The organism is Acinetobacter sp. YH12135 (assembly GCF_013418565.1).
GTDB lineage: Bacteria > Pseudomonadota > Gammaproteobacteria > Pseudomonadales > Moraxellaceae > Acinetobacter > Acinetobacter towneri.
In genome coordinates this window covers 1-87,505 of the sequence record NZ_VPBU01000013.1, presented here as the reverse complement: position 1 = coordinate 87,505, position 87,505 = coordinate 1, and the positions used below count along the sequence as shown (strand labels likewise).

The 87,505-nt window shown below is 42.7% G+C and carries 79 protein-coding genes, 4 tRNA genes, 1 rRNA gene and 1 riboswitch; of the genes, 30 read left to right on the top strand and 54 right to left on the bottom strand.

What is annotated here, in order from left to right; genetic code table 11:
- The 19 genes from FTU70_RS09135 to FTU70_RS09045 all read right to left on the bottom strand — a co-directional run.
- Positions 1-343: GTP-binding protein (locus tag FTU70_RS09135; RefSeq protein ID WP_257222558.1), on the bottom strand; the 343-nt coding region annotated here is incomplete at its 3' end.
- Positions 344-491: 148 nt separating this feature from the next.
- Positions 492-566, bottom strand: a tRNA-Thr gene (locus FTU70_RS09130).
- Positions 567-580: 14 nt separating this feature from the next.
- Positions 581-656: transfer RNA gene (locus tag FTU70_RS09125), tRNA-Gly, on the bottom strand.
- A 36-nt stretch (positions 657-692) separates the two neighbouring features.
- Positions 693-776: transfer RNA gene (locus FTU70_RS09120), tRNA-Tyr, on the bottom strand.
- Positions 777-831: 55 nt separating this feature from the next.
- Positions 832-907 (bottom strand) — tRNA-Thr (locus FTU70_RS09115).
- A gap of 98 nt (positions 908-1,005) precedes the next feature.
- Positions 1,006-2,499 carry an anthranilate synthase component I gene (trpE, locus tag FTU70_RS09110; protein WP_104852931.1) on the bottom strand — a complete coding sequence of 498 codons (1,494 nt, stop codon included), beginning with the start codon at positions 2,497-2,499 and terminating at the stop codon, positions 1,006-1,008.
- Between the two features lie 161 nt (positions 2,500-2,660).
- On the bottom strand, positions 2,661-3,332 hold the full coding sequence (locus FTU70_RS09105) for a phosphoglycolate phosphatase (RefSeq protein WP_004975764.1): 672 nt from the start codon (positions 3,330-3,332) through the stop codon (positions 2,661-2,663).
- A gap of 61 nt (positions 3,333-3,393) precedes the next feature.
- Positions 3,394-4,044 carry an FHA domain-containing protein gene (locus FTU70_RS09100; protein ID WP_179996500.1) on the bottom strand — a complete coding sequence of 217 codons (651 nt, stop codon included), beginning with the start codon at positions 4,042-4,044 and terminating at the stop codon, positions 3,394-3,396.
- Between the two features lie 69 nt (positions 4,045-4,113).
- On the bottom strand, positions 4,114-6,369 hold the full coding sequence (gspD, locus tag FTU70_RS09095) for a type II secretion system secretin GspD (RefSeq protein WP_104852930.1): 2,256 nt from the start codon (positions 6,367-6,369) through the stop codon (positions 4,114-4,116).
- A gap of 60 nt (positions 6,370-6,429) precedes the next feature.
- Positions 6,430-7,269: a type II secretion system protein N gene (locus FTU70_RS09090; RefSeq protein ID WP_167845711.1), complete on the bottom strand. Its 840-nt coding sequence runs from the start codon at positions 7,267-7,269 to the stop codon at positions 6,430-6,432.
- Positions 7,269-8,009: a type II secretion system protein N gene (gene gspN, locus FTU70_RS09085; RefSeq protein ID WP_096901906.1), complete on the bottom strand. Its 741-nt coding sequence runs from the start codon at positions 8,007-8,009 to the stop codon at positions 7,269-7,271. The genes FTU70_RS09090 and gspN overlap by 1 nt, the downstream gene beginning before the upstream one ends.
- A gap of 162 nt (positions 8,010-8,171) precedes the next feature.
- A complete protein-coding gene (locus FTU70_RS09080; protein ID WP_004975751.1) occupies positions 8,172-8,498 on the bottom strand; it encodes an H-NS family nucleoid-associated regulatory protein in 327 nt (108 codons plus the stop codon).
- A 145-nt stretch (positions 8,499-8,643) separates the two neighbouring features.
- Positions 8,644-9,075 (bottom strand): thioesterase family protein, encoded by a 432-nt coding sequence (locus FTU70_RS09075; RefSeq protein WP_096901909.1) that lies wholly within the window; start codon positions 9,073-9,075, stop codon positions 8,644-8,646.
- A 9-nt stretch (positions 9,076-9,084) separates the two neighbouring features.
- Positions 9,085-10,278, bottom strand: coding sequence for a heme biosynthesis protein HemY (locus tag FTU70_RS09070; protein ID WP_178865958.1), 1,194 nt, complete (start codon positions 10,276-10,278; stop codon positions 9,085-9,087).
- The gene (locus FTU70_RS09065; protein ID WP_180060486.1) at positions 10,279-11,115 is read right to left on the bottom strand and encodes a hypothetical protein; all 837 of its coding nucleotides are present in this window, start codon (positions 11,113-11,115) and stop codon (positions 10,279-10,281) included.
- Positions 11,112-11,891 (bottom strand): uroporphyrinogen-III synthase, encoded by a 780-nt coding sequence (locus FTU70_RS09060; RefSeq protein WP_180060485.1) that lies wholly within the window; start codon positions 11,889-11,891, stop codon positions 11,112-11,114. Before FTU70_RS09060 ends, FTU70_RS09065 begins: the two co-directional genes overlap by 4 nt.
- Before the next feature lie 21 nt (positions 11,892-11,912).
- A complete protein-coding gene (gene hemC / locus FTU70_RS09055) occupies positions 11,913-12,833 on the bottom strand; it encodes a hydroxymethylbilane synthase (protein ID WP_180060484.1) in 921 nt (306 codons plus the stop codon).
- Between the two features lie 122 nt (positions 12,834-12,955).
- Positions 12,956-13,696 (bottom strand): LytTR family DNA-binding domain-containing protein, encoded by a 741-nt coding sequence (locus tag FTU70_RS09050; RefSeq protein ID WP_104852924.1) that lies wholly within the window; start codon positions 13,694-13,696, stop codon positions 12,956-12,958.
- A gap of 71 nt (positions 13,697-13,767) precedes the next feature.
- Positions 13,768-14,922, bottom strand: coding sequence for a sensor histidine kinase (locus FTU70_RS09045; RefSeq protein ID WP_131260983.1), 1,155 nt, complete (start codon positions 14,920-14,922; stop codon positions 13,768-13,770).
- Here FTU70_RS09045 and argH point away from each other — a divergent pair.
- Positions 14,913-16,343, top strand: coding sequence for an argininosuccinate lyase (argH, locus tag FTU70_RS09040; RefSeq protein WP_180060483.1), 1,431 nt, complete (start codon positions 14,913-14,915; stop codon positions 16,341-16,343). The genes FTU70_RS09045 and argH overlap by 10 nt on opposite strands.
- 14 nt (positions 16,344-16,357) lie before the next feature.
- A complete protein-coding gene (locus FTU70_RS09035; RefSeq protein WP_004975738.1) occupies positions 16,358-16,630 on the top strand; it encodes an oxidative damage protection protein in 273 nt (90 codons plus the stop codon).
- A gap of 531 nt (positions 16,631-17,161) precedes the next feature.
- Here the strand turns inward: FTU70_RS09035 and phoU are convergent.
- Both phoU and FTU70_RS09025 read right to left on the bottom strand, forming a co-directional pair.
- Positions 17,162-17,884 (bottom strand): phosphate signaling complex protein PhoU, encoded by a 723-nt coding sequence (gene phoU / locus FTU70_RS09030; protein ID WP_004975736.1) that lies wholly within the window; start codon positions 17,882-17,884, stop codon positions 17,162-17,164.
- Between the two features lie 450 nt (positions 17,885-18,334).
- Positions 18,335-19,672 (bottom strand): TolC family outer membrane protein, encoded by a 1,338-nt coding sequence (locus FTU70_RS09025; protein WP_104852922.1) that lies wholly within the window; start codon positions 19,670-19,672, stop codon positions 18,335-18,337.
- 432 nt (positions 19,673-20,104) lie between these two features.
- Between FTU70_RS09025 and FTU70_RS09020 the strand changes: the two genes are divergently transcribed.
- The 7 genes from FTU70_RS09020 (at position 20,105) to FTU70_RS08990 (ending at position 26,893) form a co-directional block, all read left to right on the top strand.
- Positions 20,105-21,169, top strand: a complete 1,065-nt coding sequence (locus FTU70_RS09020) for a hypothetical protein (protein WP_104852921.1) — start codon at positions 20,105-20,107, stop codon at positions 21,167-21,169.
- 99 nt (positions 21,170-21,268) lie between these two features.
- A riboswitch (TPP riboswitch) is annotated at positions 21,269-21,416 on the top strand.
- A gap of 102 nt (positions 21,417-21,518) precedes the next feature.
- Entirely contained in the window at positions 21,519-23,414 is a 1,896-nt protein-coding gene (gene thiC / locus FTU70_RS09015; RefSeq protein WP_180060482.1) for a phosphomethylpyrimidine synthase ThiC, read from the top strand.
- Positions 23,415-23,491: 77 nt separating this feature from the next.
- Positions 23,492-24,112: an NUDIX domain-containing protein gene (locus FTU70_RS09010; RefSeq protein WP_004975729.1), complete on the top strand. Its 621-nt coding sequence runs from the start codon at positions 23,492-23,494 to the stop codon at positions 24,110-24,112.
- 10 nt (positions 24,113-24,122) lie between these two features.
- Complete coding sequence (cpdA, locus tag FTU70_RS09005) at positions 24,123-24,929, top strand: 3',5'-cyclic-AMP phosphodiesterase (RefSeq protein WP_004975727.1); 807 nt, start codon at positions 24,123-24,125, stop codon at positions 24,927-24,929.
- Positions 24,930-25,141: 212 nt separating this feature from the next.
- Positions 25,142-25,669 carry an RNA polymerase-binding protein DksA gene (gene dksA, locus FTU70_RS09000; protein WP_004975725.1) on the top strand — a complete coding sequence of 176 codons (528 nt, stop codon included), beginning with the start codon at positions 25,142-25,144 and terminating at the stop codon, positions 25,667-25,669.
- Positions 25,670-25,671: 2 nt separating this feature from the next.
- Entirely contained in the window at positions 25,672-26,601 is a 930-nt protein-coding gene (gene gluQRS / locus FTU70_RS08995) for a tRNA glutamyl-Q(34) synthetase GluQRS (protein ID WP_004975723.1), read from the top strand.
- 52 nt (positions 26,602-26,653) lie between these two features.
- Positions 26,654-26,893: a zinc-ribbon domain-containing protein gene (locus FTU70_RS08990; RefSeq protein WP_104852920.1), complete on the top strand. Its 240-nt coding sequence runs from the start codon at positions 26,654-26,656 to the stop codon at positions 26,891-26,893.
- 11 nt (positions 26,894-26,904) lie between these two features.
- Here FTU70_RS08990 and ftsW read toward each other — a convergent pair whose 3' ends face one another.
- The 5 genes from ftsW to FTU70_RS08965 form a co-directional block, all read right to left on the bottom strand.
- The gene (ftsW, locus tag FTU70_RS08985; protein WP_004975720.1) at positions 26,905-28,101 is read right to left on the bottom strand and encodes a putative lipid II flippase FtsW; all 1,197 of its coding nucleotides are present in this window, start codon (positions 28,099-28,101) and stop codon (positions 26,905-26,907) included.
- 19 nt (positions 28,102-28,120) lie between these two features.
- The gene (gene murD, locus FTU70_RS08980; RefSeq protein ID WP_180060481.1) at positions 28,121-29,467 is read right to left on the bottom strand and encodes a UDP-N-acetylmuramoyl-L-alanine--D-glutamate ligase; all 1,347 of its coding nucleotides are present in this window, start codon (positions 29,465-29,467) and stop codon (positions 28,121-28,123) included.
- A 171-nt stretch (positions 29,468-29,638) separates the two neighbouring features.
- A complete protein-coding gene (locus FTU70_RS08975) occupies positions 29,639-29,890 on the bottom strand; it encodes a DUF6587 family protein (protein WP_004975717.1) in 252 nt (83 codons plus the stop codon).
- Positions 29,891-29,922: 32 nt separating this feature from the next.
- Positions 29,923-31,779 carry a ferrous iron transporter B gene (locus tag FTU70_RS08970; protein WP_180060480.1) on the bottom strand — a complete coding sequence of 619 codons (1,857 nt, stop codon included), beginning with the start codon at positions 31,777-31,779 and terminating at the stop codon, positions 29,923-29,925.
- The gene (locus FTU70_RS08965) at positions 31,776-32,036 is read right to left on the bottom strand and encodes a FeoA family protein (RefSeq protein WP_168418377.1); all 261 of its coding nucleotides are present in this window, start codon (positions 32,034-32,036) and stop codon (positions 31,776-31,778) included. Before FTU70_RS08965 ends, FTU70_RS08970 begins: the two co-directional genes overlap by 4 nt.
- 184 nt (positions 32,037-32,220) lie before the next feature.
- On the opposite strand from FTU70_RS08965, the gene xerD reads away from it, so the two are divergent.
- The 4 genes from xerD to thrC all read left to right on the top strand — a co-directional run bounded on the left by xerD (position 32,221) and on the right by thrC (position 36,744).
- A complete protein-coding gene (gene xerD / locus FTU70_RS08960) occupies positions 32,221-33,138 on the top strand; it encodes a site-specific tyrosine recombinase XerD (protein ID WP_168418375.1) in 918 nt (305 codons plus the stop codon).
- 89 nt (positions 33,139-33,227) lie between these two features.
- Positions 33,228-34,043 (top strand): DsbC family protein, encoded by an 816-nt coding sequence (locus FTU70_RS08955; protein ID WP_180060479.1) that lies wholly within the window; start codon positions 33,228-33,230, stop codon positions 34,041-34,043.
- A gap of 199 nt (positions 34,044-34,242) precedes the next feature.
- Complete coding sequence (locus tag FTU70_RS08950) at positions 34,243-35,547, top strand: homoserine dehydrogenase (protein ID WP_180060478.1); 1,305 nt, start codon at positions 34,243-34,245, stop codon at positions 35,545-35,547.
- A gap of 57 nt (positions 35,548-35,604) precedes the next feature.
- Positions 35,605-36,744, top strand: a complete 1,140-nt coding sequence (gene thrC / locus FTU70_RS08945) for a threonine synthase (RefSeq protein ID WP_004975706.1) — start codon at positions 35,605-35,607, stop codon at positions 36,742-36,744.
- A gap of 120 nt (positions 36,745-36,864) precedes the next feature.
- Here the strand turns inward: thrC and FTU70_RS08940 are convergent, their stop codons facing one another.
- Positions 36,865-37,956, bottom strand: a complete 1,092-nt coding sequence (locus FTU70_RS08940; RefSeq protein ID WP_131260992.1) for a serine hydrolase — start codon at positions 37,954-37,956, stop codon at positions 36,865-36,867.
- A 216-nt stretch (positions 37,957-38,172) separates the two neighbouring features.
- Between FTU70_RS08940 and FTU70_RS08935 the strand changes: the two genes are divergently transcribed.
- The 3 genes from FTU70_RS08935 (at position 38,173) to FTU70_RS08925 (ending at position 41,914) form a co-directional block, all read left to right on the top strand.
- A complete protein-coding gene (locus FTU70_RS08935; protein WP_004975702.1) occupies positions 38,173-38,808 on the top strand; it encodes a response regulator in 636 nt (211 codons plus the stop codon).
- 40 nt (positions 38,809-38,848) lie between these two features.
- Complete coding sequence (locus FTU70_RS08930; protein ID WP_180060477.1) at positions 38,849-40,411, top strand: PAS domain-containing sensor histidine kinase; 1,563 nt, start codon at positions 38,849-38,851, stop codon at positions 40,409-40,411.
- A 69-nt stretch (positions 40,412-40,480) separates the two neighbouring features.
- On the top strand, positions 40,481-41,914 hold the full coding sequence (locus FTU70_RS08925) for a sigma-54 dependent transcriptional regulator (RefSeq protein WP_004975695.1): 1,434 nt from the start codon (positions 40,481-40,483) through the stop codon (positions 41,912-41,914).
- Positions 41,915-41,963: 49 nt separating this feature from the next.
- On the opposite strand, the gene FTU70_RS08920 is transcribed toward FTU70_RS08925, so the two are convergent.
- From FTU70_RS08920 to lptF, 4 genes are all read right to left on the bottom strand, one after another.
- Positions 41,964-43,127 carry a S41 family peptidase gene (locus tag FTU70_RS08920; protein WP_136144310.1) on the bottom strand — a complete coding sequence of 388 codons (1,164 nt, stop codon included), beginning with the start codon at positions 43,125-43,127 and terminating at the stop codon, positions 41,964-41,966.
- 24 nt (positions 43,128-43,151) lie between these two features.
- On the bottom strand, positions 43,152-44,699 hold the full coding sequence (gene gpmI, locus FTU70_RS08915) for a 2,3-bisphosphoglycerate-independent phosphoglycerate mutase (protein WP_180044228.1): 1,548 nt from the start codon (positions 44,697-44,699) through the stop codon (positions 43,152-43,154).
- A 145-nt stretch (positions 44,700-44,844) separates the two neighbouring features.
- A complete protein-coding gene (lptG, locus tag FTU70_RS08910) occupies positions 44,845-45,915 on the bottom strand; it encodes an LPS export ABC transporter permease LptG (protein WP_004975683.1) in 1,071 nt (356 codons plus the stop codon).
- 1 nt (position 45,916) lies between these two features.
- Positions 45,917-47,017, bottom strand: a complete 1,101-nt coding sequence (gene lptF / locus FTU70_RS08905; RefSeq protein WP_004975682.1) for an LPS export ABC transporter permease LptF — start codon at positions 47,015-47,017, stop codon at positions 45,917-45,919.
- A 158-nt stretch (positions 47,018-47,175) separates the two neighbouring features.
- Here lptF and FTU70_RS08900 point away from each other — a divergent pair, with 158 nt between their 5' ends.
- From FTU70_RS08900 to FTU70_RS08885, 4 genes are all read left to right on the top strand, one after another.
- Complete coding sequence (locus tag FTU70_RS08900; protein WP_180060488.1) at positions 47,176-48,624, top strand: leucyl aminopeptidase; 1,449 nt, start codon at positions 47,176-47,178, stop codon at positions 48,622-48,624.
- The gene (locus FTU70_RS08895) at positions 48,617-49,024 is read left to right on the top strand and encodes a DNA polymerase III subunit chi (RefSeq protein ID WP_131260997.1); all 408 of its coding nucleotides are present in this window, start codon (positions 48,617-48,619) and stop codon (positions 49,022-49,024) included. Before FTU70_RS08900 ends, FTU70_RS08895 begins: the two co-directional genes overlap by 8 nt.
- A 48-nt stretch (positions 49,025-49,072) precedes the next feature.
- Positions 49,073-49,693, top strand: coding sequence for a hypothetical protein (locus FTU70_RS08890; RefSeq protein ID WP_004975677.1), 621 nt, complete (start codon positions 49,073-49,075; stop codon positions 49,691-49,693).
- Positions 49,694-49,838: 145 nt separating this feature from the next.
- Positions 49,839-50,057 (top strand): hypothetical protein, encoded by a 219-nt coding sequence (locus FTU70_RS08885; protein ID WP_096901968.1) that lies wholly within the window; start codon positions 49,839-49,841, stop codon positions 50,055-50,057.
- Between the two features lie 109 nt (positions 50,058-50,166).
- On the opposite strand, the gene FTU70_RS08880 is transcribed toward FTU70_RS08885, so the two are convergent.
- The 7 genes from FTU70_RS08880 to glnK form a co-directional block, all read right to left on the bottom strand.
- A complete protein-coding gene (locus FTU70_RS08880) occupies positions 50,167-50,712 on the bottom strand; it encodes a VTT domain-containing protein (RefSeq protein WP_180060476.1) in 546 nt (181 codons plus the stop codon).
- A gap of 123 nt (positions 50,713-50,835) precedes the next feature.
- On the bottom strand, positions 50,836-51,495 hold the full coding sequence (locus FTU70_RS08875; protein ID WP_104852910.1) for a riboflavin synthase: 660 nt from the start codon (positions 51,493-51,495) through the stop codon (positions 50,836-50,838).
- A gap of 34 nt (positions 51,496-51,529) precedes the next feature.
- Positions 51,530-52,822, bottom strand: a complete 1,293-nt coding sequence (locus FTU70_RS08870; protein ID WP_004975669.1) for a DNA adenine methylase — start codon at positions 52,820-52,822, stop codon at positions 51,530-51,532.
- Complete coding sequence (gene ribD, locus FTU70_RS08865) at positions 52,819-53,922, bottom strand: bifunctional diaminohydroxyphosphoribosylaminopyrimidine deaminase/5-amino-6-(5-phosphoribosylamino)uracil reductase RibD (RefSeq protein WP_180060487.1); 1,104 nt, start codon at positions 53,920-53,922, stop codon at positions 52,819-52,821. The genes FTU70_RS08870 and ribD overlap by 4 nt, the downstream gene beginning before the upstream one ends.
- A 36-nt stretch (positions 53,923-53,958) precedes the next feature.
- Positions 53,959-54,417 (bottom strand): transcriptional regulator NrdR, encoded by a 459-nt coding sequence (gene nrdR, locus FTU70_RS08860; RefSeq protein ID WP_096902237.1) that lies wholly within the window; start codon positions 54,415-54,417, stop codon positions 53,959-53,961.
- 139 nt (positions 54,418-54,556) lie between these two features.
- Positions 54,557-55,966, bottom strand: a complete 1,410-nt coding sequence (locus tag FTU70_RS08855; RefSeq protein WP_167845702.1) for an ammonium transporter — start codon at positions 55,964-55,966, stop codon at positions 54,557-54,559.
- Between the two features lie 62 nt (positions 55,967-56,028).
- Positions 56,029-56,367 (bottom strand): P-II family nitrogen regulator, encoded by a 339-nt coding sequence (gene glnK / locus FTU70_RS08850; protein WP_004650081.1) that lies wholly within the window; start codon positions 56,365-56,367, stop codon positions 56,029-56,031.
- A gap of 276 nt (positions 56,368-56,643) precedes the next feature.
- On the opposite strand from glnK, the gene FTU70_RS08845 reads away from it, so the two are divergent.
- Both FTU70_RS08845 and FTU70_RS08840 read left to right on the top strand, forming a co-directional pair.
- Positions 56,644-56,871 carry an accessory factor UbiK family protein gene (locus tag FTU70_RS08845; RefSeq protein ID WP_096902239.1) on the top strand — a complete coding sequence of 76 codons (228 nt, stop codon included), beginning with the start codon at positions 56,644-56,646 and terminating at the stop codon, positions 56,869-56,871.
- Positions 56,872-56,943: 72 nt separating this feature from the next.
- A complete protein-coding gene (locus tag FTU70_RS08840; RefSeq protein ID WP_180060475.1) occupies positions 56,944-58,431 on the top strand; it encodes a YifB family Mg chelatase-like AAA ATPase in 1,488 nt (495 codons plus the stop codon).
- 154 nt (positions 58,432-58,585) lie between these two features.
- On the opposite strand, the gene FTU70_RS08835 is transcribed toward FTU70_RS08840, so the two are convergent.
- Positions 58,586-59,341, bottom strand: a complete 756-nt coding sequence (locus FTU70_RS08835) for a TorF family putative porin (protein ID WP_373685337.1) — start codon at positions 59,339-59,341, stop codon at positions 58,586-58,588.
- Positions 59,342-60,494: 1,153 nt separating this feature from the next.
- Here FTU70_RS08835 and FTU70_RS08830 point away from each other — a divergent pair.
- A complete protein-coding gene (locus tag FTU70_RS08830) occupies positions 60,495-61,808 on the top strand; it encodes an OprD family outer membrane porin (protein WP_180060473.1) in 1,314 nt (437 codons plus the stop codon).
- A gap of 99 nt (positions 61,809-61,907) precedes the next feature.
- Here FTU70_RS08830 and ppa read toward each other — a convergent pair whose 3' ends face one another.
- Both ppa and FTU70_RS08820 read right to left on the bottom strand, forming a co-directional pair.
- The gene (gene ppa / locus FTU70_RS08825; RefSeq protein ID WP_004975651.1) at positions 61,908-62,444 is read right to left on the bottom strand and encodes an inorganic diphosphatase; all 537 of its coding nucleotides are present in this window, start codon (positions 62,442-62,444) and stop codon (positions 61,908-61,910) included.
- A gap of 124 nt (positions 62,445-62,568) precedes the next feature.
- Positions 62,569-62,967, bottom strand: coding sequence for an MAPEG family protein (locus FTU70_RS08820; protein ID WP_096902243.1), 399 nt, complete (start codon positions 62,965-62,967; stop codon positions 62,569-62,571).
- A 104-nt stretch (positions 62,968-63,071) separates the two neighbouring features.
- Here FTU70_RS08820 and FTU70_RS08815 point away from each other — a divergent pair, with 104 nt between their 5' ends.
- On the top strand, positions 63,072-63,452 hold the full coding sequence (locus tag FTU70_RS08815) for a hypothetical protein (RefSeq protein ID WP_180051991.1): 381 nt from the start codon (positions 63,072-63,074) through the stop codon (positions 63,450-63,452).
- Positions 63,453-63,551: 99 nt separating this feature from the next.
- Here FTU70_RS08815 and FTU70_RS08810 read toward each other — a convergent pair whose 3' ends face one another.
- The 7 genes from FTU70_RS08810 to FTU70_RS08780 all read right to left on the bottom strand — a co-directional run bounded on the left by FTU70_RS08810 (position 63,552) and on the right by FTU70_RS08780 (position 72,361).
- Entirely contained in the window at positions 63,552-65,228 is a 1,677-nt protein-coding gene (locus FTU70_RS08810) for an AMP-binding protein (RefSeq protein WP_179996483.1), read from the bottom strand.
- Positions 65,229-65,376: 148 nt separating this feature from the next.
- Positions 65,377-67,596, bottom strand: coding sequence for a DNA topoisomerase IV subunit A (parC, locus tag FTU70_RS08805; protein ID WP_180060472.1), 2,220 nt, complete (start codon positions 67,594-67,596; stop codon positions 65,377-65,379).
- A gap of 174 nt (positions 67,597-67,770) precedes the next feature.
- Entirely contained in the window at positions 67,771-69,090 is a 1,320-nt protein-coding gene (locus tag FTU70_RS08800; RefSeq protein ID WP_180060471.1) for an MFS transporter, read from the bottom strand.
- A 156-nt stretch (positions 69,091-69,246) separates the two neighbouring features.
- Positions 69,247-69,891 (bottom strand): trimeric intracellular cation channel family protein, encoded by a 645-nt coding sequence (locus FTU70_RS08795; protein ID WP_161419638.1) that lies wholly within the window; start codon positions 69,889-69,891, stop codon positions 69,247-69,249.
- A gap of 65 nt (positions 69,892-69,956) precedes the next feature.
- Positions 69,957-70,424 (bottom strand): YchJ family protein, encoded by a 468-nt coding sequence (locus FTU70_RS08790; protein ID WP_154321159.1) that lies wholly within the window; start codon positions 70,422-70,424, stop codon positions 69,957-69,959.
- Positions 70,425-70,565: 141 nt separating this feature from the next.
- Positions 70,566-72,149 (bottom strand): TerC family protein, encoded by a 1,584-nt coding sequence (locus FTU70_RS08785; protein ID WP_004975629.1) that lies wholly within the window; start codon positions 72,147-72,149, stop codon positions 70,566-70,568.
- Positions 72,146-72,361: a hypothetical protein gene (locus FTU70_RS08780; RefSeq protein ID WP_143228680.1), complete on the bottom strand. Its 216-nt coding sequence runs from the start codon at positions 72,359-72,361 to the stop codon at positions 72,146-72,148. Before FTU70_RS08780 ends, FTU70_RS08785 begins: the two co-directional genes overlap by 4 nt.
- Positions 72,362-72,482: 121 nt before the next feature.
- Between FTU70_RS08780 and FTU70_RS08775 the strand changes: the two genes are divergently transcribed.
- Positions 72,483-73,103: a TIGR00730 family Rossman fold protein gene (locus tag FTU70_RS08775; RefSeq protein ID WP_096902251.1), complete on the top strand. Its 621-nt coding sequence runs from the start codon at positions 72,483-72,485 to the stop codon at positions 73,101-73,103.
- A 152-nt stretch (positions 73,104-73,255) separates the two neighbouring features.
- On the opposite strand, the gene FTU70_RS08770 is transcribed toward FTU70_RS08775, so the two are convergent.
- A complete protein-coding gene (locus FTU70_RS08770; protein ID WP_180060470.1) occupies positions 73,256-75,142 on the bottom strand; it encodes a choice-of-anchor I family protein in 1,887 nt (628 codons plus the stop codon).
- A gap of 183 nt (positions 75,143-75,325) precedes the next feature.
- Between FTU70_RS08770 and mdtD the strand changes: the two genes are divergently transcribed.
- The 5 genes from mdtD (at position 75,326) to FTU70_RS08745 (ending at position 80,568) form a co-directional block, all read left to right on the top strand.
- On the top strand, positions 75,326-76,717 hold the full coding sequence (gene mdtD / locus FTU70_RS08765) for a multidrug transporter subunit MdtD (protein ID WP_178318295.1): 1,392 nt from the start codon (positions 75,326-75,328) through the stop codon (positions 76,715-76,717).
- Positions 76,718-76,796: 79 nt separating this feature from the next.
- Positions 76,797-77,588 (top strand): GH25 family lysozyme, encoded by a 792-nt coding sequence (locus tag FTU70_RS08760; protein ID WP_180060469.1) that lies wholly within the window; start codon positions 76,797-76,799, stop codon positions 77,586-77,588.
- Between the two features lie 34 nt (positions 77,589-77,622).
- Complete coding sequence (locus FTU70_RS08755; RefSeq protein ID WP_180060468.1) at positions 77,623-78,633, top strand: MBL fold metallo-hydrolase; 1,011 nt, start codon at positions 77,623-77,625, stop codon at positions 78,631-78,633.
- A 45-nt stretch (positions 78,634-78,678) separates the two neighbouring features.
- A complete protein-coding gene (gene dinB / locus FTU70_RS08750; protein ID WP_154321163.1) occupies positions 78,679-79,734 on the top strand; it encodes a DNA polymerase IV in 1,056 nt (351 codons plus the stop codon).
- A gap of 462 nt (positions 79,735-80,196) precedes the next feature.
- On the top strand, positions 80,197-80,568 hold the full coding sequence (locus tag FTU70_RS08745) for a RidA family protein (RefSeq protein WP_104852890.1): 372 nt from the start codon (positions 80,197-80,199) through the stop codon (positions 80,566-80,568).
- Positions 80,569-80,665: 97 nt separating this feature from the next.
- On the opposite strand, the gene FTU70_RS08740 is transcribed toward FTU70_RS08745, so the two are convergent.
- The 5 genes from FTU70_RS08740 to rrf form a co-directional block, all read right to left on the bottom strand.
- A complete protein-coding gene (locus FTU70_RS08740) occupies positions 80,666-81,208 on the bottom strand; it encodes a DUF2726 domain-containing protein (RefSeq protein WP_131261667.1) in 543 nt (180 codons plus the stop codon).
- Between the two features lie 345 nt (positions 81,209-81,553).
- Positions 81,554-83,926: a YgiQ family radical SAM protein gene (locus tag FTU70_RS08735; RefSeq protein WP_180060467.1), complete on the bottom strand. Its 2,373-nt coding sequence runs from the start codon at positions 83,924-83,926 to the stop codon at positions 81,554-81,556.
- 194 nt (positions 83,927-84,120) lie between these two features.
- The gene (locus FTU70_RS08730; RefSeq protein WP_131261665.1) at positions 84,121-85,329 is read right to left on the bottom strand and encodes an MFS transporter; all 1,209 of its coding nucleotides are present in this window, start codon (positions 85,327-85,329) and stop codon (positions 84,121-84,123) included.
- Between the two features lie 423 nt (positions 85,330-85,752).
- Entirely contained in the window at positions 85,753-87,102 is a 1,350-nt protein-coding gene (locus FTU70_RS08725) for an MFS transporter (RefSeq protein ID WP_096902259.1), read from the bottom strand.
- A gap of 284 nt (positions 87,103-87,386) precedes the next feature.
- Positions 87,387-87,501: ribosomal RNA gene (rrf, locus tag FTU70_RS08720) — 5S ribosomal RNA — on the bottom strand.
- Positions 87,502-87,505: the final 4 nt, after the last annotated feature.

Here is an 87,505-nt window from a genome sequence, read left to right as displayed (position 1 = left end):
GTGGCATTGGACCATCAGTCGCTGAACAAACAAGGATCGCACCATCCATCTGAGCAGCACCAGTGATCATGTTTTTAACATAGTCGGCGTGACCTGGGCAGTCTACGTGCGCGTAGTGACGAGTTGGGGAGTCGTATTCTACGTGAGAAGTATTAATTGTAATACCACGTGCTTTTTCTTCTGGTGCAGAGTCGATAGCAGCGTAATCTTTCGCTTCACCACCAAACTTACGTGCACATACTGTAGCAATCGCAGCTGTTAAAGTTGTTTTACCATGGTCAACGTGACCGATTGTGCCCACGTTAACGTGTGGCTTATTACGTTCAAACTTAGCCTTAGCCATGTTCATCTTCCTCGTTTACGTCGAACACAATGCTGAGTAAAACTCTGCCCCGACATATCGCCTAAAAAACTAGACACCTAATACTTGAAAAGCAGACTAATAAGCCTGCTTTTTGAAAATCTTGTGCGAATAATCGCTAAACTGTATCTGGAGCTCTTATCGAGATTTGAACTCGAGACCTCTCCCTTACCAAGGGAGTGCTCTACCACTGAGCTATAAGAGCGACAAATCCTTCGATGGAGCGGGAGACGAGGATCGAACTCGCGACATGCAGCTTGGAAGGCTGCCGCTCTACCAACTGAGCTACTCCCGCATCTATGTTGGTAATTACCACTTCTATCGAAGTTAATGGTGGTGGGAGAAGGATTCGAACCTTCGAAGCTTACGCGGCAGAGTTACAGTCTGCTCCCTTTGACCGCTCGGGAATCCCACCATTTTCACACTTACTCAGTGTTCGTTCTTTACTTAACAACTCAAACTCCCTAAGATGGTGCCGGCACACGGATTCGAACTGTGGACCTACTGATTACAAGTCAGTTGCTCTACCAACTGAGCTATGCCGGCGTTTCTTAGTGTTTCGTACGTTTCGTATCGGAACGGTGTGCAGTTTAGCAAAACTTGAAATCCGTGCAAGTGTTTTTTTCAAAAAAAACGCTAAAAACTCATAAAATCAATCCATTTGATGATAATTCAACCGCTTTGATCACTGCGCGAGCTTTTATTTGGGTTTCATTCCATTCAGATTCAGGATTTGAGTCCGCAACTAGACCTGCGCCTGCCTGCACATAGACCTTATTTTGACGAATAACACAGGTACGAATCGCAATCGACATGTCCATTTCGCCATGCCAGCCTAAATAACCAACAGCACCACCAAAAACACCACGTTTTACAGGCTCAACTTCATCAATAATTTCCATGGCACGAATTTTTGGTGCACCCGAAAGTGTCCCTGCAGGGAAAGTTGCCTGAAAAACATCCAAAGCATCGACATCGTCACGCACTTCACCTTGCACATTGGACACAATATGCATGACATGCGAATAACGCTCGATCACCATTTGATCAGTCACTTGTACTTTACCAATTTTGGCGATACGCCCGACATCATTACGCCCCAAGTCAATCAGCATTAAGTGTTCGGCAATTTCTTTTTCATCCGACAACAAATCTTGCTCAAGTGCCAAATCTTCTTCTTTGGTTTTACCGCGCGGGCGTGTACCTGCTAAAGGACGCACAGTGGCAATACCATTTTCCAAACGCGATAAAATTTCAGGTGATGAGCCGACAATATGAAACGGCTGATCATCGCCCAAAGTTTTGCCTTGTACCAAGAATAAGTACGGCGATGGGTTGAGATGGCGCAAAGCACGATAAACCTGTAACGGCTCACCATCAAAATCTGACACCATGCGATGTCCAGGCACCACTTGCATAACATCGCCTGCACGAATGTATTCTTTGACGGTATCAATGGTCGCCAAGAATTTTTCTTTGCCTGTAAGCGATTCAAAATGTGGTGGCGTATGTTTTTCTGCTTTTAGACTAATCGGGGTTGCTAAAATTTCTTCTAGTGCATCGAGTTGTTGTTGTGCCTTGTCATAAGCATCTGCCTGCGCTGCATCGGCATGCACAATTAAGAACAAGGTATCTTTTAAGTTATCAAACACGATGACTGTTTTAGACAACATCATCCAAATATCAGGCAAACCGACTGGATCTGCTGCAGGCACGTTTTTTAAACGCGGTTCGATATAACGCACTGCATCGTAACCAAAATAACCCACCAAACCACCTGTAAAGCTTGGCAATTCAGGCAAGTCAGCTTGCGTAGGCACTTTAAATTGCGCTTGAAAATCGCGGATATACTGAAACGGCTGTGCACAAGTTTGTTTTTCGATTGAACCGTCAGCATGTTGGATGGTGAGTTCACCCGCATTACAGGAGAAAACTGTAGATTCACCCAAACCAATAATTGAATAACGTGCCCAGTTTTCACCACCTTCTACAGACTCAAACAAATAGGCTTGTTGATGCTGCTTCAAACGTGCAAATACCGACAATGGAGTTTCGGTATCGGCCAAACGCTGGCGATATACAGGAATGAGGTTGTAGCCTGCTGCTTTAAGTTGTTCAAATTGAGTCAGAGTGGTCATGTGAAGCTCTCTATATTTCGATGTAGCAATGTTTTCGATAAGACGAAGTGAAGGACGGTTGTAGATTGACTAGCGTCGCCATCGAAATATGGGCATTACAGCCTGACTCATATTGATATCCTTATATAGCAATTAGCGTAAAATTATTTGATTTTTGAATCTTAAATATTTAACAATTCAGTTAAATTATCCACAATTTGTTGCGGCTGACAATTGGCAATCGGCTCACCATGATTATAGCCGTAGCTGACCACAATACAATCAATCCCCGCTCGACGCGCGGCTTCAACATCATTAGAAGAATCACCAATCATCAAGACTTGAGACTTCTCCACTTGATAATGTTCAACACAATGCAGCAATTGACGCGGGTGTGGTTTACGCTCCTCAAAGCGATCTCCACCAATCACATCAGCAAAATAGTGTTGCATCTCTAATGCTTCAACAATGGCACGAGCAGGTAGTTCAGGTTTATTGGTCACACAAACTAAGGTTTTTTGTTGTGCTTTTGCCCAGTCCAAAAATTCAATAATGCCCGGGAATGGTTGTGTGTCGATACACGGATCGGCATTATAAATTTCTAAGAAGGTGTTCAGTAGCTGTTGTTGCTGTTCAGGATGAACTTCGCCCATTAAGTGCGATAAGACACTATTGCAAAATACCGCAGTTCCCTTCCCCACCCAAGTTCGCACTTGTTCCAGTGTTACCAAAGGCAGTTGCAGTGCATTTAAACTCATGTTCATGGCGCGGTATAAATCTGTCGCAGAATCGACCAAAGTGCCATCTAAATCAAATAAAATGACTTGACGTGTATCAAGCTGAGCAATAGACATTCTTCCCCCTAAATGAACAAAGGCATGCGATCGCATGCCTTGATTGTAAAGCAAAGGCTGCTTATTTAAACAATAGCCAAGCCAAAACTGCCAAAATCACCAAGACAATCAGTGAAATCAAGCCAACAGAAGCATTTTTTTGCTGTTCTTTCTCTTGTTCCACACGAGAAACAGGCTCCTCGACAGGCACAGGTTTTGGCTCTGCTGGAACTGCATGAATATCCACACCTTCTGGAATAGGTGCTGGTTTCGGCACTGCCACGCCTTGCGGCATACCATCTCGGTTTAATTGAACAGAACTGTCACGTTGATTCAATTCAGGCATTCCCTGCTCATTCATTTGCTGTGCAGGTGTTTTTTCTGTTTGCGCTGTGACTTTTTCTGCAGTTTCAGCAACATCAACCGCATGCTCTAACTCAACCGCAGGCGCAAGTACCGAAAACTTTAAGCTGGCAAATTGGACGATATCACCTTCTTTAAGTAAGGTTTCATCGGCAATGCGTAAATCATTTACAAAAGTGCCGTTGGAAGAATTTAAATCTTGCACATACAGCGCTTGTTCTTTAAGTAAAAAAGCCGCATGTTTACGTGAAATTTCTGCCGATTGCAGCACCAAATCTGCACTTTGATGACGCCCCACCAACATATCACGGTCGATACTAATTTCTTGGCCAGTAAATTCACCGCTAATTGCTTGTATTTTCCAAGTCATAAATAACTTCTCTCGTGTGATTTGGCGACATCATAACATGCCCTCAACCACAATCTGCGCAGGATACGATTAAGGTGTAGCGCGAATTGTGGTCGTAGTGACTGTATTTTTAGTTTTGCTGACTTCCTGCTGCGGCAAAACTACGTTTTGGCGCTGTACCGCAGGCTCAATCGCAACAGGGGTGCTCACCACCGTTGCTGTGCGGTTTGCAGACACTGCTGATGGTAAGGTTTGATAAGTTCCTGTTTGCGGCGCAACTCGAGATACAGGCAAACGCTGCTGATAAACATCGCTAACATTCTCAGGCAGTTTAGCAAAGCTACCATCGGCATCCATTGCCAACTGAAGGCTATACAATTGGCTATAACGCTGCTGCGAAATACGGCGAATATCCTGACTATCTCCCACAATGGTTGGGTGAATAAAAATCAATAAATTACGTTTTTGATTAGATTGACCATCGGAACGGAATAAACGCCCCAACCCTGGAATAGCACCCAAACCTGGCACAGCCTGACGACTATAAACCGAGTTATCAGAAATTAAGCCACCTAAGACAATGGTTTGTCCGTGCTCGGCCAAAATAGAAGTTTTAATTGCGCGTTTGCTGGTGACTAAATCCTGCGCCTGACCTTTATTGGCTTTGACATCTGACACTTCTTGTTCAACTTCCAAGCGTAGTGTTCCGCCTTCACCAATATGTGGCACGACTTTTAAAGTAACCCCGACATCTTTACGTTCAATAGTGGTATACGGATTTGCCACACCACCATTGGTAGATAATGAACCTGTTACAAAAGGAACGTTTTCACCAACCACAATATAGGCTTCTTCATTGTCCATGGTCACAATAGATGGCGTAGACAATAAATTGGATTTGGTTTTTTCCTTCAAGGCCTGAATCATCGCACCATATAGCTTGCGTGAACCATCACGACCTTCACGATAATCACCCAACACCAATGACGTACCTGCACCAATCGCACTGCCTGCGCCTGCTGCACCACCAGTTAAATAGCCTGCAGCAACATTTTTTAAACTTGCACCAATATTGTCAAAATTAATTAGACCGATACCGCTGCTTAAATCGCCCAATGCCCACTGCACACCCAATTGGTCGGCATCGGTACCTTCCACTTCTATAATCGCAGCTTCAATCAACACTTGTTGACGACGGGTATCTAGTTGCTGAATGGCCGATTCAATTTCACGCATCAACTGCGGATCGGCTTTGACCACCAAAGCATTTTGCGAGCCATCGGCAATAATACTGACACCATTACCATTAAAACTGGTGATGTTGTTTTGATTGTTGCTATTCGAGCTGCCACCCAAATTAATACTTGGGGTGGAAATAGTCGATGAATTACCTGTGTTGTTATTGGTGCTGCTTAAATTACTAGCACTGTTGTTGTTACTGTTGCTATTTGCATTAGAGCTGCTGCTCACCGCCTGTCCTGAAACCAGACCTTGCAATATTTCTGCTAAATTCTGTGCACTGGCATATTTCAAGCGAAAAACCTTCAAACCACCCAAACGATCTGCCGCAGGCACATCCATCATTTCAATCATTTGACGAATGCGTTTACGTGTTGCGGTATCGCCTTTGATGATAATACGATTGGTACGGTTGTCCGCCACAATACGCACACGCGAACCTTTAACATCTTTCGCTGCCCCTGTCGAACTCATCGACTCAAGCAAGCCAATGACTTCTTCGGCTTGACTGGATTGCAGGCTAATCGCTTCAATGTCATTTTGCCCCGTACCATCTAGGTTACGAATAATGCTTTCTAACTGATAAATGTTACTGGCACGATCAGACACGATTAGAGCATTGGTGCCCCCGACCGCAGACAAATGCGCAAACTGCGGCATGAGCGGACGTAAAGCAGGAATCAGGTCATTGGCATTGGTATTTTCTAGCCAAATCACTCGCGTTACAATTTGGTCACCACGCGCATTTTGACGACCATCATAGGGAATGCCTGAGCTTTTTACATTGCTGTCAGGTACAAGGCGAATGGTATTGCCTGATGGTATTGCCACCACACCATTCACATTCAATACGCCTAAAAACAGGTCATAGACTTCATTTTTATTCAGGGCTTTGTTGGAAATCACCGTGACATTGCCACGCACACGCGGATCGACTGCAAAGTTCTTGCCCGTAATATCGGCCACTTCATTAATAAATGCAGTTAAGTCCGCATCACGTAAATTAATTTTCCAGGTTTGCGCATGACTTGCAGTACTCACCATTGCAACAAGCGGTGCAGCAGCCAGTAATGCCCAAAATGGACGCTCATGATTCAATAAAGCCATAATCTACTGTGTTTCCTAACCCTAAATATGTCTCTGCATGTGGTTACGATGCCGATCCATTTAAAAATTTTGTTGTATGGTCATCACTTGATCACCACGTTTTATTTCTAATCTCACTTGACCTTCACGACGTGCCTGTTCAAGCAATTGTGCATCGCTTTGCCCTTGCCCAACGTTTTGACCATTTAAAGACAAAATACGGTCACCTGGCTGTAAACCCAGTTTATTTCTTAAAGCGGCAGGCGTACGTGTAGTGACTTCATAACCATTGCCCGTATTTGCTTCAACACCCATCTCTTTTAAGTATTGTTCGCGATCTTCCTGTATGCGCTGCACTGCCTGTCCAATGGCATTATTCGGTTGTGCGGACTGCGTAGGTGCAGTTACAGGAGCTTGATTACCACTTGGAATTAAAGGTGCGATAGGTTGATTTAAACCATTTTCAATACCTTTAAACAATACTTCACGCGTCGCGCCACTGCTATGACGTAAAATCACCCGATCCCAGTAGACTTCTGCCAATTGGTACTGACTCAAATCAATCACATCACCCACACGGTAACGCTCTGCCACCTCATTCACTTTAATGACCGCAGAAGAAAACTGACTCGGCTGCCCAACCACTACACCTTGCAAAGTCATATTTAATTGATCATCGGCAGTGTTGCTGCGCCCAAGTTCTTGAAACAATGCAAAGGAGGTAATATTCGGGATTTGTGGTTGCTGTGAACCCAACTCCACCCGATCAATTTGCATGACTTGGGGCGGCGCAACAACCCACCAAAATAAACTCGCCAGTTTCCAACACAGATACAAAATCAAAAAAGCTAAAAATACTGGCGCAGCACGATCAAACTGCTTCCAGTGCAAATTCCCTAATCGTTCAGAGAGTGTACGCATTAGAAACCTCCTTTTAATAGAGGTTGGCGAGTGCTGATCACATAGGTATCTAAGCCCGCTTTGCCTTCATAAGAGGCGATATTCATCAATAAGCGTTGCGTGAGTTGCACATCTAGCATCAAGCTTTGATCAAGCGCAATATTCAGCATTTTTTGTTCACGTTGATCGCGAATATCAAATAACAGTTTGCCATTTTCATCGGACAAACTGCCTTTTAACGCGGGGATATTCATACGGTCTTGGCGCTGAGCAAAACGATACAGCAATTCACCACCCGCCCACTGCAGTTGTCCTTTGGCTTTGGTGAAGCCTTGCTGTTTTTTAAAATTCAAATGAATGTCTTTGAGTTGAATCGCATTACTTGGCCACTGCCAATCCACAATACTTTTTAAGGTTTCTGGCGCAACTTGCCCATCTAAAGATTGCACCAAGACGCTACCAAAACGATAGCCAACAATGCCTTCGAGTTTAGTATTGCCACTATGCACTTCAACATCGGCAGCGACACGCAATAAAACTAAATCTAAAGGACGTGTATTCCAACTTAAAGAACCACGTAACTGTCCCTTATGCCAATCGGCTTGCCCCTTCCAGATATTGCCACTCACATTATGTAAGGTCTGATTATTTTTATAAAATTTTGAAATTAACCACGCTGCTGGAATTTGTAATAACACAAAAAACAAAAATGCAATGAGGGCGAAAATCCACCACGTGATGTATTTGGGTTTCTTTATCATGCCACCACGACCAACCTTACTAATTTTTCTATGAATGACTTTTTATAACACTCACACATTATGCACACTTTTTCGGCGTCGCCAATTGATACAGATAAAAAAACCAAGCCGTATTGCTTGGTTTTTGAACTCTAAGTCAAATCAATGACAAATTGATGAAGCTTAGATTAGAAAATCTTCAAGTTTTGCGCCTTTTTCTAATTCAGCGACTAACCAGCGTGGTTTTTTACCACGACCAGTCCAAGTATCTGTAGAATTGATTTTGCTACGATAACGTGGCGCTACAGTTTTACGTGGGCTTTTCTTACGCTTGCTTTCGCCAACTTCCAAAATCTGCTCAATGCTTAAACCCAAATTGTCTGCAATCGCTAAAATTTGATTATAGGCATCTTCAATTGCTTGATCTTTTTTCGTGGCAATTAATGCTTCCGCTTCAGCTTGTAAACGCTTTAACTGTTCTACAGACAAATTGCTAATATCAGGCATCATACTTACTCCAAAAACTATGCTTTTTATATTCAGTTATTAAATTAAGCAGATTCATTCTATTTTTATCAAACTGAAGCGTCAATAAAAAATCTACTACTCTACATATAAATAACAGTCGGACATATTATGAACTGATTATTAAGATTTAATCAAGAATATGCTGTACGGTTTTTTCTATTTTATGAATACCCGCGCGTACATTTTCAGGGATTAAGGTTTTTTGCATATTGACGCGATCTACACATACAATCACCGCATCTGCCTCTGCCACCACCATTTGCTGTGCTTCACTGTGGATTAAATAATGCATACGCATGGCACTATTACGCAATTCTTCTACCCGAACGCCAATTTTTAAAATATCAGGATAAACCACAGGACGTATATATTTGCACTGATTTGAGGCAATCACAGTCAAAACATCTTGCTGTAAAATTTTTAAATGGTCTAAATAATATAAACGCGCACTTTCAATATAACGGTAATAGATCACATTATTGACATGCCCAAAAGCATCCATATCTCCCCATGCAACACGCTGCTCAAAAACAATTGGATAATCTGCTAGTGTTAACACAACTCACCCTTAAATTTTAATTTCGACAAAATTAGAATTATTTTCAAAGATTAAATTTAACTGTTTTAATAATTCAGGCTGATCTTTTAAATTAGATTTAACTCTTAAATAACTCATTAATACGTGTTCAGGATATAAATCCAGTAATTGCTCGGCTTCTGAATAACGCGCTGTTGCTGTAAAAATATGCCATTTGGCAAAACTAAATACAGGTAATGCAGGGTATTTCTGTTCCCACAGATTTATTTGCTTTTCAATTTTGGCATAATCAGGTTGTTGTTTTAACAACTGCTGTTGGAACCATAAATAAAACACTTCCTGATTAAACTGTTCACTCAACATCTGTACCGCAAGACGTTCATGTTGTGCGGCCAAATCAGGCAGACGCGACAATAACTTCAACCACAACACCTGAATGGCATAAGACTGACTGAAAATCTGCTCACTTAAATCACTATAACGCTGCTGCAAAGCCTGTAAATTTTCTGCATCAGCCTGCTCAAATTGGGTTAATAACTCAGTCAGCCACTTTTGCTTGGTGTCTGCATCTAAATGCCCGTATTTGGTCGAACGTAAATAATGCCAAGGATATTGCGTGGCAAATTCGCCCCACAAGGCAATTAAACGTTTTTGATAAGCCGTTTTGACTTTAAATAACCACGGCGATAATTCGTGCTGATTCAAAAACTCTAAATGCGTCAAAGCTTGTTCAGGTTGTTGCTGCGCTAAATAAATTTCAATACGCTGTATTTCTGCCAACTCAAACGCCATGGCACTGCTTTGATTTAAGGCAGCCAACGCTTGCGGATATTGCTGTTGGATGGAGTGCATACGTGCTTCCATCACTCCTTTGAGCAAACCTGACTGGGCAAACACCTGTCGAATAAACTGGTGTTGATCTTCTGCAGCATCTAGCAACCAAATGACCGCCAATTGCTCATATGGATGCAGATTTTTAAAGTTAAATACTGTTTCAACCTTACGCTGTTCACGGCTAAAATAGCGCTTTAACAACAACCATAAAATTTGTAGCGAAACACTAATCGACAAGAAAAAGAACAACAACAACCAAATATTGGTTTGCAATTGCCATTCGCGCCAATACACATAAACATAGCCTGAACCATGCCCATAACTCAGTACGCTCAGCAAAGCGACCAGTACAATACTGACCACCACATAGGCGAGTAAAATCTGTTTCATTTATACCGCCCCCAATAAAGCACGTGTTTTTAAACTTGGCGTTGGAACGATATTTAAATTTTTAATTTTTTCTAATTGCTGAACCAATTGCTGTGCTTTCTGATCAGGCAATTGTTGTAATAACTGAATAATGTCATTCACTTCTTGTTGATATTGCACATATTGACCTTGTATAAAGATTTGTCGAGCCAGCAATAGACGCAATTGTGCTTCTTTTAAAATAATCTGGCGCTGCATCAACTGTGTCGCAGGTTGCTTGGCAGATTCAATACTCAGCCATTTTTGCCAAAAATAACGATCATCGACATCGGCAGGGTTCAGCTCAGGTTGTTGAGCTTGCTGTTTTAATTGTTGATCTAATTGCTGCAACAACTGACTTACTTGTTGATATTGCGCATCACGTGTTGTTATGAATTGTTGAATTTGTTTCTGATCTTGCTGAATGACTTGGTGCAAACTTTGTTTCAAAGCAGGGGCTAAAGCATATTCGTTCAACTCACGATCTAAATTTGCCAGTTTTTCAGTCGCATAGTGAAATTGCTGTTGCTGTAAGGAAAATTCCACCAAATCCAATTGCTGCGCCACCATATCTACTGGTTGAATCGCATCTTCTTGCTGCACAGCGCTGGATACTGCGGACTGTTCTGGTGCATCTTGGGTGTAATTACGGCGCTGCAAAGCCACCAACTGATCATTTAAATTGGCATTGGTTTTTTCTGCAAGATGCAAACTTTGACTGAGTTGCTGTTGTTGCGCTGAAATTTGCATCACATCAAAACTTAATTTGACGATCCAGACCAAAGCGATCAACACCACTATCACAACCAGTTTTTTCATAGTTTTCCTTGCATACGCATCATTTGCTGCAATATTAATTCTGTTTTTAAATGGGTCAACTTGAATACGTTATATTTTGTATGATGCTGCGTTTGATAATCGAGCAAAATTTTCTCTAAACGATCACCCAATACCCAATAATGACCTTTGTTCAGTAGATCGAAATCCCGCTGAATTAAGCTTAGCCAGTTTAACCAACTGGCTTCACTGCTGATCATCATGATAAATTCTGAAGATTGTATTAAACGTGCGCGTACTGCCTGCATTTTTTCAATAGAACTGGCAGGACACTCCCGCCGATACAATACAAAATTATGGATCTGCATCCCCTGATCAAACAGTGTTTGCATCATAAATTGCCGTCCGCCCTCGCCACGCCAAAAGGCAATGTGTGTGCCGACTTTCAAATTTTGCAAACACGGCAAACTCAGCATCCCTTCGGAAGTTTCAACCTGCGGGACTTCGCTGTAAAGACCATATCCACGTAAAACTTCTGCTGTTTTCTCACCCACAGCCACCCAACGTATATGCTGCAAATCCTGCAATGATATTTGGCTTCGGGCTAAATATTGCATCCCAATATCGACAGCAGTCGGACTAACCACCACAATAATATGCGTGTGAGGCAACTGGGCATATAAATTAGCCAGTTGCTCCGACCACGGCTGTGCAGAAAGCTGCAACAAGGGCAAATCAATGACCTCAATATGCTGTTGTTGCAAAGCCTGAGTTAAGGCCTCTGCACGATCTTGAGGTCGGGTATTAATGAAGAGCATGAGCTTCTGGTGCAATATGAATTATTGATACAGGGCTTTGAGTAATTCGCCCGCACCCTGTGCCAATAAAGCTTTTGCCAATTCTTCACCTAGCATTTCAGCCTGTTCAGGTGCGCCAAATTGCACAGCTTTAAGAATGGTTTGCCCATCGACACTACCAACACGACCTTCAATCTGCAACTGACCATTCTGCAAAGTTGCGTAGCCTGCAATTGGCACCTGACAACCGCCTTCCAAGTAGGCATTAAAAGCACGTTCGGCACGTACACAGACATTGGTTTCGGCATGCATTAACGGCAAAATTAAATCCAACACCGCCTGATCTTGGCTACGACATTCCAGACCCAAAGCCCCTTGCCCAACGGCAGGTAAGCTCACATCAGGCTGAATGGTATGACGAATACGCTCTGCCAAGCCCAAACGCTTTAATCCTGCACTGGCTAAAATAATCGCGTCATACTGACCATCATCTAGCTTAGACAAGCGCGTACCCACATTGCCACGTAAATCTATAATTTCTATATCTGGACGTGCTTTCAAAATTTGGCATTTACGGCGCAAGCTTGAAGTTCCAACTTTAGCGCCCTGTGGTAAATCTGCAAAACTGGCATAGTGATTCGACACAAAGGCATCGAGTGGGTCTTCACGCTCACAAATGACCGCCAAGCTCAAACCTTCAGGCAATGCCATGGGTACATCTTTCATAGAGTGTACGGCTAAATCGGCACGACCATCCATTAAGGCGGCTTCTAATTCTTTGACAAATAAGCCCTTCCCCCCAATTTTTGCCAATGGGGTATCTAAAATTTTATCGCCCTGCGTGACAAAGGTCACCAACTCAACAGTTAAATCGGCATGCATCACCTCTAAGCGGGCACGAATGTGTTCAGCCTGCCATAACGCAAGCGGGCTTTGTCGAGTTGCAATTTTCAGGGTTTTCATCATAGTGGCTAAGCAAGATAAATAAGTTCATCTAAACTTAACCTGATCCCCTAAAAATGCAAGTCTATTTCTTTACCGATTTATCAATCTGTTGCGTATTCATCTGCGATGATGCTGACAAATTAGAGTTTTTGGATGCGTTCTCGCAATAAAGGCAAATGTCGTCGGCTAACAGCCAAACGCTCATCTAGCTCACGGCAACGTACCTGATACTGTCCTGAATTGACCACTTCTAGCCCCTCCAAAAACTGAATCGAGACCAAGGCATTTCGGTGAATCCGAATAAACTGATCACCAAACTCGGTTTCTAAATCTTTCAGCGTTTCATCAATCAGGACACTGCCATTTTTATGACGCACAGTGACATATTTCTGATCGGCTAAAAAATAGTAGATATTTTCTATTGGCACCAATTCTACACCGCGATAGGTTTTCGCCGCGATTTGGTGACGTTTTATTTTTAATTCGTCCATATTTTCTTTTTGTTTTAAATGACTCATCTGCGCTTGCGTGAGTTTTGTTAAATGATCTAAAACCTGTTGCAATTCCTGTTGCATTATCGGTTTTAACAAATAGCCTTCCGCATTGGATTTAAACGCATCAAGTGCGTGTTCATCATAAGCGGTACAAAACACAATGGCTGGCATAGGGTCAAGCTCACGCAAATGTTGAGCACAACTTAGACCATCCATTCCCGGCATTTGAATATCTAATAATATGACATCCGGCTGATGTTCATCCGCCAGTTCAATCGCCTGTTGCCCATGAGCTGCCGTTGCCACCACATGATGCCCCAGTTGAGTGACCAAACGTGATAATCGCTCTCTAGCTAGAGGCTCATCATCACAAATTAGGATGTCCATTTTTCCTCCTTTTTAAGTCAATAACTTTATTTTTATCAAGTCTAGAAAAATCAGAGCAATCACAGCTTATTTTATTTATAACGGTATTGCAGCACCGTGGTGTACATACCATTCCCCGCATAATTTTTGAAAGTAACACTGCGCCCATAATACGCTTTTAAGCGCTGTTCCACGTTTTGCAGTGCAATCCCATGTCCAGATCTTAAATTTATTTTATCGCTGACATACGGATTTGTAATGACAATATTGACTTGGTTTTGCAATATTTCGATCAATATACTTATCGTACTCTTTGCTAAAACTTTTTCAACTCCATGAAAAATACTATTTTCTAGCAAGGGTTGTAAAGTTAATAACGGAATTTGTACCTGACTGAGCAGTTGCGGTTGTTCAATTTTCCATTCTACCGCCAACCGATCACCCAAACGAATTTGTTCAATCTCTAAATATCGCTGGCAAAGTTCAATCTCATCTTTCAGGCTCACCAGTTTTAATTCCTGCAAACTGGCACGGAATAAACGTGATAAATTCAGCAGCATCTGCTCGGCTTTATCGGGATCAATTGCAATTAGACTGATCACATTATTTAAGCTGTTAAACAAAAAGTGTGGATGAATACGGGCCTGCATAGCATGCACCCGCGCTTGCAATTCGCTATGCCGCTGCTGAATAGCTTGTTCTCGGACATAGATATAACGAAAACAAAACGCACCCAAAATCACACCATAACTCAAATGCAGTCCAATCCCATGCATGAGTTCAGCCAGACTAAACTGCTGTAAATGAAAATTTTGCCCAAAATGCAATAAGGTATTTAAACTGAGTGTCGTGACCAATACGATGGTTTGCAGCAAGATAAAACTCACCATAAACGATAGCGCCAAGCCCATGCGTAAAAAACGTGCCTGAAAAAATTCAACCAAAGCCGCAAAACACAATACCACCCAGTTGATATACAAAATATATTGCAGCACCCGAGTAAAACTTAAACCTTGCCAGCCCTGTGCTTCAGCCAAAGCCAAGACCATTGCCAAAGCATTACTGCCAATAAATAGTTCAATTAGATATTGCCAACGCCCTATTTTCGTAAAAAAATACACATAATTTTGTTCTGCCTGCGTATCAGCATAAGTTTGATTGGCTTGTTCTTCGGCAAGTGAATCTGAATTTGTTATACTCTTGTCCAAATCACCGCTTTTTACTTTATTGAGCCGATATGACCACATCTTCTAATTCCTCAAATCCGTCACAAGCCCAAACTTCGGGTATGTGGGGCGGTCGTTTCTCTGAAGCGACTGATGCTTTTGTTGCTGAATTTACAGCATCTGTTCAATTTGACCAACGCTTTTATAAACAAGATATTGCTGGCTCAATTGCACATGCAACGATGCTTGCCAAAGTAGGCGTACTTACGACTGAAGAGCGTGACGATATTATTCAAGGTTTAAATACCATTCAGGCTGAAATTGAAGCAGGTCAATTTGAATGGCGTATTGACCTTGAAGATGTCCACATGAACATCGAATCACGCCTTACTCAACGTATTGGCATTACAGGTAAAAAATTACATACAGGTCGTAGCCGTAACGACCAGGTGGCAACCGATATTCGTTTATATGTCCGTGACGAAATTGATGCTATTTTAGAATTATTAAAAAAATTACAACACGGCATTTTGAGCTTGGCAGCCAAAAACACCCACACCATTATGCCTGGTTTTACCCATTTGCAAACCGCACAGCCTGTGACTTTTGGTCATCACCTTATGGCGTGGTTTGAAATGTTGGTACGTGACTCTGAGCGTTTAATTGACTGCCGCAAACGTGTTAATCGTATGCCTTTGGGTTCTGCTGCTTTGGCAGGTACCACTTACCCAATTGACCGTGCTTTTACCGCAGAATTGTTGGGCTTTGAAGCTGTATCTGAAAACTCGTTAGATGCTGTATCAGACCGTGATTTCGGGATTGAGTTTAACGCTGCTGCATCTTTAATTATGATGCACTTGTCGCGTATGTCTGAAGAACTGATTTTATGGACATCGGCACAATTTAAGTTTGTGAATATTCCAGACCGTTTCTGCACAGGCTCATCCATTATGCCGCAGAAGAAAAACCCAGACGTACCTGAATTGGTGCGTGGTAAAACTGGTCGTGTCTATGGCGATTTAATGAGCCTATTAACCCTAATGAAAGGTCAGCCTTTGGCTTACAACAAAGACAACCAAGAAGACAAAGAACCTTTATTTGATGCAATTGATACCGTACGTGGCTCACTCATGGCATTTGCCGACATGATTCCTGCCTTAGTACCAAATATTGCAGAAATGCGTGAAGCAGCATTGCGTGGTTTCTCTACCGCAACCGACCTTGCCGATTACTTGGTAAAAAATGGCGTGGCCTTCCGTGATGCGCATGAAATTGTAGGTAAAGCCGTAGCCTTGGGTGTTCAAGAAGGTAAAGACCTGTCTGAACTGAGCTTAGCGCAATTACAACAATTCTCAGATTTAATTCAAGCTGATGTATTTGAAAAAGCACTGACCCTTGAAGCCTCTGTAAATGCACGTGATCATATTGGCGGTACAGCGCCTGCACAAGTTGCAGCGGCAATTGAACGTGCTCAAACACGTCTTGCTCAACTTTATGCATAATCAGGAAGTGAGAGATGTCTAAACAAGTATTTTGTCGTAAATATCAAACCGACATGGAAGCGATGGATTTCGCTCCTTTTCCGGGTGCCAAAGGTCAAGAATTACTTGAAACGGTATCTAAACAGGCTTGGCAGGAATGGCTCAAACACCAAACTACGCTCATTAATGAAAAGCGTTTAAATGTGTTTGAACCTGAAGCGAAAAAGTTTTTGGAAGAACAACGTGAGAAGTTTCTCAACAATGATGCCAGTTTGGAAGTCGCAGAAGGCTTAAAACCTCAAAACTAATCCAAGTACTGTTTTTTCATTTTGGAAAATTCAAACCTTGTTTATTTTACAATTAAAAGAGTCTTTATGAAGGCTCTTTTTTTATGCCATTTGTGATTATGAGTTGCCGCAACAATGTTTTAAATAAATGAAAATAGATTCAAAAAATTAAGCTAATTTCCTATTTTTATTTTTCGACTGAAGTCATATAACTCATAGTCACAGTAAAGCACTCAAAAATATATTAATTATTGATTTTAAAGACAATAGTTTTAAAAATAATCACACTAAAAATAATGTAATTTAAAAATACATTTGTATATAAAACGCTACATTCCACTACAATAAACCACATGATTCTTGAGTGTGATTTTCCTATACTTATTTTCAAGGAGATAAGCAATTATCTCTCACTATAATAAATATACCCGATTTCAATCTCAGATTTCCCCCAAAGTCTGAGATTTTTTTTATCCAAAATTTCGGCTGTTTCAAGCCATAAAAAAAGCCCCATCATTAGATGAGGCTGAATATTCAAAAAAAAAGCTGAACTTAGCGTTCCTGTACTTTTTCTTCAATTTCTTTGACGCTGGTATGACGTACGTCAAAACCTTTGACCATATAAATCACTTGTTCTGAAATATTTCGTGCGTGGTCACCAATACGCTCTAATGAACGTAACACCCACATTACATTAATCACACGTGAAATATGACGCGGATCTTCAATCATATACGTCATTAGAGTACGTGTTGCAGATTGATATTCACGGTCAATATCGGCATCGGCAAGTAAAACACGCAGTGCTTGATCGACATCTAAACGTGCAAAAGCATCCAGTGCATCGTGAATCATGACACGCACTTGGTTACCAATATGACGTGTTTCCATATAGCCGCGTGGCGAACCACCTTCTTCACATAAGTTTTGGGCAATACGGGCAATTTTTGCAGCTTCATCACCAATACGCTCTAAGTCAGTATTGGCTTTAGACATGGCAATCACCATACGCAAATCAATTGCGGCTGGATGACGACGCGCCAAAATCAACGTTAAGGCTTCATCAATTTCGGTTTCCATGCGATTGACAACATTGTCTTGGAACTGAACTTCTACCGCCAAGGCTGCATCGGTATCCAAGAGTGCGTGAATCGAGTTGGCAACCTGCTGCTCTACCAAACCACCCATGGCCATAAATTTGGTATTTACATCCTGCAAATCTTCATTGAACTGAGAAGAAATATGGTGACTTAACACAGGATTATTCGTACTCAAGGAATACACTCCACAACAAAAGGATAGACTGACGCAATGATTGAATATTAAAGCACAGCAATGATGACGTTTTTATGACATTTTCTCACCAAACTCTCAAGTCTGATCGTTTCTGTCTTTAAACAGCATAAGCCATTCAGATGACAAAATGACTTGGGTCTGTTGACATTTCGTCTATGTTTGCGGCAACGCATATTTTTTAGCTGATATAAGGCATGGGACAGGAAATTTAGTCATTCTAAATGACTGACTCATAAAGCAATAGTAGCAAAAATATGCTCGCCCCCTTGCGCAGCAAACAAAGCAACGCTTTGTTCTTGCTCATGTGGCTAAAACTTTCTCAGATTGCGTTATGAAACTTGGCAATAGTCTCGCTATTCCCTGCGTTTCATGCCTGATCTGCTCAGTTTTAGCCTACAGCGCAAGCCATTTATGAAATGTCAACAGACCCTATATGGCTTTCCGAATCAACCAAGCATTCATTTCCTGCACATCTTGTTCAGTCAATTGCCCAACGGCTGCTTTCAACTGTAACACATGCTTCAAATAGTCATACTGTGCATTGAGATAATCCTGCTTGGCAGAAAAGGCGTTACGCTGTGCCAACAGTACATCCACCATGGTTTTTAAACCTTCCTGATATTGCGCTTTGGATGCTCGTGCCACTAAATCTGCTGAATTCATTGCAGCCTGTCGCGCCTGCAATTTGGCTTGATCAGTTTCGACTTGTAAATATGCCTGTTTCACATCGGTATTGGCTTTACGGATTGCTGCATCTAGCTCGGCTTCAGATTTCTGTACCAAAACCACTGCTTTTTGCACATTTTTATTGACCCGCCCACCGCTAAACACATTCCAGTTCATTTCAATCCCGACCTGGTCGAACTGACCATCGGGCGACATGATACTTTCAGGGCTTTGTTTGGCATAACCATAACTGCCCACAGCTTCTACCTGCGGATAACGTGCTGCTTGTTCAACCCGACGTGCATCTTCGGCATATTGTCGCTGCAAACGTGCCTGTTGAATAGCCAAATTTTGAGTTTGTGCCAATTGCGACCATGCCTCTAAACTTTCAGGCACAGGTTTTTGAAATTGAAAGTCATCTCGCAAAACTGCCAAACTTTCTTGATATGGCCCAATCAATTGTGCCAACTGCTCTTGTGCCAAAACCAACTGCACATGTGTTCCAATCCTGTTCGCTCGTGCATTTTGATATTGCGCATTGGCTTCACTGACTTCACTTTTAGCCACCAAACCTTCACGCAGTTTGGCATTCATCATATTGAGCTGTTCCAACAAAGCTTTTTCTTCTTGTAAATATGCTGTTGTTAAAGACTGCTGTCTCAGCACATTAAAATACGCTTCTGATACATTCAAAATATGTTGCTGTTGTTGTAAACGTAAGGTGACTTCACTCAGGCTTAACGAGGTTTTGACTTGTTTCAGGGCTTGCCAAGCATCCCAACGAAATAAAGGCTGACGTGCTGTTAACGCGACTTGACGTGAAGTTGAAGATGAACTGCTTAAAAGCTCTGGCGAGGAACTGGCAATATTGACTCGACTCATTTCCTGACTTTTACGGGTGATATTGCCCGACAGAGTCACAGTTGGCAGTAAATTGCCTTGCGCAAGCCCTAAATTTAATTGATCGGCCTGATATTGTAATTGCTGTGCGCGCCAAGTCGGATCGCTATTTTGAGCACGCTGATAGGCTTGCATTAAATCCAAAGCAAAAGCGCTTGAACTCATCCAACATAAGCATGTCACTAACATCATTTTTTTCATTATTTTTCGATCAACCCACTCTGTAATTTCGTCAATCCTACTGCAATGTATTTTTACACCGCCCATACTAAAGCGAATTTGCATTTTTTTCGTATGATTTTCATTAATTTTGATAATTTTTCATATTATTTCAATTCATTGCAATAATTAAGCAAAGCCATACACGTGCTAACAATCGCTGCATAAAGTGGTACTTACTCACAGGCATGTAACCAAACTCTAGCAGAATACTACAATTTACTCCGTGGCTTTGACTTTACAATGCAAGCTCTCCCCTCGTCCTTCGACCCAAGCTTCTAAAACCGTGTGCCTCACAGCGGATATTTTAAATTTAGAATTTTGGTATGAATGACTCATTTTGAATTTTTGGAATCCATAGTGCCTAAATGAAGGCACTAGATGATGAATGAATACTCATGTTGAATTGCTGTAATGGTTAAATTTCTTCGCGCCAGTAAACTTGCCCTACTGCTTGGCAGTTGTCTGTATTTGCTCGCCTGCCAAAATTCAGATACACCTCCCGTAGCTGAACCACCAAAGGTACAGGCCAGTGCCAGCGAGCCTGTGGATTTGACCCAAATGTGTGAAAATATTCAGCACAATATGCAGCAAATTGACAATACCCGCACCACGTTTGCGCTAGAACAAATTAATCAGGATTTAAAAGTCTGCCTACCCTTGCTGCCTTTGAATGAGCAATTAAATTTGCTCAATCTTTCGACCCAAATGTATCAACGCTTTTTGCATGTAGAACGCAGCGCTGCAGAACAAGCTGCCTTTGACCAACACGCTTTTGATATGGCACAGCATCCGACCATTCAGCAAAGTCATTTTGAAAACTTTGCCTTGCGTGATCAATATTTATTGAAACATAAGGGACAAGCCTATTTAGAGCTATACGATGCAGGTGAAGCACAGTTGGTTTATCGTCGAAGCCCGCAATACTTAGCCATTATTTTTGCGCCTTACATGCCCGATGCCGAGCAGATTTTTATTGAAAGAATGGCCAATGACAATATGCAGCACAGCCTGCGTGATGGTGGACTCACCCTTGATGCTGCCGATTTGACTGAACGCGCCTTATTTTGGGAAGATTACGTGCAGCGTTATCCTAAAAGTCACTTTATACGGGATGCACGTTATCTAGCCGAAGTGTATGCCTTGCTGCTGTTTAAAGGCACAGTCAACAGTCCTGTTTCTCAGGATTATGTCGATGAATACAGTATCCAACCTGCCGTATTATTTGAAATTAAAAAACTGGCAAAGTTGCAAAAATCTCCCTTAGCACAGCAAGCGCGTAAATTCCTTGCCTTTTTACACATGAGCAGTGAACAACGACTCACTGAAATTGCAGCACAGCCCACTGCACGTGAACAGCGTGAATATGGCGATGATGCTTTAGTACATGCACAGTTGCATCAATATTTAAATTTAAAGAACATCTCCATCCATGCAAAACGCGATTGTTTTAGTGATGCCGTTTGTATTACTCGCTAATTATCCAAAGTCGCTTAAAGCTCAAATACTTGTCATTAGGCATCAAAGAATAAAAGCCGCGCGAAGCCTGCTTTTATACCAACAACGTGCTACTATTTATACAGCTTGACGGAGCGCGAGTAATTCCTCGCTGAGATTGTGTCCATTCTTTGTTGTTTGCCCAAAGGTCTGCAACACAGATTTAAACCCAAGTACCGTTGAACCTGATCAGGTTAAAACCTGCGTAGGAATCAAGCCACCTAAAAACCCCGCCACACGGTTAATGTTGAACTATTAAAGTTTCAACAACTCAATTGCAATGTTTTTGGTCGTGCTTGATTCGTTGATTTCATTCTTCAGGATCATTGCAATGAACCAATTAACGAATCTATCCCCTGCTGACATTTCTGCTCAACACGAGCAAGATGCCAAAGATTTAACCCGCATTTTGCCTGCATCGAAAAAAGTCTATATTCAAGGCTCACGCCCAGACATTCAGGTGCCAATGCGTGAAATTGAACTGACCGACACTCCAACAGGTTTAGGCGGTGAGCACAATCCACCGCTCATGGTGTATGACACTTCAGGTGTATATACCGATCCAAATGTTGAAATTAATCTGAACAAAGGCTTGCCGAACATCCGCGACAGCTGGATTGAAGAGCGCCAAGACACCGAAAAACTAGAAACCCTCAGCTCAGCCTTTGGTCAAGAGCGTTTACGCGATATTCGTACTGCAGAGATTCGTTTTGCCCATATTCAAAAGCCGCGTCGTGCCAAAGCGGGTAAAAACGTCACCCAAATGCACTATGCCAAACAAGGCATCATTACCCCTGAAATGGAATATATCGCCATTCGTGAAAACCAACGCCAACGCGAAGGTGTCGATATGCGTCAGCATCCAGGGCAAAACTTTGGGGCTAAAAACTTAACTGAAATCACGCCTGAATTTGTACGTCAGGAAGTGGCTGAAGGCCGTGCAATTATTCCTGCCAACATTAACCACCCAGAATGTGAGCCAATGATTATTGGTCGCAACTTCTTGGTCAAAATCAATGCCAATATTGGTAACTCGGCACTGGGTTCAAGTATTGATGAAGAAGTCGCGAAAATGACTTGGGCGACCCGTTGGGGCGCAGATACCATCATGGATTTATCGACAGGTAAAAACATCCATGAAACCCGTGAATGGATTATCCGCAACTCGCCTGTGCCAATTGGTACTGTACCTATTTATCAGGCACTAGAAAAAGTAAACGGCATTGCAGAAGACCTCACTTGGGAAATCTTTAAAGACACGCTGATTGAACAGGCTGAACAAGGTGTGGATTACTTCACCATTCACGCAGGCGTGTTATTGCGTTATGTACCACTCACGGCCAATCGCTTAACAGGTATTGTATCGCGTGGCGGTTCAATCATGGCGCAATGGTGTTTGGCGCATCATGAAGAAAACTTCCTTTACACACACTTTGATGAAATCTGCGAAATCATGAAAGCTTACGATGTATCGTTCAGCTTAGGTGATGGTTTACGTCCGGGTTGTATTCAAGATGCCAACGATGAAGCACAATTCAGCGAACTGCGAACTTTGGGTGAATTGACTCACCGCGCTTGGGAACATGATGTGCAAGTGATGATTGAAGGCCCGGGGCACGTACCAATGCACATGGTCAAAGAAAATATGGACTTGCAACTTGAAGTCTGTAAAGAAGCACCATTCTATACACTCGGCCCATTAACCACGGATATTGCACCAGGTTATGACCATATTACTTCTGCAATTGGTGCAGCGATGATTGGTTGGTACGGTACTGCAATGTTGTGCTATGTGACACCTAAAGAGCACTTAGGCTTACCGAACAAAAAAGACGTCAAAGACGGCATCATCACCTATAAAATTGCAGCACATGCGGCTGACCTTGCCAAAGGACATCCGGGCGCGCAAGCACGTGACAATGCCTTATCTAAAGCACGTTTTGAATTCCGCTGGGAAGATCAGTTTAACCTGAGCCTTGACCCAGATACCGCACGCAGCATGCATGATGAAACCATGCCAAAAGAAGCGCATAAATCTGCACACTTCTGTTCAATGTGCGGACCAAAGTTCTGTTCGATGAAAATCACGCAAAACGTGAGAGATTATGCACAAAATCAAAATACTGCGAACAAAACGGAGCAAGTAGATGCAGAGGTCGAATCAGGTCTCAAAGCCATGAAAACCGCTTATCAGGAACATGGTCAAAAATTATACCATAAGCTCTAATTTGTTTAAAAAGCGTTTGTATTCAATAAAATCTCAGTTAGGATGAAATTATGCTTTGCTCATCCTGATGAGAATTTATGAAGATTATTCAACAAGCAACTTATGGACAACACGATGCACAGATTCACCAACGTGAATACCTGTATCGTGGTTTTATTCAGGTTGAAAAAGTCAGCCTGAGCCATCGCTTGTTTAATCAAACTACATATACCCCAGTCCTTCAGCGTGAACTCATTCAACGCCCTGAAGCGGCTGGGGTACTCATTTATGATGCACCACAACAAAAATTTGCCCTGATTGAACAATTCCGTATTGGTGCAATTGATGATTGCGACTCGCCTTGGCAACTCGAAGTGATTGCAGGCGTGCTAGATGGCAATGAATCACCTGAAAGTTGCATTCGTCGTGAAGCTTTGGAAGAATCGGGCTGTGAATTAAAAGAATTACAACATTTATTCAGTTTTTATCCATCTGCGGGTGCATGCGCAGAATTGTTCCACTTATATAGTGCGAGCACCACGTTACCACAGGAAGGTGGCGTGTTTGGTATGCCAGATGAAGGAGAGAATATTCAATTACACATTCTTGATTATCAGGAAATTCCAAACTTGCTGACCAATGGTCGGCTAAAAAACGCACCTGTCATCATGGCATTGCAATGGTTACAACAACAAATTAAAACCGTGAAGGATGTCTAAGGGGTCAGGCATGACTTTATTCTCAAACAATCACCAGCAACGCTGGACAATTGTACAAATTTCAGATACGCACCTCATGAATCAGGAAGATTTAGAGTTTGTGCACATGAATCCTGAACGCAGCTTTCACGCGGTAATGCACGATATTCAACAGCAATATCCGCAGCTCGATGCTATTTTCCATACAGGCGATTTAGCACAAATCCCTGTTGCTGAAACCTATCAGCGTTATTTGCAGTTTATGCAGACTTTGAATACGCCGCATTTCCAGATTCCGGGCAATCATGATGATGCCGCGGTTTTTCCATTCCATTTACAGTCCAATCAAGTTCATGCAATTGAGTTGGGCAATTGGAGTGTCATTTTACTGAATACTGCGGTTAAAGGTCGGATTGATGGCTGGATGGACGCAGCACAATTACAGCAGTTAGATCAGCTTTTACAGCAACATGCGCAGCAGCAGGTGATTATTGCCTGTCATCACCATCCTTTTGATATGCAATCGCACTGGATAGATCAGCACAAACTTAAAAATACCGAAGCCTTAATTGATGTATTGGCACGCCACAACAATGTCAAATTGGTGCTGTGTGGGCATGTGCATCAAGACTCATTAAATGAATGGCAAGGGATTCAATTTTACTCGACCCCATCGACCTGCGTGCAATTTAAACCACATAGCCAGCACTTTGCGCTTGGGCCTGAGGCACCGGGTTACCGTGTGTTACATTTGAATGCAGATGGCAGTTTTAGCACCCAAGTGCATCGGGTTGAGCATGTCACACAACAAATAAATTTTGAAATTTCAGGTTATTAACTTTCCATTTTATTTTTTTTGCTTTACTTTATGCCTTCAACGAAAAAATGCGATAACACATCCAAACATCAAAGACTATCCATAATCAAAAAAAGTCTATATGATGACGTCCCCCGAAGAGAGAATTCTTTCTGAGGGAGTGGATAAAAACACTTGCATATCACCATATTTTTCGCGTATGAATCTTACGCATATGATGAGGAATGCCCTACATGGCGAATGACAACCAAAATCAAGTCTTGGACGAACAAACAGATCTTGTAGAAGAAAAAGCTACAAAACGCGTGCGTAAGGCAAAGCCAAAGGCTTTAGAGGGTGGTTCTACAGCTAGCTTATTTGGTATTGCACCTTATCAGCCGAAAAAGAATGAAGAATACATGTCTGAAGGACAACTCGAACATTTCCGTCAAATTTTAATGGCGTGGAAAGAAGAGTTAATGTCAGAAGTAGATCGTACACTCAACACCATGCAAGACGAAAATACCGCTTTGCCTGATGTGAATGACCGCGCGACACAAGAAGAAGAATTTGCGATTGAATTACGTACCCGTGACCGTGAACGTAAATTGATTCGTAAAATTGAACAATCCATTGAAGCGATTAAAAACGATGACTATGGTTTCTGTGAAACTTGTGGTATCGAAATTGGTCTGCGTCGTTTAGAAGCACGCCCAACGGCAACGTTATGTATTGACTGCAAAACTTTGGCAGAGATCAAAGAGAAGCAAAATAACGGTTAATTGTGACTGTTGAAAATTCTTTAGCGGAGCATGCTCCCCATGCGCAGCAGCGAGATCATATTTCGCTGACGCGCTACTCAGGTCGGTTTGCGCCATCGCCAACCGGCCCTTTGCATTTTGGCTCTCTCATTACTGCCGTTGCCAGTTATTGCGATGCCAAAGCCCAGCACGGCACTTGGCTGGTACGTATTGAAGATACTGACATCCCACGCATTTACCCTGGCAGTGAAAATCATATCTTGCGTTGTATTGATGCCTTTCAATTTGAGCCGGATGCCGAAATTATTTTCCAGAAAGATCGCCTCGATCTCTATGCAGCCGTGTTGCAACAATTGCAGCAACGCGACTTGGTCTATGCCTGTCAATGCACCCGCAAAATGCTTGGCTCCAATCATATTTATGCAGGGACTTGCCGCAATTTAGGTTTAGATTTTGCCAATCAAGCGATTCGAGTCAAAGTCACAGACCAAGAGATTTGCTTTCAAGACCGCCTGCAAGACAAACAATGTTCCAACCTTGCGCAGGACTTGGGCGATTTTGTCCTAAAACGGCGTGATGGCATTATCAATTATCAACTGGCAGTGGTGGTGGATGATTATTTGCAAGGCATTACCCATGTGGTTCGCGGCGCAGATTTACTCGACAACACCGCACGGCAAATCTATTTGGGGCAACTGTTAGGCTACCCTAAACTCAGCTACACGCACCTGCCTTTAGCCATGAATGCACAAGGGCAAAAACTGTCTAAACAGAACTTGGCACAAGCTTTAGATTTAGCCCAAGCACCGAAGCTGCTACAAGCCGCTTTAACTGCCTTAAATCAAGCCACTGTCGAATTAGACACCCCTGCACGCATGCTTACGCAAGCCATTCAGCAATGGGATCTTTCACGTATTCCTGCAGGCACAGCTTTACACGGCTATTATTTATAAAATTTAAAATTCAGTTATGCTCAAATTGAAATGGATCATTTGAGATTGTGTCATGTTTTTTATTTTTGGTGTTGGACCGAAAACCAAAGTGGTCGAGAAAAGTCAATTTAGCTGCCCCGTTTGCCGCACTCGCAGTAGCTATGAACTCAGACAGCAACGACAATATTTTTCCTTATTTTTTATTCCCTTGTTTCCTATGTCTAAACAAAAAAATACTACAGTCAAGTGCTTACACTGCGGAACAGTCATGCCAAGCATGGTCTTGCACCATGCTCAGCCAGAAGCGAAATAGAAGGATAAATTCTAGAAGCTGGATTCTTCACGGCTAGGGTTAATCTCATGCGTGCTGGCTTCAATTTTCAGAATCAAACTCACCATCACTGCACACATAATTAACGATGAACCACCATAACTAATAAAAGGTAGAGTCAAACCTTTGGTAGGCAACATACCCATATTCATGCCTGCATTCACCATAATCTGTAATAAGAAGATAATGCTGATGCCATAAGCCAAATATCCTGCACGTAAGTACTGGTTTTTCAGGGCGCGATGACCAATTTTAATGCAGGCAATCAGCATAGCAAAAGACAAGCTCAACACCACAAAAATGCCTAAAAAGCCAAACTCTTCACCTAAGACAGCCAACATAAAGTCCGTATGTGCTTCAGGTAAATAGGACATTTTCTGGATACTATGCCCCAAGCCTACGCCTGCCCATTCACCGCGTCCAAATGCCATTAAGGCGTTAGACAACTGATAACCGACACCCAAAGGGTCATTCCACGGGTTTGAGAACGACATTAAACGCTCAAAACGATAAGGCTCAAATACCACCAAAAACACAAAGGCGGCAATAATCGCGCCAAAGGCAATACCAAACTGAATTAATGGCGCACCAGCTAAAAAGAAGACCCCTAACATGGTCAAGGCAATCACCACGGTCGCCCCCAAGTCAGGCTCTGCAATCACCAAACCTACCGTGACTGCCATAATCACTGCAAGACGAATCAGACCTTTAATGTTATTACGCACTTCTTCGGCACGGCGCACCACATAGTCAGCGGTAAAAATGGCCATCATCACTTTAGCGACTTCGGAAGCTTGCAGGGTAAAACCTGCGACCCGAATCCAGCGTTTAGAACCATTGACTTCAGTACCCACCAGCAACACTGCAGCCAACAAGGCAATGGTCACAATCCACAGAAAGAAGGTGTTGTTAAACCAGGTATTCAGCGGCACTCTATAGGCAATCACGGCAGCGATTAATGCCACCACAATAGAAATGCCATGACGCAATACATAGTGAAAGGCATTTTCATGCATGCGCTCGGCATAAGGCATAGAAGCCGATGCCACCATGATTGAACCAATACATAACAGCGCCAGTACGCTAAAAATCAGTACATTGCGTACATTCACTTCCGCTGGCAGTTTGGGTAACCAGCGCTCATAGACCTGATTGAGTTTATTGATTGTTGTCTGAGCAAAGCCAGCCATATCTCACACCTTATTGTTGTTATACCAGTGCGTTGACATAAGCAACGAACTTGTGACCACGTTCTGGATAGCCCGAGAACATATCAAAACTTGCACATGCAGGTGACAATAACACCACATCATGCGCTTGTGTATGTTGTTGGCAGATTTCAACTGCTTGTTGCAAGGTATCTGCAGTTAAGAGTTGGGTTGTTCCCGCAACTGCTGTTTCAATTTTCGTAGCATCCTCACCAATCAACACTGCCAGTTTGGCATATTGTTGCAATGATTGGCGTAGCGCAGTGAAGTCCTGCCCTTTGCCTTGCCCACCTAAAATAATCGCAACCTTACCGCCTTGTGCCTGAATTGCTGCACCCAAGCCATCTAAAGCTGCCAAAGTTGCACCGATGTTGGTTCCTTTGGAGTCATTATAATAACGCACCCCATGTAATTCTTTGACGAATTCACAACGATGCTCCAAACCTTTAAAGGTTTTCAGCGTTTCCAGCATGCTGTGCATAGATAAACCAATGGCTTCACCCAATGCCAAACACGCTAATGCATTAGCAATATTGTGTGTGCCTTGAATATACATCTCGGTGCTTTTTAATAAACGCTCACGCCCACGTGCCAACCACATGCTGCCATCATCATCTTTTAATAAGCCGTATTGGTTTAGGTCAGGCGCATTTAAGCCAAAACTTTGCATAGGGGTTTGATCTGGCACTAACGGACGACTTAAAGCATCATCACGGTTAAACACCACTTTTTTCACACCCTGAAAAATACGATGTTTGGCGGTGTGATAACCGAACATATCGCCATGACGGTCTAAATGGTCTTCACTCATGTTCAGCACTACCGCCACTTCTGCATTTAAATTCGAGGTGGTTTCTAGCTGAAAACTGGAGAGTTCTAAAATATACAGTTCAGGATCATCTTTAATCAAATCCAGCGCAGGGCGTCCCAAATTTCCACCTACCGCGACTTTTTTACCTGCCTGCTCTGCCATTAAACCAATCAGTGTGGTAACGGTACTTTTCGCATTAGACCCTGTAATTGCCACAATAGGTTTGTCGGTCACACGACGTAAAATCTGAATTTCACTCACCACAGGAATGCCCTGCGCCATCGCAGCCTGAATTTCAGGGAGTTTTGGATCTAAACCTGGGCTAATCACAATTTCTTCCGCAGACAACAATAAATCCTGATCAAACTGACCAAAACGGGTTTCTACTTCGGCAGGAATTTGGTCATGCCCTGGAGGTGTGGGGCGAGAATCTGTCACAGCAACGCGGTAACCCTGATGATGTAAAAAATTAACGGCTGCAACACCAGAAATACCAAGTCCTGCAACGACTTTTAATCCACCACGTTGTATTAACATTTTTGCCCCATTTTGTGCGCTAATTTTGAAACAGACAAAATAGTAGCACTTTGCTGTTTTGAATGCTTTTTCTGTTTGCAGTTCCTGCAGTTTTTTTGTGTCAGTGCGTAAAAAAACCGTCATATTGCAGACGGTTTTTAAAAAGAATATTGCTAAAGTGAATAAACAAGCCTATTTCCACTTCACCGCTTGAACTTCAACTTTCTTTTCTGCGGGTTGATCTTGAGAATCACAACCACAACTGCCGCCACAGCCTGCCGCGGCTGCAGGTTTTAGCCATTTGGCCAAGCCATGCCAGCCTTTTTCAGTACAGAAATTGGAGAGTTTTAGAAAAACTGCGCCAGAAGTCTTGGGAAAGACTTTTTTAAAGACTACTACAGCACTCCACAGTACCAATGCAGCAACAATTAAAATTTCAACCATGTTCATCTACTCCTGTAGGTCAGGCATGTGCCTTAACCCAACAAATACGATGCCGTTTGATAAGTCAGGAATGACATGAAATAAGCCAAACCAAATAGATAGCAGGTCATAATACTGACCGTACGCCATGATCCTGTTTCGCGTTTTACCGTTGCTAAAGTTGCCAAACAATGCGGTGCATAAATAAACCACACCAATAACGATAAACCCGTTGCCAATGACCAGCCCAGTTCACCACCACCACTAATTAAAGCAGCCAAACCTTGGGACATGGCATCTTCATCCACTGCAGATAAGGCATAGACTGTGCCTAATGCAGCCACCACCACTTCACGCGCTGCCATCGCAGGAATCAAGGCAATCACGATCTGCCAGTTAAAGCCCACAGGAGCAAAAATTGGCTGTAATACATGCCCCAGCATCCCTGCAAAACTATAGTCAATTGCAGGCATGGTCGCGCCTTCAGGCGGCTGCGGGAACGTACACAAGAACCACAATAAAATCGACAGTGCAAAAATAATGCCACCGACACGCTTTAAGAAAATTTTGGCGCGATCTAGCAAACCAATCCAAACACTTTTTAGGTCTGGAAAACGGTAACTTGGTAGTTCCATCAACAAGACATGCTCAGATTTATCTTTTTGCAAAAATTTAAGCACAAAAGATACGCCCAAGGCACTCACAATGCCTGCCATATACAGACCGAACAAGACCAGACCTTGTAAATTAAACATGCCCCATACAGTTTGATTGGGAATGAATGCTGCGATGAGTAAGGCATATACAGGCAAGCGCGCAGAACAAGTCATTAACGGCGCAACCATAATCGTGGTTAAACGATCACGTGGGTCAGCAATACTACGTGTTGCCATAATGCCCGGCACTGCACAGGCAAAACTAGACAGCAATGGAATAAAGGCACGACCACTCAAACCTGCGCTAAACATCAGCTTATCGAGCAAGAATGCGGCACGTGGCAAATAACCCGATTCCTCTAAAATTAAAATAAACAGGAACAGAATTAAAATTTGCGGCAAGAACACCACCACACCGCCTGCGCCCGCAATAATGCCATCCACAATCAAGCTGTTCAGCAAGGGATGGCTAATGTTTTCGCCAATCACTTCACCTAGCCAGCCAAATAAACTTTCGATGCCATCCATAAACGGTGCAGCCCAAGCAAAAACAGCTTGGAATACAATGAACATCATCACGGCAAGGCTTACCAAGCCAAACACAGGATGCAGAAAAATTTTATCTAGAATGTCAGAGCGTTTGTCTTCTTCATCTACAAACTGCACTACATCATGCAAAATGGTTTGAATACGTTGGTGCTGGCTGCCTTTTAAGCCTGTCAATTCAGTCTGTGGTACTGCAAACTTACCCAAATCCAAAGCATTCATTAAATTTTGAATACCTGAATCACGCACCGCAACGGTTTCCACCACAGGCACACCCAAACGCTCAGATAGCTTTTGCGTATTAATTTGCATTCCGCGGCGGCGTGCTTCATCCATCATATTGAGCACCAATAAAATTGGACGTCCCAACTCAATCATTTCCAGCACCAAACCTAACTGCAGTTTCAGGTTAGTCGCATCGACCACACACAAAAATGCATCTTGCTGACCTTCTTCAGCAATTTTGCCCTGTACTACATCACGGGTAATGGCTTCATCTGGGCTGGTGGCTTCTAGGCTGTATGTACCTGGTAAATCCAGTACACGTACCGCCTGCCCCGAAGGCAAGTTGAACTGACCCACTTTGCGCTCTACGGTAACACCCGCATAGTTTGCAACTTTCTGACGTGTCCCTGTCAAATGGTTAAATAAAGAAGTTTTACCGCAGTTTGGATTCCCTACAAGTGCGATACGTAAGGGATCACTCATGCAGTTACTCCCTGCTCAATTTCAACGCGATCAGCTTCCACTTTGCGCAAGGCAAAACGGGTAAATCCCACCTGAATTAAGATTGGATCTCCACCAAAAATACCTTTGGTAATCACCTGCACAGGCGTTCCAGGCACAAAGCCCAACGTTTCTAAGCGATTCGCAACCAAATCATTTAGGGATGTTCCACCATCGGCAGTCCGAAGTACCTGACGAATGATGGCTGTTTGTTTTGCTTTGAGTTCTGACAAACGCACCGTGAAATTCCTATACTATTTTGCCCATTATATACGCAAATGAGAATAATTAACAAATAAGGTCAACTTACATTTAATGGTTTTATATCACATCGACAGGCTTACTGAATTGGATTAGAGTAGAAAATAACTATGCCTATTATCGTTTTTCCCAATCAATATTGGGATTTTTCATGTGATCACTATGCTGAACAAAAAACCGCGTATTCCTGCTGCAATTCAAATTCCAGAATCCCTGAGTTTTTTGGAAGGTTATCGCAATGATTTAATTGCACAAAGTGTGAGCCCACATACACGTAATGCTTATTTATCCGATTTAATTCAGTGCAGCGAATATGTCAGTAAATCCATGCCAGACTGGCAACATGATGATATCTCTGATGTGTTGATTGCGCTGACCAAACAACAGAAAAGTCCACGCTCAATTGCACGCTGTCTTTCTGCCCTGCGCTCTTTTTACAAATTTTTAAGAGAACATAAATTACGTTCCGACAACCCTGTTGCGGCACATAAAACACCTAAGTTGGGTCGTGCTCTACCCAAAGACTTGTCCGAAGCCGATGTCGATGCGTTGATTCAAGCACCGAATATTCAGACGGCCTTGGGCTTAAGAGATCGTGCCATGCTGGAAGTCCTGTATGCCTGCGGTTTACGTGTCACTGAATTGCTCAACTTGCGTCTAGACTTGATTAACCTCAAACAAGGTTATTTACGCATTGTGGGAAAAGGCAATAAAGAACGCTTAGTACCCATGGGGCAAGTCGCCTGTGAATGGATTGAACAATATTTAATAGAATCGCGCCCACAGCTGTATAAAACCGCCACAGATTATCTATTTTTAACGCAGCATGGTGGCATTATGAGTCGGCAGAACTTCTGGTACGCCATTAAACGCTATGCCCTGCAAGCAGGCATTCAGGCCGAGTTATCGCCACACACCTTAAGACATGCATTTGCCACCCACTTGCTGAATCATGGTGCAGATTTACGTGTGGTACAAATGCTGCTCGGACATAGTGATTTATCTACCACACAAATTTATACCCATGTGGCACAAGTCCGTATGCAGCAACTACATGCCCAGCACCATCCACGGGCTTAAAATCAAAAACGACGCAGAAGTTTAACGATCACAACTATTTTTTGTTATGCTAACGCTCTATTTTTTACGCCAACAAGAAAGGGTTGTTTATGACATTTACCCGCTCAACACTTTTGATTGCCTGTTCACTTGCCAGTGCTTTTGCAATCACCGCTTGCTCAAATGCCAATAACGAAGACAAAAAGCAAACTACGCTCACCGCAAGTGCTCCCGCTACAGGTGAAGCATCGACTCTAATTGAACGCAATGCACAACAACGTCTAAGCACGACCTTGCAGCAACATTTTAAAACTGCAGGCATCAATGCCAAAATTACCGATATTAAAGCCACTGAAGTACCCAACCTATTTTGGGTCAGCCTAGCAGGCATGTCTTCAGTCTATGCCACCAGCGACGGCAAATACATTATTCAGGGCGATGTGATTCGTTTAGGCGACAAAGAACTGCACAACGTCAGTGAAAACCTGCAAGCAGGCGTGAACAAAAAAATCTTTGCTGAATTAAAGCAGGAAGATTTACTGGTCTTCCCTGCCAAAGGCAAAACCAAACACGTCATTTATGTCTTTACCGATGTCAGCTGCCCATATTGCCATCGTCTACATGAACAAATGGATGAAATGAACGGCAAAGGGATTGAAGTCCGTTACATTGCTTGGCCACGTGGCGAACAGCACATGCCAAACATGGAAGCGATCTGGTGTAGTGAAGACCGCCATGCAGCCTTTAATGCGGTTATGAATGGTGCACCAATTGCCCCTGCCAACTGTAAAAACCCAGTTCGTGCTCAATATCAACTGGGTTTAAATATGGGCGTAAATGGCACGCCCGCAATTTATAATGCTGAAGGCGTTTATTTGGGTGGCTATTTGTCTACTTCAGAATTGGTGAAGCGTTTAGAAAACTAAAAATACGCAGTTTTTGGGATGTTTCATCTTGGTCATAAACTAAGATGAAGCGTCCATAGAGCCAATATAAATAACGAATTTTTATCTGTGATTTTACTTTTTTTTATATACAAAAGATAAGTGAGATCTGCCCTAGAGTCAGCGCGTTTTTTTAGCTATGATCTAAACTCGCTTAAAGTTGATTAATATGGAGTGTGACGTGAAACCAGTTCGTCTGGCAATCCTCGGTCTTGGTACTGTGGGTGGTGGTGCCCTTAAACTATTAAAAGAAAATGCTGCTGAGATTAGACGTCGCACCGGTCGTGAAATTGAAATCACCTATGTGGGAACACGTCGTCCGCGTCCAGACCTCAACTTGCCAGAATCTGTCAAGCAAAGTGATGACTTAATGGACATCGTACGTCAACCCGATGTAGACGTCGTGGTTGAAGTCATGGGCGGTATTCACCCTGCGTATGAAGTCATCATGGAAGCGATGAAACACGGCAAACAAGTCGTGACTGCCAACAAAGCCCTGCTTGCAGAACATGGCAATGAGCTATTTAAAGCAGCAGAAGACAATGCTGTACAAATTGCCTATGAAGCAGCAGTTGCAGGCGGTATTCCAATTATTAAAGTAATTCGTGAAGGTTTGGCTGCCAACAAAATTGAATGGCTAGCAGGCATCATTAACGGTACTGGCAACTTTATTTTAAGTGAAATGCGTGAAAAAGGCCGTACCTTTGAAGATGTCCTGAAAGAAGCGCAAGAATTAGGTTATGCCGAAGCCGATCCAACCTTTGACGTTGAAGGTATTGATGCTGCACACAAACTGACCATTTTGGCTTCATGTGCTTTTGGTATTCCACTACAGTTTGACAAAGTCTTTACCGAAGGTATTGGCAAAGTCACAGCGCAAGATGTGAAATATGCAGAAGAACTAGGCTTCCGCATCAAACACTTAGGGATTGCACGTCGTACCGACAAAGGGATTGAACTTCGCGTCCACCCAACTTTAATTCCTGAAGAAGAATTGATTGCCAATGTTAATGGCGTGAAAAACGCGGTCTTGGTACAAGCCAATGCGGTTGGTCCAACGCTCTATTATGGCGCAGGTGCAGGTGCAGGCCCAACAGCCTCTGCAGTAGTTGCAGATGTCGTTGATATTGTCCGTGACATTTCTTATACCGAAGATGGCGCAGGTACAATTCCGCAATTGGCATTTGAAGCCTTAACCGACTTGCCAATTTTAAGCCGTGAAGAAATGACCACGGGTTACTACATTCGCATTAATGCCGAAGACCAAACTGGCGTACTTGCTGATGTGACCACTATTTTAAGCCGCGCGGGAATCAGTATTGATGCCATCATGCAGCAATCACGCTTAAAAGACCTTATTCCTATCGTGATTCTGACTGACCCAGTCCTAGAATCAAAAATGGATGAAGCGTTACAACAAATTCAAGCATTGCCAACCATTCATGGCGAAATTGTACGAATTCGTTTAGAATCGCTTGATAATTAATCGGGTGGAGGGGAGTATTTCCCCTTGCCAAGCTCTACACACAATTGGAACATCATCATGTCGAATGCCAATCGTTATACTGGTTTAGTTGACCGTTATCGTGACCGTTTACCAGTGTCTGCAACCACACGTGCAATCTCTCTAGGCGAAGGAAACACGCCACTGATTAAGCTTGAGAATATTCCACGCATTATTGGTAAAGATGTTGAAATTTATGTGAAGTATGAAGGCTTAAACCCGACAGGTTCATTTAAAGACCGTGGTATGACCATGGCAGTTACTAAAGCAGTTGAAGAAGGTTCAAAAGCCATTATCTGTGCATCTACAGGTAATACTTCTGCTGCTGCTGCTGCCTATGCTGCACGTGCAGGCATCAAAGCATTCGTTTTAATTCCTGAAGGCAAAATTGCCATGGGTAAAATGGCACAAGCGATGATGTACGGTGCCATCACCATGCAAATCCGCGGTAACTTTGACGATGGTATGCGTCTAGTTAAAGAAGTTGCTGACCAAGCACCTGTGACCATTGTAAACTCGATCAACCCTTACCGCCTACAAGGTCAAAAGACCATTGCGTATGAAATTGTAGATGAGTTAGGTCGTGCACCAGATTACCACTGCTTACCTGTAGGTAACGCAGGCAACATTACTGCACACTGGATGGGTTATACCGAAGCGGTTGCCAACCAATCTGCCGATCAATTCGAGCAAGTGGTCTATGACGCAGCAACGGACAAATTCACAGGTCCAAACCCTGAAGGCCGCCCAATCATGGTGGGTTATCAAGCGTCTGGCGCTGCACCATTCTTACGTGGTGCGCCTGTAGAAAACCCTGAAACTGTTGCAACTGCAATTCGTATTGGTAACCCACAAAGCTGGAACCATGCCAAAGCCGTTGTACGCGATTCAGAAGGTTGGTTTGATGAGCTAACTGATGCTGAAATCTTAGAAGCACAACGCATGCTTTCAATGTATGAAGGCGTATTTGTTGAGCCTGCATCTGCTGCGTCTATTGGTGGTGCAATGCGCGACATCAAAGCAGGTAAAATCAAAGAAGGTTCTGTGATTGTATGTACCGTAACAGGTAACGGTCTGAAAGATCCTGACACTGCAATGAAACAATGTGCAGATGCGGTGATGCTCTCTATTGATGCTACAATGCAACAAGTAAAAGACTCTATCCTTTCAAACATGTAAGTTTTGAATCGTGATCAAAAAAACCTGCATTAGCAGGTTTTTTTGTGTTTGGAATTATGCAACTTTAACGAAAGTTGAGTCATACGATTGATAACTCAACGCTCCAAGCTGAATGTGCTCTTAAATACGTTTAGGTAACTGGCTTGCCCAACTCATTAAGCGAGTTGCATCATTGGTACGTGCTTGTGAAGTATCTGCACCCAAAAGCACCACCACTGCAGGACGGTTATTCAAAGTGGTATGCATCACCACACAACGCCCTGCTTCATTGATATAGCCTGTTTTAGACAGATTAATATTCCAACCACCATTACGTACCAGTGCATTGGTATTGTTAGATTTTAAAACACGATAACCCAAGTTAAAGTCATAGGTTGGCGTGGTTGAGAATTGGCGAATCAAACCATATTGCGAAGCGGTGCTGACCAAAATACCCAAATCACGCGCAGAAGATACATTACGTGGGTCTAAGCCTGTTGCTTCGGTAAAACGGGTAGAATGCATGCCCAATTCACGCGCTTTAGCATTCATTGCGGCTACAAAGGCATTTTTCCCACCTGGATAAGTACGTGCCAACGCTGCTGCTGCAGGATTTTCAGATTTCATTAATGCAAACAGTAACGCTTCGGCACGGTTTAACTTGTCGCCCACACGCAAAGTTGAGCTTGAGTTTTTACCTGCTGCACCTGCAAAATCAATCGATTGCAAAGTGATTTGTTCAGACATATTCAAACGTGCATCAGAAGTCACCACGGCAGTCATCACCTTGGTCACAGATGCAATAGGTAATGCCACATTGGTATTTTTGCTATACAGCACTTCACCTGTTTGCGCATCCATCACCAAAGCCGCACGTGCATTAACTGATGGTTGGTTGCTATAAGCAGAGGTATCTAAAATACGGACTGTTTTAGGCGCAGTGGAAGCAGGTGCAACACCATTGCTACTACGCACTGTAGTGGTAATTTTCGTTGAACCTGGCGGAGTAGGTTCAGCAACATAGCTCTCTGGCGCAGCCTGAGCGCTCGCACTGGTACTTTCCAGATCACCATTTAAGAATTGATCGGCTTGCTCCGAAGACCAACTTAAGGTCGCCTGACCGTCGCTCCCAGAGGAAGGATTGATGACAAGTTCAGCAAAACTGACAGAACTTAGGCTGAACATCATAGATGCGACCAGCACATGCATGAACGACTTCTTAGAATTTTTCACGACTGCTTACTCAACTCAGGGAGGTAAGATACATTTGCGTATTACCTCAAATATGCCTTACATTTAAAAATACAACAATGAATCGTTTTTGACACCATAATTGTGCAGAACTTTTCATTCTAGATTAAGAATAGCATTGCTAATTTTGTCGTTTCATTGCAAGCTAATTTTGCTTTATGTAACAAAAAAGATGATTTTTTCAAAGGGAGAGTGTAGGTGATCACAGTTTTAGTAGTCGACGATCATGAATTGGTACGTACTGGGATTTGCCGTATGCTCGAAGACCATGCCGATGTGCAGGTGATTGGACAAGCTGAATCGGGTGAAGAAGCGATTACCTTAGTGCGTCAGCATCATCCCAATGTGGTGTTGTTAGATGTGAACATGCCTGGGATTGGAGGCGTAGAAACCACACGTCGTCTATTGCAAACTGCACCAGACACTAAGGTCTTGGCGGTGAGTGGTTTGGCAGAAGAACCCTACCCTTCTTTATTGCTGAAAGCAGGTGCAAAAGGCTATATCACCAAAGGCGCACCTGTCAGTGAAATGGTACGTGCCATTAAAAAAGTCATGCAGGGCGGTAAATACTTCAGTGCCGACATTGCCGAACAACTGGCAAGTTCATACTTATCTGACACACAACAATCGCCTTTTGATAGTCTTTCAGAACGTGAAATGCAAGTGGCGATGATGGTGGTGAATTGTATTAGCGCACAGGAAATTGCCGATAAGTTGTTTGTCAGTGTAAAAACCGTAAATACCTATCGTTACCGTATTTTTGAAAAATTAAATATTGATAGTGATGTCAAACTGACTCACCTTGCCATTCGTTATGGACTGATTAAACCCTAAATTTTCAACGCTGTTGATGCACAAATAAGACCTTTACGATATGCCAGATTTAAAACAACATTCTGAGTTAAATCAGTATCATCTTGGCATGTGGTATGGTACTTACCGACTGCTGATTGCCTTTTGTTTGCTGCTGATTACCCTGCTCACCTTTCAGCAGCTTGGCACACAATATCAGCACCCGGGTTTATATCTGTATACCTTGGTCTGCTATTTTATTTTTAGCTGCCTGCAACTGATCAGCTATAAATATATTCCTTTTAAAAGCACGCAACAACTGACCCTGTTTTTTGCAGTCGATATTATCGCGCTGAGTAGCCTGACTTTTGCCAGTGATGGCCCTAATTTATATTTAAGTCTGCTGTTTGTGATCACGATTTTTGCAGCCTCTCTCTTGCTGCAAAAGCGTAAAGCCTTGGCCATTACCCTCATCGCGATGATTATGGTGATTTACCAACACTTTGTTGGGAGTTTGCTGGACTTTTCATCGCTAAATAATATTGGTCAAAGTGCGCTATTGGCATTTTTATTTTGGGTGGTTTATGGCAGTGGACGTATTGCAGTACGGCGTTTCCAAATTTTAGAAAATCTAAATTTTTCGCAATCTTTGGAATTAAACCGCCTACAAAATATCAACCGTTATATTTTAGAACAAACCGAAATGGGCTATTTGGTTTTAGATGAAAATTGCCATGTCGTCCTCAGCAACCCTGCAGCCTGTCATTTGTTGGGGATTCATCCTAAATATGCGCACGCGACCTATCCCCTATATAAAATTCAGCCTGATTTATTTGATCTGTTCAAATTTGATCAATTGCAAGATGGAGAAAAATTTCAATTCGAGTCGCAACTGAGTCATTTTCATGTGCATATTCAGGTACAAAAACTCAAAGTGCCACATCAAACGCTGACTTTATTGGCGCTGCAGGATGGACGTAAAATCAATCAGCAAGTCCAGCAACTCAAATTAGCCGCCTTGGGACAACTCTCTGCCAGTATTGCACACGAAATTCGCAACCCTTTGGCAGCCATTGTACAAGCCAACGATTTATTTACAGGCAGTGATGCAGCACAGCAACAATTGCTGTCCGACATGATCAGCAAACAAGCGACACGGATTGATAAAATTATTCACGATACGCTGAGCATGGTCAAAAATAAACAAACCACGCCTGTCGCGATTCAGCTCAATCAATTTTTGCCGCAATTCATTCAGGAAGATTTACCTGATGCAGCGAGTCAAATTCAGCTTACACTGACCGAACAACTGAGTATTCAGTTTGATGAATCGCAGTTTCGCCAAGTGCTAATTAATCTGATTCGTAACGCCATTCGGCACAATGCTGCACAACAACCTATTGAGATTACGGTCTATCCGAAAGCAACTTATATTTATATTGATGTGCGGGATTTTGGTGCAGGTGTCGCCAATCAAGATCTCCTCTATCTGTTCCAGCCATTTTTCAGTACCGAAATCAATGGAACTGGTTTAGGATTGTATCTATCGCATAGTTTTTGCGAGGCGAATCAAGCCAAGCTGAGCTATGTAGAACAAGAACAAGGCGCATGTTTCAGGATGAAATGTCTACGTGCCATTGAATAAACGCGATTGATATTGGATCAATCTTGTTGCTGTGGTTTTGATTTAATTTTGTGTGGTTTTGGGGAAAATATGCACGCTGTTCAACCTTTGGTTTTATTGGTCGATGACGAAGAAGACCTTTGTACCCTCATGCAGATGACTTTGGCACGTATGGGGATTCAAACCCATGTCGCGTATCGTTTAGCACAAGCCAAGCAATTATTGGCAGAACATCAGTACGATGCTTGCTTAACCGACTTAAACCTGCCCGATGGCAATGGCTTGCAACTGGTTGAATGGATTTCCGAACAATATCCGAATGTGCCTGTTGCCGTATTGACCGCTTACGGCAATATGGATATTGCGATTGCTGCTTTAAAAGCAGGTGCATTTGACTTTGTCAGCAAGCCTGTCAATCAAATACATTTACAGCAACTCCTTGAAAAAGCACTGAATAAACCTTTCGACACCACCGATCATCACAGCCAAGATCAGCTTGAATATAAAATGTTGATTGGGCAATCTTTGCCTATTCAGCAATTGCGCAGCACCATCAAAAAAATTGCGCGCTCGCAAGCGCCTGTATTTATTACAGGCGAATCAGGTACGGGGAAAGAAGTTGTCGCCAATTTGGTTCACCGTTTAAGTAACCGCAACGAAGGACCATTTATTGCAATTAACTGTGGTGCAATCCCCACCGAACTCATGGAAAGCGAGCTATTTGGACACAAAAAAGGTAGCTTTACAGGAGCGACTCAAGACAAACAAGGTCTGATTCAATCTGCACATGGTGGCAGCTTATTTTTAGATGAAATTGCCGAACTGCCACTGAGCATGCAAGTCAAACTGCTGCGTGCCGTTCAGGAAAAGCGCATCCGTCCTGTGGGTTCAGATAGTGAAATTGATGTCGATTTTCGTGTGATCAGCGCCAGTCATCAGGACTTAGAAAGTTTGGTTCAGCAAGGACGTTTCCGTCAGGATTTATTCTTCCGTATTCACGTGATGGATTTGGTCTTGCCTGCCTTGCGTGAACGTGGACAAGATATTCTGTTATTGGCAGACCACTTCATTCAAAAAGTTGCACAAGAATGGGACATTCCTGCCAAACAACTGACACCTCGTGCCCAGCAATTTTTATTAGAACAGTACTATCCGGGTAATGTGCGTGAGTTACGCAATATTATTGAACGTGCCATTACCCTGAGTGATGATGATGTTATTGATCTCAAACACTTACAAACCGCACCCTTGCGCCAATTCAGTATGAGCAATACAGCAACCACTGAATCACAACCTACAGCAGAAACACCACAGCAGATCGTGACAGATGTATTGCTGACAGGACGCAAACTGCCTGAAGAAGGTTTAGAAGCCTACTTGGAAAAAGTAGAAAAAGACATTTTACTGAATGCGCTGCACCTGACCCACTGGAACCGTACGTTGGCAGCAAAAAAATTGGGCATGTCTTTCCGTTCTTTGCGCTATCGTCTGAAAAAGTTTGGATTAGATACTGAAGATGAGTAAACGCTAAACAATGAAGACTGTCTAAAAATACGTGTTACTCAGATGAGACTTAACGGCGGCTCAGCAGTAAATCTGCCACATGCTCAAGATAAGCCTCTTCTTTCATTTCAGGACTTTGAATATATTGCTGATTCGGCTGAATCCCAACCCCTTCAATCATTTGCTCGCGTGGGGTGTAATAATGCGAAACCGTCATTTGTAAGGCAGCACCATCGCTAAGTGGGAACAGCTTTTGCACCACCCCCTTGCCATAACTTTTTTCGCCCATCACCCAAGCGCGTGAATGGTCTTTTAAAGCACCAGTAAAGACTTCTGCCGCAGATGCAGAGCGATGATTAATCAGTACTCCGACTTTTAAATTTTGAAATTCAAAGCTAGGTAACGCCTGAAATTGTTGATCGCCTTCAGAACGACTTTTGGTCGATACAATCACACCCTGATTTAAAAATAAATCGGCAGATTCCACAGCAGCAGACAGTAAGCCTCCTGGGTTATTACGCAGATCAATCAATACGGCTTTTAAGCGTGGCGTGCTATGTTCTTCAATTAAGCGTTTAATTTCATTGGCGGTGTCTTGCTGAAACACACGTACTTTTAACAACAAGACCTGATTAGAAAGCATCTGCGCCTGAATATCGGTTTCTACTTTTTTGTTGCGTACCAACATAATTTCAGGCTGATTGGCTGCACGTTGTACGCTTACAGTCGATCCCACTGAGCCTGTGAGCAGGTTATTGACCTGATCTGCACTCAGCTTTTTCAGTTCTTGGTTATCAATTTTAAATAGGCTGTCGCCATTCTTCAGCCCTTGTTTAGCCGAGTCGGCATTGGCACTTAAATTTTGAATGACCCAATGTTGCTGGGCAGCGTCATAGCGCAAAGTAAAATCAACCGAGGCCAAGTCGCCTTCGGTATATTGTAAAAGTTGTTTATATTCTTCAGCAGTTAAATAGCGTGAATAACGGTCTAAACCGCTCACCAAGCCACGAATGGCTTGCTGAAACAAGGCATCATCACTTTTTTCAGTCACATAGTTGTCTTTGACAATGCCATAGATTTGTACAAATTCCTGTATCGACTCTACAGGCACATCGACATAGTCCTGTTGTAGTGTAGGGCCATCTAACTCCAAATCTGGCGCAGCCCAAACACTCGAATGACTGGCACACAACACGCTTGCCAACACAACCGCATAAATTTTGTGAGCCGTCATTCCATCATCTACCTGTCTCGAGGGTTATGCCTGTAGGCGAATTAAGTTGCGACCTTGCATATCTGCTGGCACTGGCAATTGCATCAAATTCAATAAAGTTGGTGCAACATCTGCCAACACACCACCTTCCAAAATGGTGGCCTGAGTTGGGCCTACATAAATGAATGGCACCAATTCAGTGGTGTGCTGAGTATGTACCTGACCACTGTCATAGTCTTGCATTTGCTCGACGTTACCATGGTCAGCGGTAATAATCATGTGACCTTGTTTCGCCATCACCGCTTCATAAACGCGACCCAAACAGGTATCTACTGCTTCAACTGCTTTGACTGCTGCATCAAACACACCAGTATGACCGACCATATCGCCATTGGCATAGTTCACTACCAACAAATCATATTCACCTGAATTAATGGCTGCAACCAGTTCATCAGTCACTTCATAAGCGCTCATTTCAGGTTTTAAGTCGTAGGTTGCTACGTTTGGCGATGGAATCAGGATGCGTTTTTCACCCGGATATTCATCTTCACGACCACCACTAAAGAAGAACGTCACGTGTGCGTATTTTTCAGTTTCAGCAATACGCAATTGCGTTTTGCCCAAGTCTGACAAATATTCACCAATGGAGTTTTTCAAATCTTCTGGCATGTACGCCACTGGCGCAGCAATGCTGGCTTGATAACGGGTCAGCATCACAAATTTAGACAATTGCGGCACAACTTTACGTTCAAAACCAGCAAAGTTTTGCTCCACAAAAGCTTTGGTCAATTCACGTGCCCGGTCAGCACGGAAGTTCATAAACACCACGCTGTCGCCATCTTGAATTTTGGCAATTTCACCAATACGGGTGGCTTTAACAAACTCATCGCTTTCATCTGCCGCATAAGCCGCTGCCAAGCCTTCAACCGCAGTTGCCGCAGTGCGTACTGCCTCACCTTCGGTAAGTAGACGATAGGCTTGTTCTACACGATCCCAACGGTTGTCACGATCCATCGCATAGTAGCGACCAATCAGGCTGGCAATGCGCCCCTGATTTGGATATTGTGCAAATAATGCGTCCAGTTTTTCCAAAGAAGGCTGCGCGCTTTTTGGTGGCGTATCACGGCCATCTAAAAAGGCATGTAGATAAACTTTTGCACCACGTTTTAATGCCAATTCTGCCATCGCCACGATATGATCTTCATGCGAATGCACACCGCCTTCAGACAATAAACCAAGCAGATGCACTGCACCGTTGGCTGCTTTGGCTTTTTCTACCGCATCGACCAACACTTCATGTTCAAAGAAAGCGCCTGTACGAATGTCTTTGGTAATACGGGTAAAGTCTTGGTACAACACACGTCCTGCACCCAAGTTCATGTGACCAACTTCAGAGTTACCCATTTGACCATCTGGCAAGCCCACATCTTCACCTGAACCAGAGATCAAACCATGCGGATGCTTTTCCTGCATAGCAGTCAAATTTGGTCGTTTCGCTGCTAAAAACGCGTTGTCTTCGACCGCTTCGCGATGACCCACACCATCCATAATCACCAATACGTGAGGGATTTTGCCAGCAGTTGCATCCGCCATAATCAATACTCTTTTTCGTCTACAAATTAATCATGCTATCTTAACGAATTTTGCGTCAAGACTCTATGTTCAGAAGATGGTTTCCGCCACTGATTCAGATAGGTTTACCCAATCATACGGAAAAAGCAGCAGCATCGGTCCGCACTTAACGCGCACGATGCAGTAAGTAACCGCCGATGACAAACATTAAAATAATAGGGATAAATACGAACCACGCAGGCGATGGTGCATAGACCAAGCTGGCATAGCCCAAGAAATCTTGCAAATAAAAGAAGGTTAAGCCGACAAATAAAGCAATCACCAAACGGAAACCCATAGATTGCTGACGTAACGGCCCAAAAATAAAGGAGCAAGCAATCACCACCAAAGCAATCAGCGCAAAGGGCGCACCAAGTTTTTGCCAAAACGCCAATTGGTAGGTTTTTGGCACTTGGCTGTATTCATGCATATAACTCATGAAACTGACCAATTGACTTGGGGATAAATCTTCAGGGTCGATGGTGACCATGTGCACATATTTCGGTTGCAATGCTAAAGCCAAAGCCTGTTCGCTGTTTTTAGCTAAAGTCGCGTTGCCCGCCTGCAAAATATCCATCTGTTCAGTTTGATTGAGCAACCAACTACCGTCTTTAACAAACTGTCCCTGATCTGCAGACAATGTACCACGCAAGCGATAATTATCATCAAAATCGACCACTTGTACATTTTTGAGCTGCCCTTGGGCATTGGCGTAGTCAATATAAATAAAACGATTGCCTTCGCGCGACCAATAGCCACGAACTTCACCCAGCTCAGCGACGCTACGGTGACTTTTAACACTTTTGGCTTGTTCATTGGTGTATGGAATCACCCATTCACTGAGCACAAAAGACAGCAGTACCAATACCATGGCGGAACGAATCACCCATCCCACAATACGCCACAGGCTAATCCCTGCAGAACGCATCACAATCAATTCGCTGTTGGATGCCAACGTACCCAAGCCTAACACTGCGCCAATCAAGGCAGAAATCGGCAAAATTTCATAGAGATAATTTGGCGCACCCCACAATACATACAGCAATGCCTGCCATGCACTATAGTTTTCATTGAGTGAACCCAATTCGCCTAAATAGGTAAACAACACCTGCAAACCAGACAAAATTGCCGTTGCACCAAACATAGCCAGTGCAGTGGTCTTGGTGACGTGTTTTGCAACTATACGACGTGCCAACATCTTAAGACCTCACTCGCTGAATTTGCTGCTTAATTTTAGGTGCTAGTTTTTGTTTACGTGAGAACAAGGCTGCCGCAATCGCATAAGCCAACAACACCAACGGATAAGCAATCATGCCCATTTCTTGTTTGCTGATACGGGTTTTAACCGCCATGAGCGCCACAATCAAACTGGCGAAAATTAACAAGGCAGGAAACAGTTTTAAATAACGCCCCTGACGCGGACTAACTTCTGACAATGCCACGGCTAAAAACAACGCCACCACAATCGCAAAAGGCACAAAAATACGCCATCCCAGTTCACTTGCGACCACAGGGTCTGCACGGTTTTTCCAAAGTTGCGAGGTGGTTAAGGCTTCTACTTCGGCACTTTCAAATTTAGCTTCTTTGTCATTCTCTAAACGTAAACGATAACTTTGGAATTCTGCCTGTGAATATTTGGCTGTGCCCGGAAATATTTCATAACGACGCCCTTCGACCAAATCCACCACATTGGCAGGATCATTTTCCAGCTCTACCCGTGTCGCTTCTTTTGCCAGAATCATGACATCAGGACGACCTGCTTTTTCTGCACGTTGATAAAAGAAAATATCTTTCAGGTTTTTACGATCTTCGGACAGATCGCCTGCGTAAATGGTATATGGCCCTGAAGAAATAAATTCTTTGGGTCGCACCAAATCAAAACCTGTGCGTACTGCCTGACTGGTGGTCAATGCTTCAAACTGACGCAGTCCCCACGGTGATGCCCACAGCATTAAAAAGCCTTGGACAATTAGAAATACCAGCGTCATTGGCACCAATAAACGTGCCAATTGATGCCGACTCACGCCACTGCTGTTGAGCACTGCCATTTCATGGTCGACATATAAACGACCAAATACCAACATCAAGCCAATAAAGAAACCCAAAGGTAAGATCAGCGTCAAAAATTCAGGCAAGCGATAGCCAATGATGCTGAATAAAATACTCGCATCCAGACGCCCTTGTGCCGCCACGCCAAAATACTTGATCAAGCGACCACCCATCATGATCAAAGTCAGTAAGGCAATCACAACCAAGGATGTCGACACAACTTGCTTGACCAAATAACGCCGAATAATCAAATTATTTCTTCCAAAATGTGAGGGAATCCAATTCGCGTTAGTTTACCTGAATGTTGAAAATATAAAACCTATCGCCTTGTTATACATTGAAACTCGACGCATAAAAATGTTTCAATGGTTGCATAGTTTGCACATTTAGATAGGCATAAAATCCAGTGATTAAATTTAGCTTAAGTCCCGCATTCCAAGAACACAGCGCGAGTGAATCTTTGTCAATTTTAGTGGCTGCAGAACAGGTGCCACAGGCAACTGCTTCTTATCAAATCAAGGATTTAGACAGCATTATTCAAGCGACACAATTTAAAGCAGGCTTTAATGAAAGTTTAAGTTTGGTGGCTAGCGTTGCTGAATGCGCCAATAGCAACCTGATCGGTTTGGGTAAAACCGAAGAATTACCAGCCGCAAAGCTGGCAAAAATTGCACAAAGCATTATCAAATCTTCACAAAAAAAATTTAAACAGATCAGCATTGACTTGTCTGCCCTGCCTAGCGAGCTGCATTATGTATTTGCACTCAGCCTGACCCAAGCAGCCTATGCTTTTGATGAATACAAAAGCAAAAAGAATGAATTTCAGCTTGAACAAATCCATTTCATTGCCAATAACAGCCCACTCAGCGCAGATCAACTTCAATTGATTGAAGCCATGCAATCGGGGCAAAACATGGCACGCGACTTGGGCAACCGTCCGGGCAACATTTGTTTCCCTGAATATTTGGCAGAACAAGCCCAAGCACTTGCGGCAGAATATCCAGACCTACTCAAAGTCACCATTTTAGATGAAGCAGAAATAGCGGAATTGGGCATGGGTGCTTTCCTTGCAGTCAGTCAGGGTTCAGACCGTCCAGGACGCATCATTAGCCTCGAATACCAAGCACAGCGTGATGAAGCACCTGTGGTATTGGTTGGTAAAGGCATCACCTTTGATACAGGCGGCATTTCACTCAAACCCGGCTTAGGGATGGATGAAATGAAATTTGATATGTGTGGTTCTGCTTCAGTTTTAGGCACCATGCGCGCGCTGTGTGAAGCACGTTTACCTATCCATGTGGTCGGCACGATTGCCGCTGCAGAAAATATGCCGTCAGGCAAAGCCACTCGCCCGGGTGATATTGTGACCAGTATGAGCGGCCAAACCATCGAAATTTTAAATACCGATGCCGAAGGTCGTTTGGTGCTGTGCGATACCCTAACCTATGTGAAACGCTTCAACCCTGCTTTGGTGATTGATATTGCGACTTTAACAGGCGCTTGCGTGGTTGCACTCGGTTCGGTACTGACAGGCATGTTTACCCCAGATGATGAACTTGCGGCGGAATTGGATGCTGCGGGACACACTGCATTTGACCGTGTATGGCGTATGCCCGTGATTGACGATTACCAAGAACAACTGGATTCACCATTTGCCGATATTGGCAATATTGGTGGGCCTAAAGCAGGTTCAGTTACTGCAGCATGCTTCTTGCAACGCTTTACCCGTGACTATCGCTGGGCGCATCTAGACATTGCAGGCACTGCATGGAATTCAGGCAGCAATAAAGGCGCAACAGGTCGTCCTGTACCGTTATTGATGCAGTTCCTCGCACAACGTGCAAGCAATAATGGCTAAAGTTAGCTTTTATTTGTTTGAAAAAAGTCCTGAACGGCAAGTGGAAAGCACTTGCCGTTTATGCCGCAAAATTTTGCGGCAGCAGGCACGCATTTGGCTGCATTGCCCTGATCCAGAGTTACAGCAAATATTGGATGAGCGTCTGTGGAGTTTTGATGCCAGCAGCTTTATTCCACATGGCATTAACCAAACACAGGCCAGCGTATGTATTTCTGCCGAATTACCGCAGCAATCGGACTGGATTGTGTTTAATTTTAACAGTCAGGCACTTGAAGCCTATGCAAAATTTAGTCACATTATTGAGATTATTGAAAATCACGAAGCAGCTAAAGTGCTTGGACGTGAAAAATTTAAACAATATCGACGTTTGGGCATAGAACCACAGACGTTTAAGCTTTAATTTTAAAACGTTTTTTTAAAAATACTGCTCAAAATAAGGAGAGATGCGGTGACTTTAAATGTCGGCTCAGATTTTAAACAGCGCTGGTTAACCGCGCCTCAGGCTGTGCGCCAGACATTTATGGATGATCTGCATCGAATTTGTGAGGTCTTGCAACCTGAAACGCAATTACACAACTGGATTGCAGAAGATCAGCGCGCTCAGCAACAATCACAGGAAAAAATTGAACAAGCCTATGCTGACCTGAAAGCACGTTTGATTGAAGAAGCACGGCAACGTCGCCAATTGGCACTCGAACTCAAATTAGAACAGCAACGTGCAGAACAAGCCGCTTATGCTGCACAGCTACAGCAAGATGAAGCGCAACGCTTTGCAGAACAAACTCAAGCACTTGAGTTGATGCGTCAAAGTCTGGATCAGGAAATTTCAAACTATACTGCACGTTATGAGCAAAATCCTGAATTACCTGCAGTGACTTTTAATCAAGCCGCAACTGCGGTAAGTGATGATCAAATTGTTTCTGAACTTGAAAGTGTACGTTTGCGTTTAGAGCTAGAAGCCGAAACTCAAATTGAGCAGGCGGTAACGATCTTTCGTGCGCGACTACATGCTGCAGCCCAAGAAGAAATTGACTATATCTTAAAAAATTCAAATTTTTCTAAAGAATAATTTTACTTTTTATCCCCAATTAGCCCAAAGTCTTAAACCCAATGTCATCAAAATGAAATAATTTTGTCACATGATAATCATCCAGAAAAAGTTGAATTCTCAACTTTTATCTCCTTTAAATGACTTTTGTAATCATGGGTTTCAAATGGATATCTTGACGAAAATTTCAGGCAAAATCGACCATCTTAATGCGGGCGAACAGTGGAGTATTCGTGCTCAGGATTTATGGATCAGTCGTGCAGATTTCCAATCATTAAGCATGTACTTGTCTAAAGAAGCGGAAAAGGGTGAGTTTTCAATTCAAAGTAACGATACTTTTAGCCCGCGCTTGGGTGGCACAGAATTAATTGTCACCAAACACTAAAACTGAACAATATCAAAAGTCCACACGGTGGGCTTTTTTTGTGGCCATCAATCCACTTTTTTAGTTATCGCGGTGGATTTAGAAGAAGAAAATAGAAAAAATGAGGAATTTAAATCCAATCACCCAACCAAGACAAAATATTACCCAAGCCATAACCTATTGCCATTAAAGAAAAAATCCATACGGCAGCACCCACCACATTATAAAAACTAAAGGTCACCAAAGGCATGTGCCCTGACCCTGCAGCAAATGGTGCAAATGAACGAACAAACGGTATAAAACGCGCCATTAAAATAGTTTTGCCACCATGTTTCATAAAATAATGGTTGGTTTTGACAATATATTCAGGTTTGAAATAACGTGAATGTTGATGAAAATACTTCACCCCTAGAATTCGTCCAGTGTAATAGTTGACGCTATATCCCAAGACCGCAGCGACAAAAAGTAAAATCCCCATATAGTGCAAATGCACCACATCGGTGGTGGAACACAAGGCACCAATTGCGATCAGCAAACTATCGCCTGGTAAAAAGAACATGAACACAGAACCTGTTTCTGCAAAAATAATCAGAAACAAAATGGCATAGATCCACAGACCATAATTATCGAGTAATAATGGCAGCCAGTGTTCCAAATTCATTAAAAAATCAATCATCTACATTAAACCAAAGGGGTGTTTATGATGAAAAAAACATCTTTATCTTTTTAATTATCCCTAAAAACAAAAAAACAGTCTAATTTTTCAATCAGACTGTTTAAATTTCATTCGGCTCTGTGCTTATTTTAAAAAGCCATTTTCAGCCAAGAATTCCATGCTAATTTTAGATTGCTGCGTAGTTTCTGCAGCTTTATCACCCAAGAGCAAACGCTCAATATAACGCGCCAAGACATCCACTTCTAAATTGACCTTGCTGCCAACTTTCCATGTGCCAATATTGGTACGCTCTGCCGTGTGTGGAATTAAATTCAGACTGATAACACTGCCGCGTAAATGGTTAATGGTCAGGCTGATGCCATCGACGGTCACCGAACCTTTTTCTGCCAAATATTTGGCAATTTCTGCAGGTGCAGTCACTTCATAGTAAATTGAACGTGCATCTTCACGTACCAGCGTAATTTCACCGACTGCATCAACATGGCCACTTACGATATGTCCACCAAAACGTGTGGTCGGCAACATGGCTTTTTCGACATTGACAGGCTGACCCACTTTCCATGTGCCTAAAGTGGTACGGTTCAAACTTTCACGGGACACATCTGCGGCATACCAATTGTCGCCCCACTCGATCACAGTCAGGCAAATACCATTGGTGGCAATTGAATCCCCCAAATGCACATCTGACATATCTAAATCTGTCTGAATACGCAAACGTACATCACCGCCCACACTTTGCAGGCTTTCTACTTTACCTAAACTTTCAATAATGCCTGTAAACATAATCTTTTCTCTCATTCACTGAGGATTTGTGGATTTACCACAACGCCAATTGGGTACTCACACCTGAGGTATCTACACCACCCAATTCTGCAAAATGGTAAAGTTGCCCTAACAACTGGCGAATAGGTGGGCCTGACTTGGCATGCGTATCGGTAATCACAATAAATTCCAGCACGCGCGCACGCTCGGACTGACGCTGTTTACTCACGCGATAACGCGGAACATCTTGCGTCAATAACGTCACTCGACCGCGTTTTAAATTGGCTTGCAACAAGTCTGTGGCACTAATATTACCATCGGTAGAATAACTGGTCAGAATAAAACGTGCATTAATGGTGTCCAATAAGGTTTCATACGCCTCTTTGGCGTACTTAGATGAGTTGTATGGACTTGGACGTTCTTTGCGCCATGCACGGTCAATACCACTTTTAAAGCCTTTGGTGTCTGGGGTTGGTAAATCGACCTGATCCCACAAGGTTAAGGCATTTAAGACATGATAGTTACTGCTATAAGCATGTTGATTATACGGTGGGTCTAAATAAGCCACATCCACCTCAAAACCACTCATTTGATTGGCAAGATGCTGTGCATCGACACACCACATTTCTGCAGCAGGTTTATTTGGTTCACCAATGTCACAAAAACGACTTGGCGTGAGCCACAATAATGATTCTATTCGTTCGAGTGCAGTTTGAGTTTTGCCACCCCAGCCGTGGTGGAAGCTTTTAAACACCCCACTGGTATTACTGACAAAACTGGCAGAGTACAACAACGGCGCCAACAATGCCGACATCTCAACATCATCAATGGCACCCTGCGCTTGCCACGTAGCAATTTGCTGACGAATCGCATCTATGCGCATACCGTTACGACGTTTAAAGAATAAACGGTCACGACTTGGGTCATAAATTTCGTCATTGCGCGGACACAAATTATGCGTCACCCAGCCTTTGACTTCAGGCAAACGGTTCAAATAATCAATGGCTTTTTGATAGCCGCCTAATTCTTTAAACGCAGGTGCTTCAGTGCAGGCCAAAATCGCATGGTTTAAGGCATGGCTGTACGGTTCCCAGTCATTGGCAATCACCCGATAACCATTTTGACGCGCCAAACGTGATACCACTCCTGAACCTGCAAAAAAATCGGCAAAAATTGGTGCACGACCATTTTTAGGATGTAGCGTTCCTGTCTGTTCAAGTGCTTCTAAAATCAGATGCAGTAAACGGCGTTTATTGCCCAAATAAGGCACTAACTGATGGAATAAGTATTCATCAGTGGTGCGTGCCGCATGACGACGTTTGTGATAAACCGTTGACTCTGAACTCATAGTGTCTCTTGAGAAGGAATTAACCTAAGGCGCACGTCATCACCCAATTGAGTGACATCGCAAAGTTTAAATCGAAGTTGCTCTGCCATCTGTTCAAATTCTGCATTAAACATGGCACGAGCCGAGCGCCCTAACAATGTAGGTGCCACATAGCTGATCACTTCATCGACCCAACCTTCCTGTAAGAAAGCAGTCGATAAGGTTGCTCCCGCTTCAACCAATACATCATAAATTTGATGTTGCTGTACCAATTGGGCAAGTAAGGTGGCTAAAGGTTGCGGTTCCAATTGTAACACGCCCAAAGCAGCCAACTCTGCACGATATGGTCCTATCACCATCACCGTTTCAGGCTGCTGCAAAATTTGTGCGCTCAAAGGCAAACGACCTTGGCGATCTAAAATAATCCGTTTAGGTTGTACTACGCTGTGGATGTCATCTACACCCTCTAAATGGCGTACATTAAGCAGACAGTCATCGGCCAGTACCGTGTCGATCCCCGTTAATACTGCAGCAGAAATTGCCCGCCAATGCTGCACATCGGCACGTGCAGCCGTGCCTGTGATCCATTTGGATTCACCCGAAGCCATTGCCGTACGACCATCCAAACTAGAAGCAATTTTTAAACGCACATAAGGCATGCCTGTAGCCATGGCTTTTAAAAAGCCTGCATTTAACTGCGCTGCTTCAGCTTCTGCCACGCCCACGCTAACCTGAATACCTGCATCCTGTAAAATCTGAACGCCTTTACCTGCCACCAATGGATTCGGGTCTGGACAAGCCACAACCACTTTAGCCACGCCTGCATCGACCAAGGCTTTGGCACATGGTGGTGTGCGCCCATAGTGTGCACAAGGTTCCAAAGTCACATAAGCAGTTGCACCCTGCGCTTGTTCAGCGGCCTGACGCAAAGCAAAGACTTCGGCATGTGGCTGTCCTGCACGAGGATGGAAACCTTCGCCCAATAATTGGGCATCTTTAACAATAACGCAGCCCACGTTCGGATTTGGCTTAGTGCTGTATTGCCCCAAACGTGCCAGTTCAATGGCACGACGCATCCAAAAAAGATCATCGGGTTGCGCGTCAGTATTGAGTTCAATCATGGATGGTTGCTGTGGAATAGATGATGGCATTGCGCTTTATTGCTCACGCGACTGCATTTGTTCAATTTGGCGACGGAATGCTTCGACATCCTGAAAGTCTTGATACACCGAGGCAAAACGTACATAAGCAACATGATCCAATGCAAATAAAGCCTGCATAACAACCTCACCAATGGTACGTGATTTCACATCACGCTCTCCCAAACGGCGAATTTGTAATTGGATGTCGCTGAGTACCGTTTCAATTTGCTCTTGGGTCACGGGACGTTTTTGCAAAGCATGCATTAACGAACGACGTAACTTGGCTTCATCGAAAGGCTCACTTTTACCATCGGATTTAATCACCCGTGGCATAACCACTTCATAACTTTCAAAGGTGGTAAAGCGTTCACCACAGCCAATACACTCACGACGTCGGCGAATTTGGCAGCCTTCTGCCGCCAAACGTGAGTCAATCACTTTACTGTCTGCAGTGTTGCAAAATGGACAATGCATAGCGGTTTAATTGCACAAATTTGAATGAAAATGCAGTGTAGCAAAAATTCCAAACTTTGTAGAGTTTTACGCAACATATAGAAAAAAAACAGCCCCGAAGGGCTGTTTTACACAATATATTGATTATGTACTGTCTAGATTATTCTACACGTTCACCATGTTGGCTTAAGTCGAGTCCCATACGCTCATCTTCTGCAGCCACACGAATACCAATGGTTAGATCAATTACTTTTAAGATGATGAAAGTCAGTACAGCAGAGTAAGCAATGGTCGCTAACACACCTTCAACTTGCACCCAAAGTTGGCTCATCAAGTTGCTTGGTGCAGCATCGCCCATAATAAACTCGCTGGCAAAGAAGGCTGTTAAAATTGCACCAACAATACCACCTACACCATGTAGTCCAAAGGCATCTAGAGAGTCATCAGCTTTCAGGGCGCGTTTTAAGGCAGTAATACCCCAGAAACATACCACACCACCAATTAAACCCATCGCTAATGCACCACCAACAGTCACAAAACCTGCTGCTGGAGTAATCACCACCAAACCTGCTACAGCACCCGATGCAGCACCTAATACAGAACCTTTACCACGTACCAGTTTTTCTGCTACAAGCCATGCAATTGCTGCGGCTGCGGCTGCCACTTGAGTCACAACTAAGGCATAACCCGCTGCACCATTGGCACCTAAAGCAGAACCACCGTTGAAACCAAACCAGCCCACCCAGAGTAAACTTGCACCCAGTACAGTCAAAGTCAGGTTGTGCGGAGCCATAGATTCACGGCCCAAGCCCATACGTTTGCCCAACATGTATGCAGCAACTAAACCTGCAACACCCGAGTTAATATGAACAACAGTACCACCAGCAAAGTCGAGAGCACCATCATTGCCTAACCAACCACCACCCCATACCCAGTGGGTAATTGGTGCGTAGACCACGACCACCCAAATCGCGATAAAGGCAACAAAGGCACCAAACTTCATTCGTTCTGCAATTGAACCACTGATAATTGCCACAGTAATGATGGCAAAGGTCATTTGAAATATCACAAATAGAATTTCAGGAATACTGCCACTGAGCGCATCGGTACCAATGCCTGCCAGCATGACTTTGTCTAGACCACCAATAAAGGCATTACCTTCACCAAAAGCCAAACTATAGCCCACTGCCACCCAGGCAATACTGACCACGGCTGCTGCTACAAAGCTATAAGCCATCGTGTTTAAAACGTTTTTCTTACGCACCATACCGCCATAAAACAGTGCCAAACCTGGAATGGTCATGAGCAGTACCAAAGCGGTAGAAACTAAAATCCAAGCGGTATCGCCTGTATCTAATACAGCTTCAGGTTCAGCAGCTTCGGGCGTGCTGACTTCTGCTACAGCTGCAACTTCTGTTGCATTTGTTGTTTCGATAGGAGATGTTTCGGCAGTTTCAAGCACTGCAACATCTGAAGTTGGTGCGGTGGCTGTTACGGCTTCTTCAGCCCAAGCAACAGAACCACCAAGAAGTGCGCCTGATAGACTCAGCGCGAGTAGCATTTTTTTCATTTGTGTCCCCCGACCTTTGTTTTTGTGAGTTATTAGGTACTCAGCAAACTTCGTGCCATCTTTTAAACAGCATCTGCACCCGTTTCACCTGTACGAATACGGATGACTTGTTCGAGGTTAGTAACAAAGATTTTGCCATCACCAATCTTGCCTGTACTAGCAACACGAGTGATTGACTCAATCACCGAATCCACCATTTCATCGCTAATTGCGATTTCAATTTTAACTTTAGGCAAAAAGTCAACGACGTATTCAGCGCCACGATAAAGTTCGGTATGACCTTTTTGGCGACCGAAGCCTTTGACTTCTGTTACGGTGATCCCTTGAACACCAATTTCAGATAATGCTTCACGCACATCATCTAATTTAAAGGGTTTTACAATTGCAGTTACGAGCTTCATGTGTGTTTTCCTTCGGCTTAATTCACCAGTAAGGTTTTATGTTCAAATTCCATGCCAAAGTTCTAAGGTCGGGGGAAATTAGAAACCGTGACATGAGTTTTCTTTATACCTTATTTTATACATTTATATGGTTGTGATCTTCAAAAAATAGACATATTTACTAGAAGATTTACGATTTTACTCATCGAATAAATCCATATTTCGTCTGAAATGCTATAGTCTATTCAAGACCAGTGCTACACTGCCTCCATTTTCTCCATCTTTGTGGAAACAACAATGATTGAAACTTTATTACAAGCCATTTTGGAACAAGTTGAACAACCTAAAAAAGATTTAGAACATAATTTACGTGCTTTGCTCAATGAAGCGGTCACCAAAATGGATTTGGTCTCGCAAGATGAGCTAGACCGCCAACGTACTGCGCTCAATAATGCCAACTTACGTTTAAATGAATTGTTAAAACAGGTTGAAGCACTGGAACAGAAAATTCAACTCAAAAAATAAGCACCAATTGAGTGCATAAAAACAAAAAACAAACATTATAAAAATAACGCACCAAAACGGATCATCATAAAAATGTCTTTTGCCAAAGTGTATACGCGGGGGCTGCTCGGCTTGCACGCCCCTGCAATTGAAGTTGAAGTCCATCTGAGTCAAGGTTTACCTTCTTTAACCATTGTCGGTCTAGCCGAAGCTGCCGTGCGTGAAAGTAAAGATCGGGTACGCTCTGCCATTATTAATAGTGGTTTTCAATTTCCGACCAAACGTCTGACCATTAATTTAGCACCTGCCGACTTGCCCAAAGATGGTTCTCGCCTTGACCTTGCCATTGCTTTGGGCATTTTGATTGCGTCAGGTCAACTACCCGAACACAGTAGCGATGGTTTAGAATTTATTGGTGAACTGGCTTTAGATGGTCAATTACGTCCGACTACAGGCACGCTGAGTATTGCGATTGCCTGCCAACAGGCTCAGCACTGTTTGGTTTTACCCGAACAAAATGCACAAGAAGCCGCACAATTACCAGACTTTGAAGTTTTTGCTGCTAATCACTTAAAACAAGTCTGCGAGCATTTGGCACAACATCAGCCACTTCATAAAGTCACGACAGCAAACCAGCCTTTGCCCTCGGCATCGGCTTTTGATCTGGCAGATGTAAAAGGGCAATTACGCCCAAGACGTGCTTTGGAAATTGCAGCAGCAGGCGGACATTCCTTGTTGTTTAAAGGCCCGCCAGGCACAGGTAAAACCTTGTTAGCTTCTCGCCTTGCCAGTATTTTACCGCCCTTAGATTTACAAGAAAATTTACAAGTTGCGAGTATCTACTCAGTCGCCAACACACCGCATACTTTTGGACAACGCCCTTTCCGTGCGCCGCATCATACCGCTTCTGCTGTGGCATTGGTCGGTGGAGGCTCATATCCAAAACCTGGCGAAATCACGCTGGCGCACTTAGGCGTGCTTTTTTTAGATGAATTACCTGAGTTTGATAAGAAAGTATTAGAAGTATTGCGGCAACCGTTGGAGTCTAAAGAAATTGTGATTTCTCGGGCATCGCGACAAATTACCTTTCCTGCGAACTTTCAATTGGTGGCTGCAATGAACCCCTGCCCCTGTGGTTATGCTTTTAATCAGGACGTGCGCTGTCAATGCTCTACAGAAAGTATTAAACGCTATCAAAATCGTATTTCAGGGCCATTGTTAGACCGCATCGATTTACATATTGATGTTCCACCTCTGCAAGCACATGAATTACAGGATACCCGACCAGTGGAAAATTCTGAAACCGTGCGAAGCCGTGTCATTCAAGCATATACACGACAATTGCAACGCCAAGAGTGTTTAAACATGGCGCTCAGTCCCAAACAATTAGAGCAATTTGCACATTTAGATGATACTGCGCAAAATATTTTAGCCATTGCGCAGCAGCGTTTGAACTTATCGGCACGTGCGTATCATCGGGTGTTACGAGTGGCACGCACCATTGCAGATTTAGCCCAAAGTGAACAGATTCAAAGTCCACATTTGAGTGAAGCACTGTCTTATCGTGCCCATGAAGCCTGATTGAAAGTCTAATTAAGAGTTCGATTAAGAATCTGATTAAAAGTCTAAGAGATGAAAATAGCCCATTGCCATGCCTGTACAATGGGCGAGTTGTTTTTATTGTTTTAAGTTTCACTCCTAACTGGAGCTTTTATTTATCGTCGTAGCCGTATCTTTAGAAGGCTTTAGTTAAAGTAAATACAGCTCCTGTTTCAACGCCACGCTTTGCCGCATGCGAAAAACCATCGGTATCAATATCAGTTCCTACAGCAGCCAATTCAGCAGATAAACCTTCAACTGAAGCAAAGTTATAGCTTACACCGACTTTCCAATCTACATAGCTGTCTTTTCCACCGCCAAAATCAAAGTCATCTGCTTGGGTGTAACCTAATCCAGCAACCCCAGAAAAGCCGGTACTTCCAATGGGTGCGGTATAAGTGGCATTGAAATACCAAGCATCGGTGTCACCACCTAAGAAATCATTACTGTAGTTAATGGCTGTTAATAAGCTGGCATCTTTAAATCCTACATCGCTAAAGCCTAATTTGGCATAGGCTTCTAGCCAGTTTAAATCGCTTTCACTTGGGTAAAGGTAATACCATAGACCCACGTCTAATAATGGCTTGCTGGCAAAACTGTCTAAAGTAGTGGCATAACCCAAATAAGGGTCAAGTTCTAAATGCGCTGTGCCACCAAAATCGACATTGGAACCCCACACACCAGCATAAAGGCCTGAATCATGGCTCAACGCAAAACCCGCTTGCACCGCAGGATCACTCATTGTTTGTGTCATGCCACGAAAACGATAATCACTGGTCATTGCCACAGTACCACTAAAAGACAATGCTGAAGTTGATTCTGATGCCATGCTTAGACCAGATGCTGCCATCATCGCTGCTGCAAAAAGTGTTTTAAATCCCATGTTCATGATTTTCCCCCTGCATCTGATGAGATGCTTGTGTCTATTGTTGTTTAACTCACATGGAGGATTGCAAACCGTGTGCCAACATTCAAAAAAACAAGATTTTCCATACTCAGAATAGGCTCACAACCACATCTAAATGATTGTTATTTATATTTATTTTTAAATTAATAAATTTCTTATTTTCATCGCTATGGCCTACAACTCACTTTTGTTCATTCTTTTTACATAGATGTATAAGTCATATTTACCGTGTAAATACAGAATACATTGCAACATTTTTGATGTACCTGACTTAGAACTCAAATTTAAACTGCCTAAAAAAGTGCAATAACATTTATTCGCACATCTTTGCATATACTAAAAACTGGGACAAAGTCATTACTCATATGCTTACAGCCCCTTTCCCATTAAGGGCGAACAGCATGTTTGGCCTAGAAAAATATTGTTTGAATACGAATAATTTTTTTGCACCAAGAACATGCATATCATTCAAATTGTTAAACCGAATAGCCAATGTGAGATTTCAGCAGCATTGTGACAGGCCGATGCAATATCTTCTGAAGTTATTACACTTAAAAATTTAGCAAAAAGAGAAATGCTTACTGGGTCAAATTCATCAAAAACAGCACAAATAAAACACCGTATTTCACATGAAACACCTCATAGCTAAAAACTATTAGTTACCCCATCAACACCATTCTATTTTTTATACTTTTAGTTCAAATAAAAACCAAAATATACAACCTTATCTATTCTTAAATTTAAAACCGCACTTTTGAAGAAATACTTAACAAGATGAAATAAACATAAAATTTTAGGTTTTTACTTACTTATTTCGCCATAAACTATTAACTTAAACTGCTGAAATATTAAACAAAGATGATTTTATGGCTAAAATTTACAAAAAACTTAAAGTATTGCTCCCAAGTCATCCATTCTAGCTGTTCAGCTCATTTAAAATTATGTTTATGTTTTTACTAAAAATTAAAATAATTATTAAACTTTTAAAAATTCAATATTTTTAATGACCCTACAGTTTATCGAAAAAATGCTTAACTTTAGTGTCATAAGCACCTTAAAAATGATATTTTCGCGCCTAAATAGCGATACAATTCGGCTACGTTTCAACTACACATTTACTGCATGAGGCTCTCTCCCAATGCTGAAATCTAAAAAATTAACACTTGCGTTATTGATCAACGCAGCGCTTATTTCAACTGCATTTGCTAGCGAACAAAGTGAATCTAAAGGCTTTGTAGAAGACGCAAACGGTTCGGTTTTATTCCGTACAGGTTATTTAACTCGTGACTATAAAGATGTAGCCCCTGATACAGATACCAGTTCATTTGCACAAACAGCAATTATCAATCTAGATTCTGGCTTTACTAAAGGTATTGTTGGTTTTGGTGCAGGTATCATTGGTGATGCTTCATTCAAACTAGGTGAAAACAAAAATACTGGCAACCAAATGATTCCAGTCCACAACGATGGTTCTGCTTATGACCACTGGGCACGTGGTGGTGCTTATGTAAAAGCACGCGTATCAAATACAACAGCTAAATATGGTACGCAAGTATCTGAAATACCAGTAATTGCAAGCAATACAGCACGCTTAACACCTGAATACTACACTGGTCTTTATATTGAAAGTAACGAAATTAAAGACTTGACGTTAATTGGTGGTAAATTTACTAAAAACCAATGGTCAAATGACATCAGCTCAGACCAACAAGGTTTGGATAGTGCTATTTTCTGGGGTGCAAAATACAAATTTAACGACCAAGTTAATGCCTCTTATTATGGGGTAGATGTTAAAGATAAATTAGAACGCCACTATGCCAATGCAAATTACAACTTTGCTGTACCTAACGATGCAAATGTAACCTTAGATGCTGTGGCTTATAACACACAGTGGGAAGCTGGTGCAGCCACAGGTTCACATACTACAGATAACCTTGCAGACCGTGAAAACACTATTTGGGGAGTTTCGGCAACCTATAATAAAGATGCTCACAATGTAATGCTGGCTTATCAAGATAATGCTGGCAATACAGGTTACGACTATGCATACAATGCAGATGGTCTACAAAGTATTTATGTACCAAATTCATACTTATCTGATTTCAACGGCAATGATGAAAAATCAGTTGGCTTGCAATATAACTACAACTTTAAAAACCACGGTTTACCTGGCTTGAACTGGACAAGTGCATTTGTTTACGGTTGGGATATTGATGTTGCGGATCGCAACAATCGAACTGAAATTATTGATCAAGCTGAAGAACATGAATTTTTCAACCAAGTGAAATACACCGTTCAATCTGGTGCATTTAAAGATGCGAGCTTACGCTTACGCTACTCTTACTTGCGTTCAAGTAGTAGCTACAATAACCAAAAAGTGAATAACAGCGAAGGTATTGGCTCAACTAATGAATGGCGTATCTGGTTAGATATTCCTGTGAAATTATTCTAATTTCTCGGAATAGCCAACCCAATAAAAAACCTGCACATATTCTGTGCAGGTTTTTTATATTTTAGCTTTCATGTGAAAGCTAAATAGACTGCGCGCAAATTATGGATTTGCAGCTTTGTAGCCTTCAATTGAGTTCAATACTTCTTGTTTCGCAACATCAGCACCTTCCCAACCACTTAACTTCACCCATTTGCCTGGCTCTAAGTCTTTATAGTGCTGGAAGAAGTGTTCAATTTGGCTGATCAATAATGGTGGAAGATCCGTATATTCTTGAACATCTTTATAAATTGGGGTTAATTTTTCGTGCGGAACGGCAACCAATTTCGCATCAATACCACCGTCATCTTCCATGTTCAATTTACCCACTGGGCGGCAACGAATCACAGAACCTGGCTCTACTGGGTGTGGGGTCACAACCAATACGTCTAGCGGATCACCATCCAATGAAAGTGTATTTGGCACATAACCGTAGTTCGCTGGATAGAACATTGCTGTACCCATGAAACGGTCTACAAATAATGCATCAGAATCTTTGTCAATTTCGTATTTGATTGGCGCTGCATTGGCAGGAATTTCAATGATCACATAGATGTCATTTGGTGCATCTTTACCCGCAGGGATATTGCTGTAGCTCATAGCATCACTCTTAAACAAGTTAAATCTTTTTAAAACCGCGTCAATTATAACGGTTTTCTGTCCTGAATTACTGCGCGATTATACATCTGCAAGGCAAAAATACATATTTTCAGACATGACTTGATCAGGTCAGTTTAATCACCATCAGCAAAATACAAATTGGACAAAGTAAAGACAGCATCCAAACAATTGAACGCAGCGTCGCCCAATTGGCTAAATAACAAATTCCATAAATAATGCGCAGCACAATATAAGCAATACCAAACATCATCACCACTACTTGTGGGATGACCATATATTCCGCCATGAGCACTGCAGCAATAAATAAAGGCAGGCTTTCAAAACTGTTTTGCTGTACGGCGTTAGCACGTGCAGCAAAACCTGTGGTTTTGGCTAAAAATTCACGTGGATTTTGGTTATCTTCACGTTTAAAGCCACCTGCCATTTTTGCGACAACAGCAAAGACATACGGCAATAAGCAAGCAATTATAATTAGATAAACAATTCCACTTATGCTTTGCATCAATTTTTTCTCATAAACTGTATTGAGAACTTATCATAACATGGCATTTCTTGAATAAATTTTGTTAAATAGCATGTTTTAAGCAATTATATAAAGGATCCATTATGGTCAGCCCAGATCAAAAGGAAATGTTAGATGTACTTGAAAAGCAGCGCCAACATCAACTGCGAGTGGATCGTGTTTTAAAAATTGTGTTGCCTATTGTGGCATTTTTATTGATGGTAATTTGCGCCAACATGAACGTATGGTCGACCATTTTTACCTTCATTGTGCTTTGGGTGGCATTTTATGCAGTGGGGATTAAGCGCTTACCACTCTGGCACTGGATTATTGTGATTGTGGTGTATTGCTTAATTGATAATATTTTAAGTTATGGCAGTTTTAATCAATCAGGTTTTAGCCGCCAATTTGGTGCGATGTTTATTTTCTTGGGTATTGTGGGTGTTGGGCGTCGTTACTTTGACCGTTGGCTGATGAAAGAGTAATACTTTTGCCTTTGTTGAACAAGAAACAATCTATTTTCTATAGCATATAAAAAACGCCCCTGAAGTTTCAGGGGCACTTTTATTTCAGAGCAGAATGAATTACGCAGTTTTACGCAAATCTTTACGCAAGATTTTACCTACGTTTGATTTTGGCAATTCATCCATAAACTCCACATAACGTGGGCGTTTATAGCCAGTTAAGTTCTCTTTAGCGAATGCTAATACTTCTTCTGTGGTTAATGATGGATCTTTTTTCACCACAAACAGTTTTGGCACTTCACCTGATTTTTCATCTGGTACACCAATTGCAGCCACTTCCAATACTTTCGGATGCTTCGCAATCACTTCTTCAATTTCAGATGGATACACGTTAAAGCCTGATACCAAAATCATGTCTTTTTTACGGTCTACAATTTTCACATAGCCGCGTGAATCCATAACACCAATGTCACCTGTACGGAAGAAACCATTAATCATCACTTTATTGGTTTCATCTGGACGGTTCCAATAGCCTTTCATGACTTGTGGACCACGGATTGAAATTTCACCTTGCTCACCCAGTGCAACTTCATTGCCGTCATCATCCAAAATAGCCACTTCAGTTAATGGTAATGGAATACCAATGGTGCCAGTGAATTCTTCAGATGCAGGCGGGTTTGCCGTTGCAACTGGCGAAGTTTCAGACAAGCCATAACCTTCAATGATGTTAGTGCCTGTCACTTTTTTCCATGCTTCAGCAGTCGATGGTAATACGGCCATACCACCACCCATCGCCATTTTCAATTTGCTGTGATCAAGCTGTTTAAACTCTTCATTGTTCACAAGCGCATTGAATAAAGTATTCACCGCAGGGAAGAAAGTTGGTTGATATTTGCGTAATTCTTTCATCACCGCAGGTAAGTCACGCGGGTTTGGAATTAAGACGTTTGCCTGACCTTTGTACATGCCGTAAAGCGCACACACCATGAATGCAAAGATGTGATACAGCGGCAATGCACAGAAAATACGGTCATCTGGCTGACCATCTTGTGCACCGAATTTACTCTGGAAAATACCATCACATTGCAGCATGTTTGCCACAAGGTTGCGGTGTGTTAATTCTGCACCCTTAGATACACCTGTTGTACCACCCGTGTATTGCAACACAGCCGTATCACTTAAAGTTAAGCTTGGGCGTTTGTAGTTGCTTGGGCTTACTTTAGACATTGCTGCGTTAAATTTAACGTGACCCGGAATGTTCCATGCAGGAATTTGCTTACGCACTGAACGTAAAACAAAATTCACCAACGTGCCTTTTAATGCACCTAGCATATCGCCCACAGAAGCAACAACAACATGCTTCACAGGGGTTTTACCAATAATCGCCTGATAAACGGACGCAAAGTTTTCAATAATCACTAAAACTTCAGAACCAGAGTCATTTAATTGATGCTCTAACTCACGCGAAGTATAAAGTGGATTCACGTTCACCAAAACTAAACCTGCGCGGAACACCCCCAGTGCAACCACAGGATATTGAAGTACGTTCGGCATCATCACCGCAACACGCGAGCCAGGTGCCAAACCTAAACTTTGTAAATAAGTTGCAAATTTACGGCTAGCTTCTTCTAGTTCACTAAAGCTTAAAACCTTATCCATAAAGATAAAGGCATCACGTGAACCAAATTTTTGGAAATTACGTTCAAAAATGTCTACGAGTGACGTATTTTCTGCAGGCAGTTCTACAGTTTCTGGAATCCCTGTCTTTTGGTATTCAGCAAACCAAATCTTTTCCATAATGCCAATTTCTCCAATCAATAATCCTTAGTTTTAAACTGTTTTTCTCAATACAGGACGTCGTTCTTTGCTTGTTTATGTCCCGTATTGCATCCATTTTCACGAATATAAACCATATATAACGTATTTTGCTTAAAAAACGCTAGTATTATCTTTGAATTAACAGTTTATTTGCTTTTTGGTAACCGCGTGGTAAGAGATGACCTTTCGTGCCGCGCTTCGCCACATACTTCAGCAAATCGTCGCCTTTGAGTTTGAGTTGTTGCTGTCCTGCAAATACTTGAATTGCTTCATCTAAACTTAAAGGCAACATAGACACCAACTGATCTTTTTCCTCAAGTTGTATCAATTTATTACCTTTACCTTTATTCAAAATTGGCAATTCTGACAGCTCAATCACCAGTAAACGCCCTGCTGAACTGAGCAGTGCAACATGACTCGCGTGTTCAATCATTTGCAAGTTCATCACTGTCGATTGTTCAGGCAAAGACAGGAATGCTTTACCTGCTTTGGCACTGGTATCTAACTGTTTGGCCTGCGTTTTAAAGCCGTAACCTTTGCTGCTGGCTGCTAGAATTTCAGTCTCATCATCGGCAATCAGCAATTGTTTAAAGCCAACACCACTGGCAGGAGCAAGTTTTGAACTTAATGGTTCGCCCAAGCCACGTGCCGAAGGCAGGCTATTAATTGGCAACGCATAACTGCGTCCCGTATCATCTAAAATATAGACGCGCTGATTGGATTTGCCTTGTGCATGACTGAGATATTGATCACCCGCACGGAAATTTAGATTTTCCGCATCGACCTCATGCCCTTTGGCACAACGAATCCAGCCTGCTTCAGACAACACCACCGTTACAGGGTCGGCAGGTAGCATATCTTGTTCATTAATCGCAGTCGCTTCGGCACGCAATACAATTGGTGAACGACGATCATCACCAAACTTTTTCGCGTCTTCTTTCAACTCACTGATAATTAAATTTTTCAATGATTCAGGATTCGCCAATTGTTCACGAATAATGGCAGCGCGTGCTTCTAATTCTTCTTGTTCACGACGAATTTCCATTTCTTCAAGCTTAGCCAAATGACGTAGCTTTAATTCCAAAATGGCTTCAGCCTGAATTTCATCAATACCAAAATGCGCCATCAACTCGGCTTTAGGATGATCTTCTTCACGAATAATCCGAATCACGGTATCAATATCTAAATAGGCAATCAGCAAACCTGCCAAAATGTGCAATCGCTTTTCGATTTTATTGAGATGATATTGCAAACGGCGTGTGACGGTATTTTTTCGAATCTCAATCCATTCCAGCAAAATACGACGAATCGATTTCACCTGCGGACGACCATCTGCGCCAATCATGTTCATATTGACACGATAGCTCGATTCTAAATCGGTCGTGGCAAACAAGTGACTCATCACCGCTTCGGCATCAATACGGTTGGAACGCAGTACAATCACCAAACGGGTTGGGTTTTGATGGTCGGATTCATCACGCACATCGCTCACCAACGGCAGTTTTTTCGCCTGCATTTGATCGGCAATTTGGGTAATGATTTTTGAACCCGAAACCTGATACGGCAATTCGGTAATTACGATTTCATTTTTTTCGATGCTGTACACCGCACGCATACGGTAACTACCACGACCTGTACTTTGCATTTTCAGCAATTCTTCAGGCGGGGTAATAATTTCAGCTTTGGTAGGTAAATCTGGTGCAGGAATATATTCTGCGACTTTTTCATCGGTTAAATTTGGGTTGCGAATCAGGGCAATTGTGCCTTTCACCACTTCACGCAAGTTATGCGGTGGAATATCGGTCGCCATCCCCACGGCAATACCTGTGGTGCCGTTAAGCAAAATATTCGGTACACGCGCAGGCAAATTGACAGGTTCTTTTAATGAGCCATCAAAGTTATCTTGCCAATCACAAGTACCTTGCCCCAATTCCGCCAAAAGTACTTCACTATATTGCGATAGTTTGGCTTCGGTATAACGCATGGCGGCAAAGGATTTAGGATCATCGGGTGACCCCCAGTTGCCCTGCCCTTCAATAAATGGGTAACGATAACTGAACGGCTGCGCCATCAACACCATAGCTTCATAACAAGCAGAATCACCATGTGGATGGTATTTACCCAATACATCCCCTACGGTACGGGCCGATTTTTTCGGTTTGCCGCTGTGCTTGAGTCCAAGCTCACTCATGGCGTACACAATACGGCGTTGTACAGGTTTCAAACCATCGCTGATATGGGGTAATGCACGATCCATAATCACGTACATGGCATAGTTAAGGTATGCACGTTCGGTAAATTCTGCTACGGAACGGTTTTCTGTCGCATGATGCGCAAGGTTTGTCATAAAACCTATCGTCCTAAATCATTTGTTTTTGTATCAATGGGCTTATGCTAAGTTGCAGTTGCATCCTGCACAAGAGTTAGTACAGATGCTCTGCGACATTTTGTGTCTTATGACTTAAAAATATGCATTTTATAACCAATATGCAATGCCAAATAATAATAGGCAAATTGTCTTTTATAAACCCATCGACTCTAGCGTTTTGCCTTTGGTTTCTTCACCCAATACCACAATCACCACAGCCACGGCCAATAAAACAGCAGTAAACATCATAAAGACATAACTAAAGCCATTTTGCATCACCATTAAGTGAGTGACCACCATTGGGGCGACAATCCCCCCCACACGCCCAATGGCCGAGGCCCAACCTGAACCAAAAGCACGAATATTGGTTGGATATTGTTCAGGAGTATAAGTGTATAGCACACCCCATGCGCCCAAGTTGAAGAACGACATCAAACAACCCCAGAACATGATCATCGCTACACTGTCGGCCTGACCAAAGAAATAAGCCGATACGGCACACATGCCAATAAAACCAGCTAGTGTGGCTTTGCGCCCTAATTTTTCGACCAGCCAAGCAGCTGCAATATAACCGGGTAATTGCGCCAAAATCATGCCCAACACATATTCAAATGACTGTACGATGCTGTAGCCTTGCTGCACCAACAGACTTGGCAACCAAGTGAAAATGCCATAATAGGAATAGACAATGCCAAACCAAATCACCCACAGCATTAAACTACGGCGTGCAAATGGCCCCGACCATAATTGGGTAAATGAGATATGCTGTTTGGCGGCAACAGGCTGAACTTCAATCTGTTCAATGACTTCTACCCCACATTGACGCTCAAACTTTTGTACCAGTGCATGTGCTTCGGCAATACGACCACGATTGATCAGATAAGGGATAGATTCAGGGACTTTTTTCCAGATAACCAAGGCATATAAGGCAGGCAAACCACCGATTAAAAATGCTGTATGCCAATCAAATTTTGGAATCACAAAATAAGAAACCAATGCCGCACATAACCACCCCAAGCCCCAAAAACTTTCCAGCAATACAATAAAACGCCCACGCACATGCGCAGGAATGTATTCACTGACCAAAGTCACCGCTACGGGAAGCTGCCCGCCCAAACCTAAACCGACAATAAAGCGAAAGACCAGTAACCAAGTTAAATTCGGCGCAAAGGCACAAGCGGCAGTAGCTAGACTGTAAATCACCAAGGTGGTGGCAAATACAGTTTTACGTCCAATTTTATCGGCCAGACCACCTGAAAAGACTGCGCCAATGGCCATTCCGACAAAGCCAATTGACACCACCATGCCTTTTTCGGCAGGGGTCATGCTCCAGTCTTCTGCCATTTTTGCCAAAATAAAGGAGATCAGTCCTGTATCCATGGCATCAAACATCCAGCCCAAACCAATCACCACCAGTAAGCTATAGTGGAATTTTCCAATGGGTAGACGTTGCACACGCGAAACTAAATCCATAACACACTCTTTAAGTTGGCTAAAAGGATATGGGCTAAAACACAACTGCTGTTGTATTTTTATACTATGAATTGACAGGATGTGGATAGCATTAAAAAACCGATCTAGTGATCGGTTCGCTTCTATTTAGATATTCAATACAATTCTTATAACCAATTAGGTTTCATCTTTAGAGGATGCTGAATGTTCATCATCGTCCTGATAAATAAATTTAGGCATTTCTAAGCCAAAATAAATCGCAATCAAACGCAAGGTAAAACCAAAAATAAGTGTTGCGATCACAGTTAATTCAAGTGATAAACCGATTTTGATACACAACCAATAGCAAATCACGGACACAAAAGAAATACTGGCATATAGCTCACGGCGGAACACCAAAGGCACATCATTACACAGAATATCACGCAGAATCCCGCCTGACACACCTGTTAAGACGCCTGCAACAGCAGACACCACAAAGCCATGCCCCATTTCCAAAGCAATTTGACAACCAATAATAGTGAAACCAATTAAGCCTAAAGCATCGAGCACCAAGAAAATGGAACGTAAATGACGCATCCACTTGGCAATTAAAATGGTGATAAAAGCTGCAATACAGGTCAGCACCAAATATTCAGGATGTTTGACCCAAGTCAGCGGATAATGCCCCAACAATACATCTCGCACCGAACCACCACCCAATGCGGTGACACAGGCAATTAAGGTGACACCAAACCAGTCCATGCTGCGACGCCCTGCAGACAATGCGCCTGTCATCGCTTCTGCGGTAATCGCGATTAAGTAAATGACCAACAACAACATGGACTTGCCCTTCTTTCACTAGGCCAATAGATGCGCGTTATAATAAGCGAAAAACCAAGATAAAGTTATAAAAATTGCGCACAACATTGCTTAAGTTTTTTACCCGAACCACAAATACACGGCTGTTTCATAGTCGGCTGTTGCCCTGTGGTCGGATCTAGAAAATACCAACGGGCCTGATGTTGCACAAAATGGGAAATTTCATGGTGAATTTGCGCCTGCTTGGCATCGTGGTAATGGGCTTTAAATTCAACTTGGGCATGGCTTTTATCTAGCTTTTCATTGCTATTCAGCACTTCGAGCTTTAACCATTGATTCGACTTGCTCCAATCTGCAATTGCGTCAACATCCAAACTTGCCTGTTGTCCTAGCGCAGTAGTTTGCACAATATAATCAATTTGTTGCAAGGCAAAAGCGCTATAGCGTGAACGCATGAGTTGGCTCGCGGTTTCTGCATGTGCCTGCCCCACGTGTAAAGGTTGGCAGCAGTATTGATAATCGCCTTGCCCGCACGGACATGCCAAGTGATGCATAGAAAATTCCAGAAATTTAAATCAATAATAGGGTCTGTTGACACTTCGTCTATATTTGCAATGGCAACAGCCCCAAAACAGCCTGACAATGCAGGCTATTTTAGCGGAAGCACAAGACTGAAATGCAGTTTGGCGTTCAGTTTATGATGCGCTTGAAGATTCCTGCTGAATCAAATGCACTTTTTCAATTTTATGTCCATCCATGGTCACAATTTCAAAAACATAACCATCGGAAAGCAATTTCTCACCATTTTCAGGCAAACGTCCCAAATGGAATAAAATATAGCCTGATAAAGTTGAATATTGCTCGCTTTCATCCACCAAATCACGACCTAATAATAAAGATACGTGACGAATATCAATGGAACCATCTAGCAATAATGTGCCATCTTCCAAACTTTCAGCACTGGCTTCGAGAGCATCTTCATCAGGGAATTCGCCTGCAATTGCTTCCAGAATATCAATAGGTGTGGCAACGCCTTCAATCGAGCCATATTCATTCAGCACAATCGCCATTTGCAGCGGTGCTTGACGCAATTGCTCCATCACCATCAAAACTTGGGCATTTTCATGCACAATCACGGGTTCACGCAAATGTGTTTCAAAGTCCAGTACACCTGTTTCAATGTATTGATTCATGACTTTATGGGTTAAGACAATGCCTGAGATATTGTCCAGTTCACCACGTGCCACAATCACTCGTGAATGGGTCATACTTAATAATTGGCTGCGAATTGAGGCATCATCTTCGTCTAAATCAATCCATTCCAGTTCAGGACGTGGCGTCATTACCGATTTTACAGGACGCTCAGATAAGCCCAACACTCCTTGTACCATCACGCTGTGATAGACGCCATTTTCAGCATCAAAGACTTCATCAGCAAAGGCGCGGGTAGCCAAAACATCTTCGTTGATATGACTGCTTTCTGTCGTATTTTGACTTTTGCCACCTAACATCCGCATCACAGCCGAAGCAGTACGGTAGCGTAAATCGGTGGTGGTCACGGTTTTTTCCTGATTTCTGCGGATGGTTTGGTTCAGGAATTCAATCATCACCGAGAAGCCGATGGCGGCATATAAATAGCCTTTTGGAATGTGATAGCCAAAGCCTTCCACCACCAATGAGAAACCAATCATCATCAGGAAGCACAGGCATAGAATCACCACGGTAGGATGCTTATTGACAAAGTCCATGAGCGCTTTAGAGGCCCACAACATAATGCCAATGGCGATAATCACCGCAATCATCATGACCGATAAATGCTGCACCATGCCCACAGCGGTAATCACGCTGTCGAGTGAGAACACCGCATCTAGCACCACAATCTGCACAATCACCATCCAGAAAGTCGCGTGCACAGGGTTTTCTTCTTTTAGTGCTGGTTTGCCTTCAATGCGTTCGCGCAGTTCCATGGTGCCTTTAAACAACAGGAACACACCACCAAACAGTAAAATCAGGTCACGTCCAGAGAAAGGATGTTCAAAAATATGAAACAGTGGTTGGGTCAGAGTGACGACCCACGCGATAGAGGCGAGTAAAATCAGGCGCATCCCCAAGGCGAGAAGCAAGCCCACCACCCGTGCCGTATTGCGTTGTTCTGGCGGTAACTTTTCTGCCAAAATGGCAATAAACACCAAGTTATCAATGCCTAATACAATTTCGAGTACGATCAGGGTCAATAACCCAACCCACGCAGCGGGGTCAGACATCCATTCAAAGATCATGCACTCTTCTCCTGAATATCATGGGTCAAACGTGCCACACGGCGATGACACTGAAAAGATAAGTTTGCTTGCTCTGGTTGGCACAGCATGTAATTTAAAAATATTCGTTCGGTGCGACTACTGCCACTGTCCATGACGATTCTATAGTTGTCAGACAAGCTTTGAGTATAGGAAAGTTTGCGCTCAGATTCATCCCCTTTTTGCGACATCATCCACGTCAATGCAGCACTTTCACAAATCTTTGCAAATTGAACACTGCATACTGACGGGTTTGTCATATTTGAGCACTAAGCTAGAGCCAACAAAAAGAACATGCTATGGTGAAGAAAATAAATGAATAGCGAATTAAGAATGACCCAATATATCAATAATCCATCTCCTCAAACCTCTCAACCTTTGGTGGCACTGTACTGTGGTTCGCGCTCTGGCAATAACCCGATTTATCAGGAAAAAGCAGTACAACTGGCAAGAAAACTAGCCGAGCAAGGCTTTGGTATGGTCTACGGCGGCGCGAGTATTGGATTAATGGGTTTGGTTGCTGACACCGTTGTGCAACATGGTGGGCAAGCGGTGGGAGTAATTCCTGAATTTATGCTGGATTATGAAATTGCCCACAGTAATTTAACCGAATTACACGTAGTAAAAAGCATGCATGAGCGTAAGGCGATGATGGCAGATCGTGCCAGTGCCTTTGTGGCGTTACCAGGTGGCTTGGGTACTTTTGAAGAAATTTTGGAAATTGCCACTTGGGGGCAATTGAATCAGCACCAAAAACCGATGATTTTATATAATGTAAATGGCTTTTATGATGCGCTGATTCAGCAATTAGATCATGCGGTACACGAAGGTTTTTTACCACCACAGCACCGCGCTAAACTGATCGTGTGTAACCACTCCCACAAAATTATTAATGCCTTGAAGAATTTGGATTCTCCACGTCATTTTGTGGGTTGAACTTTTTTAGCTACATGAAATAGCAATAAAAATGAAAGTGAAAGCGAGTCGGTGACTCGCTTTTTTAATGCGCTGTTTTAAACTGGTTTTACAGCATAAAAAAGAGAGCACCAAAGTGCCCTCTTTAATAGATTTCTAATTTTGCAATGCTGTTAGTTGAGTTTGATTTGGTACACAGCAGTAGTTCCGCTGACTTCATTACCTACAACCAACAGTGGCTTGCCGTTAGGCGAGTCTTTGGCTGCAATAAAGATCAAACCTTCGGGGCCGAGATTTGAATTTTCAACGGTAACCTCATTACCTTCTGCATCGAAAGATGTACGGGTTTCACCAAACTTACGATCATTAAAATGCTCAACAAAAGATGCTTGTGTCGGCTGGGTAATGTCATACACCATAATGCCACCCATACGCTCCAACCCAATAAAGGCAAAAGTTTTTTGACCAATTTTACCTAAAGCAATGCCTTCAGGCTCAGGGCCTTTATTGTCACTACGATCATCTATACTTAATTTTTCATGATTGGTATTAAAGTATTCTGGAAATAATTCAGCAGCTTTACGTTCAAAGTCATTTTTTGAGTCCCAAACAATTTTTTTGGTTTTAGGATCTACAATACTGAACGAGCGGCCACCATAAGCATATAGTTTGTCATAGGTCATGAAACCATCGCTGTCTAGCACAGGCTCACCATTTGTATCTTTCTTGTAACCTTGCGTCCAAGTAATCGTCAAACGACCCAATTGTGAATCTTTAATTAAATTATCTGCACAAACTTCATTGGCATCTGTAGTGGTACATGCTTTAAATACGTTTGAATCAAGCTTTGCGCCTTTAACCCCTGACTTTAATAGACGTAAATGCGCTGCATAATCGCCATTGGTACTGAAGCCTTTATTATTGAATAAGTGTTTAACACGAATTTCTTCTGCATAACCCTGAGTTATTTCATCCGTACCAAAATATAAGTCTTCATCAACCAACCATTCACGCGCATCGCCTTCATTGGCAGTGACCAAGTAGCTTTGTCCATTGGCTTGATATTGCGCAATTGCATCTGGCATATACATGCCGTATAAGCCTGGCCAAGCTTGAATATTAATCATCCCCTCATTTTTAGCACAGGCTGTAATCGTTTTACCGTTATAGTCTTGCTTACCAACAACACAATCACGATCACCTGCATCTAAAGCATTTGCAGCTAAGCCAAAGTTTTTATAACCCAATGGGAAAATATCGACCACTTGGTCTTGAATCAAATCAATCACAGCAATAGCATTGTTTTCTTGTAGACTTGCCCAAGCAGTTTTACCATCGTCACTCACCGCAATATATTCAGGCTCTAAATCTTGTGCGACAGTCGCATTTGGCCCAAAAATACGCACGCCCGCATCAAGCAATTCCTGCTTACGTGTATTCCATGCCTGAAAATCTGCAGTTTTTACAGTAGGCTTGTTGATGTCAGTTAGATTAATAATACTGATTGAACCTTCTGGATCAATCTTATAACCTTCATTTGGCTCACCTTCATTGGCAACCAAGACTTTTTTGCCATCTGGAGTAAAAGTCAACATATCAGGCAATGCACCGACTTCAACTTTGCTGATAAAGCTCAGGTCTTTGGCTTTAAAAAATGCCACGATGCCTTTATCAGTTTTAGGTGTTGCCTGAACAGCTAAAGCGACAATACCTTGATGTACCGCAACACTATTGACTTCAGAATTCGCCAAATGAGTCTTGGCATCCAAGCTGTTCAGCTTAACAGGTGCACTTGGGTTGCTTAAATCCAGTACATCGACCACGCCATTTTTCGCATTGACTACAAATAAACGTTTACTTTCAGCATCATAAGCAGAAATTTCCGCAGCACTCGCACCAAAAACTTGTGCATCGTATTCCCCTAAACGCTCCAAACTAATTGTTGTAGGTGTTGCTTCAACAACTTCTTCTTTTACAGGAATAGGATCATTATTATCATTACATCCCACCATCCCCACAGACAATAAAGCCAACATTAATGCAGAAATTTGCGTTTTCATAAATTACTCATCATTTTTCTAAATGCACCCAACTTACAAACTCAAAGTGAATAATCGGTGACAAATAGATGACAATTTCATTGCATTTCCTTGAATTTTCAAACACTTTTCATGTTTTTATAGATGCAGTCCGCTAGATTGCAAAATGGTTTAAACTAGACCAAATGTCCATTTTGCCGAGTTATGAACCAAACACCGACCCATCAAGCCCTGCATCCTGAATACCGTCTTTTGGTATTTCTGGTTTCAATTGGCTTTTTTATGCAGGCGCTCGACACCACCATTGTGAATACAGCAATCCCTGCAATGGCGAATAGCCTGCAGGAAGACCCGCTGCGGATGCACAGTGTTGTGGTGGCGTATGTGCTCTCGGTGGCAGCGTGTATTCCATTAAGTGGATGGTTGGCAGATCGTTTTGGGGTACGCAATACCTATTTTGCAGCGATTATCATTTTTACCCTTGCCTCTTTGGGTTGTGCTGCAGCAGCGAGTCTGAATGAATTACTGTTTTATCGGGTGATTCAAGGTATTGGTGGCGCATTGCTCTTGCCTGTCGGGCGCTTGGCGATGTTAAAAATCATTCCACGTACCCAGTTTTTATCTGCCATGAGCCTGATGAGTCTGGCAGGGTTGATTGGCCCCTTAATTGGCCCAACTCTGGGTGGCTGGTTGGTCGAAGTCGCCACGTGGCACTGGATTTTCCTGATCAACATTCCTATGGGCATCTTGGGCTGTTGGATTTGTATTAAAGCCATGCCGAATGTGACTGAAACTGAAGTTAAAAACTTTGATTTTCTCGGGTTTATCCTATTAGTTGTGGCGATGGCGGGCTTATCTTTAGGCATCGAAAATTTTGCCAACCCACAACATAATCTGCTTTGGAATTTAGCGTTAATCTTGGCTGGCGGTATTGCCGCAGCATGCTATGCCCGCCATGCCCATACTCATCAAAATGCCTTATTTCGCAGCGATTTATTTAAAAATCGCTTATATGCCATTGGTATTTTAGGTAACTTTTTTGCCCGCTTCGGGGGCAATGCCATGCCTTTTATCATGCCAATCATGCTACAGGTGGCTTTTGGTTTTGAACCGTTTCTCACGGGTTTGATGATGATTCCGACTGTGCTTGGTTCTTTGGTATCTAAACCAATTATTCGGCCTTTAATTCAACGTTTTGGCTATCGGCAGTTTTTACTGACCAATACGTTATTGGTCGGTGCCTGTATTGCCAGTTTTTCGCTGACCACTGCTGAAACTGCGACTTGGTTACGTGCCTTACATTTTTTTATATTTGGGGTGCTTAATTCATTGCAGTTTGTGGGTATGAATACCTTTACGCTCAAAGATTTACCTCAACAAGATGCCAGCAGCGGCAATAGTTTTTTATCCATGATTATGATGCTGTCGATGAGTATTGGCGTGGCATTGGCAGGTACTTTGGTGAATATGTTTAGTGCCTATTACGGCGCAGAACAGTTAGTCAGTGCCTTTCATGCCACTTTAATTTGTTTGGGTGTATTAAATATTTTGGCATTTTTAGTGTTTTGGAGTATCCCCAAACACACGGCTGTTTAAAACGCCATTACCGAAAGCGCATGGTGCTACACCGCACTGCGCGTTATGATATGACTTTGCTCCGCGAAGCTTTTTCAACATGCGCAAACCACCAAATCGAGCTAAAAACTCAGCTTTTACACCGCACTATCGTATGACCATTGCGGTGCTTGGCAGTGCTGTTTTGGCGGTTTTATTGTATTTGGATGTGTTGCGCCAACAACCTGCGGCAGCCGAAGAATATCCAATTCAAGGCTTTGACGTGTCACATCATCAAGGCGATGTTCAGTGGCAAAAAATTTCCCCACAAAAATATGCCTTTGTCTATTTAAAAGCCACCGAAGGAGGCGATTTTAAAGATCATAAATTTCAGGATAACTGGCTCAAAGCCCGTGAACATGGCTTTTTGGTCGGCGCCTATCATTTTTATCGCTTATGCCGTGATGGAGCAATTCAGGCAGAAAACTTTATTGCGACTGTTCCAAAAAAATCTGACAGTTTGCCACCTGTAATTGACTTAGAATATGACAGCAACTGCATCAACACTTACACCAAAGAACAGTTACTGCGCGAAATTCAAATCATGCATGATGCGCTATATCAACATTATGAAAAACAACCGATTTTTTATGTATCTAAAGCCTTTTACAATATGGTATTAACTGAAAGCTTTAAGCAAACACCACTTTGGGTCAGAGAATATCAGGGTAAACCACAACTGGCAGGTCAGCCAAAATGGTTATTTTGGCAACATACCAATCAGGGTCAAATAAAAGGTATTCACACCCCAGTCGACCTAAATGTTTTTTATGGCAATAGCAAACAATGGCAGCATTTTTTAACAGACAACGCAATTCAACCCACAAGACTTGAACCGAACCAGAAAAAATAACAAGATAGCTGCATCACAATAAAAAAGTACCGTCATGAAAATTATGAAAGGGCTGCTTTGGGCTGCTCTTACGCTCAGCATTTGTGCAGGATTCGCACTGCTTTACCTATTACAACCCGCAGGCAAACTAGAACAATTTTCCGCATGGCAATATTCAACAAAAACCGCAAATGCCAACTTAAAAGTACATTATTTTGGCGTATCTACCCTATTGTTTGATGATGGTGAAAACCAAATTCTGATTGATGGATTTTTTAGTCGCCCCTCTCTTGCACAAGTCATGTGGAACAAGTTAGACAGCCAACCAGCCTTATTGCACAAGTTGATTCAACAGCATCAATTACAACGCACACGTGCGATTTTGATCACCCATTCGCATTATGATCACACGCTAGATTTGCCATTTTTGGCGCAGCAAATCAAACACAGTCAAATCATCGGTTCAGAAAGTAGTTTGAACATTGCCCGTGGTGCCGCAATTCCTGAATCTCGATTAAGCCTTGTCAATCCTGCCCAACCAATACAGATTGGAAAGTTTAAGATTACGGCTATTCCATCACAGCATACCCCTGCCACCGCTGTGAATAATGATTTAGGTGAACAAATTCAACAACCATTGTCCTTACCTGCCCGTTTTTATGAATTTAAAGAAGGCGGCAGTTTTGATTATTACATTCAGCATCCTGAACAGAACATTTTAGTCAAAGCCAGTACAGGCGCGATTTCTAAACAATTACAACACTTGCAGGTAGATACTTTATTTTTAGGGATTGCACAGCTCTCTAAACAATCGGTTGCTTTTCAACAGCATTATTTAGATGAAACTGTGGGAACGTTGCGCCCTCGTGTCGTGATTCCAATTCATTGGGATAATTTTTTCCAGCCTTTAGCGCGCCCTTTAGAGTTTTTGCCCCGCATTGCCGACCATAGCCCACGGAGTTTACAGCGTTTGATCGACTATGCAGAACAGCAATCGACACAGGTGATTTTGCTGAATAGCAACACGCCTTATCCGCTTGCTCCGATGCTACAACCGACTTCCTAAACATGCGATACTGTTGAAATCTGAACGCTTCATCTAGTTTGTGCCATGCGGAAAATCATTCATATTGATATGGATGCCTTTTATGCCTCTGTTGAGCTGCGCAGTCGTCCTGAATTGCAGCATTTACCTGTGGTGATTGCTTCGCATCATCCTCGTGCTGTGATTGCCGCGGCATCCTATCCTGCGCGTGAGTTTGGTTTACGTTCTGCCATGTCGATGGCACAAGCCCGCAAACGCTGCCCGCAGGTGGTGGTACTCGAACCCAATTTTGCACTCTATCGTGAGGTTTCCACACAAATTCATCAGATTTTTCAGCGTTATACACCACTTATTGAACCCTTGTCTTTAGATGAAGCTTATTTAGATGTCACCGAAAATTTACAAGGTATTCCAAGTGCAACTGAAGTCGCAATGCGGATTCGGGCAGATATTTTTCAAAGTACAGGTTTAACGGCCTCGGCAGGTGTCGCACCGAATAAATTTTTAGCCAAAATTGCTTCGGACTGGCATAAACCCAATGGCATTTGCGTGATTAAACCCAGTCAAGTGCAGCAGTTTATTCAGGACTTACCCTTAAAGAAAATTCCAGGCGTAGGTAAAGTCACGCAGGAAAAATTAAAAAGCTTGAATTTAAATACCTTAGGCGATTTGCAACACATTGAAGAAAACCTGTTGATTCATCATTTTGGCAAATATGGAAAACGCCTGTTTTTATTTGCCCAAGGGATTGATGAACGTCCTGTGCAGGCAGAACGTGAGCGCCAGCAAATTTCCAAAGAAATCACCTTTGATGATGACTTAAACTTAGCCGAATGTGCAGCTTACTGGTCTAGCTTGATTGATCAGGTTTGGCACAGTTTAGTGAAAAAACAATATGTTGCACGTGGCGTATCGGCCAAATTGAAACTCAAAAATTTTCAGGTCTTACAACATAGCAAAAGTTTTAAACAGCCACTTGAGAGCAAAAACGATCTTGAAAAAGTCCTGCAACTTTTGCTTCACGAAATGCATATTCCCGCACAGGATCAATTCCGTTTAATTGGGGTCGGTCTGTATCAACTCAGCTCTGCCGATGAACAAGCACAACTGTCTTTACTGTAAATATCACGACTCGTAAATATCACGGATTTTAAAGCGGTAAACTTCCCGCTCTACATAAAACATACCTAGCCAATACTTGCCGATGAATACTAAAGCTATTTTTGTATAAATTTCAGCCAAAAGAATAAAAATAAGACAATTTACCCTTCACAGTTGTGCTTTTTAGAGTAATCTATGCGCGCGATGTATTTATCCGTACATACGCTGAGATGTCAAAAATCACCATTACTTTTGGCATACTTGTCCTGTGATTGGCGTGACGATCAAATCCGAAGATTACAGGACAACTCTGCGCTTGGCACTTCGCCGCTTTGATACACCGTCTCTCTTTTCCTCGTATTTTCCATTCAACTACTTTTTATTTTAAGTAGACTGCTGCCTGCATATTTTCCACGTGCTTGCCTGCCTCTATAATACCTCACGCTTTTTATACCCAATCGCTTGGCGCGAGGATCACACCCAATGGCTGTTCAACGTCTACATATCCAAAAACGTTATTCTGAAATTGCAATTTCGGGAAATTTAGTCCATTTGGCAGGGCAACTGGCAGAAGACACACAACAAGATATTGAGGGGCAAACCCAACAAACACTTGCCCTGATTGATCGTTTATTGGCAGATGCGGGTACAGATAAAAGCCACATCATGTCGGTAATGATTTTTCTAAAAGACATTGAGCGCGATTATGCCGCAATGAATCAAGTTTGGGATGCTTGGGTGGCAGATATACAAACTTTACCGCGTACCTGCGTAGAAGCCAAGTTATATCATCCTGACGTTTTAGTTGAGATGACTGTGGTTGCAGTCAAACCTGAAGAGCAACCCAACGTATAACAGATGTGATTGGATCAGGAACATACCCAAAAAAATCAGCATGTCATGGCGACATGCTGATTCATGTTGTCTATCTAGTGATTTTAGCGGCAAGCGTTTAGCCTAATACCTTCACTTTATGGCGTACAGAATGCGCTAAAAAATCATACTTCTTTAAGGCAGTATCCAAATCATCTAAATCTGCATAAGATGACGATGACTGCCCAAAAGCTTCGCGTAATTCGTGATATTCAGGCACATCTTCATAACGCAGCACTTTATAACCCGCCAAACGCAGCAATTCATCTTGGTATTGTGCATTGCGGCTACGTTTCAACATCAACAAATCATCTAAAGCCACAATTGCAACAACTTGATGATTGGCATCCAACACCACAAAATCGGCAATCATATTGCGGTATTTATGTCGAGTACGTGAAAATTTCGTGGTCAGCAAGGCATCAAAAGACACATGCGCCAAGATGATATGTTGAGGTAAAATTTCCTGCAAACGTGTATACGTCAGCTGTTCATTTAAGTTAAAAATTGCACGTTGCTTTAGTGCACTGTCCTGAGGTTTTTCTCTATTTTCCAAGCCCTTAACCGCCATCAAGAGAAAGAAAATCAGTATCAAAACCCCAATCAAAATATAAATGGTCATCATTCAATCCTTAAAATCATTTTTTATAGTTGTTTCGGCTTCATGCCGATTTTTTCATCAAATCAGTATATAACACGCTTTTATATTTAAACGTTCCATTTAAGAAACTACATGAAACATTGACAAAACCATCATAGAAACAGAAATTTTGTTTCACAAGCCCGCCTTTTGTCTAAGTGCTGTAGCATCTAAGCGTGTTTTTATCATTAGATACGAATACTGTATAGCATGCAAAAAAATAACAAAGCAATGCTTAACAGATTCGATTGTCGGACAATTCCGATGAAATGAAAAGCAAACAAAAAAGGCGCTGCAGCGCCTTTTGATGGATCTTAACTTCAAGTACTAAGCTTTCGATTTTGGCTTAGATTTTTTGTGTGAAAATGGACGTTTTTCACCTGTTTCACGTGGCGGCAAACCTGTGTGCTGAGTCAATATTTGCCCTTTCTTCGGACGATTACTGTTCTGAGCACGATTACCACTTTGCCCCGTACGTTTTTGTGAATCACCCGCGACAGTCGAGTTTTTCTTACGTGCCGTTTGATACTGTCCATCTGTGCCTTGCGGCTGATAGGTTGGAATCAGGTGCTGTTTAGAGTTCCCGATTAAATCTGCACGTCCCATTTCTTTTAAGGCTTCACGCAACAACGGCCAGTTGTTTGGATCATGGTAACGTAAGAAAGCTTTATGCAAACGACGACGTTTTTCGCCTTTGACAATATCCACATTTTCGGTATAACGCGCCACTTTGGCCAGTGGGTTTTTACCTGTGTAATACATGGTCGAAGCGGTCGCCATTGGCGATGGATAGAAAGTCTGTACCTGATCGGCACGGAAACCATTCTTTTTCAGCCACAACGCCAAATTCATCATGTCGTAATCGGTCGTTCCTGGGTGCGCAGCAATAAAGTACGGAATCAGATATTGCTCTTTGCCCGCCTCTTTACTGAAACGATCAAACATTTGTTTAAAACGGTCATACGTACCAATACCTGGTTTCATCATCTTAGATAATGGGCCTTTTTCGGTATGCTCAGGTGCAATTTTTAAATAACCGCCCACATGATGCGTCACCAATTCACGTACATATTCAGGGTTCAACACTGCCAAGTCATAACGTAAACCTGAACCAATCAGAATTTTTTTAATACCTTTCAGTTCACGCGCTTTACGATATAACTGGGTTAAAGGTGCATGATCGGTATGTAAGTTTTGACATACGCCCGGGAATACACAAGAGGGTTTACGACAATTCTTTTCAATTTCAGGGTCTTTACAATGCAAACGGTACATATTTGCAGTCGGGCCACCCAAGTCTGAAATAATGCCAGTAAAGCCAGGCGCAGTATCCCGAATTTTTTCCACTTCACGCAAAATGGATTCTTCAGAACGGTTTTGGATAATTCGTCCTTCGTGTTCGGTAATCGAACAGAAAGTACAGCCACCAAAACAACCACGCATGATATTGACCGAAAACTTGATCATATCAAAAGCAGGGAAACGTGCATTGCCATAAGATGGATGCGGCAAACGTGCATACGGTAAATCGAATACATAGTCCATTTCTTCCGTAGTCAACGGAATAGGCGGTGCATTCAACCACACATCACGTTCACCATGCTTTTGCACCAAAGCACGCGCATTGCCCGGGTTAGTTTCTAAATGCAAAATACGGTTAGCATGCGCATACAGCACAGGATCATTCGCCACTTCCTCAAAAGAAGGCAAACGAATCACTGCCAATTCACGTGGGGGTAATTTGTGTTTAATTGCTTTTGAAGCAGGCTGCAATTGCACAATCTGGGTATCTGCATCTAGCTGATCACCTTCACGCACAATTGGATTGCTGACCACATCTTTCTGGAAATTTTGATATTGCGCGAGGTTGTTGCCCTTATCTTTTTCAATCTCACAACCGTCTAAATCTTCGGTCATCACATAAGGGTTGATGATTGGATCGACACGGCCCACGCTATCTACATCATTAGATGCAATTTCAACAAATTTGGATTTAGACGCACGGTTATGTTTATTGATAATAAATGCTGTACCACGTACATCTGTAATTTCGTGGATTTTTTCACCTTTGGCCAAACGGTGGATCACTTCAATAATCGAACGCTCGCCATTGCCGTACATCAATAAGTCGGCTTTAGAATCCATTAAAATCGAGCGACGAACTTTATCCGACCAATAATCATAATGTGCAATACGACGCAACGAGCCTTCAATCCCGCCAAGTAAAACAGGCACATCTGGAAAGGCTTCACGACAACGCTGACAGTACACCGTAGCTGCACGGTCAGGACGTTTATTCGGCTGATTGTCTGGCGAATAAGCATCATCAGAACGGATTTTACGGTCTGCGGTATAGCGGTTGATCATCGAGTCCATATTGCCTGCGGTGACGCCCCAAGCGATGGTCGGCCTCCCTAAAACCCGAAAAGATTCCACATTGGTCCAGTCTGGCTGGGCGATGATCCCGACACGAAAGCCCTGCGCCTCAAGCACACGACCAATCACGCCCGATACAAAAGAGGGATGATCAATATAAGCATCACCACAAACTAGAATAAAATCGCAGGCATCCCAACCGAGCTGATCCATTTCTTCGCGTGACATCGGCAAAAATGGCGCAGGCTCAAAACATGACGCCCAATATTTGTCATAATCAAACAACGCTTTGGGTGCGGTCTGAGCAGTATAAGCAGTAGACATGGCTTGCAATTCTCGGCTGGGAAGTGGAAGATCAAAAGTCGATCAAAGATGAAAGCCGACTATTTTAGCATGAATTCCATTCATCTTGCTTGATTAAAAAACACACAAAATCAGCAAACTATTTTTATATCCTAAGTTGGTATCTGAATAAGAAAAGCATAAAGGGATAAGCCTAAAGCAATAATCCTGAATGCTTATCGCAGCGCTGTTGGTTTAATCTTTAAACGCCACGCACCATAAAGCGCCACACCCAAGACTGCAGTCATCACCCATGTCAGACCAGACCAGCCCCATTGTTCCCAAATCAGACCGCTACCACTACCGAGCAAACTCGAACCCATGTAGTAACTAAATAAATATAATGATGATCCCACTGCACGATACTGCAGTGCTTGAATCGACACCCAACTACTGGCAGTAGAATGTGCGGCAAAAAAAGCAAAGGTAAATAGCACCAATGCAGCCAATACGACGGCTAAATGTGCAATCGACATCAACCATAATGCGATCAACATTAGGACAATCACCATAGGCAACACACGTTCACGTCCAATACGATTGCCCCAGCTTGCCGCACGCGGTGAACTATAAATACCCGCCAAATAGGCAATTGAAATCACCCCAATCCAAACTTGGGAAAGCTCAAATGGTTTAGCTAGTAAATAATAGCTGATGTAATTGAAAACACTGACGAAACAGCCCATCAGCAAAAAGCCCTGTAAAAACAGGATTCTTAATTTACGGTCTGCCAAATTGGCAACAAAAGCATCTCTAAACCGCGAGAAGCGAATCGGATACGCTGTAAAATTTTTCGATGCAGGAAGTAACATATAAAAGGTGATTGCAATTAGTAAATTCAAACCACCAATAATTAGGGTTGCCGCTTGCCAAGATATAAAATCGACCAAGACCCCAGCAATTAAACGTCCACCCATGCCACCAATGGCCGTACCCGAAATATACAGCCCCATAGCAAAACCAATATCTTGCTGTCGAATTTCTTCACCAATATAGGTCATGGCGACCGCAGCTACACCACTCACAGCAATGCCAATAAAAATTCGTGTGGTTAAAAAGAATGACCAGATTGGAAGTAAGGCACTCAGAATTAATAAAATGGCAGCTAAAAATAAAGCCAAAACCATAATAGGTTTACGCCCAAAACGATCTGAAATAAAACCTGTGAAAAGCAAACCTATCGCCAAAGCCACAGTAGAAAATGACAGCGGGAAACTACTTTGGGTTGGTGTAACCGTAAAAAAATCGGCCAAAATTGGCATCATCGGTTGCACACAGTACAAGGTCGAAAAAGAAGCGAAACCCGCTAGAAACAACGAAAAAAGAATGGCTTTAAACGGCTTAGTACCATACTGAACATGAGATGCTGCAGCTAAATCAGACATATTTACTCCAATCACGCAATCAGTATACGCCTGTTTATGGACAAAAATAAGCTCGGTATTTTATCGTTTGCTCAAAAACAGCGTCAGTATCATTCATCACTTTGTCAGTTTTTGCTTACATGCATTGAAGCAAAATGAGGCTAGGCAGTATTTTGAGCTTACGGTATTCTTTAAAGCATAAGGAGACAGGATGTTTCCCAAACAGAAAACAACAATAATAGGTTTGAGCACCAGGATCGTGAGGTACGACAGGAGTTATACCTAAACACGAAATACAAAGAAACCCCGTCAGGATGATGGGGTTTCTTTTTATCTGTGTCTTGAGTATATAACTTTATCTATCATCACTTTCTATTTACACACCCCATAATCAAAAAGTCCCCAAACAAGGTTGAGGACTTTTGAACTTAGCACATTACAAGTTTAAGCTTTGGCAGCAACTGCTTTGCCTGCTTTAATTTGCTCAGCTTCATCTTCACTCATAATCAAGGCAACCGCAATTGCAGTGATCAACACTGGCAAACCTACTGCCATAAAGTTGAAGTGTGCAGGTAAATTCATACCCAATAAGCCGCCAATTAAAATTGGACCCACAATCGCACCCATACGACCAATGGCAGATGACCAGCCAATACCTGTTGAGCGTACCGCAAGTGGGTAATATTGTGCCACATAGCTATACAACAACATTTGTGAACCAATAGATGCTGCACCCGCCAAGAATACTAAGATGTAAAGCAAGAATTGATTAGATTGGAAGCCCATGAGGCTCATCACCAATGCACCCATGATTCCCAAGAACATCAATACAGGTTTTAAGTGGAAACGGTCTGCTAAAATACCACCACCCACGATACCAACGACTGCACCTACGTTCATCACCATCATGAACATTAAGCTGTTGTCCATAGAATAGCCTGCCGCCATCATCAGTTTTGGCAACCAGCTGCTGAGTGCATACATGGTTAATAGACAAGTAAAGAACGCTAACCAGAACAATAAAGTATTCACTGCACGACCGCGTTTGAACAAGCTCACCACGTTAGCAGCTTCAGGCACACCAACCTGATACAATTCAAAAGTGGTGTCTTCGGTAATTTTTAAATCTGGTGCTAAACGCGCTACGATTGGACGGGCTTGATCTTGCTTATTTTCTTTGACAATAAAGGTTAAAGATTCTGGCAAGAATTTCCAAATCACAGGCAATAAAAACAATGGGATACCCGCAATAAAGAACATGATTTCCCAGCCAAAACTTGGGGTAAACCATGAGCCAAGTAAGGCTGCCATTACACCACCTACAGCATAACCACTAAACATAGTAGTCACTAAGGTGCTACGCATGGTTTTAGGTGCATATTCAGAAGTTAAGGCCACAAGGTTTGGCATTACACCACCAATGCCTAAACCCGCTAAGAAACGTAAAATTGCAAACTCAGTTGGATTAGAAGCAAAGCCACCTGCAAAGGTTAAACCACTAAACAGAACGATACAGATCATGATGACTTTCTTACGACCAATTTTATCGGCCAAAGAACCAAAAATCATCGCACCAAACATCATACCTGCCAATGCAGTACTCGCGAGCATCCCCGCCTGAACAGCACTCAAGCCCCACTCATCCATCAATAAGGGTAAAACGACCCCATTAATTGCCAAGTCATAGCCATCAAATAAAATGATCAGTAGACACCATGCCACGACATTGAAATGAAATGGTTTGAATTTTGCGTGATCGATGACATCATTCACGTTAATTGCTTGATGTGCCATTCCTCACCTCCTGTGAGTTTGTGTTTCAGTAAGCTTGAATAGCAATTTTTACAGTGAAGACTTTCATTTTTATCAGTCATCCATGTCCACTTTTGCCATTCAAGTAGATTGTGTAACTTTCACACAAAACACAAAAAATAAAAATTCAACATTAGTCTAAAACATTTTATTAATTATGGGTTTATTGTTATTTTAAACACAATAAAATGTGATTATTCTTCTTAATATTTTCTTTTCCACATAAAAAAACACCCCCAACGCTAGTTGAGGGTGTTCGAATAATGAGCTGGCGATGACTTACTCTCACATGGGTAACCCCACACTACCATCAGCGCGAAGAGGTTTCACTTCTGAGTTCGGGAAGGGATCAGGTGGTTCACTCTTGCTATGGTCGCCAGCACAA

Bases quoted from the DNA above. Each gene is read 5' to 3' on its own strand.
- FTU70_RS09025 (WP_104852922.1), bottom strand. From the start codon at position 19,672: ATGAAAAAAATGATGTTAGTGACATGCTTATGTTGGATGAGTTCAAGC.
- gspD (WP_104852930.1), bottom strand. From the start codon at position 6,369: ATGGCTTTATTGAATCATGAGCGTCCATTTTGGGCATTACTGGCTGCT.
- FTU70_RS08955 (WP_180060479.1), top strand. From the start codon at position 33,228: ATGACATTTACCCGCTCAACACTTTTGATTGCCTGTTCACTTGCCAGT.
- FTU70_RS09100 (WP_179996500.1), bottom strand. From the start codon at position 4,044: ATGACTTGGAAAATACAAGCAATTAGCGGTGAATTTACTGGCCAAGAA.
- FTU70_RS08730 (WP_131261665.1), bottom strand. From the start codon at position 85,329: ATGTCTGATTTAGCTGCAGCATCTCATGTTCAGTATGGTACTAAGCCG.
- argH (WP_180060483.1), top strand. From the start codon at position 14,913: ATGACCACATCTTCTAATTCCTCAAATCCGTCACAAGCCCAAACTTCG.
- FTU70_RS09105 (WP_004975764.1), bottom strand. From the start codon at position 3,332: ATGTCTATTGCTCAGCTTGATACACGTCAAGTCATTTTATTTGATTTA.
- FTU70_RS08895 (WP_131260997.1), top strand. From the start codon at position 48,617: ATGGCTAAAGTTAGCTTTTATTTGTTTGAAAAAAGTCCTGAACGGCAA.
- FTU70_RS09010 (WP_004975729.1), top strand. From the start codon at position 23,492: ATGAAGATTATTCAACAAGCAACTTATGGACAACACGATGCACAGATT.
- FTU70_RS08920 (WP_136144310.1), bottom strand. From the start codon at position 43,127: ATGACGGCTCACAAAATTTATGCGGTTGTGTTGGCAAGCGTGTTGTGT.
- glnK (WP_004650081.1), bottom strand. From the start codon at position 56,367: ATGAAGCTCGTAACTGCAATTGTAAAACCCTTTAAATTAGATGATGTG.
- FTU70_RS08780 (WP_143228680.1), bottom strand. From the start codon at position 72,361: ATGATGTCGCAAAAAGGGGATGAATCTGAGCGCAAACTTTCCTATACT.
- FTU70_RS08840 (WP_180060475.1), top strand. From the start codon at position 56,944: ATGTCTTTTGCCAAAGTGTATACGCGGGGGCTGCTCGGCTTGCACGCC.
- FTU70_RS08880 (WP_180060476.1), bottom strand. From the start codon at position 50,712: ATGATTGATTTTTTAATGAATTTGGAACACTGGCTGCCATTATTACTC.
- FTU70_RS08870 (WP_004975669.1), bottom strand. From the start codon at position 52,822: ATGAGTTCAGAGTCAACGGTTTATCACAAACGTCGTCATGCGGCACGC.
- murD (WP_180060481.1), bottom strand. From the start codon at position 29,467: ATGTTAATACAACGTGGTGGATTAAAAGTCGTTGCAGGACTTGGTATT.
- FTU70_RS09020 (WP_104852921.1), top strand. From the start codon at position 20,105: ATGGTTAAATTTCTTCGCGCCAGTAAACTTGCCCTACTGCTTGGCAGT.
- FTU70_RS08790 (WP_154321159.1), bottom strand. From the start codon at position 70,424: ATGCATCACTTGGCATGTCCGTGCGGGCAAGGCGATTATCAATACTGC.
- ppa (WP_004975651.1), bottom strand. From the start codon at position 62,444: ATGAGCTACAGCAATATCCCTGCGGGTAAAGATGCACCAAATGACATC.
- FTU70_RS08925 (WP_004975695.1), top strand. From the start codon at position 40,481: ATGCACGCTGTTCAACCTTTGGTTTTATTGGTCGATGACGAAGAAGAC.
- xerD (WP_168418375.1), top strand. From the start codon at position 32,221: ATGCTGAACAAAAAACCGCGTATTCCTGCTGCAATTCAAATTCCAGAA.
- mdtD (WP_178318295.1), top strand. From the start codon at position 75,326: ATGAACCAAACACCGACCCATCAAGCCCTGCATCCTGAATACCGTCTT.
- parC (WP_180060472.1), bottom strand. From the start codon at position 67,596: ATGACAAACCTTGCGCATCATGCGACAGAAAACCGTTCCGTAGCAGAA.
- FTU70_RS08775 (WP_096902251.1), top strand. From the start codon at position 72,483: ATGAATAGCGAATTAAGAATGACCCAATATATCAATAATCCATCTCCT.
- thrC (WP_004975706.1), top strand. From the start codon at position 35,605: ATGTCGAATGCCAATCGTTATACTGGTTTAGTTGACCGTTATCGTGAC.
- FTU70_RS08820 (WP_096902243.1), bottom strand. From the start codon at position 62,967: ATGCAAAGCATAAGTGGAATTGTTTATCTAATTATAATTGCTTGCTTA.
- FTU70_RS08745 (WP_104852890.1), top strand. From the start codon at position 80,197: ATGGCTGTTCAACGTCTACATATCCAAAAACGTTATTCTGAAATTGCA.
- FTU70_RS08770 (WP_180060470.1), bottom strand. From the start codon at position 75,142: ATGAAAACGCAAATTTCTGCATTAATGTTGGCTTTATTGTCTGTGGGG.
- FTU70_RS08855 (WP_167845702.1), bottom strand. From the start codon at position 55,966: ATGAAAAAAATGCTACTCGCGCTGAGTCTATCAGGCGCACTTCTTGGT.
- gpmI (WP_180044228.1), bottom strand. From the start codon at position 44,699: ATGGCGGATGCAACTGCTGGCAAAATCCCTCACGTATTGGTGATTATG.
- FTU70_RS08875 (WP_104852910.1), bottom strand. From the start codon at position 51,495: ATGTTTACAGGCATTATTGAAAGTTTAGGTAAAGTAGAAAGCCTGCAA.
- FTU70_RS08815 (WP_180051991.1), top strand. From the start codon at position 63,072: ATGGTCAGCCCAGATCAAAAGGAAATGTTAGATGTACTTGAAAAGCAG.
- FTU70_RS08735 (WP_180060467.1), bottom strand. From the start codon at position 83,926: ATGTCTACTGCTTATACTGCTCAGACCGCACCCAAAGCGTTGTTTGAT.
- FTU70_RS08760 (WP_180060469.1), top strand. From the start codon at position 76,797: ATGCGCAAACCACCAAATCGAGCTAAAAACTCAGCTTTTACACCGCAC.
- FTU70_RS08970 (WP_180060480.1), bottom strand. From the start codon at position 31,779: ATGAGTGATCCCTTACGTATCGCACTTGTAGGGAATCCAAACTGCGGT.
- gspN (WP_096901906.1), bottom strand. From the start codon at position 8,009: ATGATAAAGAAACCCAAATACATCACGTGGTGGATTTTCGCCCTCATT.
- FTU70_RS09090 (WP_167845711.1), bottom strand. From the start codon at position 7,269: ATGCGTACACTCTCTGAACGATTAGGGAATTTGCACTGGAAGCAGTTT.
- FTU70_RS08830 (WP_180060473.1), top strand. From the start codon at position 60,495: ATGCTGAAATCTAAAAAATTAACACTTGCGTTATTGATCAACGCAGCG.
- FTU70_RS08740 (WP_131261667.1), bottom strand. From the start codon at position 81,208: ATGACCATTTATATTTTGATTGGGGTTTTGATACTGATTTTCTTTCTC.
- FTU70_RS08810 (WP_179996483.1), bottom strand. From the start codon at position 65,228: ATGGAAAAGATTTGGTTTGCTGAATACCAAAAGACAGGGATTCCAGAA.
- FTU70_RS09045 (WP_131260983.1), bottom strand. From the start codon at position 14,922: ATGTGGTCATATCGGCTCAATAAAGTAAAAAGCGGTGATTTGGACAAG.
- dinB (WP_154321163.1), top strand. From the start codon at position 78,679: ATGCGGAAAATCATTCATATTGATATGGATGCCTTTTATGCCTCTGTT.
- ribD (WP_180060487.1), bottom strand. From the start codon at position 53,922: ATGATTGAACTCAATACTGACGCGCAACCCGATGATCTTTTTTGGATG.
- dksA (WP_004975725.1), top strand. From the start codon at position 25,142: ATGGCGAATGACAACCAAAATCAAGTCTTGGACGAACAAACAGATCTT.
- FTU70_RS09035 (WP_004975738.1), top strand. From the start codon at position 16,358: ATGTCTAAACAAGTATTTTGTCGTAAATATCAAACCGACATGGAAGCG.
- FTU70_RS09065 (WP_180060486.1), bottom strand. From the start codon at position 11,115: ATGAAAAAACTGGTTGTGATAGTGGTGTTGATCGCTTTGGTCTGGATC.
- FTU70_RS09070 (WP_178865958.1), bottom strand. From the start codon at position 10,278: ATGAAACAGATTTTACTCGCCTATGTGGTGGTCAGTATTGTACTGGTC.
- FTU70_RS08755 (WP_180060468.1), top strand. From the start codon at position 77,623: ATGAAAATTATGAAAGGGCTGCTTTGGGCTGCTCTTACGCTCAGCATT.
- trpE (WP_104852931.1), bottom strand. From the start codon at position 2,499: ATGACCACTCTGACTCAATTTGAACAACTTAAAGCAGCAGGCTACAAC.
- FTU70_RS08725 (WP_096902259.1), bottom strand. From the start codon at position 87,102: ATGGCACATCAAGCAATTAACGTGAATGATGTCATCGATCACGCAAAA.
- thiC (WP_180060482.1), top strand. From the start codon at position 21,519: ATGAACCAATTAACGAATCTATCCCCTGCTGACATTTCTGCTCAACAC.
- lptG (WP_004975683.1), bottom strand. From the start codon at position 45,915: ATGTTGGCACGTCGTATAGTTGCAAAACACGTCACCAAGACCACTGCA.
- ftsW (WP_004975720.1), bottom strand. From the start codon at position 28,101: ATGGCTGGCTTTGCTCAGACAACAATCAATAAACTCAATCAGGTCTAT.
- hemC (WP_180060484.1), bottom strand. From the start codon at position 12,833: ATGAAAACCCTGAAAATTGCAACTCGACAAAGCCCGCTTGCGTTATGG.
- nrdR (WP_096902237.1), bottom strand. From the start codon at position 54,417: ATGCATTGTCCATTTTGCAACACTGCAGACAGTAAAGTGATTGACTCA.
- FTU70_RS09080 (WP_004975751.1), bottom strand. From the start codon at position 8,498: ATGATGCCTGATATTAGCAATTTGTCTGTAGAACAGTTAAAGCGTTTA.
- cpdA (WP_004975727.1), top strand. From the start codon at position 24,123: ATGACTTTATTCTCAAACAATCACCAGCAACGCTGGACAATTGTACAA.
- FTU70_RS09050 (WP_104852924.1), bottom strand. From the start codon at position 13,696: ATGGACATCCTAATTTGTGATGATGAGCCTCTAGCTAGAGAGCGATTA.
- FTU70_RS08785 (WP_004975629.1), bottom strand. From the start codon at position 72,149: ATGATCTTTGAATGGATGTCTGACCCCGCTGCGTGGGTTGGGTTATTG.
- FTU70_RS08885 (WP_096901968.1), top strand. From the start codon at position 49,839: ATGGATATCTTGACGAAAATTTCAGGCAAAATCGACCATCTTAATGCG.
- FTU70_RS08930 (WP_180060477.1), top strand. From the start codon at position 38,849: ATGCCAGATTTAAAACAACATTCTGAGTTAAATCAGTATCATCTTGGC.
- FTU70_RS08800 (WP_180060471.1), bottom strand. From the start codon at position 69,090: ATGGATTTAGTTTCGCGTGTGCAACGTCTACCCATTGGAAAATTCCAC.
- FTU70_RS08990 (WP_104852920.1), top strand. From the start codon at position 26,654: ATGTTTTTTATTTTTGGTGTTGGACCGAAAACCAAAGTGGTCGAGAAA.
- FTU70_RS08845 (WP_096902239.1), top strand. From the start codon at position 56,644: ATGATTGAAACTTTATTACAAGCCATTTTGGAACAAGTTGAACAACCT.
- FTU70_RS08975 (WP_004975717.1), bottom strand. From the start codon at position 29,890: ATGGTTGAAATTTTAATTGTTGCTGCATTGGTACTGTGGAGTGCTGTA.
- FTU70_RS08795 (WP_161419638.1), bottom strand. From the start codon at position 69,891: ATGTTGTTGTTGGTCATTTACTTAATCGCGATTACCGCAGAAGCGATG.
- FTU70_RS09060 (WP_180060485.1), bottom strand. From the start codon at position 11,891: ATGCTCTTCATTAATACCCGACCTCAAGATCGTGCAGAGGCCTTAACT.